Origin of the sequence: Streptomyces sp. NBC_00400 (assembly GCF_036048035.1) — a bacterium.
GTDB lineage: Bacteria > Actinomycetota > Actinomycetes > Streptomycetales > Streptomycetaceae > Streptomyces.
Window position 1 is genome coordinate 8211630 of the sequence record NZ_CP107940.1, and the last position, 114125, is coordinate 8325754.

A 114125-nucleotide genomic window follows, 5' to 3' on the forward strand; every position below is an offset into this window, starting at 1 on the left:
GCTCGGCTCCGGAGTCCGGGGCCACGGTCATCTTTCCGGGGGTCAGATACTTGAGGACGCCGTTCCAGGTGCCGCTCACGCCCTTGCCATCGGGTGCAGACCCGGTACCGGCCGCAGAATTGGAGTCTGAGCCGGCACCGCTCGTGCCGCTTGTTCCGTGGTTGCCACTCGTCCCGCTGTCGCGACCTGTCTTGCCGCCACCTGCCCCGGAACCGCCATGGTTGCTCTTCCCGGCGTCAGATGGCTTCGGCCTCGGTGTTGCCTTGTCCTTGGTGCCCGGTCCCTCCGCTACGTTGCCGAGGGCTGCGGCCTCTTTGGACAGATCGCTGGGATCGGGCCTCGACGAGACCTTGGTGCTCGCCTTCGTGTCGTCACCACCGCTGCCGCAGGCGGTCAAGGAGAGTGCGGCAACGGCGATCAGCGAAGCGGCGGCGATCCGGCGCCCGCGGTGTAAAGCGGAGCTTAGGGGGGTGGGGGACGCGGCGGTGTGGTTGACGTCTGCGTCGACCTCGGAGGCTTTGTTCCAGGACATGAGTCCCCTTTCCTGCCCCGTGTCTGCACTCTGCTCTTCCGTCACAGCGGTGCTGCGGAATTGCGCCGGTGCTGCGTGGGCCTGGGCGTGGCTGTGCGCGTGGGTTCCGGCCATGGGGTGTGGACATGGCGTGGGTGCCGCCGCCATGAGCGGGACTGGCTCCAGGCTGGTGCCGGCCGCTGCCGATCTACTAACGCATGACTAACGCAGGCTTGGCATCCGTTCGTTCACCGGAAGCCGTCCATCGGGCCGGCCCCACGGACAGCTGCTGTCCAGGAGCAAGCCAGGAACCAGGGGCCAGGGGCCGGAAATGAGGAGTACGGAGGCAGGAAGGCGGGGCGAGGGCCGCAGAGTTGGGCGTGCCCGGGGGCTACGCCGCCTCGACGACCTCCGAGCGCACCGCCAGTGTCCAGATCTCCAGCAGCACCGCATACTCCGCCATGTCCTGAGCCGACCACGCCATACCGCGACGGGCGCGTACAAATCGCCGGATCGATTCGTTCGCCTCGGAAGCAGGAACGGGCGCACCCGTAGGGGCAGAAGGAGTTGGGGACATATGAGCAATGCTAGGGGCAGACACTGACAACGCAGACCCGCGCGCGGCGCGGCTCTGCCCGCAGTAGGCGTCCCAGCAGTTGTCCCTATGCCACCTCAACTGTCTGACCAGCATGGACAGTCGGCCCTTCCTTCGCGCCTCGCTGGCTGCATGTGTCCCTTCCCACACGCTCCGCGGTCGCCCGGGGCTACGGAGGGAGCCTCCCTCCCCCCCCGCTCCAGGCCGGCACTGTTCAACAACCAAGCCCAGCAAGCCCAGTAGGCCCAGCAAGCCCAGTAGGCCCGACAGGCCCAACAGCTCCCTGCCCAACAGCAGTCCTTCAATGAAGGAAGAGGCAGAACGGATGCCCTGCCGGGTCAAAGAGCACCCGGACATCGTCCTGCGGTTGGAATTCGGCACATGACGCACCCGCTGCGACGGCATACGCCTCGGCCTCCGCAAGGTCATCGACCCGGATGTCGAGATGCAGCATCTTCTGCTGCTCCTGGGGGCGTTCCGGCCATACGGGGGCCTGATAGCCAGGCTCGGACTGGAACGAGAGCCCCGTGCCTCCGTCCGGGCGCCTGAGCAGCACCCAGTCCGGTTCACTGGATTTCACTTCCCAGCCGAGGAGTCGCTGGTAGAACGCGGCAAGCGCATGGGCATCCGGGCAATCCAGAACCACCGTCGCAAGTGTGAACAATGGCTTTTCCGTCACCTTCGCACCCTTCGAGTCACCGGCACCTGTCCGTCTCCGGGGCGGCCCCTGTTCGGGGCCTGCCCAGACCAGGGAGCGTCGCACTGTGGCGGGCCGGGCGCTACTCCGATCGGGTGAGGTCTGAAGTCCGTCGTCGCGCTCGGTTCCGTGGCCGCATCCTGGGCGTCGCCGCACGCGCAGGCCATCGTGGTCGCATCGGTCCCGGGCGAGGCGGCTCTCCCCGCACTCCTCGTTGAGCTCCGCCGGACCGCCGTTGTCAGTGGTGCCCCCTACCGTGGCTCCCGTAACTATCCGAGCTGCTGGCGCTTCTCGGACCTGCCCCGCTCCCGTGACAGCGCACGGGAGCGGGGCTCACGAAATCCGGTCGGCCGCGGTGCCACGACGCCGCGTGAGGCGCGACCTCCGTCCCGTACGCCGGCATGGGTTCCGGTCATCTCTGCGTCCTCCTCAGGCGCGCCGGGCGGGTGTGGGCGACGATGGAAGGGCCGAGGTGCAACGGCGGTGGGGGAGCGACGCCCGGAGCACCTGCCGAGTCGTGTCGGGAGGCCCCGATGGATTATCCGGAATGTTATGAGCTGGTATTTCAAGCGCCCGCTGTCGAGGATGACGTGGTGATTGTGCGTCGTACCGAGCGCGCAGGAGCGGGCGGCTATCCGGTCTACGAGGACGAGTCGGGGATCGTGCGCGCGGAGATCAGTGACCGGGGCGAAGTCCGCATGCTGGCCAGCGGGGGGCATCAGATGCTCAAGACGCCGCTGCTGGCACGACCCCTGACTCCATGAGTTGAGGAGTTCGTCCGGCGGATGTCTACAGGCGGATGTCTACAGGCGGGTGCCTGCGGGCGGATGGTTGCGCGGCGAGGACTCTCACGATACGTGCGTAAGTGATTGCGCTCCGCGTCGTTCCGGGAGATGCCTCGACCATTCCGGGCAGGCAGGCAGGCAGGCAGGCAGGCAGACGGGCGGGCGGCTTGCGGGGTGCGCCCGACAGAGCCCGGCACGGATGAGAGGCCTGCGAGACCGGGTGGACGGCTCGTGGGCGCCGCCCGGTGCTTTGTCTGGGCGGGCGGGGGAGTCATCAGGCTGGTGGGGCGCTGCTCCGGTCCGGTGTCCGGCCGAGGAGGCGGGTGACCCTGTCCGCGACGACGCCCGGTTGTTCGGCCTGGATGAAGTGTCCCGAGTCGACCTCTTCGAAGCGCCCGTCCGGCAGCGTCTCGGTCCAGCGTCGCTGGTGTTCGGCGATGACGGCGTGCTGCTGCTCCCGGCCCTTTACGGGGCGGGAGGCCGAGAGCAGGACCGTCGGACAGGTCGGGTGGCCGGGCGGCGTGGCGCGGAACTGCGGGATGGCCGCGGCTATTGCCTTGAACTCCTTCCTCGTCTGCGCGATGCCGGCCGGGACGAAGTCCTCGGCGAGCATGGTCGCGTAGGTGTCCGCGGGGAAGACGCGGCGGACGTTTCCGCTGGCCATGCGGGCCAGTGGGCGGAACCGGACCAGCGCCTGTGTCACGCCCATGACGCGGTCGACCTTTGTGGCGGTCCGGTCGAATGTGTCGTAGACGGGCGCACGCTCCGGCGTCGTGTCGAGCAGCAACAGGCCCCGAAGCCGTGGCCCCAGACTCTCCACGGCGCGGCGCGCGACCAGCCCGCCCATGCTGTGCGCAACGAGTACCAGCGTGGCGGGCTGCGGTATCACTGCGTCGACCAGTGCGACCAGGTCGGCGGCCATGTCGTCGACCGACATCTGTTGTGCGGTCCGGCCGCTTCGACCGAACCCGGCGCGGTCGTAGGCCATCAGCCGAGCCCGGTCGGCCAGCAGCGGCAGCACCGCATCCCAGCAGGTCCGGCCCAGGCCCCCACCGGCCTCGAAGACGACCCAGTCGGTGCCCCGGCCGGACTCCTCCACATGGACCGACCGCCCGTTCACGGATACCGCTCGCCCCGTCGTCTGCCTCATATCCGCCCCCGCAGCTAACGATTTCAATTTCGATAACGGTATCATTTGTGAAAGAGTGAAGCTGTGGATACCGTCGATTTGCTTCTCCATCCGGTTCGCCTGCGCGTGGTGCACGCGCTGTCCGGCGGGCGTGAGCTCACCACTGGTGAGCTGTGCGCCCGGATGCGCGAGGTGTCGAAGGTGACCGTCTACCGGCATGTCGCCCTGCTGGCGGAGGCCGGCTTCCTCGAAGTGGCCGAGGAGCACCGCGTGCGCGGCGCGGTCGAGCGCCGGTACCGGCTGCGCAAGGACCGCCCCGCAATCGATGGCGACGCCGCCGCGGCCATGTCCCTGGACGACCACCGCCGCGGCTTCGCGGCCGCCATGGCCGTCCTCATCGCCGAGTTCAACGCCTACCTCGACCGTGACGGCGCGAGCCCGGCCGGCGACTCGGTCTCCTACCGCCAGGGCACCCTCTGGCTCAGCCCGGACGAACTCACCGAACTCCTCGGGAAACTGGTCGAGGCCCTGCAGCCCTCCCTCGGCAACGAGCCCCTGCCGGGGCGCGCGCCCTATCTCCTCAGCCCCATCCTCTTCCCTAGCGAGCCGCCGACGCCCTGACGGAGCATGATGCGTTTCGGGAGCCGGGAGCCGGGAGCCGGGAGCCGGGAGCCGGGAGCTGCACGCCGCCGTGGTTGACCGATCAGCGCCTGGTGGTGGATGTCGGCTCAGAGGCCCCGTAGGTGGTTTCGTTTGGGAGGTGTCCGTCGGGCCTCGGGCACTGCGCGACTCTCGCCGTCCCCGTTGTGCGCAGCGCCTTCCTTGCCCGTGCCGGCCTCGCTGGCCTCAGCGCTTTCGGCGGGATCGGGCTCGGCGTCGGAGGCGGAGGGCACCGCGGGGTAAGCCGTCTGGCCTTCGAGTACGGCCATGGCGCGTTCGAGCGTCTCACCGGTGAGCTGCATCCGGATACTGGCCAATCGTTCTAACTCGCTACGCGACACCACGTCAGCGTACCTGGCGTGAGTTCAAACCTCGCTACGACCCAATAATTCGTGAGGACAGGGGAGTTGGCGGCCCCATTCCTCCCAACCCGGATCCTCCTCAAGTTCTCCATCGCCGCCCCCACCCGTGCAGCCCGGTACGCGATTTCGCCGCCAGGCGGTGCAAGGGGCCACCGTTCCGTCCAGGGCGGTCTGCGTCCGTCCGGGGCGGTCTGCGTCCGTACGCAGTGCGGTGGCAGTGGTTCGCCTCCTGCTGTCTGGATGCGCGCTGTGACTTCTGTGGAGCTGGGCGAGCGTGCTGAACATCGGGAACTGACGTCTGTTGCCGCTGCGGTGGAAGACGGCAGGGCGCTGTGTGCCGATCAGCATCAGCCGGTCGGGAAGGTCAGCGAGATCGTCGGAGTGGGAACGCTGCCGGCCGCACGCCGCCGTGGACTTGGGCTCGCGGTCACCGCGGCGCTGGTGCCGACGCGCCGTACGGATTACGGGGCGTCGGCGAGGGCTTGGGCGACGGCTGCTTCGGCATGCAGCCGGGTGGTCGGAAAGAGCGGAACCGGACTGTGCTCCGGCTCGATCAGCAGCTCGATCTCGGTGCAGCCCAGCACGATGCCCTCGGCCCCGGCGTCGACGAGATGGTTGATGACGGTCTGGAACGACGTCCGGGATTCCGCGCGGACGATGCCGAGGCACAGCTCCTCGTAGATCACGCGATGGACCGTGGCTCTCCCGGCGGCGTCCGGGACGAGCACGTCCAGCCCATGGCTTTCGAGCCGGCCGCGATAGAAGTCCTGCTCCATGGTGAAAGCGGTGCCCAGCAGGCCGACGCGGCGCAGGCCGCTGGTACGCACGGCGTCCGCGGTGGTGTCGGCGAGGTGCAGTAGCGGGACGGTTACGGCAGCGGATACCTGGTCGGCGACCTTGTGCATGGTGTTGGTGCAGATGAGCAGCATGTCCGCGCCGGCCGACTCCAGCGCCCTGGCGGCCTCGGCAAGTATCTCCCCGGCTTGCTCCCAGCGGCCTTCGGTCTGCAGCCGTTCGATCTCCGCGAAGTCCACGGAGTAGAGCACGCACTTCGAGGAGTGCAGGCCGCCCAGCCGCTCGCGCGTCAACTGGTTCAGCAGCCGGTAGTACTCCGCCGTGGACTCCCAGCTCATGCCGCCGAGCAACCCGATTGTCTTCATCGGGCCACTTTCGCACAGGGCGTCAGCTATTGCGTCGCCACCACCTGTTTCGACGTCATGTCACCGGCCCGGCACGGTCCGGCTCGGCGGAAAGAGTCCGGTTCGGCCCGGTCCGTTCGGGGAGAGGCGGGTAACGGCGGGAAATGTGGGGGGATGCCGTGCGTTCGCGTTCGTCGGTGCTGAGCGTCGATGGATCGATGCATTGGTATGGACATGCTCAACGTGGACGCCATAATCTGACGCTGGTCTAGACCGCGGCTTTGGTGATCGGGGCCGCAGTCCCAGGTTCAGTTGAAGTCGCAGTTGACGTTCCAGATGAAGGTGCGCGTGTAGGTGCAGGTGCAGGTTGTCGTCTTGCTCGCACTGGTCCGTGAGCTCGTCGTTGGACCGTCCCGTGCTCCGAAGCCCGCCAATCGACGTAGTTCGTAAGGCAGTTCGTTCATGAGGTTCCCCCCCCCCACACGCCGCGGCCCCTCTTGTCCGGAGACCGGCCGCGCGAAGGAGTCACCATGATGAGATCACGTATTGCCGCACTGCTGAGCGCCGCCGCTGTAGCCGCGAGCCTGGCCGTCGTCGTTCCGGCGGCACCTGCGGCAGCCACAGTGGGCTGTTCCGGCTGTGCCGCGGTACCGGGCGGTTCTGACGCCCGGGACGAGGGGTTCGTCGTCAGCGAGGCGCAGTTCCACCAGATGTTCCCGAACCGGAATGCGTTCTACACCTACAGCGGCCTGACCGCTGCTCTCAGCGCATATCCCGAGTTCGCGAACACCGGGAGCGACATCGTGAAGCAGCAGGAGGCCGCGGCATTCCTCGCGAATGTGAGTCACGAGACCGGTGGCCTCGTCTACGTGGTGGAGCAGAACACCGGAAACTACCCCCACTACTGTGACGCCGGCCAGCCGTACGGGTGCCCGGCAGGTCAGGCCGCCTATTACGGCCGCGGTCCGATACAGCTCAGCTGGAATTTCAACTACAAGGCGGCGGGCGATGCGCTCGGCATCGACCTGCTGCACCACCCCTATCTGGTGGAGCAGGACGCCGCCGTCGCCTGGAAGACCGCGCTGTGGTACTGGAACACGCAGACCGGGCCGGGCACCATGACCCCGCACCAGGCCATGGTCAGCGGGGCCGGGTTCGGTGAGACCATCCGCAGCATCAATGGCTCTCTGGAGTGCAACGGCGGCAACCCCGGCCAGGTGCAGAGCCGGATCAACAGCTACCAGAGCTTTGTGCAGATCCTGGGGACCGCTCCGGGCGACAACTTGAGCTGCTGACGAGGCCTGGGGCCGGGATCTCAGCGGTCGGCACGCCTTCGGTCGGCAGGCCAAGGGGAGTGAGGGTAGGGGGCGGGGGAGCGGGGCCCGCTCCCCCGTGGACAATCCGGGGCGCGGATCGCTACGGGCCGTATGTAGCCAGGTCGTGAGCGGTCGTGGTCGTGGCGGACGGTCGAAGCACGGGGTACGGGGTGCGGTGCGCGGTCGCGTGCGGCCGAGTCGAGCTGCCCGACCGGTGGCGCGCACTGCAGCATGGCGGGGCGGACCCGAGGCATGGTGTCGTGACCGGCGGGAATCCGCTGGCTGGCCAGGCCCGCCCGATGGCATGCTGGCGGGCGTGAACGGACCCGAGATCCATCTGAGCTTCGCGCCTGAGCTGCACCTTTTCGTCGCCTCGGTGCACACCACCACCGCTCCCGCGCCAGTGGTGACCGATGGCTCGTCGACGCTCGGCCATGTCGTCGAGTCGCTGGGGGTCCCGCTCACCGAGGTCGGGCGACTCGTCGTGGACGGCGTCGAGGTTGCCGTCTCGCATGTGCCGGGGGCGGGCGAGAACATCGAGGTGCACGCCGTCGAACGCCCGCAGCGGATCGCCGGCGCGCCCCTGAGGTTCCTGCTCGATGTGCACCTCGGCACCCTGGCGCGCAGGTTGCGGCTGCTCGGCGTCGACGCTGCGTACACGAACGAGGACCCCGGTGACGCGGCGCTGGCCGCGCTCTCGGCGAAGGAGCGGCGGGTCCTGCTCTCCCGGGACCGGGGATTGCTGCGACGCCGGGAGATCTGGGCGGGCGCGTTTGTCTACAGTGACCGGCCCGATGACCAACTCCGCGACGTCCTGGGCCGTTTCGCCCCCACGCTCGCCCCGTGGACACGTTGCACCGCCTGCAACGGCCGACTGGCGGACGCTGACAAGAATTCGGTCCGGGAGCACCTTGAGCACGGCACTCAGCGTACGTATGACGTCTTTGCGCAATGCACTGCCTGTGGGCGCGTCTACTGGCGCGGGGCACACCATGCGCGGCTGGAGGCGATCGTGGAAAAGGCACTCCGGGACAGCACGGCCTGAGGTCACGGTCTGAGGTGGGGCTGGGTGACGTGACGTGAGGTGGGGGACGGAGCGGCGCTCTCGTTCCCGACGTTTTCGGATCGGCCTCCGTTGCACCGTCGAGGGCGGAACGAACCTTGTTTGCAGGGGAGTTGCGCTTTCCCCTGTTCTTCGCGGCGTACGGAGTGACGCGTAAGCGACTGCGTGCGTGACTGCATAAGCGACTGCCTGAGTGACCGCATCCCGTAAAGGCTGCTGCGCGACCGCAGGACGCACGCCCCATCAGCCGCGGCGCCGCATTGCGAAGGTGACGCTCGCTCCCGAAAGCCGTGCGTCCCGCGCCATCGTGCCGGGGCGTCACCACGGGGCTCACCACGGGGCTCACCCCGGGCATCGGGTCGTCGGCGTGTCGCGGAGGAGTCCGCTCGCCGCGCGCTCGTTCAGGGCTGATTGCGGCGCCGTGGAGGGCCGCAAAAGCACCTCTAGCCCACTCGTTACGCGACACGCCGACGACGCGCGCCATCCAACGGGTGAATCCACTGCCTTCGGCCACCCGAAGAGCCCACGGTGTCCCTCGAATGCGACATTCTCCGGTGGTGCGCGGCCGCGATCCGGCTGACGGTGATCACGTCGCCACTGCGATCCGATGAGCCGGCAAAGAGTCAGCCTTCGCAGTCGCGCCGAAAGGAAAATGTCCCCATGCGCACTGCTCGCACCCTGTTCGCCTCAGCCGCCGTTACGGCGGTGCTCGCAATCTCCGCCCCCGCTGCGAACGCCATGATCACGGCGGACATTGCCTCGGACAGTACCTCCTCCGTCAGCAAGGACGACCACGACAGGAACGGCGACCGCGACCACGGCCGCGGCGGCGACCGTGACCACGGCCGTGGCGGCGACCGTGACCAGGGCCGTGGCGGCGGCCGCGACCAGGGCCGTGGCGGCGACCGCGACCACGGCCGTGGCGGCTACGGCGACCGCGACCACGGCCGTGGCGGCTGGGGCGGTGACAACTGCCGTGACAACGGCCGCGGTGGCTTCGGCGGCCGCGATAACGGCCGTGGCGGCGAGGGCCGTGACAACGGCCGTGGCGGCTTCGGCGGCCGTGACAACGGTCGTGGCGGCTTCGGTGACCGCGACCACGGCCGTGGCGGCTGGGGCGGTGACAACTGCCGCGACGACCGGAGGCCGAGCGGTGGTGTGCACACCGGCGGCGGCGCCATGGCGGCCAAGACCGTGCTGGGCGACTGGGACCAGAGCAGCGGCTACGGCGACGACCACGACAAGGGCGGGCGCGGTGGTGACCGCGACCACGGGCGCGGTGGTGACCGTGACCACGGCCGCGGTGGTGACCGTGACCACGGCCGTGGCGGCGACCGCGACCACGGTCGCGGCGGCTACGGCGACCGCGACAAGGGCGGCTACGGCGGCCGTGACAACGGTGGCTACGGCGGCCGTGACAACGACGGTGGTGGCTACGGCGGTGGCGGCGAGTACCGCAGGCCGCGCGGTGGCATCCACACCGGCGGTGGCGGCCTGGCGACCGGTGGCGGTATGGCCGCCGGCTCCGTGCTGATGCTCGGTGGTCTCGGTGCTGGTGCGTACATGCTGCGTCGTCGCAACTCCTCGGGCGCTGCGGCGGCCTGATTCGGCTGCCCCATACGGGGGCCGCTGTGCTCGCGGCCACCGTTCCTCGTGAACGGTGGCCGCGGCGATTGCCTCACCGGTGGCCCTCATGTCGCGCCGCCGCTCCGTTCATGAAAGGCATCTGCACATGACCGCCCAGCAGTCGCCCCAGCCGAATTCGAACCCCTCCCGGACCTCCACCGCGTCCCGGCCCGTCGGCCGCGGCCTGCTGTGGTCCGCCGGAGCGTTTCTGCTGGGCTCCCTCCTCGTCTACAACTCCGTGGACACCTCGGCAGACCCCAAGCCGCAGTCCCAGCCGGCCGTGGCGTCCTCCGCCACCCCGAGTGCTTCCACCGCCGCTGCGGTTCCTGATCTGGCCCTGCCCCGTTCCGCCCCGAAGCGGGTGACGATCCCGCAGATCGCCGTGGACGCGCCCTTCACCCAGCTGACCATCGGCCCGACCGGACAGCTCAACGCCCCGCCCGCGATGAACAAGAACATCGTCGGCTGGTACAGGGACGGCGCCTCGCCGGGCGAGCGCGGATCGGCGATCATCGCCGGTCACGTGGACACCAAGATCGGACCGGCGGTGTTCCTGCAACTTGAATCGCTCAAGCCCGGCAACTCGATCAACATCACCCGTGAGGACGGCATCATCGCGACCTTCAGGGTCGACAGCGTCGAGACCTTCAGCAAGGCGAAGTTCCCCAGCGACCGGGTCTACGCCGATGCCCCCACCGCGCAACTCCGGGTGATCACCTGCGGTGGTGCGTATGACAGGAAGGTCAAGGACTACGTCGACAACATCGTGGTGTTCGCCCACCTCGCCTCGTACCGGCACGTCTGAGCCCTTCCGGTTCCGGGCCGCCCGGGAGACCTCTCCAGGAGGGTTCTCTCAGGAGGGCTCTCCCTCTCCCGGAGATGCCCCAGGCGCCCCGGAAGAGCCCGGAACGAGCCCAGGCCGACCCTCTGTCGGCCTGGGCTGTGTCATGGCCGGGAGGCGCCCCGGGCGCGCCTGTCAGCTCGTGCGACACGCGGCGCCTGGCCTTCTCCCGGTACGGACCGGCCGGGGAATGATGAGCCGTCGAAGAAACCACGGGTGAGCCGGCCGCGTGCCCGCCGCCACCATGATCATGATGGCGGTCAGTACGGGTATGCGCTCGGCTCCGGACCGGTGACCCTGCTCACGGCCGTACTCGGCGCCGACGGTCTGGTGGACTGGGGCTGGCGCCTGCCGTTCCTCGTCGCCGGGCCGCTGGGGCTCATCGGCCTGTACATGCGGCTGAGACTGGAGGAGACACCGGCCTTCCGGCGCGAGGCCGAGCAGGCACACCACGATGCGGAGGCGGCCGTTGCCGCGGGTGGCGAGGACCCGGTGGAGGAGGCCCGCCAGTCCGGCAAGGGACGGCTGAAGGAGATCTTCACCCGGTACTGGGAGGCCGTGCTGATCTGCAGGGGCCTGGTGCTGCTCTACAACGTCACCAACTACATGGTGACCTCGTACCTGCCGACGTTCATGACCGAAACCCTCGGTCAGAAAGCCCTCACCGCCCAGCTGCTCGTCCTCGGCACCATGATCGTCGTGGTGCTCACCCTCACCACCGTGGGCCGTACCTCCGACCGCTGGGGCCGCCGTCCCGTCTTCATGGCGGGCAGCGTCGCCATGATCGTCCTTGCCGTGCCCGCGGTGCTGCTCATCCGCGCCGGCGGCATCCTGCTGCCGGCCTTCGGGTGCCTGATCCTGGGCCTCCTGCTGGTGTGCTTCGCCGGTACGTCCGCGTCGACGCTGCCCGCACTGTTCCCGACCCGGCTGCGTTACGGCGCGCTGTCGATCTCCTTCAACATCTCGGTCTCGCTCTTCGGCGGCACCACACCGCTCATCGCCTCCGCGCTGATCCAGGCGACCGGCGACGACATGGCCCCCGCCTGCTACCTCGTGGTCGCCGGCGTCATCGGCCTCATCGCCGCCTTCTTCCTCCACGAGACGGCCGGCAAGCCGCTGCGTGGCTCCGGCCCGATGGTGGAGAGCGAGGAGCAGGCTCAGGAGCTGGTGGCCCAGAGCCGTACCGAAGCGGGGCGGCGGGCCGGGGACCTCTGGCTCCGTCTGCGGCATCCCTGGGCGCGGCACTGAACGGGACGACGGGCCGGAGGCTCAGCGGCGCGACGGCGCCCGCCGCTCACCCGGCCGGCGGAATTCGCCCGGGCCGTACCCGGTGCCGGGAGTCATCCCCGCACGCTGCCGTACCAGCGCCAGGCGGTGCGGCGAGGGTGCCCCGGCAGTTCGGCGCGCCCGGTGGCCCACAGCAGGGTGCGCCAGGGGTCGGCGGCCTCCGGGACATCCGGAAACAGCCGGGCGAGCACCCGTGCGCAGACGTCGGCGGGCGGGTTCCAGGCGAGCTGGAGCCCTTCCGCCAGGTCATGGGTGTGCACCAGCGTCTCCACGGTGCCCATCGCGGCGAAGCCCTCCGGGTCCGACACCCCGAACACATGGTGGGCACGCACCCGTGGCGGCGTCGTACGCACCATGGCCACCAGCAGAGCGCCGCTCGCCTCCAGCACCTGCAGCAGCCCGGCAGGACCCGCCGCACGGTCGGTGTGTACGGCGTTCGAGGGACCTCCCGGCCGCCGGCTCTCCCACACGAACGGCACCGGGCCCTCCAACGGCGGCCTCCGGGGGCCCAGTTGGACGGCGTAGGCGAACAGGTCGTCGCTGAGATGTTCGACGGTCTCCCAGCAGTCCCATTCCAGCGAGCCCGCCTTGCCGTCCCACGCGGCCCGGGGCGCCTCGCGGAGCACGGCCACCGCGAGCTGGACGGCGCGGTCGAGATCATCCGCGGCGACGGCGGAGGACGGCAGGATGTCGGCTTCGGTCGATCGGGTCATGCGGGGACCGTACCGCGGGGGCGCAAAAGCGCGGTCGGGCCGGGCCCGTTGGTGGCGGGCCCCGGGCATCTGACGGACTATCGTGGGCGTATGTCCGCCCCTGAACTGATCCGTATCGTCTCCCGCGACTCGCCGATGGCCCTGGCGCAGGTGGAGCGCGTCCGCGTCGAACTCGCCGCCCTCCATCCCGGCATCGCCACCGAGGTCATCCCGGTCAAGACGACCGGCGACCGCTGGATGGGCGCCCTGTCCCAGGTCGAGGGCAAGGGGGCGTTCACCAAGGAGGTGGACGCCGCCCTCCTGGCCGGTACGGCGGACCTCGCGGTGCACTGCGTCAAGGACATCCCGGGGGACCGTCCGCTGCCGGCCGGGACCACCTTCGCCGCCTTCCTCGAACGCGATGACGTCCGGGACGCACTGATCCACCCCGGCGGGCTCACCCTCGACGCACTCCCCGAAGGCACCCGGATCGGTACCTCCTCGGTCCGCCGGATCGCCCAGCTCGCCGCGTCCCATCCGCACCTGCAGTGTGTGCCGATGCGCGGCAACGCCAACCGCCGCATGGAGAAGCTTGCGGCCGGTGAGGCGGACGCACTGCTGCTGGCCGTCTCCGGTCTCGAGCGCATCGGCCGTACGGACGTGATCACCCAGATCCTGTCGGTGGACGAGATGTGCCCGCCCATCGGTGCGGGTGTGCTGGCGCTGCAGTGCCGCGAGGACGATGCCGACACCATCGATGCCGTCAGCGGCCTGGGCCACCCCCGGACCTTCCAGGAGACCACTGCCGAGCGCATGCTGCTGCACGTGCTGCAGGGCCACTGCAACAGCCCGATCGCCGGCTACGCCACGACCGACCGGCGCGGCGAACTGTCACTGCGGGCCTGTGTGTTCACCCCGGACGGCAAGACGGTTCTCCATGCGCACGAATGGGCCGGCCCGCTCACCCCGGAGACGCTGGGAACGTCCGTGGCCGTCGCCCTGCTGCGTCAGGGGGCCCGCGAGCTGATCGACGGCATCGCGCACTGACGTCCGGGGACTTGGCCTCCAGCGCGCAGAGCACACGCAACACCTGCTCCCGGCGCACAAGGCTGTGCGAGCCTCGGCGACCGGCTGTTTCCGTGCGGTGACCGTGCCCGGGTCACGGCGTTGCTGCCCCGGGCCTTGCCTGTTCCCACGGCACGACAACGACCTGCTCGTCGTCCTCGTAAATAATCCTCCCGGGGTCCGTGGACTCGATCCGCTCGCAGGGCACGTGATGTGCGGCCAGGAGCTCCAGATATCCGTCCACCCGCTCGATGAGATGCACGGCATGCGCCTTGAACCAGGCCACCGCTCCGGGGTTGAGGTCCCGGTCGTAGACCGTGGGGTCGATGTCCGAGGGGTTGGTGAAGTGGGCGTCGTACCAGTCGTTGCCGGCCCGCCAGAAGCGGTACTGCTCGTCGCTCAACTTGCCCTCCCGGGCAAGGCCGTTGGCGAGGCCGAAGACACCGGGGAAGCGGCCTTTCGGATTGCGCCTGGTCCCCTGAAACCTTACGTACAGCGGCTTGCCCACGAGTTCCCCTCCAACTGTGCCGAGCTGATGCGTGCCGAGCGAGTGGCAGATGTGCCGACAACGTACAGACTGATGTGCCGAGCTGATGTACCGAGCTGATGTACCGAGCTGATGTGCCGGGAATGAGGATGACCGGCTGCGGGCCGAAGTGCTCACCGGGGGCGGAGCGCGTGAGGCGACGCACACCGGCGGACCGGGCGGGCGTCGGTCCTTGACGGGAAGCGTCCCCTCGCATGCCGCAGGGGGATGAGCGCACCGCACAGGGTCTCGGGCTCTGGGATGATCTTTGCGTGCTCGCCGCGGTCATGACACGATGTCCAGCGCCTGCGCGGGGGAGCGGCGGACGAGTGGGGAAAACCTCCCTTTGTGCACCGACTATGCAACTGTGGTGCTCCCTACTTCCCAGGGCGGCGAGAAACCATCAAGCCGCAGTCACAGAATCACAAGGGAACGGGACACCGACATGACTACCTCCACGCACACTTCTCCGCACACCTCCAGCCCTACTCCCATCTACGAAGAGCTCGTCGAGGAGCACGGAGACATCCTTGCCGAAGCGCGCGAGGCCGCCGAGCGTTCCCAGCAGACGGCGTCCCAGGCACTGGACTGGAGTGACCTGCGCCGCCGCCTGTGAGAGGCGGCCGCGAGGCGGCCGTGCTGACGGTCGGCGTCCGATGAGAGCGGGCAAGATATGCCCGCTCGGCAGGGCACGCCGACTCAGCCCGTTTGGGGAAAAGTATCCACGAGCCGCGTCGGAGCTGCTTGCTTCCAGGAATCCACGAGGATGTCCCGCAGCTCGTCGATGTCCTCCAACTCGGCCAGCCGTACCCTCACCCAGGCGGAGCCGGCTTCGTGCGGCGGTACCCAGAACTTCGCCGGCTCCGCGGCCATCAACTCTTTCCGCTCATGCTTCGGGCATCGCACGGCGAACGATGTCTCATCGTCGGGAATCGTGAGGAACATCTTTCCGGCAACCCGGAATGTGGGCATCTCCCAGGCGACCTTCTCCACCGTCTCGGGCAGGGAAAGGGCGATACGGCGCACATCGGCGGAATCCATCACGGCCACCAGCTTAGACAAGAGACCGCCCGCCGGTACATGGGCATCCAAGGAGCCAAGTCAAGGACCGCAACGCTCCTCCGTCAAGAGGCGGAGTGGGAGCCTTTGTCCCGGATCAGGTTCTCCACGTGGTCGAAGCGCGTGTGCAGCGTATGCAGTTCCGAGCGGAGCGCTTCCGCGTCCTCGCGTGCATAATTCCCCACCGCCTTGCCCACGCGGATCACGTCCTGCTCCGCGCGCCCGACGAACCAGGTGGCGAGGGCTGCCGTGATGACCCCGAACGCCGTGATGGCGCTGAGCATCAAGAGCGAAGCAATGACACGGCCCCACACCGTGACCGGATAGAAATCCCCGTACCCCACGGTGGTCGCCGTCTCGATGGACCACCACAAAGCCCTCGGGTAAGACGTGATATTGGCGTGCGGCGCACCGGATTCGGCGACCACGACCAGAGCGGCACCGCCGAGAAGTACCGCGGTCATGACCAGCGTGACCCAGAACGCCGCCTGTGCATGAAGCCGGCGCCACGATTCATTGCCGAAAAGGCGGTTCAGCACGGACAAGAGAAACGACGGCACCAACGGGCGTCACCTTCCACTGCGGGTCCGGCGGGAAACCAGCCTTCAGTCATCGCTGACCTCAACGCGGACATGAGCCCTGACCGCAAGGCTGACAACAAGGCTGACATTAACAGGGGCGGAGGAAATGCCTGGAGATGTCCGTGGTCACCCGGAGATGTCCACGATCACTTCGACGGCGGATCCTGGCGCGGTGCGGCAGGAGTATCGCCGCGGACCGCGTGCGCATAGAGCGCCAGGGTGTCGGCCGTGAAATAGGAGCTGTAGGAGACGTCCGGGAAGTCGCCACCGGTGTGGTAGCCGCCGATGACGCCGATCAGGGCGTAGCCGGTGAAGTCCCGTACCAGGAACGGCCCTCCGGAGGTGCCGCCGATATAGCCCGCGCAGGCAATCTCCAGGAAGTCCCCGGGGGCGGCCGGGTCGGTGCTGGTGTAGCGATGCGTGGAGGAGAGGCAGTCCAGGGGCTTGGGGTGGCTGGTGTCGCTGTTGCCGGGGTAGCCGATGAGCCGCACCTTCCGGTGGTCGTACCCCGGGTACGGGAGCAGGTCGAAGCCGCCCGTCGCTTCCTCCACCTCCCACCCGTCGCTCCTCGCCCCCAGCCGCACGACCGCGTAGTCCCAGCGGGCCCCCGCGTCGGTACCGAGGTCGTAATACCGCTGGTCGAGGTAGATGCGGTCGACGGGGTAGATCCCGTGCGGTGTGAGCCCGTCGTGGTACTGCGGCACGAACGAGAAGTGCCGTTTCGGGTCGGGGGAGCGCAGACAGTGGGCGGCACTGACCACGAGGTTGCGACGCGGGCTGCGCACGACCGTGCCGCCGCAGAACCGGCCGGTGTTGCTGCCGTCCGTCCAGAAGAAGGTCCCCACCTGGGGGAGGCCGTCGAACGGGTGGCTCGGCGGACTGGGGTCAGCTGCCGGGCGCGGCGCCCTTGAACTCCTGGTGACGACGGCGGGCTGTGCGGCCCGCATCCGCTGCGGGGTCCAGTAGGTGCCGGCCGAGGCGGCAGGGTGCGCGGGGCCGTCCGGCGCGCCCGCCGCGTGTGCGAGGGGCCCGGGCGCGACGGCGAGCGACATTCCGAGGAGCAGGGTGGTGAGCAGGAGGGCGAGGCGGCCGTGTGCAGCAGTCGGTCTGCTCATGATCCGGGTCCTTCCCAGGGCATGGCGTACGGAAGGGGACAGGCGCGAGGCGAGCGTGCCATCGTCCTACGGCGGAGGGGCGCAGCGCGAGAGGCCGGGCCGGAATTCCTCGACTCCCTCCGTGAGCGTGGATCACGCACAGTGACAAGCGGAGGCGGGTCTCGGGCGTACTCGGCTCGCTCGCCGCCCGCGACGGCGCAGAGGTAACCTGAATCCACTGCTCCTGCAGCCCCGTCCGGGGAGGTCGCATGACCGCCGCTGTGAGCCTCCGCCCCAGCAAGGCGGACGCACTCCGTTACACCCCCATCGCCGAGCACGGTCTGATCGGGGACATGCGTACGGCCGCACTCGTCGGCACCAATGGCACCATCGACTGGTATTGCTGCACACGCTTCGATGCCCCCAGTGTCTTCGCGGCGATCCTCGACGCCGACCGGGGCGGGGCCTTCGAGCTGGCCCCGGACGTTCCCGCCCGGACGAAGCAGTTCTACTTCCCCGACACCAACATCCTGATCACGCGGTTCTTCGCGGACCACGGCGTCGGCGAGGTCCAGGACTTCATGCCGATCGTCGACGACTCCCACGAGGCGGACCGCCACCGGCTGATCCGGCGGGTGCTCTGTGTGCGGGGGGCCGTGCCGTTCACCGCCCGGGTGAGGCCCCGCTTCGACTACGGGCGCAGTGCGCACACCGTGAGTATGCGGCAGGGCCAGACCGTATTCGACTCCCCGGATCTCTCTCTGGCGCTGACGTCCAGCGTTCCGGTCGAGATCGACGGCCCGGACGCCACGTCCTCGTTCCTGCTGGGCGAGGGGGAGTCCGCCGTCTTCGCACTCGACCGGATCGGCGGCGGTGTGGAGCCGCGGGCCTGCCCGCTGACGGAGGCGGAAGACCTGTTCGGTGCCACGGTGCGGTACTGGCGCACCTGGCTGTCGCACTCCCGCTACCGAGGGCGCTGGCGGGAGATGGTGCACCGCTCCGCGCTCACCCTCAAGCTCCTCACGTACGCGCCGACCGGCGCCATCGTGGCCGCGCCCACCACCAGCCTGCCCGAACAGGTCGGCGGCGAGCGCAACTGGGACTACCGCTATGCATGGGTGAGGGACGCCGCGTTCTGCATCTACGCACTGCTCAGACTGGGCTTCACCGACGAGGCCAAGGCCTTCGTGCACTTCCTGTCCGAGAACATCGCCCTCAATGAAGGTTCCGACGGTCCGCTGCAGATCATGTACGGCATCGACGGCCGCAGCGAACTCCCCGAGGAACAACTCCTCCACCTGGAAGGCCATTTGGGCTCCTCGCCCGTCCGGATCGGCAACGAGGCCGTCAACCAGCTCCAACTGGACATCTACGGTGCCCTCATCGACTCCCTCTACCTCTACGACAAATGGGGGCAGCCGCTGTCCAGCGACCACTGGGCCACCGTCGGCACCCTGGTCAACTGGGTCTGCGACAACTGGGACCAGCCGGACGAAGGCATTTGGGAGACGCGCGGCAAAGCCCAGCGCTTTCTGTACTCGCAGCTGATGTGCTGGGTGGCGATCGAGCGCGCCATGCGGATCGCCACTCACCGGGGCCTGCCGGCGGATATGCCCCGTTGGGCCCATGCCCGCGATGCGATCTACCGGCGGATCATGGAGAGTGGCTGGTCCAGCAGGCGAAAGGCGTTCGTCCAGCACGAGGGCGACGAAGTCCTCGATGCTTCCGTCCTGATGATGCCGCTGGCCAAGTTCATCTCTCCCACCGACCCGAAGTGGCTCTCCACTCTCGATGCGCTGGGCGAGGAGCTGGTGTCCGACTCCCTGGTCTACCGCTATGACCCCCGCCGCAGCCCCGACGGACTGCGGGGCGAGGAGGGCACCTTCTCGGTCTGCTCGTTCTGGTATGTCGAGGCGCTGTCCCGCGCCGGCCGGGTGGACGAGGCCCGGCTCGCCTTCGAGAAGATGCTCACCTACGGCAATCACCTCGGGCTCTACGCCGAAGAGATCGGCCACACCGGCGAACAGATCGGCAACTTCCCGCAGGCCTTCACCCATCTCGGCCTCATCAGCGCCGCATTCAACCTTGACCGGGCCCTGGGCTGACGCCTCGCACAGCGCCGCGGGAGGCGGGAGGCGGGAGTCCTGCGCCGGCAGTGCGCACCGGATGGGCGCCGACACTTCAGGGCCTGGGGCGTCGGCTCACCTCCGGGCTGCCGAGGTGCCCGGGTTCGCGTTCTTCCTCGCCCCACCACAGGGGCGGCGCAGACCGGGTACCTACAACGGACTGAATGCCCAGCTCGGCTTCTACACCTCCATCGCGGGCCTCGGGCTCTCACCCGACGACACCACCTTCAACGGCGATGTGACCGTCGACGCCGGCTCCGCCACGCTGCTGGAGGTCGGCCCGGAGGGCGCTTCCGCAAGCCACGCCGCCCATCCGGCCACGGTTCAGGACGTCTTCATCAGGATCGGCGGGGCGGGCGCCGGCAAGGCGACCACCAGCATGGTGATCAACAGCAACCACACCATCGTCGATCACACCTGGGTCTGGCGTGCCGACCACGGCGACGGTGTGGGCTGGGAGACCAACCGGGCCGACTACGGCGTCCGGGTCAACGGCGACGACGTCCTGGCGACCGGGCTCTTCGTCGAGCACTTCAACAAGTACGACGTGGAGTGGCGCGGCGAGCGGGGACGTACGGTCTTCTTCCAGAACGAGAACGCGTACGACGCACCCAACCAGGCCGCGGTGCAGAACGGCAGCACCAAGGGGTACGCCGCGTACAAGATCGCTGGCGGGGTGACCACGCACGAAGGGTGGGGCCTGGGCAGCTACTGCTCCTACCACGTGGATCCCACCATCCGCCAGGACCACGGCCCTGGCCGGCGGCACCGTGCCAGGGGGCCGTGACGGGCGGGCCGGTCGCCCGGCCTACCGTAGGGCGGCGCATCTGTTGAGCCTGGAGAGTCATGACCATCGAAGAATCCGCCTTCCGAGGGCGGATGCCTGCCCGGACCGGTGACCTGGCGGTCGAGCGGCACGGCATCGAGCCGGTGCCCGAAAACAACCGCTACGGAAAATCTGCCCGCCTTTTCACCGTGTGGTTCGCCCCCAACCTCACGATGACCGGAGTGTTCTCCGGCACCGTGGGCATCTCCCTGGGGCTGGACTTCTGGACGGCACTCACGGCCATGGTGCTCGGCACGATCGTCGGCGCGGTGCCCGCTGCCTACCTCGGCACCTGGGGCAGCCAGACCGGGACCGGTCAGCTACCACTGTCGCGGCTGGCCTTCGGCCGTGGCGTGGCACTGCCCGGGATCATGCAGTGGCTCTCGTCCGTCGCCTGGGATGCGCTGATCGGCCTCTTCGGCGGTGAGGCGCTGGCCCAGCTGCTCGGCTGGCCGTTCTGGCTGGGCGCGCTGGTGGTCCTGCTGCTCCAGGGAGCCGTCGGCGTCTTCGGTTACGAGGCGCTCCACCAGCTCCAAACGGTGATGACCTTTGTGCTGGGTGCCGCATTCCTGGTCCTGAGCGTCAAGCTGTTGTCCGGAGTGCCGCTTCCCGTAGCGAGCTCCGCACACGGCGCCGATCGTCTGGGTGCCTTTGTCCTGACCAGCACCGTCGCGCTCAGTCTGGCCATCTCGTGGGCCCCGTACGCGTCGGACTTCAGCCGCTACCTGCCCCGTGCGACCTCCCGGCCCAGGATGTTCTGGTACTCCGTGCTCGGCATGGTGCTCTCGTTCGCCTGGGTGCAGGCGCTGGGGCTGTGGGGAGCCGAGCTGTTCACCGATCAGACCGCCGCAGGGGTGCACGGGCTGCTGGGCGGCGGGGTCCTCGGCGCCTTCGGCCTGCTGGCCATTGCGGCCGCGGCGGTGTGCAGCAACGCCATGAACGACTACAGCGGCTCCCTGGCGTTGCAGACGGCCGGTATACGGATACCCCGGCCGCTCGCCGCGGCGGCGGCGGCCGTACTCGGTTTTCTGCTGGTGCTGTGGATGCACGCCGCGGACACCGCGGTGCGCTTCCAGAACCTGCTGTTGTTCGTGGGCTACTGGATCCCCGGTTTCGTGGGCATTGTGCTCGTCGACGCGCGGCTGCGCGCCAAGGCCCGTCGCGGCGCGCCGATCGACGTGGAGGCCGAGTTCGCCCGTCCCCAGCCGTGGTGGCCCGCGTGCCTCGCTTTTGTCGTCGCGTTCGCCGCGGCCGTGCCCTTCATGGACACGACCCTGTTCGTCGGCCCGGTCGCGGCCGCACTGCATGGCGCCGATCTCGCGTACTACGTCGCGTTCGTCGTGTCTGTGGCGGTCTATGCGCCGTTGAGGCTCTTGGCGAGTGCGCGTACGGCACACACAGCACGCACGGCACGCACGGGGCAGTAGCCGGCCGGGGCTGTGCCGGGCGCGGGCGCGGGCGCGGGCGGCGGGGCCGGGCCGAGGGGCCGGGCCCCCTCGTCCGGTTGCCGCCGGGCAGGACCGCACGGAGGGGCAGAGGGCGTGGCGGCGTTCTCCTGCACGCCGTCATCGGCCTGCTTCTCTGCCCTTCGCGTACGGCTGCTGGGTCGAGGGATGTAGTCCCCGGCGGCGGTAGGTCATGCCGCAGGAGGGTTTGAGGAGCCGTTCGTGTCGGGCCCGCCGGTGGGCGGCTTCATGGTCGAAGCCGCGGGCACACGTAGCTCTCGAAGAGCTTGCGGGGTGCGACGGTCCGGTGTCCGCCCGGTGTCCGGTGCCGGGGTGACGATCCCCACCACCTGCCCGGTTCGATGCGCAGGGACGATTCCGGGGCACACACCAGGACGTATCCAGATACATCCGGATACGTCCGGACGTCCCTCCCGCCGAACGTGAAGGGAGAGCCGATGGCTACGAGGTACGGCACGACGCCGGCTCGGGGCTCCGCGGGGCGGGCCTGGGGGAGGGCGCTCCTCGGTGGCGCGGTGATGGCGTGTGCACTGGGAGCGGGGAATGCGCTGGGGGAGGCGTTCGCCCGGGCGCTCGGTGTCGACGGTTTCCTGCGACAGCTCCTGCCTGCCGCGCTGGTGAGTGCGCTGGCCGTCCCCACCGTCATGGGGTTGCGTGCCGCCCGGTCGGCGAGGCGCTGTCCGCTGGGGCTCGGGCGCCTTTCCTCGGCGCCACTCGGCTTCCTCCGCGGCCTGGCCGTCACCGTCTCGTGTGCTGCCGCCGTGCTCGGGACCGGCACGGCGCTCGGGTGGGTCCGCTGGTCCGGCCTGGACCCGGCGGCGCTCGCCTCGTTCCTGGTGAGCAATGCCCTGGTGGCCGTGCTGCTGGAGGCGCTGCCCGAGGAGGCGACGCTGCGCGGCTATGCCTGGGCCTCGTTGCGCGACCGGCTCGGCGGCGTGGTCTCCGCGCTGGGGGTGACGGCGGTCTTCCTGCTGGTACCGGCGGCATCCACCGTGGTGCAGGCCGGGGTGTCCCGACTGGCGGGCGTGGCTCCCGAGCCGATGGGTCTCACCCCCGAGGGGCAGGATCCGATCGCCTACCTGGTGTTGCTCTCGGTCTTCGGGCTCACGCTGGTGGCCGCCCGGACGGCGCCGGGACCCGCGCCGCTGTGGGCGGCGATCGGTACCCATGTGGCCTTCCTGAGCGTCAACCGTGTGGTGTTCGAGGGCGTACAGCGTGGCGCGGGCTGGTCGGCGAGGGTCGCCCCGACCCATGCCGCGGTGCTGGAACTGGGGTATCTGGCGGCCACGGCGATGGTCTTCGTCGGGGCAAGGCTGGTGGCGCCCAGGATGCGGGCGCGGGCGCCTCGGTCCGGGCACCCGTCCGCGGCGACCACACACAGCGTGGGCAACTGGACCGGCGCCGGCCCGCTGCTCGTCCCGGCCGGACGGGATCGGCTGCCCTCCGGCGCCGAGTGGGTGTGGATGTCACGCGTCGGCCGGGAGCGGCCGTCACATGGCCGAGGGGCACGGGTCATTCGACGTAGTGAAGCATGAGGAGATATAGGGCTTTATGTCCGCATTTGCTCGCGTGGGGCAGGAGAGGCGATCGGCCGGTCGATGCCGAGCCCGGCGCGGTAGCCGGCTGCGAACTCGGTGAGCAATACGGAAGGCCCTCCGCCCCTGCCTGCAACGACAACAGAGATCGACCCTTACCCATCGGCCGGTGAAGCAAACAGGGGTAATGTCCGATTGTTTGCGGCGGATGCGGGCACGCGTCTGTCCGGAGGATGATGACGGTGGTTCCGCTTTTGCCGCTGCCGCTTCTCGCGCTGATCATTTCGGCGCCGGCGGTGTGCGGCGGGCCTCATGGGCCTGGCGGTGACCGTCCTGGCCGTCCAGTTGCCAAGGTGGCGTGAGGTGTTCCACACCGCTCCGCTTTCCTTGTCCGCTCGGTACGGGTGCGGGGCCGGCTTTTCGCCGTCAGGGCGAACAAACCATTTCGTCCGACCTCGGAAAATTGTGGTTGATAGCCAGGGAAGAGGGAACTCTTTCCGGCCTGAAGGCAAGACGACGCGATATGAGGTGAGCTTTATCATGAGCACCGCCGAGGCTCCTCGCACCATCACGGCGTCGCCGGTGCTGGAGCTTCAACTCGACTGCCGGTCCGAGGCCGTCGGACCCGCACGCCACCTCGCCGCCACCTTCCTGGAGCAAATGGAGCCCGCCACGGAAAGGGAGACCAGGGAAGCGGTGATCCTGGTCGTCTCCGAACTGGTGACCAATGCGGTGCGGCACGCGGGCGGTAAGACCTGCACGCTGCGGCTGCGGGCGGGCCCGGAATCGGTGGTGGTCGACGTGGACGATGCCAGCCCGGTGCTCCCTTGCCCCCGCACCCCGGATGTCAGCGGTGAGGGCGGCGGTTTTGGATGGTCAATGGTCTGCCGCATCGCGAGCGCCGTAGAGATCAGGAAAAAGCCGGCCGGCAAAACTGTGACCGCGGTCATTCCCCGTCAGGGGCCCGGAGCACTGTGACCGGCCAGGCCGTGGCCGATGAGCCACGGCCTGCGCGCAAAGCGGTCTGCCGCCCGAATTTCTTGACGCGGGAAGCGAATGCGCCGCGCAAGCGGTAACCGCCCCGCGTTGCCCGCGCTCCGGCCTCGCCCGTCAGCAGAGGAAAGTGCCCTTGTCACGGCGGGATTTCCGCGCGAAGCGCGCACCCTCTCGCCCATCCGGCGAAGTCGCCTTTCCCCTCGGCTCATGTCGGCTCCCGTCAGCTCGCGCCGGCAAGGGCCGCGGGCGGCCACAGCAGCAAACCCACCACACAAGAATTCCGGTCGGTGGTGTCGGAGACGTCGTTGGCTTCGGCGGTCTCGGCGGTCTCGGCGGTCTCGGCGGTCTCGGTGGTTTCCCGGGATCGGTCAGGAAGTGGCGTCCGGCCAGGGAACCTGAACCGCGGTCGGGGCCGTGTAGTCGATGCCCGGTACCGCGAAACCGTAGAGGCGCTGGACCTCGGCACGGAACCAGTCGAGGTCGGCGAGGCGGGTGATGGTCTCGGTGGTGGCCGACTCCCACCTTTCGGTGACGGCGGCCTGGACCGCGCTGTTGAGTTCCCAGCCGTCGAGACGGACCCTGCCGTCCTCATCAGTGTCGAGCGGGCGGACGCCGGTCAGTTGGTCCCACAGGTCGGCCAGCTGTGCAACCGGCGGCACCATGGCCTCGCCGAGCGCGCCGCGCAGCAGGCCGACGTAGAGGGCGAGGCCGGGGATGGCGGTGGAGGACTGCGTGACCGCCGCGCCGTTGACGGAGGTCACCGCGCGGCCGCCGACCAGCTTGTCGAGACGCTCGTCGAGCGCCCTGGCGGTGGCCTCGAGATGGGATTTGGCGGCGCCGATCGTGCCCTGCCGGTAGATCCCGTCCGTCAGGGGGGAGCCGATGTACGACAGGGCTGCCGTGGTGAATCCGTCGGCGAGCAGACCGCGGTCGGCGAGGTGGTCGACCCACCGTTCCCAGTCCGCGCCACCCATCACCGCCACGGTCTGCTCGATGTCGTCGCCCTCGGCCGGCGGAGTCTCCACCTCCTTGACCTCGGGATTTCCGTCACCGTCGAAGACGAGGGTCTTGGTGCGGTACGGCTCGCCGATGGGCTTGAGGACCGAGGTGTAGGTGGCACCGGTCTCCGGGTCGGTGCGCCGGGGGGCGGCAACCGAGTAGATCAGGTGGTCCAGCCGGCCGAATCGCTGTCGGAGGAGATCGGCGACCTGCTCCTTCATCTCGTCGGAGAACGCGTCGCCGTTGAGGAACACCATCTCCTGGCCGTGCCGTCGGGCGAGTTCAGCGGTGGCGGCGGTGCGGTACCAGCCGGCCGTGGCGGTGCGGCGCTCGGTGGGGGCCTTCTCGAAGCAGACGCCGATGCCGCGGATTCCCGTCCGGGCGAGGCCGGCGATCGTCGCGGCCAGTCCGTACCCGGCCGAGGAGCCGACGACGAGCGCCACCGGGGCGTCGTCCGGGACATGGGCGGGCGAGGGGGCGGCCTGCCACATGTCGTGCACCAGGCGCGCGCAGCCGGCCGGATGGGAGTCGAGGAAGAGGAATCCGCGGCTGCGCGGGGTGATGACACGTTCGCTCATGACGCACGTCCTTCAGTTCGTCCGGTTCATCCAGTTCGTCGCGATGGAGAAGCGGCCGTCACCGGAGCACGGACCGCGTCTGCCAGTCTGCGCCTGCACACCTCCCCGTGATCGTTTCGGCGGGCACAGTGTTGGCAGGGTGGTTTTGGAGGTTTTCCCTCGCTGCGTTCCTGACGGGTGCTCGTGCATGGTCCCCGTGACTGACCATGGAATCCTCCGCATTCCGGCGGTTCGGACGCTATGTACTCCGCCCGGGCGCTCCCGCGTCATCAAGGATCACCAGAGCTTGTCGATCTCGCCCGGGTACAACTCGATGCGGGAGTGCAGGAAGGCGGAGCGGTGCCGCCGGCTGCGGGGCGAGAAGAAGTCGGCCATGGCGACCTTGTCGAAGCCGGGTTGGTCACTGGGGAACGGGGCCAGGGGCGTGCCGCCGATCAGCACCGTGCCGGGCAGATGGTGCCAGCCCGCGCTTTCGTAGAAGGGCCGGAGCGGGCGGTCGCAGGTGAACAGACCGAGGTCCGGTCCGCTTGCCGCCATTGCCTCGTGGGCGGCCGTCACCAGACGCCGACCGTGGCCCTGGCCGCGGGCGGAGCCACGGGCCACCACTGTGCTCAATCCCGCGGCCCGGTAGTGCTCGCCGTCATGAACGAGGTGTTTGGTGAGGATGTCCAGGGCGGCGAGCACCGTGACACCGTCGACGAGCAGCATCGACACCGGCTGCAGGGCCGGGTCGTGGGCGAACGTACCGGGCGCCGAAGAGGAGTCCGGTGGCCAGGCCTCGTCTCGCAGCTCCGCCACCTGCGTACGCAGCGCGGGCGGGACACCGGGTTCCGGGAATGTCATGATCGGCACCAGCCCATTGTGACTGTCGGTGCAAGGGGGGCCAAGGAATTTCCTGGTGGCCGGCCGGCCCACCCCCTCGGCTCTTGCGGGCCTCCGACGAGCCAGGACCGGCATCCTGCCTGCATGCGCACCCCGCCCCAGGGCAGACGATCTCCATGGGATGGCTGATGCGTTGGGAACGTGTGGTGGAGGAATGCGAGCGCGCGCTGCTGGCCAAGATTTTCCGGACCGACCCGGTTCAGCTCTTCGACGCATTGCGGCAGGAGTGCGATGAGCATGCGGTCGTCTGCAGCCAGAGCCGCGTCCTCGTGCCCAATGACTACACCGTCGAGCTCGCACCACGGGTGCACGATGAACTGGCTGCACGGGGCGGGCAGGTGGGGCGGCATCTGACCGATGTGCTGGACCGGCACGCCGCCGAGCGCGGATATGAATGGGCGGGTCCGCTGACCGTCCATGTCACCCTCGGCGAGGCGCCGAACGGCCGGTATCGCGTGTCGAGTGCGGCCCTCGCGCACATTCCCGCCGGTGCCGCCGGACCCCGGGGATGACCAGGAGCCGGGCGTCGCCGAGTCGGCGGCCGCCCGGCCGTCCCCCTCGTGACCGGCCGGGCGGCTGTCCCCCCCGTGGCCGGGTGGCCGCCCCCCCCGTGACCGCGGACTTGCGCGGGACGGACCGCCCGGTTCGGGTTGTGCTGTCTGCGACTACCCGTGAACTGCCGCAGCCGGCAGAGGGTTTACAGGGGCCGGGCCCACAGGTCCCACTGGAGGCCCGAGCCGTCGCAGAAGGGGTCGGCCCACTTGCCGCTGCTGACCAGGTCGGTGCCGGCCGCCTGGCAGCCGCTGAGGGTCCAGAACTTCTTGCCGGTCCATACGGTTCCGGGCGGGCCGTCCATCGGCTTGGCCTGGTGGTGGACGGCGGCCGGTGCCGCCTCGGTTGCGGTGGCGGCGTGTGCCTGAGCGGCGCCGCCCAGCCCGATGACCGTGAGCGCGGCGGCAGCGAGCGCGGTGGTGAAAATTCGCCTGTTACGCACGTGATGTCCTTTCCCCGTAGCGGCGGGCCCCTTGCGGGCCCGTCACCCTGCACACGAATGAGGCCGCTTCGCGGTATGACACAGGATGATGTGACGTGCGTCACATCGCGACGTGGGTGAGGTCGTGTCCGCCCTCTCGTGGTGAAGTGCCTCCGCTGTAAATCTCTTTGACGATGTGTCAGCGATCGGTGGGGTGCGGCGCCCCCCCCCGCATGCCTGGCCGCAATGTGTACCCCGATGCCCCTTTCCGCCGCCCGGTCGAAGGTGTCGATGCCTCGGTCGTGGTGACGGGGTGTCCGGCTCCTCGTGCGGCGGGCCGGGGGGTGGAAGTGGAGGTGGCCGGGTGAACTATTCCGACCTGCCGGTTTACCTGTTCTTTTCGGGGTGTTGTCCGGAGGCGCTTGCCTTGGGGGTGCGGGCATGGATAGCGTGACCGGCACCTAAAGCTTTCTGGACAGCTTTAGTGAAAGCTAAACATCGTATTGATCCCGGGTGGGGGAGAAGCATGCAGATCAAGGTTGCGGTGGCGTACCACAGTGGATACGGGCACACCGCAAAGCAGGCGGCGGCCGTCGCGGCCGGTGCGGAGAAGGTTCCCGACACTCAGGTACGCCTGGTCTCCCTCGCCGAGCTGAACGACGAACTGTGGGAGGTGCTGCAGGAGTCCGACGCCCTGATCTTCGGCACGCCGACCTATATGGGCGGCAGCAGCGCCGTCTTCCGCGCATTCGTCGAGGCCACCAGCCAGGTCTGGGGCGACAACATGCGCTGGAAGAACAAGATCGCGGGTGGCTTCACCAACAGCGGCAACATGGCGGGTGACAAGCTCAACGCGCTGATCGACATCACGCTGTTCGCCGCCCAGCACGGCATGATCTGGGTCGGTCTCGCCGAGTACGGCGGGTGGAACACCTCCTCCGGCAGCCCCGAGGACCTCAACCGGCTCGGCAGCTGGCTGGGCGCCATGTCGCAGTCCAACAACGACGAGGGTGCCGAGGTCACCCCCTGTGCCAGCGATCTGCGTACCGCCGAGGCACTTGGCCGCCGGATCGCCGAGACCGCCCACGTGCACCGGGCCGGCCGGGCGGCCGTCGGGTTCGACGAGGTCTCCGCCTGACCGTCCACGATGCGTACGGAGGCCGCTGCGCCCGGGAAGGGAACCCGATGAACAGCCGTCAGACGACCGTGGCGCCGTACGCGGACGCGCGGTCCGAGGGCAATCCGGGGCGCAGCGTTCAGCCGTCACGCCTGGACCGGGGCGGCTGCCGGATGTTCGCTTCCCGGTGGAACCGCGGTCGCGGATTCCGCGGCGGCCCCCGATCTCCTCTCAGGCGTGGCCCCGGGCGCTTCCCGGCCGGGGCCGGCCGGGGCCGGCGCGTTCCGGGAGACCGCGACGGCGCCGCGGGGCCGTTCCGTCACGCCTGAGCGCGCAGCCCTGCACCGCACCTTTCCCACCCGACCGCACCCCCGCCGAGGACACTGCCGCCGGGCCCCGCACCGGCCTCGCACACGAAGCCGGCGGGCAAGCGCCGGGCCCGCTACCCGAGGGTTCCGCGACACCCGGGGGCGGCGGTTTCGCCGACCGCGGGGCACCTCGCCGCGCCCGCGTGGCACGGCCGGAGCCGGTTCACCCCCATGCGTATCCGCTCCCCGGCCGGCTGAAGCTCGTCCCCGTTCGGCAGTCCCATCACCCGCACCGTGCCCGCGGGCCGCCGCGAGCACGGCATGTCCGGGCCGCGTACCGTCCGCGCGGCCGTTGCCACCTGCCATCCCGAGGAGATCAGCCATGTTCAAGACCACCACCGACGCCGAGCTGGCGGGCAACCCGATCGACGAGGTGATCGGGTCCACCATCCGCTACGCGGCGCTCACCTCCGCCGCCAAGCTCGGCATCTTCACCGCCCTGGAGGAGGACGGTCCCCAGACTCTCGACGAACTGGCCAAGTCCATCGGCGCAAGTACGGACGGCACCCGCGCGGTGGCCGACGTCGCCGCCGTCCTGGGCTGGCTCACCCTGGAGGACGGGCGCTACCGCAACGGCCCGCTCGCCGAACGCTGGCTGGGCAAGAACGCCGAGTACGACTTCACCCCGGCGCTGTTGTGGGCCTACGAACTCACCAACGTCATGTGGGATCTCCCGCAGGCCGTACGGGACGGCAAGCCCGCCCGGTCGCTGTGGGAGCGCTGGGCCGGCAACCCCGAGGCCGGGCGGGACTTCTCCGCGTACATGCGGGTCAAGTCGCGTCTGACGGTGCGGTCCATCGTCGATGCCGTGCCGCTGCCCGAAGGGGCGCGGCGCCTGTTGGACCTGGGGGGATCGCACGGCCTGCACTCCATGGCCATGTGCGAACGGCACCCCGGTCTCTCCGCGACCATTGTCGACCTGCCCGAGGCGCTAGCCGACACCGGAGCCGCGATCGAGAAGGCGGGGCTGGCCGACCGGATCAGCCTCCAGCGCGGCAGCTTCCTCAGCGGCGACCTCGGCACCGGATATGACGTGGTCTTCCTCTTCGAGATCGTGCACAACCACACCGACGAGGAGAACCGGGACCTGATCGCGCGAGCCGCCGAGGCGCTGCGGCCCGGCGGCCGGATCGTGGTGCTGGAAGACGTCCGCGGCGAACAGCTCGACGAGCACAACGCGGCCTTCTCCCTGGCGATGTACGCCTGCTCCGGCGACCGCACTTACAGCCTGCCGGAGATCTCCGGGTGGCTCACCGGGGCGGGCCTGAAGACCGTCGAGCGGATCGCACTGCCCTCATCCGTCTCTCTGGTCGTCGGCACCAAGTAACGACGGCAGCCGGGGAAGGGGGGAGCACCGTGCAGATCGATCTGGCACACCGGGCGACCAGCTCATGGCTGGACGCCGCGGACCTCGCTCGTGAGGTGTACGCCCAGGCATATGGCGCCGATGTGGCGCCCCGGCCCGACTCGTTCATCGTCGCCCGTCCGGCCTGCGGCGGGGCGGCGGAGCCCTGCCCGCCACTGGCCTGTGCGGGGCTCACCTTCGGCAGGGAGCAGGAACTGTTCTCCGAGCGGTACCTCGACACCGGAGTCGAGGCCGCCGTACTGGCCCACCTCGGGGTCACGGTGGACCGGAGGCGGGTGGTGGAGGTGGGGGCACTGGCCACCCGCCGCGTCTCGGTCGGCCGCGAACTGATCAGAGCCACACCGATCATCTCCTGGTGCCTGGGCATGGAGTACATCCTGTGCACCGTCACCCGGAGCCTGATCACGACGCTGGGCCGTACCGGCATTTGCTTTGTGCCGTTCGGGCCCGCCGACCCCGGCCGGCTGTCCCCGGACGAGGCGGCGCGCTGGGGCTCGTACTACGACCACCAGCCGCAGGTCGGCGTCATCGCGCTGAACGCCCTGGACCGGCTGTTCTCCGACACCACCGGGCGCTATTCGGTCACCGATCTCCAACTGAGCATCAGCGCCATGGAGGTGGCCGGTCATGCGGGCCATTAGGGAGAGCCTGGTCAGGTTCGGTGAGTCGGCACGCCCGATGATCGAGGTACTGGGGGAGGACGGCGTCCCGGCCCGGACCCTCAGCTACCAGGAGGTCACCCGCCGGGCCGCGGACCTCGTCCAGCGGACCGGGCAGGGGGACGGCCGGCCGTTGCGTATCGGTGTGGTCTGCGGCAACACCCCCGAATTCGTGGTCGCCGACCTTGCGCTGATCGCCGCACACGCCATCGAGGTGCCGGTCCCGCTCGCCTTCTCCGCCGAACAGGCCGCCGGCCTGCTGGAGGAGACCGATCTGTGCCTGGCGGACGCGGCCGGGCAGGAGCGTCTGACGCAGTGGGGGAGGGACCGGGTCCTGGGCCCGCACTGCACGGTGCTGCCGCTGTCCGCGGACGAGCCCGTGCCGTCCTCGCCGCTGGTGCTGCCGCCGGCCGGCGCCGGCCGGACGGACTGGGAGTGCAAGGTCATCCACACCTCCGGCACCACCTCACGCCCCAAAGGTGTGCGGATCCGGGCGGCGGCGCTGAATGAACTGCTGCGATCGCTGCGGTCGGTGATGCCCCGCGGGGCGTTCACCCGCTACCTCTCCCTCGTCCCGTTCAGCCTGCTCATCGAGCAGGTCACCGGCCTCTACATGGTCCTGCTCGACGGCGGGACGCTCGTCCTGATGCCGCCGGGCAAGGCCCTGGTCGGCACCGCAGCGGCGGCCGCGGCGGACGCCCTGCCGTATGTGGCGGCGTCCCGCCCGACCGCGATGGTCGCCACACCGGCGCTCGTCGATGCCTTCGCCACCGCCGCCGACGAGGCCGCGGAGAGCGGACGGGCGGTGGCACCGGCCCTGTTCGGGACCCCCGGCGCGCCGCTCATCTGCTGCGGCGGTGCGCCCGTGCACCCGGGTCTGCTGCACCGCCTGGAGGAGCACGGGCTCCCCGTCCACGAGGGGTACGGCCTCTCCGAGAACAGCTCCGTGGTCAGCTGGAACACCCCGGCCGCCCGCCGCCTGGGCACCGTGGGCCGCCCGCTGCCGCACGTCCGCGTCAAGATCGCCGACGACGGCGAACTCCTGGTGAGCAGCACCTCGCTGTTCGCCGGCTACACCCGCGACGACCCCTCCAGCCTCCTCCTCGATGCCGACGGCTGGCTCCGCACCGGCGACCTGGCCCACCTCGACGAGGAGGGATTCCTCCGCATCACCGGACGCAAGAAGAACGTCATCATCACCGCGGCGGGCCGCAACGTGGCTCCCGAGTGGGTCGAGGCACAATACGCCCAACTCCCGTTCGTCCGCGCCGTCGCGGTGGTCGGTGACGGACTCACCGCCCTGCACGGACTCTTCCTCGTCGACGGGTCCACCGATCTCGCGGCGGCCGAGGCGGCCGTCCGGGAGTTCGGCGAGGCGCATCTCTCCGAGGTGGAGCGGGTCGCCGTACCGCACCTCGTGGTGGCCGGCGACCGCCTCTACCGCAGGTTCTTCACCGTCACCGGCAGGCCCGTGCGGGCAGCCGTCCGCACCGCTCTGACCGAGGGAACGCTGCACGACCACCAAGGAGCTGACGCATGACCACGATCGCTGACGTCCGGCCCTACGGCGCCGCCACCGGCCGGCTGGTGCAACCGGCCGGGGACCACTCGCTGCGTGTGCTGGACCCCGCCTGGGTCACCGGGCTGCTCGCCGACGCCGGCTTCCTGCTCTTCCGCGGCTTCCACACCGGCCTGGAGGAGTTCACCTCCTTCGTGAAGGCGCACTCCAGCCGGATCACCCTCGACCCGGCACGCTCCTTCCACGGCGGGGAGGTCGCGCAGAAGGTCGACGCGGGCACCGGCGCCGTCGGCCTCCACCTGGAGAACGGCAACAGCCCCTTCGGCCCCGACCTGACCTGGTTCCTGTGCGAGAAGGCCGCCGCCAGGGGCTCGCAGACCACGGTCTGCGACGGCTACCGCGTCTGGGACGCGGCCGGCGACACGGCCCGCGCGGTCTTCGGCATCAAGGACATCATGTACAGCCGCCGGGTGGAGGAGCCCAAGTGGAAGGCGTTCGTCTGCCACCAGACCGAGGGCCGGAAGAAACTCGACGACATCACCTTTGCCGATATGAAGGAGCTGGTGGGCAGGAACGTGTCCACCACCCTCCGGCTCGACGACGACGGTTCCCTCCACTACGCGTTCCGCACCGGCGCCGCCCGTGCCACGCTCTTCGGCAGCCGGCTCGCCTGGGCCAACAGCATCTTCGGACCCTCGTACCACTACGAGGCCCCGCACATCACCTTCGCCGACGGCACCGAGATCCCCGGTGAACTCCTCGCCGAACTCCGCCGGCTCACCACCGAACTGACCGAGGAGATCGACTGGCAGGACGGCGACCTGGCGCTGATCGACAACACCCGGGTGATGCACGGCCGGCGCGAAATCCTCGACACCGACCGGACCATCTACAACGCACAGAGCTACCTCGACCCCGCGCTGACGGCCGCGGCGCGGGACGGGAAGGCGCGGCGATGACCATCCCACCCACCGGGCTCGACGACGCGCGGGTGCGCACCGTCCTGGAAGAGATCGCCCGTTCCGCCGAGCACCACGATCCGGACGTGATGAAGCGCGCCTACGCCACCGCGGCCGACTGGCCGCAGCCGCCCACCGCCCGGCAGGCCGCCGAGCTGTGCGCCCAGGCCGCGCTGCCCGTGCACCCAGAGGTCGGCACCTTCCTGTACCAGCTCGTACGGAGCCTGCGGCCGGCCCTCGTGGTGGAGTTCGGCACCTCCTTCGGCGCTTCGACGCTCTATGCGGCGGCGGCGCTGCGCGACAATGGCGGCGGCCGCATCATCGGCTCGGAGCTGCACCCCGGCAAGGCCGGCCGTGCACGCGGCCACCTGCAGCGGGCGGGGCTCGATACCTACGCCGAGATCAGGACCGGCGACGCCCGCGACCGGCTCGCCGCGCTTCCCGGTCCGGTCGACCTGGTGCTGCTGGACGGATGGAAGGAGCTCTATCTCCCGGTCCTCAAGGTGCTCGAACCCGCACTGCGGGCCGGCTCCCTGGTCGTCTCCGACAACCTGCCGATGCTGCCGCCCGAGTTCACCGACCACGTCCGCACCGCCGGCAACGGCTACCTCTCCCAGCAGCTTCCGCTGGGAGACGGCATCGAATTCTCCCTCCGCCTCCAGCACGCAGCATGACGCCACGGCCGGCCCGGCTCCGCCCACCCGCCGGCCCGGGCGCCACCCCGTACGCACGGAAAGGCACCGAACACCCGTGAAACCCCGAACCCCCCGCCGTACCCTGCTCCGGGCCGGCCTCGCCGCACTGCCCCTGGCGGCGGTGACGCCGGCCGCACACGCCGCCGAGCGGACCGGCCGCCTCACCGCCGCCGATGTCTCCCGCTGGACCGAGGCCTACCTGGAGGCCTGGCGGACCAAGAACGACACCGCCGCGGTCCGGCTGTTCACCCCCGACGCCGTGTACGAGGCGGTGCCCGGCGTCGCGGAGCAGACCTTCCGCGGGCGCGAGGCCATCGGCCGCTACTGGCGCGACATCACCGCCGGCCAGAGCGAGATGACCGGCCGTCACGGCACCCCGGTCGTCACCGGAAACCGGGCGGCCGTCGAACTCTGGGTCACGCTGCGGGCCCCCGCCATCAACGCCGACGGCGACCACTGGGTCACCTTCCTGGAGACCAACATCCTGCTCTTCGCCCCCGACGGCCGCTGCCGGCGCAACACCGAATACTGGAACCTCCAGATGGGCCGCCTGGCACCGCCCCAGGGGTGGGGCACTGCATGAGCACCGCGCGTTCGCTCGTCACCGGGGGCCGCGTCCTCACCATGGACCCGGCCCTCGGTGAACTGCCGTCCGCCGACATCCTGGTCGAGGACGGCCTGATCACCGCCGTGGAACCCCGTATCGACGCCTCGGGGGTGGACGAGCGCATCGACGCCCAGGGGTGCCTCGTGCTCCCCGGCTTCATCGACACCCACCGCCACATGTGGCAGGCGGCGCTGCGCGGCAGCGGCGCCGACCAGACCCTCGACCAGTACTTCGCGACCGTTCTGCACACCCTGGCACCCCGGCTCACCGCCGACGATCTCCACCTGGGGAACCTGCTGAGTGCACTGGGCGCCCTGGACGCGGGGGTGACCACCGTCCAGGACATCTCCAACATCGCCAAGCCGACCGAGGAGCACACCGACGCACTGCTCGATGCGCTCACCGACTCGGGGCTGCGCAGCGTCTTCGCCTACGGCCACGGCACGGCACAGGACGCCCGCCGGGTCCGTACCCGCAGGCTGCACGCCAAGGACAGCCTGGTGACCATGGCGCTCAACGCCGAGGCCGGCAGCGACGAGACCATCCGGCGCGGCTGGGGCCTGGCCCGTGAACTGGACGTGCCGACCGCCCTGCACGTCCGGGGCGGCAGCCCGGTCTCCCGGCTGCGCCGCCTCGGGGTGCTGCGGCCCGGGGCGGTGTTCATCCACGGCACCGGGATGGACGCCGGTGAGCTGCGGCTGATCCACGACAGCGGCGGGGCGCTGTCGGTCGCGCCCGCCATCGAAATGACCATGGGCCACGGCCTGCCCCCGTTCGCCGAGGCGGCGGCCGCCGGTCTGCGGCCCAGCCTCAGCGTGGACGTCGAAGTCGCCGCGCCCAGCGATATGTTCACGCAGCTGCGGGCCGCCTTCCAGATCGGGCGCTTCGCGGCCCTGCAAGGTCATGCGGGCCCGGACGCGCCCTTGCTCACGGCCCGGGAGGTCCTGGAGTTCGCCACGCTCGGCGGCGCCGAAGCGCTCGGAATGGCGGACCGCATCGGCTCGCTGGCCCCGGGCAAGCAGGCCGATGTGATCGTGCTGCGGACCGACCAGCCCGGTGTGGCGCCGGTCCATGACGCCACTGCGGCCGTCGTGTCGTCGATGGACCGCGCCGATGTCGACACCGTGATGGTCGCCGGGCGGATCGCCAAGCGGCAGGGGCAACTGGTGTACGCCGGGTTGCCGCGGCTGCTGGCACGGGCGCAGGACCTGCGCGACCGGCTGGCAGACCGCTGACGCCACGGCGTCAGCGGCGGATCAGCACACCTTCCTCGATGGCGGCGAGCGCGATCCGCAGCTGCTCGCTGAGGGCCTTGGCGGTGCGTTCCGGAATACGGTCGACGAGCCGGGCGTGCACGGCGGTGGTGGCGCGGACCGCCGCCTCGGCGGTCTCCACCCCGCTCGGCGTGAGCTGCACCCAGCTGCTGCGCGCATCGTCCTCGGCCGCCGCGCGCGTGACGTAGCCGGCGGCCACCAAGCGCTTGATGACATTGCTGGTCCCACCGGAGGACAGCAGGAGCGCGTGCGTGAGCTCGGTCGGCTTGAGGCGGTAGGGAGCGCCGATCCGTCGCAGGGTGGCGAGCACTCCGTACTCGGCCTGGGTCAGCCCCAGCTTCTCCAGTTCGGCACTTGCCGCGACGTCGAAGGCCGAAACCAACAGGGCGGTCCGTTTGGCGAGTTCCAGCGGGAGACCGGCGATTTCGGGCAGCTCGTGTCCCCATGCCGAGATGATCTCGTCTACGTGGTCAGGCTCCACCGTGAACCGCCTTCCCTCTTCCTCATAGCTCAGTCCAAAGATATCCCACCGTCCAGACAGGCACCTTCTGACCTGGGGAGACTGTGTGATCGCCAGATGTGGACATGGTGAAAAGCTTTCCATTTACCTTTTAATATAGCTTTTACCAATGCTTTCTCTCTATGCTTCTCCCATGTTTCAGCGTGAGTCGAAGCGTGCTCTGGTCATGACTCCTGGGGCGATGCCTGTGAATGGGCGGCCGAGGCCAAGCGGCTCGCGGCCGGCGGCTACCACGTCGTCACCTTCGACTGGGGCGGGGACCGCCGCCGGACCGTGGCCGACGCGACCCGGTTGCTGCGGTCGCGCGGCACCACGAGCGTGGCCTGGGTGGGCGGTTGCCTGGGCGGCACGCTCATGCTCGGCATGCTCACGGACCGCACCGCCCGCCCCGCCGGAGTCGCCGGCATCAGCCCGCTGGCCTCGTTGGGCGGCTACACCGCCGGGAGCGGTACCGCCTACGACGGCGAACTGCTGCTCCTGGGGACCGCCGACGATCCGCTCTCCGACGAAGGAAAGCTGCGCGAGGTCGCCCACGGCTTCCCGAAGGCCGAGGTCACCGTCCTGCCCGGCACCCTCCACGCCGCCGAGATCTTCGCCGGTCCGCACGGCGAGGCGGCCCGCCGCAGCCTGGACGGCTTCCTCGGGCGGACTTTCGCCCCGGCGGGCGGCTGACCTCCGCGGGCGCAGGTTACCGCTGTCCGTATGTCCCCTGGCCCGGCTGCTCGCCCCTGGCCCGGGCTGCTCGCCCCCGGCCCGGACTGCTCGAACCCCGGCGCCGCCCCCGCCGCTTCCGCAGCGGGGGCGGCGCCGGGGTGTCGGGGCCGGTCAGGAGTGGGTGGCGAAGTCCTGGGTCCACCACGGGCCGTTGGCGCTGAGATTGACGCCCACGCCGGTGACCTTGTAGGAGCAGTTGAGGATGTTGTCGCGGTGGCCCGGGCTCTTCATCCAGCCGTCCATCGCAGTGGCGGGGTCCTTGGGGCTCTTGAAGATGTTCTCGGCCCAACTTCCCCAGGGGAAACCGGCCTTGGTCATCCGGGTTCCGGGATCGACGCCCTCCGGGGTGTTGTGCTCGTAGTAGTTGCGGGCGGCCATGTCGTCCGAGTGGGCCTGCGCCGCGGCCTGGATCCGGGAGTCGACGGAGAGCGGCCCACAACCGTGCTGGGCCCGCTGAGCGTTGACCAGCTCGACGATCTTCTGCGCGAACGCCGCCGCGGTGCCCGTCGCGGCCCGGGTCCCGGCCGGGGCCGAGGCCCCCGTTCCCGACTCGGGACGGGCCGCGCGGGGCTCTGCGCTCTTGGCGGTGTCCGCGCTGCGGCCGGTGCGGGAGGTGTGCGGCCGGGGCGCGGAGTGCTGCTTGCCGTGTCGTTTCGCCTTGGACGGGGAGGCCGAGGGCTGGTGGCTCTTGGACGGGCGCGAGGCGGTCGGCGCCGGGGGAGTGGAGGTCGTGGCGGTCGGGGCCGCCGGTGCGGACTGGTCTGCCGCGAGCGCCTGGTCGGTTCCGGAGTCGGGCCGTATCAGCGCCACGCCGGAGGCACCCACGACGATCACCGAGGCCACGGCCAGCAGTGTCACGTTCCGTCGGGGGTGAGCGCCGCCGCGGTGCTGACCGCCGCTCCGTCCGTGCCGGCCCCCTGAGCGGCCGCCGGGGCCGGACGGGCCGGAACGCCGCGGTGCGGCGGAGCCGTTCGCCCGGCGGGCGCCGCCCGTCGGGGCCTCGTCGTGGAACTCCGTCTGCAGGTGGTCGTTGTTCATGGTTCCGTTTCCTGTGGGGGCTGGGGATCTGCCGGCCGGGCGGTGCCGCGTGGCGCGTGGTCCGTGGGGGCCGACACATGGGAGATCCCGGGAACGGACCCCGATAACGAAAAGCTCGAAAAAATTTCTTCGCGGCCTCTTCAGCGGTTGCACCGCCCCTCTTCAGAGGTCGCGCCGCGCCCTCGGGCAGTCGTGCCGCAACCCCTCGGCGGTCACGCCGCGGCCCGGCTGCCGCGGCGCGCGTGGCCCGCCGCCGGCACCGGACTGCGCCCCACGCGTGGCCCGGGGCGCGGCCGCTTCCCGGATCCGCGTAGGTTTTTCTGTTATTGCGATGGGCTCGCGGGGTCACCTGAGTGCGGGGGCTACGAGTACGCACGAACGAACAGGGTGAATGGGCGTGAAGCAGGAAAGCGGGACGGCGGCTGTCGAGGCCGCCAAGGCCGGGGACGAACATGCCCGGGAGGAGCTGATCGCCTCCTACCTGCCGCTGATCTACAACGTCGTGGGACGCGCACTGGACGGCCACGCGGACGTCGACGACGTGGTGCAGGAGACCATGCTGCGCGTCCTGGAATCGCTGTCGGACCTGCGGGAGCCGGCGTCCTTCCGCTCCTGGCTGGTGGCGATCGCCATGAACCAGGTGCGCCGCCGGTGGACCGCCGACCGCAAGGCACCCGTTGTGGGCTGGGACCAGGCGCCGGAAGGGGCCGACCGCTCCGCCGATTTCGTGGACCTGACCATCCTGAAACTCGGACTGTCCGGCCAGCGTCGTGAAGTGGCCGCGGCCACCCGGTGGCTGGACGAGGGGGACCGGTCACTGCTGTCCCTGTGGTGGCTGGAGGCCGCGGGGGAGATCACCAGGCCGGAGCTGGTCGCCGCTGTTGGCATCGACTCCCGCCACGCGGCGGTCCGGGTGCAGCGGATGAAAGAGCAGCTGGAGGCCGGACGCGTGGTGGTCCGTGCGCTCTCGGCGAGTCCGCCATGCCCCGAGCTGGCCCAGGTGACCGCCACGTGGGACAACGAACCCTGCGCCCTCTGGCGCAAACGCATATCCCGCCACGCCCGCCGGTGCGCGGCCTGCTCCGGACACTGGAGCGACCTCCTGCCCGCCGAAGGACTGCTGGCCGGCCTCGCCCTGCTGCCGCTGCCTGCGCAGCTCGCTCCGCCGGCCGCCCTGGCCCCCACCGCCGCGACGGCGTCGGCGACCGCGGCGCCTGCGCACCATGTGTCCGGAGCGTCCGGCGTACCCGGCACGCCCGGAGCGTCCGGCGTACCCGGCACGCCCGGAGCGTCCGGCGTACCCGGCACGCCCGGAGCGTCCGGCGTACCCGGCACGCCCGGAGCGTCCGGCGTACCCGGCGCACACCCTCTGCCGAAGCGGCTGCCCCGGCCCCGCCGGGTGAAGAAGGGCACTGCCGTAACGGGTACCGCCACGCTCGCCGTGGCCGTCACCGCCGCCCTGTGGTGGTCGCCCGGTACGCCGCCGGCCGAACGGAAGGACGCACGGACGGACGAGCCGAAGGCGGCCCGTACCGTGACCTCACCCCCGCCGACGCCGGACCCCACACCTACCCCCACTCCCACACCCACCCCGACCCCGTCGCGGACCGCCACCACATCGCCCACCCCGTCCGCCCGGCCTGCCCCGGCCCCGCCCAGCCTGGAAGAACAGGCCACCTCACTCATCAACCGCCGGCGGGTCCGGGCCGGCTGCGGGCCGCTGCACATCGACCGGAGACTGCACACCGCGGCACGGCGCCACTCCGCCGACATGGCGGCCCGTCAGTATTACGAGCACAACGCCCCGGACGGTACCGGCCCCGACGAACGGATCACCGCCGCCGGATACCAGTGGAGCAGCTGGGGCGAGAACCTCGACCGGGGGCGGCGCACCGCCGCCGAGGTGGTGAACGACTGGATGGGCGACGCCATGCACCGCGACAACCTGCTCGACTGCAAGTTCACGTCCGTCGGCATCGGCGTCGTCCAGGGAGCGGGCGGGCCCTGGTGGACCCAGGACCTCGCGGCACCGCGCTGACGCGCGCGCTTCGGGGCATCGGCTTCTCGTCCGGTGTGCCTGGCCGATTGGCGGTCAGGGCGAGACCCGCCAGCTCAGCGCCCCGGAGAGCTGCTTGCGCAGCGCCGGGTCACGGACCGCGGCCGTACGGTCGGCGGCCCTGGCCGTGACCGTATGGGTGCGGCCGTCGGCCGGGACGCCGAGGGCCCGCACCACGACCGTGTGCCTGCCGCGCGCGGCCTTGCGCTCGCGGCCGTCGACATACCACTTCACCTTCGCAAAGGCGGGTGCGCCGACACGGAGATGCGTCGTGCGCGGTATGGCGCGGTCGGTGGCCACGGGACTGCTCAGCACGCTCGCATAGCGGTAGAAGCCCGCGATCATCGCCTCACGGCCGGGGAGGTTGAACTCCCGGCCGAGCGTCCGCATGATCGAATTCTCGGTGGGGCGGTTGAGCCCGTACTGGTAGTAGCCGCCGCCCTCGAAGGCGCCGACCGCTCCGCCGTCCGGCGATTCCTGGCCGATCCAGCGGTACCACTTCTGCCGCTGAGTGGTCATCTCGTCGGCGGAGAGTGTGGTCAGGTTGGCCTCGGCCGGTTCGGGGCCGGAGTAGGTGCCGGACTGGCCGTAGTCGTACTCGTCGGCGAGCTTGCCCAGCGAGTGGCCGGTCTCGTGCACCGCGATCTGGTCGGACCGGTCGTTGTCGGAGGAGGCGGTGGCGATCCCGTCGTAGCCGACCTGTGAGGAGACGTCGTTGTAACCCGCACCGCCGTATTTGGTGGAGTTGGCGAGCACCACGACGAGGTCGGCGGCGGGGGCCTTGGAGGCGTACGACTCGACCTTGCCGGTGTCGACGCACAGCAGCCGTTCGGTGCCGTCGCAGAAGAAGGCGGAGTCGAGGGCGGTGTCGCGGACCACGTCCTGCGTCGGGTCCCCGGAGACGCCGGACTCGTGGGAGACGGCGTCGACGGCCCAGACGTTGAACAGTCCGGCGTACGAGGCGTACGGCTCGACGGCGGAGATCTTGGCCCACTTGGCGCGGACGTCCGCGTGGAAGTCCTCCTGCTGGGCGGCGGTGTAGCCGTCCCCGATGAAGACCACATCGAGCTTGGCGCCGACCGGGCCGTTCTGCACGATCGAGGTGACGTCGCCGTCGCCGGCGATCGCGGTCTTCTCGGCGGGGGAGAGCGGTGGGGAGGCCGGGACGGTGGTGTGCCGGGGGTGACCGGCCGCTCCGGTGAAGTACTCGACCTGCTGGGTGCGGTGCCCCTGCGGGGGCGGGGTGGCGGCGCCCCGAGCCGTGGCCGCCGTAGAGGCTGTGGCCGCGGCCGCCGTCGCCGCCAGCGCCGCCGCGGCGAGGCCGGCGGTCACCGCGGTGCGCAGGGAAAGGCGTCTGCTGATGTCGGTGGAGGTGCGTGAGCGCATGTGGGGTCCCTCCCGGAGCCCGTCACAGGAGCGGCGGGCTGAGCTGAATTCAGGCGCGCTCAACGTAGAGGCTCCAGGGGCCACGGGCAACGGATGATGCCGAAGTGGCGTTACTGGACGCCTGAGTTGGGGGGAGCGGCGGGTGCGGCAACGCTTCTGTCTCGTTGGTGGATCTCTTGACCGCGGAGGCAGAGGCAGAGGCGGAGGTAAGGGCAGGGGCCCGGGGCGGTCAGCCCAACTGACGTCACCCGACGAAAGACCGGCTTCTCGGCAGCAGGGAGTACGAGACACCTCACCATGCGAGCTCGCCGGTCCCTGGGGCGGAGCCCCGGATACGTGTAAGGGGCGTCGTGGACGGCACGGTGAGCGCGGGGGCGTACGCGCCTGGCACGGTCTGGTTGTGTATATGTCCGCGTTGTGTCACACGAAAATGGATTTCCTCCACCAAGGGGTGACGGGCGGCCAATCTGTGGAGGCCCGGTCAAACCGGCCGGGTGTCCGGTTTTTGGGTGCCCGCACAAGGGTGTCCCTTGCAGGAGGTTCGATGTTTCTTCATCCTTCGCGTGTAGCCATGGCAGTGCTGGGCTCCGCGGCCCTGGCAGTGACCGCGGCCCTTCCGGCCAGTGCGGCCGGCCACCACGCTCCGCACCCCACGCGCTCCGCGGTGGTGCTCGGGGCGGTCCAGTACGACAGCCCCGGACGGGACGACCGCTCGAACCGGAGCCTGAACGCGGAGTGGGTCACGGTGAAGAACACCGGCCGCACACCCGTCAACATCAAGGGCTGGAGCCTGTCCGACAAGAGCGGACACACTTACCGGTTCGGCAACGTGCGTCTGAACGGCCGCAGCCAGGTCCGCGTCCACACCGGCATCGGCCGCGACAACCGCAATGACGTGTACCAGAACCGCCGGAACTACGTCTGGGACAACCTCCGGGACGAAGCGACCCTGCGCAGCGACCGTCACCGGGTCGTCGACACCGTGGCGTGGGGGCGCCGCCGCTGACCCGGAACGGACGTGACGTGACCGGTGAGGGGCGCCCTCCCTCACCGGCCGGAGCTTCCGCCACCCGGTGCGCCGCAGACAGTCTGTCTGCGGCGCACCGCCGTGCGGGAGCCGCCGAACGCCCGCGGCTCACACCTTGATGATCAGTTTTCCCCGCACATGTCCCGCCTCGCTCAACTCCTGGGCCTTCGCGGCGTCGGCGAGCGCGAAGGTCTCGACGACGGGTACGACGAGCTTCCCCTCAACGGCCAGGCGGGCGTGCGCGGCCATGATCGCCCGGACCTGCTCCGGTGGCGTACCGCCCGCGGAGAAGACCACCCCATGGTCCGCGGCGTGCATATCGGCGATGGTGACGATGCGGTCGGTCGTTCCGCCGCGCAGGGCGATCGAGACCGGCAGCGCGTCCTGGCCGGCCGCGTCGAAGACCGCGTCGACGCCCTGCGGCGCGGCCGCCCGTACCCGGTCGGCCAGGCCCGCCCCGTACGCCACCGGGACCGCGCCCAGGGCGCGCAGGAAATCGTGGTTGGCCGGGGACGCCGTGCCCACCACCGTGGCGCCCGACGCCACCGCGAGCTGGACCGCGGCCTGGCCGACGGCCCCCGCCGCACCGTGCAGCAGCAGCGTCTCGCCCGTCGTCAGGCCGAGTGCGCCGAGGACCCGCTGCGCCGTCTCGCCGGCCACCGGGAGGGCGGCCGCGGCTTCGAAGGAGAGCGCGGCGGGCTTGCGGGCGATGTCCCCCGCGAGGGCGTACTCCGCGTAGGAACCCGTGCTGGTCAAGCCGAAGACCTCGTCGCCGACGGCGAGCGCCTCTCCCGAGAGGGGCCCGTGGCCGTCCGCGTCGCCGATCGCGTCCACCACCCCGGCGAATTCCAGCCCCGGCACGGCGGGAAACGCCGTCGGGTAGAAGTGCTCCACCCACCCGTATCGCCGCTTGTGGTCCAGTGGATTGACGCCGGCCGCCACCACCTTCACCCGTACTTCCCCCGGCCCGGGCACCGGCTTGTCGGTGTGCCCGAGGGCGAGGACGTCAGGTCCGCCGAATTCGTTGTGGATGATCGCTCGCATGGAGGTCTCCCCGTTCCAGGCATGGGATATGGGACTCATCAGAGGTGTGGACCGCAACGGATGCACGGCTTCAGCTTCGGGTGCGGAAAGCGGCGCTGCGCCGGCCATCGGGACAGTCCGGCCTGGCCGAATGGCCGGCCCCCGCCCCGGCGCGCCTGGCTACGCTGAGGCATATGGAGTTGACCGGATCCGTGCCCGCCCTGACCGCCGCATACGAGGTGATCCGCCAGCCCCTGGGCGAGATCCTGCCCCGGCTCTCCGACGTTCTGGCCGAACCCGTGCCGCACCGGGCGGTCGCCGAACTCTCCACGCACTGCGCGCACTCCCCGTTCAAGACGTACGGCGATGCGGAGCTCACCGGCCGGCTGTCCACCGCCCACCTGGCGCCGCTGCTCGCCTCGGGCATCCCGGGCCGCCCGTGGCAGGGCACCCTCGCCGGCGTCGACCGGCCCGTCCTCGCGGTGACGAGCCACGCGACCCTCCGGGGCGCCGTCCTGCTGCTGGTCAGGGACGGTGACGCCGCCCCGGTCGACGAACCGGCGGCCGCCCTGGTGCAGGCCCTGTGGGACGTGGTCACCAGTCACTTCGACCGGTTGGCGGCGGAGGCCGTGCCCGGTGCGCTGGCCCGCTCGCGGACCGCCGCCGGGACCCGCGCACGGGTGATGGCGGAACTGGGCGAGGCCTGTTCGGCCGCGCTCACCGGGGTGTTGGGCGTGCTGCGCAGTCGCACCCTCGACGATGCGGCGGCCCGCGCCACCGCCACGGACCTGGCGGTCTCGGCCCTGGTGGAGCTGCGGGCCGAGGCGGAACGGGACCAGGAGATCGCCGAGGAGCCGGCCGCACAGGCCTTCGCCCGGCTCGCCGACTCGCTGCGGCCGCTGGTGCGTTACAGCTCCGTACGGCTGGAGCTGGGCGCGCCGGACTCCGCCCGGACGGTGGCCGCCGACGTGGCACACACCGCGCGGGCCGTCGTGCGGACGCTGCTGCTGAAGGTGCTGGAGCAGGCGGAGGTGAGCCGTGTCCACATCGGCTGGCAGCTCACCGACGACGTGCTGCGCGCGACCGTGCGCGACGACGGGCCCGGCACGCTCACCCACGGCGAGGTGGCGCACGGCGGGGTCCTCGCGCGCCTCGACGTGCTCAACGGGCGGCTGGACGTCGACGCCGTACCCGGGTGGGGGACCACGGTGTCGGCGTCGATCCCGCTGCGGATCTCCCCGGACCTGGCCCCCGACCCGCTCACCTCGCTGGGCGAGCGGGAACTGGAAGTGCTGGCCCGGCTGGCGCTCGGCCGCCGCAACCGAGCGATCGCGCAGGAGCTGCACATCAGCGAGTCGACGGTGAAGTTCCATGTCGCCAAGATCCTCACCAAACTGGGCGTCGGCTCACGCGGCGAGGCGGCGGCGCTCTTCCACGCGGTGGCGTAACGGCTGCGGGCCGGGTGCATCGGCTGCCCCGGGGCGTGCCACGAGTGCGTCGACAGGCGGCCGTCCGTCGTGGTGCCCACGGGCCCGGCGCCGGGTCACGGACGGTTCCCCCGGGCGCGGTTGCGGAAGGTGGCCGGGGTCTCGCCGGCCCGCTGGCGGAAGAACTTGGTGAAGACCGTGGCGTCCGGGAAGCCCAGCCGGTCGCCGATGGCGGTGGCGGTGAGGCCGGTGTGCACCAGCAGACGCTTGGCCTCCAGGAGGACCCGGTCGTCGATGTAGCGCTTGGCGCCGCAGCCGGCGGCGGCGTGGGCTGCGCGGGTGAGCGTGCGGACGCTGTAGCCCAGCTTCCTGGCGTACTCCTCCACCCGGTGGGTGCGGGCGAAGTCGGCCTCCACGGCCTGCTGGAAACTCCGGAAGGCCGCACTGCCCGCCTCGTCCCCGCCCGGCGCGCCACGCACCTGCGCCAGCCGCAGGACGAGGACGGCGAGCAGATGGCGCACCACCTCCAGATGCACCTCCAGCGGCAGGCCGGCCAGCTGCCGGTACTCGCTCTCCAGCAGCTCCAGGATGCGCCGTACGGCATCCCCCTCCGCACCTCGCGGAGTCAGTGGCCGCGTCCCGTCGTGCTGGTCGACGCGGGCGGCATCCGCGGTGGCCGGGCTGAGAAAGCCCGGCAGGAACAGGACGATGGTGCCCCCGGCCCGGGTGAGGTCGGACCGGTACTGACTGATCTGGCCGGGGCGCACCCACAGCCAGCTGCCCGGGGTCAGCTCGTGCTCGGTGAAGTCGACCGAGCAGCGCAGGGTGCCGGTGCGCACCGCGATCAGCTCGTGGAAGGCGAGGCGTTTGGTCGCGTACGGGTCGATGCCGTGCCCCTGTGCGCGGGCGAGCAGATCGGCGAAACCGAGGACCTCCGCGCCGGGCGGGGCTCCCGCCGAGGCCCTGAAGGGGACCTCGGTGACATCAGGTGGTCCGTTTCTGTCCATAGCGTGTCCTCAGCGTACTGCTTCGAAGGGGTGAATCGCGCCTAGCGTGAGCGGTGACGGGGCCGGTCGGGCCACGTGCGGGCGGACGCGACGCAAATCCGGCATGACGATGCGGTGACCGAAAGGTTCAGTGCACCGCCACCGGTGTCAAGGCTCTGCCGCGGCCTGCCGTGCACCGGCCTCGGCACCCACCGTGCACCGGTCTCGCACCGCCCGGGTGCCGTCCGACGAACCGAGGGAGCTGACCACTGTGCGACTGATCGTGGGGATGACGGGAGCGACGGGCGCCGTGTTCGGCGTCCGGCTCCTGGAGGCCCTGGCCGAACTGCCGGACGTCGAGACCCATCTCGTCCTCTCCCGCTGGGCGCGGACCACCATCGAGCTGGAGACCGGCCGCTCGGTCTCCGAGGTGAGCGCGCTCGCCGATGTCACCCACCGGCCCGAGGACCAGGGCGCGACCCTCGCCTCGGGCTCGTTCCGTACGGACGGCATGGTGATCGCGCCGTGCTCGATGAAGACGCTGGCGGGCATCCGGGCCGGCTATGCCGACGGGCTGCTGGGGCGGGCGGCGGACGTGGTGCTCAAGGAGCGCCGCCCGCTCGTGCTCGTACCGCGTGAGACACCGCTGAGCGAGATCCATCTGGAGAACATGCTCGCCCTCGCACGCAAGGGCGTGCAGATGGTGCCGCCGATGCCCGCCTTCTACCACCACCCGCAGTCGGTGGACGACCTCGTCGACCACCTCACCGCGCGGATCCTCGACCAGTTCGGCCTGCCCGCGCCCGCCGCCAGGCGCTGGGAGGGCATGCGCGCCGCCCGTGCGGTCAAGCCCGCCGCCTGACCCCCGACACCCCGCCCCACCGAGGAGCACCCATGGCATACGACGACCTCCGCAGCTTCCTGGCGGCCCTCGACAAGGAGGGCCAACTGCTGCACATCACCGAAGAAGTGCGGCCCGAGCCCGATATCGCCGCGGCCGCCAACGCGGCCCCGCGCCTGGGCGACGCGGCGCCGGCCCTGTACTTCGACCACGTGCGCGGCTTCACCGACGCCCGTATCGCCATGAACGTGCACGGCTCCTGGGCCAATCACGCCCTTGCGCTGGGCCTGCCGAAGGAGACCGGCCCCAAGGAGCAGGTGGCGGAGTTCATCCGCCGCTGGGACAGGTTCCCCGTCGCGCCCGAGTGGCGCAGCGATCCGCCGTGGGCCGCGAACACCATGGACGGCGAGGCGGCCGACATCTTCCAGGTGCTCCCGCTGATCCGACTCAACGACGGCGACGGCGGCTTCTACCTCGACAAGGCCGCGGTCGTCTCCAAGGATCCCGAGGACCCCGGCCACAGCGGCAAACAGAACGTCGGCATCTACCGCATCGAGGTCAAGGGCAAGCGCAAGCTCGCGCTGCAGCCCGTGCCGATGCATGACATCGCCCAGCATCTGCGCAAGGCCGAGGAGGCCGGCGAGGACCTTCCGGTCGCCCTCGCCCTCGGCAACGAGCCGGTCATCTCCCTCGTCGCCTCGACCCCCATGAAGTACGACGAGAACGAGTACGAACTGGCCGGCGCCCTGCGCGGCGCCCCGGCACCGCTCGCGAAGGCCCCCCTGACCGGCCTCCCGGTGCCGTGGGGGTCGGAAGTGGTCATCGAAGGTGTCATCGAGGGCCGCCGACGCGAAATCGAGGGCCCCTTCGGCGAGTTCACCGGCCACTACTCCGGCGGCCGCAGGCTGCCCGTTCTCCGCATCGACAAGATTTCCTACCGCACCGACCGCGTCTTCGAGCACCTCTACCTCGGAATGCCATGGACCGAGGTCGACTACCTGATAGCCGCCAACACCTGCGTGCCGCTGTACCAGCAGCTGAAGACGGACTTCCCCGAGGTCCAGGCGGTCAACGCCATGTACACCCATGGCCTGGTCGTCATCGTCTCGACGAAGAAGCGCTACGGAGGCTTCGCCAAGGCGGTCGGCATGCGGGTGCTGACCACGCCGCACGGCCTCGGCTACGCCGCCACCGTCATCGTCGTCGACGAGGACGTCGACCCGTTCGACCTCCCGCAGGTGATGTGGGCCCTGTCCACCAAGATGAACCCGGCGGGCGACCTCGTCCAGGTCCCTCATATGCCCGTCCTCGAACTGGCGCCGCAGGCACAGCCGCCCGGCATCGTCGACAAGCTCATCATCGACGCCACCACCCCCGTCGCCCCCGACGTCCGCGGCACCTACGGCAACCAGGTCCGCGACCTGCCCGAGACGGGCGCCTGGCTCGCCAAGCTCCAGCAACTCGCCGCCCGCCGCTGAGGGTGCCCCGGCGCACCTCACATCCCGGCGCACCTGACATCCCGCCCGTCCCACATCCTGCCCATCCCCCTTCACGGAAGAGACAGCACGCCATGACCGATGCCACCACCTGCTGCCCACGCTGTGCGCACACCGTCATCGAGCACCTGTTCAGCTCGCCCGTTCCCGGCGTCTGGGACGTTCTGCAGTGCGGGCGGTGCCTGTACTGCTGGCGCACCGGCGAACCTGACCGCCGTACCCGGCGCGATGCCTACCCTGACAGCTTCAAGCTCACTGCCGACGACATCGACAACGCCCCTGAAGTACCTGCCGTTCCGCCCCTGGCCGTACCGGCAGTTCGCGCTGGTCAGGGCGTGGAAGCCGGGGAAGTCGTGGAGGCCGTTCAGACTGTCGGGTAAGCCGTGGCGGTTCCGATGGCTCCTCATCGGGATGTGACGGGGCTGCAGACGCCTGTGGAGGTGTCCAACGGGCGGGACGGTGGCCGGTGCCGGCTCAGCGGGGGCCGGAAACCGTGCCGCCGGTGTAGGTGCGCGGAACGCGGGCGCCGATACGGGTGACGATTTCGTGCGAGATGGTGTGGGCGGCGCGGGCCCAGTCCTGCGCGCCGGGTTCCCCGCGGTCACCGGGCCCGAAGAGCACGACCTCGTCTCCGGGCGTGGCAGGCACATCGCCGAGATCGAGGACGAACTGGTCCATGCACACGGTGCCCGCCACCCTGTGCCGTCGGCCGGAGACGAGCACCGGACCGGCCTGTGACGCATGCCGGGGAACGCCGTCCGCATAACCGAGGGGAACCAGGCCGAGCGTGGTCTCACGGGCCGTGCGGTAGCGGTGTCCGTAGGAGACGCCGTGCCCGGCGGGTACCCGCTTGACGGAGGCGAGCCGTGCGGTGAGGGTCATCGCCGGGCGCAGCCCCAGCTCCGCCGGTCCGGCCAGGCCGGGCACCGGGCTCAGCCCGTAGACGGCGAGCCCGGGTCGTACGAGGTCGAAGCGTGCCTCCGGAAGGGTCAGTGTGGCGGCCGAGTTGGACAGGTGCAGGACTTCGGGGGTGAGCCCGGCCCGGCGGGCGAGCTCGGCGGCGCTGCGGAAGTCCGCCACCTGCCGGTCACAGCCCGGGTGTCCGGGCTCATCGGCCCGCGCAAGGTGGGACCACACGCCGGCGACATGGACGGATCCGGCTGCTTCGGCGCGCGCCGCGGTGTCCACCAGCGCCGGCCAGTCGCCCGCCGTGGCGCCGCCGCGTCCGAGCCCGGTCTCCGCCTCGAGATGCAGCCGCGCGGGCCGCCCCACGGCGTGCGCCGCCCGGACCGCCGCCCGCACCGCCCACTCGGCACCTGCCGACAGTTCGACCCCGGCGGCCACCGCGGAATTCCAGTCGTCCCCCGGCGTCAGCAGCCAGGCGAGCAACCGGCCGGGGACACCGGCCGCGCGCAGTGCCAGCGCCTCCTGCATACCGGCGACGCCGATCCAGGTGGCGCCACCCGCGAGCGCCGCCCGGGCGGCCGCGACCATGCCGTGCCCGTAGCCGTCGGCCTTGACCACGGCCATGACCTCGGCGGAGCCCGCCGCATCGCACAGCCGGCCGACGTTGGCGCGGATCGCCGCGAGATCAATGCGGGCCTGGGCGTGCGGTGTTCCGGGCCGGTACGCCTCCGCGTCGTGGTGGTCGAACGCCGATCCGCCGGCCGGGGGTGCCGCTGGGCGTGCCACTGGGGGTGCCTTTGGGGGAGCGGCCGGGGTTGCTCCTCCGGCCGGCGAGCCGGGACCGGCCGGCGGCCGTACGTCCGCGACGGCGGTTGCTGCCGCTCGGTGTCCGGCTACGGCGATCTCGGCCTCGCGGGGAATGCCGAATGTCATGCCACCGTCCTTCCATGGGATCCGTTGGTGCCCGGTGAGCTGCGGGTGGAGCCATGGTTTCGGCAGGGGAACGGGCCGTCATCGTTCGATCGGCACTGTCTCGGGGCGCTCGGCAGTGGGGCTGGGACAACGGGCGGCGGCCGGCGGCTCAGGCCGAGTGGGCCTCCGCGCCGGCCTCCCCGCCGTATTGGCGGGCGGTGAGCTGGAGCAGCAGCGCGGTACGGGCCTGGGGGTCGTCCAGTGGCAGCGCCACGATGTCCTGGAGGCGGCGCATCCGGTGCCGCAGGGTGTTGGGGTGGATGTGCAGGCGGGCCGCGGCGGCCCGTGGGTCGCCCATCTCCAGCAGCCAGGCATGAAGCGTCGGCACACCACTCGTGCCGTACGTCTCGTCGTGGTCCACCAGTTGCTGCAGCGGCCCGATGCCGGTGATCCGTGCCGCCGCGGCGGAGCGTGCGACATGGCGGAGCACGACCGTGGCCCACACCTCGTCGTGGACGGCCTGGGCGCTTGCGATCAGACCCGTCCGGAGGAGGTCGAGAGTGTCGTCGGCCTGTTCACGCGAGCGGGCGAGCCCGGGGACCGATGCCGCCGGCCCGCCGACCGCGACCAGCGGGGCGGGCTGCCCGGTGGTCCCGCAGAGTGTCTCCAGCCAAGCCGGTCCCCCGTCGGCGGGCCGGGTGGCCGTCTCCGCCGGAACGATCCCGTACACCACTCCGCCGACGATCGCCGCGGGGGACCGAAGACGGGACCCCCGGAACCGGGACATACGCTCCCATACGGTCAGTCGCTGCCGCTCCGCTTCTTCGTCGTCCTCGCAGCGCACCCCCACGGCGATCACCCGCCAGGGGCCGGCGGTGAGTCCCAGACGCCGCGCCGCGTCCGCCGCCCCCTCCTGGCCGTGCAGCACCGTGGCGACCATGTCGGTCAGGACAAGGCGCTCCACATCTGCGCCCGCCCGCCGGCGCAGCAGATGCAGGGCGGCCACCGCCGCGGTGTCGGCGAACGCCTCGGCCCGCTCGGCAGGCACCGGCCCCGGCACGATCGCCCAGATCGAACCGAGCACATCCCCGCCGGCGTGCACCGGTACCACCAGCCGGGGCTTGGTCCCTTCCACCACAGCGGGGACGTAGAGGGGGCCGGTGTCCTGGGCGATTCTGTGGAAGACCCCGTGCCGCCGGAAGTGGGCGTTCACGTCGTCGGGGACATGCCGTCCCATGATCGTGGCGACGCGGGCCTCGTCGCCGCGCTCCTGCCGGGCGGAGTAGGCAAGGACACGTGAGCTGCGGTCCTCGATGGTGACCGGCGCGTCGATCACGGCGGCGATCGCGTCGGCCAGCCCGAAGAGGTCACCCGCCTCGGCGCCGACCGCCCTCGTACCGGAATCCGCGTAACCCTCGCTGTCGAGCACCGCGCGCAGCAGGGACACCACCTGTGCCCAGCCGGCCTGCTGCTCGACCTGCACCAAGGGCAGTCCCGCGGCACTCGCGGCCGCGACCACCGTTTCGTCGACCGCCGCCGGGGCCTTGAGCAGCAGAGCACCGGCCGACCGCGCGGCGCACGACGACAGGAGCCGCAGGGCCTGCGAACGATCCGTGAGGTTCACTCCGAGGACGAGGTCACCCGGGCGCAGATCGAAACTGCCGTCCGGCTCGGCAATCACCACATCGCCCACCGGGACCGCGGTGCCTCCGGGGGCGCACACCCCCGACAGCACGGCCGGCCCGACGGAGCCGAGAAGCCGTTGCAGACTCATCACCGGTCATCACCCGCTCACCGTTCCGCCCCCCATCGTGCACCACGGAATCCGCACCTCCGCACGCGGCCTCTTCCGGGCGGGCCGGTGGGCCGGCGGGCCGGCGGCCCACGGGCCGCGCAAGGAGCCGCCGGCCCCGGAACCGGTCCGGCAGCCGGCTCTCGCGCCGCCGCACCTGCAGTTCCCGCACGGAAACCGACGGTCATGAAGGGTGACGGTCGGTGTGCAGGGGCCGGCGGGGCCGGTCGGCGCCGACAGCAGGCCTGGTCAGGCCGGCCCGCGTCGTCACCCACGGACCTCAGGAAGATTCCACGGAAATCATCTGCCGGTGGCGGGAATTGAACGCCGGCGACGGCCGCTCCGTATCTCTCCATATCCGTGCCCCGTGGGGCACCGGTCCACGATGTGAGGAGGGCATCATGACTGACCCTGGTATCCCGCAGCTCCAGGCCTTGCCGGAGGGAGACGCCGAAGTATCCCTGGTGATTCGTCTGCAGTGGGAGGACGTTGCCGCGCTCGGTCAGGACGCCGCCCGGCTGGCTGCCCGTTGGAAGCGCCCGGTGACCCTGGACGAAGCCGCCAGTCAGCGGCTGCGCATCCGCCCGCCGGCCACCCATGCCAAGACAGTTGCCCAGGAGCGGGCGCAGCCCGCCGTGACGTCCACCACGGTGTCGCCCCTGCCGTCCCGCTCCCCTCAGGAGCAGGCGCGCCAGGCGATAGAGAAGATCAACGGCACCGCCGCTCATGAGACGGCGTAGCGCGGCGCCGCACTGAGGAGGGCGGCGAAGAGAAGGGTCCTGGTCCCTGGGGCAGGGGGTCCGGCAGTCCTGAACTGCCGGACCCCCTGCCCTTCTCCGTGCTCCGGCTGGGCCGACCGGGCGAAGATCATCGGCCCAACGGCTCAAAGCGGGCCCGCGGTACGTGCTGCCCGGGCCCGTCGGTGCTTCTGTGACGAGCCGGGCGCGACCGGCGCCGAGCCCGCGGAACGGGGCCGGGCCGGCGGGACGGGGCCGAGCACCGAGGAGGCGGGCCATCGTGAACTCCACCGCCGGTGCGGCACGAGAGCCGAGGCCGGTGCAGGCACGGGACGTCCCGCCGGGCGGACCGGGCCGGGGGCGTGACCCGCCCGTCGACGACCCCGAGGCGGCCCGCTCCCGAACGTCCCGAGCAGCAAAGGCACGGAGGCATGCACACCACGGTCACACTGCTGGCGGACGCTCCGGCCCAACTGCTCCCGGCCAGGCAGCTGATGGCGTTCACGCTGGCTTCCCACATCATCCTGGTGCCGCTCGGCGTGGCGCTGCCGCTGATCACCCTGGTGATGCACCACCGCGGCCTCCGCCGGAACGACCCCGTGGCACTGCTCCTCGCCCGGCGCTGGTCGGCGGTCATGGCGGTGCAGTTCGCGGTCGGTGTGGTCACCGGCACCGTGCTGTCCTTCGAGTTCGGGCTGCTGTGGCCCGGCCTGATGGGCACCTGGGGCGGCGTCTTCGGCATCGGATTCGGCGTCGAGGCCTGGGCGTTCTTCCTCGAAGCGGTGCTCATCGCCATCTACCTCTACGGCTGGCGGAGGCTGAAGCCCCGCACTCACTTCCTGCTCGGCCTGCCCCTCCCCGCTGCCGCCCTGCTCGGCGCGTTCGGAATCCTGGCGGCCAACTCGTGGATGAACACGCCCCAGGGCTTCACCCTGGATGCCGACGGCAAGCCGGTGGACGTCCACATCTGGTCGGCGGTCTTCACGCCCATGTTCGGCCCCCAGTACTGGCACTTCGTTGTGGCGATGCTGGTCACCGCCGGCTACGTCGTCGCCGGCGTCTATGCCGTCGGCTGGCTGCGCGGCCGCCGCGACCGCTATCACCGCCTCGGCTTCACCGTTCCCTTCACCCTCGCCGCGGTGTTCACCCCCGTGCAGATGCTGCTCGGTGATTCGATCGCCCGGTCGGTCTTCCACAAGCAGCCGGTGAAGTTCGCCGCGACGGAGATCGTCTGGCGTACCCGCACCCATGTACCGGAGTACATTTTCGGCCGGCTGCACCCCGACGGCACCGTCTCCGGTGGCATCAAGATCCCCCAACTCGACTCCGTGCTGGCCGGGTTCAGACCCGGGACCAAGGTGACCGGACTGAGCTCCGTCCCGGCGAGCGACCGGCCGACGGCGGCCCAGGCCACCATCGCCCACGGGGCCTTCGACCTCATGGTCGGGATCGGCTCGCTGCTGCTCCTCCTCGCCCTCTGGTACGGCTGGTGCCGGTTGCGTCGCCGCCGGCTGCCCCGGTCACCGTGGTTCTTCCGCGGTGCGGCGTGTGCGGGTGCCGCTTCCGTCGCCGCCGTCGAATGCGGCTGGGTCACCGCCGAAGTGGGACGCCAGCCCTGGATCGTCTACCAGCACATGCGGATCGGCGAGGCAGTGACGGCGACCCGGTCCACCAGTCTGTGGATCATGCTCGGCCTGGTGATGGTGGTGTATGTGTTCATCTTCGGCTCGCTGCTCGCCGTGCTCCTCAAAATGCGTACCGGCTGGCGGCTCGCCGACGCCCGGCCGGCGGCGGGGGAGCGGCACGAGGGACCGGAGACCGACACCCCCTACGGGCCGCGCGCGCCGGTGCCGGCCGGTGACCCGCCGTCGTCCGGCGCCACGGGGCCGGAACCGGCCGAGGACGGCCGACCGTGATGGCCGCCGTGATCGCCGTGGTGATGCTGCTCGCCGTGGCCGCCTACGCCTGCGCCGGCGGCACCGACTACGGAGCCGGGTTCTGGGACCTGACCGCCGGCGGTGCGGAGCGCGGCAAGCGGCCGCGGTGGCTCATCGACCATGCGATGGCTCCCGTATGGGAGGTCAACAACGTCTGGCTGGTCTTCCTCTTCGTCATCATGTGGACCGGGTTCCCGGTCCTCTTCCAGACCGTGTTCTCCGCGATGTGGCTCCCCCTGGCCCTGGCCGCCATCGGCCTGGTCCTGCGCGGTGCCGGCTTCGCCCTGCGCAAGCCCGTCCGCCGCATCGCGGGGCGACGCCTCTACGGGGCGGTCTTCGCCCTCTCCTCGTTGGTCACCCCGTTCTTCCTCGGCGCGGCCGTCGGCGGTATCGCCTCGGGACGGGCGGTACCGGGAACGGAGGCGTCGGCGCATGCCTGGGCCAACCCGACCTCCATCCTCTTCGGACTGATCGCCATCGTGGTGACGGCCTTCCTCGGCGCCGTGTTCCTGGCCGCCGACGCCGCCCGCTTCGGGGCGCCCGACCTCGTCGGCTACTTCCGGCGGCGGGCGCTGGGCAGCGTCGTCGCGCTCGCCGTACTCGCGGCGGTCATGCTGACCGTCACCCGGAGCGACGCCCCGCACGTCTGGCACGGACTCACCCACGGCCTCGGCCTCGGCCTCGTCATCCTGGCCGGAGTCTGTTCCCTCGCCACCGGGTGGCTCCTGCTGCGCCGGTCCGGAGCCTGGTCCCGGCTCACCGCCGTCGGCGTCGTCGCCGCGGCGGTCCTCGCCTGGGGAGCCGCCCAACGCCCCTATCTCATCCCCACTTCGCTGACCGTGGCCGAGGGCGCCGGCGCTCCCAGCAGCCTGCGGTGGGTAGGCCTGGTCACTCTCGTGGCCGTGGTGCTCGTCTGCCCGGCCGTGGCGTTCCTGTACTGGCTGGACACCCACGGCGAGCTGGAACCGCTCTCCGGCGCCGACCTGCAACGGACCCGGCCGGGCCGCGACGACCCGCCCGGACCGGGCCGGGCCAGGCCGCCCGAACCGGGCCGCGGCGAACCGACCGAGCGCAACTGAGGCCAGCGGTGCCGTCCACGTGGGCGACGCCGTCACGCGGCACACCGTCAGCAGTGCTCCGCGACATGGCCCTCGGCGCCGGCGGGGCGGACATCGCGATCGCGCAGGGAGAGGGAGAGGGCCTTCCCCCAGGCGCGGCAGGCCGCGGTGAAGTCCTTCGACTCGTATTCGATGACGAAGATCTTGTCGGCGTAGGCCTCGGCGAACTCGGTGCACTCGTGGTAGCGGGTGCACTCCTCGACGACGGCGAAGTCGAAGCCGATACGACGGCGTTGCGGCAGCAGACCGGTGGTGTTCTTCTGGGCGACAGCCAGGTGCTGTTGGTGGGCGCGGCGGGCCAGGAGCCGGGCGAAGGCCGCGGCATGCCCGGCGGTGAGCCTGCCGCCGGACCGCTCGTAGGAGTCGAGGTTGTCGGGTTCCACGGCGTCAAAACCGGCTTGGGCGCAGCCGTCGATCCAGGGACCGACGATGTCCATGAGCGCCCGCCGTTTCGCGCCGGTGGAGATGTCGAGCAGCGGCTCGTCCCAGTCCTTGTCGATGACGGGCTCTCCGTCCCCGTCCCGCAACAGCAGCTCGGGGTGGCGGTCCTTCCAGAGGCCGGTCGCGTCGGGCTGGGCCTGGAAGGCGTTGACGTAGCAGATGTTGTAGAGACCGGGGGCCGGCTCGGCCGTGCGGTCGCGGGACACGGCCCGGACTCCGGCGGGCGGGGGATAGGCGCCGCCGAGCTGGTAGTCGAAGGCGGCGTTCGCCGTCGGTGGACGCACCGCGGCCGGGACCGTTGCCCCGCCCGACGGCGCAGGCGTCCCAGGGCCGGCGGGGTGCGGAGCGCGGGTGGCGGAGCATGCCGTGCTGAGCGCCAGGACCAGGACGAGGGCGCCGACGGCGAGGGAGCGTGAAGAGTGCACAGCCTGAGCCTAGGGACGGGTGGCGCGCGTGGCGCCGTGGATGCCCTCCTCAGGAACAGTTCACACCGGCGGGAGGAGGGAAAAGTGTGCCTCCCGGCCCGTGGGGACGAGCCGGGAGGCACGATGGCCGACGGCTGCGGTCGTCCGTCCCGTGCCCGATGGCGCGGGGCAGCCCCCCGGTGCAACCGTGCGGCGCCGCCGTGGTCAGCTCAGCGCTTGACCACGAACGCCTTGCCCTCCTTCGCGTCGGCGGAGCAGGAGTTCTTCTCCGCCGTGGTCATCTTGCGCGTCTTGACGGTCACCGCATTGCTCTGCCCGTCCGTTCCGTTGGGCGCGGGCCCGGTGACCGTGTCCGGCACGAACCAGAAGTAGTGACCCCACTTCGGGCTGTCGTAGTGCGTCTGCCAGGTGCCGGAGACGGTCTGCATGACCTGGGCGCGGGAGATCCAGCCCACCTCGCCGGGCTTCACCGTCATGTTCAGGGAGCTGTTCTCGGTGTGCGAGCTCGACCAGGTGTGGCTGTAGGTCGCGGTGACACTCAGGTCGATGAGGCCGGCGATGTTTCCGCCCGCGGTGACGGAGACGCCGGCGGAGTCCGTGGAACCGACGGTGTCCGCCCAGCCCATCGACTGAGTGGCATCCGAAGTGCTGCAGTTGTAGAGGGAGTTGGAGACCTGGCGGAAGTCCCCGAGGTACGCCTTGCCGAGAGCCGGCTCGTTGAAGCTGCACTTGCCTTCGCCGGAAGCGCAGTCGGCCTTGAGCTGTTCCCGGGTGGGCCCGTCGTCCGCGGCAGCCGGTATGGCCATCGCCGCGACCAGACCCAGTGACGCCGTGGACAGTGCCAGCAGCCGGCTTCCGTGGCGGATCGTTCTGCTCTTTGTCATCGTGCTGTTGCCTCTCGCCCAGCCTTGTGGAAGCGACGCGTCCATGTGGGGGATGCGTCGCTGTTGCGTATGAGACTGGTGTGAAATCTGTTGCAACTACACCAAGAGTTGGCAAAGTTGTAGTTGATAGGGAAACAGGCCCTTTACAGGGGGCCGAAACGGAGGCAGCATCACCTCCCGCCGTGAAGGGGTCGGACCGCCTCCGCCTCAGCCGGCGTCGCGCGCCCCGTTGAGGACGGTGCGCACGGTCCGCGCCACGAAGTCCTTCTCGAGCGGAAGCTGCCGCAGCACGATGCGCACCCACGCGGCCCCGGCCAGCAGGTCCATCAGCAGCATGGGGTCGGTGTCCGCCGCGATTTCGCCGCGCGCGACGGCCCGGTCGAAAACGGCCTGCTCGCGGGCGATCCGGTCGGCGAAGAAGTCCTTGACGTGCGAAGCGAGTTCGGGGCTGTGGGTGACGGCGCCCAGTACGGCGACGGCGATGGCGGAGGCCGGTCGCGCGGTGAGGAGGGTCGTCATCGTGCCCAGAAGGGCCTCCAGGTCCCCTTCTAGGCTGCCGGTGTCGGGAGGTGTGAGCTCCAATTGGCGTGCGCCGATGAGGGCGGCGCCGAGGAGGGCTCCCTTGGACGGCCACCAGCGGTAGAGCGTGGTCTTGTTGACGCCGGACCGCTGGGCCACCCCCTCGATGGTCAGCCCCTCGTAGCCCTTTTCCGCCAGCAGATCCAGTGCGGCGTCGAAGATCTCCTGCGCTTTCCGTGGGCCGCCGCGCCGTGTTCCGTTCCGCTCCTCGCTCATGACGGGGAGAGTAGCAGCAAAAAACAACGCAACGTTGCGTTGCACTTGAGGTAGCGTGCCGGGCATGGAATCCAAGGAATCCGGTCTGCCCCTCGTTTTTGTGCACGGCATGCGGCTGAGCGGCACGATGTGGCGCCCCGTGATCCGCGCCATCGGACAGCGCCATCCCACGGCTGCGCCCGACCTGCCCGGTCACGGGGACCGGCACGGTGAACCGTTCAGCATCCTCGGCGCCGTGGCGGCGGTGACCGAAGCCATCGACGCACTCGGTGGGCGGGCCATGCTCGTCGGCCTGTCGCTGGGCGGCTATGTCGCGATCGCCACCGCCGCCGCCCACCCCGACCGTGTTCTCGGCACGGTCGCGATGGGCTGTACGGCGCTCCCGCGCGGAGCATTCGGCGCCGTCTACCGGGGAGCGGCCCGGCTCGCGGCCCGGCACCCCCAACAGGCCGACCGGCTGAGCACGTTCGCGTTCCGCCGGGCTCTGCCCCCTCCTCAGGCGCAGGCCATGGTCTCCGGCGGCCTGAGCTGCGAGATCACACCGAGCATCATCAAGGCCGTCTCCGAGATGGACCCGCCGGCGTTGCTCTCGGCGTATCCGGGCCCGGTCTGGCTGGTGAACGGCGAGCGCGACCACTTCCGCCGCCATGAACGCCTCTTCCTCCGCGCCTGCCGCGACGGTCGCCTCGTCATCCGGCCGGGATGCGGACACCTCACCAGCCTCACCGACACGGCGGAACTCACCCGCCATATCCGCGATGCCGCCACGGTCGTCGCGGCCCGGAGCCACGGCTCGTCGACGCCGGAGGGAGTGCAGTGACCGCCCGCATATGGAGCCTGGAGGAATCCCTGGAAATCCCCCTCCCGCCACACGCCGTCTATGCGGCCCTGGCGGACATCCGGCGGATGAAGGAGTGGAGCCCCGAGGTCATCTGGGTGTGGCCCCGCGGAGAACGCTTCGTGGGGGTCAACCGGAAGGCCTGCTGGATCTGGTTCGCCACCTGCCGGATCGTCATCGCCGATCCCGGCCGGGAGTTCGCCTTCGACAACACCACGTTCGGCCTGCCGGTGGCGCGTTGGGGCTACCGCCTGACCCCGACGGAGCGCGGCACACAGGTCACCGAATACTGGATCGACCGCCGCCGCCACGGGTGGCGCCGTCGGGCCGCCGAGATGCTGGGCCTGGTCTTCACCGGCACCCCGGCGGCCCGGCGCGCGGTACACAACCGCGCCGGTATGCGGGAAACCCTCCGCCGGCTGTCCGCCGCATGCCGGACGGCCCCTTGCACCACGCAGGGAGGGCGGGGGCCGACGCGTTGATGCGCGCCGCACCAACGGTGGGGTGGCCGGGTAGTTCGCCCTCGCGCGCCGGCCCGTGGCCCGCACTCATGAACGCCGGCCACGGGCCGTGGCCTGTCGTCACGACTCTCCGTCGTCAACGGTGAATCCGTCCCTCAGGTGGCCCGGGTGGCACGGGTGGCCACCACCAGCCGGCACCGTGGGCTGCCGTCGGGGCGTCGGCCGAGCTCCGGCAGGGCGTGCAGCTGCACATCAAATCCGGCCCGCGTCAGCTCCGTCCGCACGTCGGCGAGCGGGAAGGTCCGGTAGTACATGACGAAACGCGGCCGCCACAGGGCGTTGCGGACCCGCATCGCCGTGTCGAAAGCCAGCAGCGCCCAGTAGCCGGGCGACCCCGGCCGTGCCGGAGCCCCGATCGGGAAGACGAACCGGCCGCCGGGGCGCAGCACGGAGTGCACCTGAGAGAACAGCCCCGGCCGTTCCCTGGGCAGAAAATGCCCGAACGCGCCGAAGCTCACCACGAGGTCGAAGACCGGCCCGAAGGGGAGTGCCCGTGCGTCCGCGCGCACCCATGCGGTGTGTGGTGCGCCCGCGGCCGGGCGCTCACGGGCGCGCCCCTGGGCGAGCATTCCCGCGCTGAGGTCGACTCCGGTGACCCGCTCCCGGCAGATCTGCCGCAGTACGTCCGTGCCCGCGCCGGTGCCGCAGCACAGGTCGAGGCCGCTGTCGAACGGCCCCAGTCTCCGCAGCGCCCGCGACACGGGCGTCAGGATCGCGTCCGGGGTCCGGAACGGCGTGTGGTCGAATGTCGGCGCGAGCAGGTCATAGCCGCGCTCGACGGAGGACAGCGCCTGCACGGCGAGTTCACGGAAGGTGGGACCCTGAGGTGCGAACATTGCCCTCAGCATAGAACTCGTCCGCACTCAGGGTCGCATCGGCCGCGTCCTGTGGTACCGTCCGAACAGAACGTATGTGTGCTCGCCGCCCTTCCGGCGCCCGTACGTCGCTTCTTTTCCTTCGCTTGCGCATCGCTGTTGCGCCCGTCCTTCTCGACCGGCGATCCAGCAGGCACCGGCTGCTCGATATGCACAGTCCGGCGATGCGGCAGCACCTTTCTCTCCGGTCGCGGGCATTTCCGACCTCCGGCAGGGCGTGAACTCACCGCCCTTTCCTGCCGGATTCCCCTCCCCGCCGACCCGCAGACGAACCTCCCGAGAGGACCTACCCTCATGACCACTGGTACCCATGTCAGCAGGCGACCCGGCACGGCCACTATTCCTGATTCCCTGTCTCCGCTCACTTCTCCTTCTCTTTCCGCTGCCCCTCTTGCTTCCCGCCCTGAGGAACAGTCCGCGGCCGCAGCCTCCGAGAAACCCGAGGTGGCGGCAGCCGGGGTCCTGGATATCGCGAACGATCGGCAAGAGGCCGGCTTTCTCCGTGCGGAAGGCTGTCTTGCCTCGTCCGGCGATGTCCGGGTGCCCGCTGCGCTGATCCGTGAAGCGGGCCTGCGCAAAGGGGACTTCGTCGCAGGGAGCTGCACGCGGCCGCGGTTGCTCGCCCGGATCGAGTCGGTCAATGGGCACCGGCCCGAAGCCGTGCGCGGGCGGCCGCATTTCCGTGACCTCACGCCACTGCATCCGCGCCACCGCATGCGCCTGGAAAGTGCGACCGGCGCACTGGCACCGCGCATCGTCGATCTGATCGCACCGGTCGGCAAGGGCCAGCGGGGCCTGATCGTGGCACCCCCGAAGACGGGCAAGACGGTGCTGCTGCAACAACTCGCCGCCGCCGTCGCCGAGAATTACCCCGCATCCCGTCTGATGGTCGTGCTGATCGATGAACGACCTGAAGAAGTCACCGATATGCGGCGCTCGGTACGCGGAGAGGTGCTTGCCTCCACCTTCGACCGGCCGGCGAAGGAGCACATCGCCCTCGCCGAACTGGCCGTGGAGCGCGCCAAACGACTCGTCGAGCACGGGCAGGACGTCGTCATCCTCTTCGATTCCCTCACCCGCCTGTGCCGGGCGCACAACAACGCCGCCGCCTCGGGTGGCCGCACCCTGAGCGGAGGTGTCGACGCCGCCGCGCTGCACGGCCCCAAGCGGCTCTTCGGTGCGGCACGGCTCGCAGAGGAAGGCGGCTCGCTGACCATCCTCGCCACGGCCCTGGTGGAGACCGGTTCCCGGGCCGACGATTACTTCTTCGAGGAATTGAAGAGCACCGGGAACATGGAACTCCGCCTGGACCGTGCGCTCGCGGGCAAGCGGCTCTATCCCGCGGTCAATGTCAGTGCCTCGGGCACCCGGCGCGAGGAACTCCTCCTGCCGGAAGCCGAGTTGACGGCCGTCCGCCGACTGCGCCGCGCCCTTCGGGCCGGAGGCGATCAGGCGAACACGGAGTCCCTGCTCGAAAAGGTCCGGCGTACGCCCGACAACGCGACATTTCTGCGACAGGTACGGCACACCGCGCCGGGCGGATGAACGGTGGCCGGATGACCGGGTGGCCGGCGACGGGCCGTTGGCGAGGCCTGGCGTGCTGCGGCCTCAGGAAGCGGGCGCAGCCGGCAGGACATGGGCGCCGGTCCGGTCGGTGCTCAGGCACAGTGAGCAGATCACCGCGGCGTGCTGGTGGCAGGCGGCGAGGTCCGGACGCTCGAACTCCTGACGGCAGACATGGCATGCGTAGCGGGCCGGACTGGGGTTGCCGTCCGGGTCCAGCAGTGGAGCGTCGATTCCGTCGGTGGTGCGCCGCAGGTAGAAGCGGCCCTTGGTCAGGACGGCCGTCAGGGGGGTGAGCACGAAGGCGATCACTGCGGCCGCGACAGGTGAGTACGGCTGGAGAGCGTCACCCAGAGCGTGGAAATACAGGGCGATCGACAGGCCGGATGCGGCGGTGAAGGACACCACGCCGACCGGGTTGACCGCATAGAGCATGCCGCGGCGGAACTCGGGGGCCTGCGGGGAGAGTTTCAGCAGGTACTTGTTGACGATGATGTCGGTGGCGACGGTGACGATCCAGGCGATGGCGCAGTTCGAATAGAACCCCAGGACGCTGTTGAGGAAGCTGAACATGTCCGCTTCCATCAGGACCAGTGCGAAGGCCAGGTTCGCGAGCACGAACACCATCCGGCCCGGATAGCGCTTGGTGACCCGGGTGAACGAGTTCGTCCATGCCAGCGAACCGGAGTAGGCATTGGTCACGTTGATCTTGATCTGACTGATCACGACCAGGACCACGGCCAGCGGGATGACCAGCCACGACGGCATCATGGCCGCGAAGGCGCCGGTGAACTGCTGGATGGGCTCGGTGGCCGAGGCCGCGCCCACCTCGGCGAGGACGTAGACGGCCAGGAAGACACCGATGGCCTGCTTGAGCGCGCCGAGCACGACCCATCCGGGGCCGGCCATCACCACGGCCGTCCACCAACTGCGCCGGTTCCGTTCGGTCTTGGGCGGCATGAAGCGCAGGTAGTCGACCTGTTCACCGATCTGCGCGATCAGCGACAGACACACGCCCGCGCCCAGCAGCACCGACGCGGCGTTGATCCCGCCGCTGCCGTGAGCGCCCCGGTACGACAGGAACGTGTGCACCGTGCCGGGGTCCGTGGCGATCAGGTACAGCAGCGGCCCCACCATCAGCAGCAGCCAGACCGGGGTCGTCCACACCTGGAGCTTGCTGAGCGCCTTCATCCCGTAGATCACCAACGGGATGACCATGCAGGTGGACAGCACATAGCCCAGCCACAGGGGCAGCCCGAAGCCCAGTTTCAGGCCCTGCGCCATGATCGAGCCTTCGAGGGCGAAGAAGATGAAGGTGAAGCTGGCGAAGATGACGCTGGTCAGGACCGAGCCGTAATAGCCGAAGCCCGAACCCCGGGTGATCAGGTCCAGGTCGATGTTGTAGCGCGCCGCGTAGTAGGCCAGGGGGAAGCCGGTGATGAAGATGACCACCGCGGCGACCAGGATGGCGGCCAACGCGTTCCCGGTGCCGTGAGTGAGGCCGATGCCCGCACCGATCGAGAAGTCGGCCATGTAGGCGATGCCGCCCAGTGCCGTGGTTGCCACGACCATCGGCGTCCAACGGCGGTAGCTGCGCGGGGCGAACCGGAGGGTGTAGTCCTCCAGGGTCTCGTCGGCCGCTTTGCCGGCCGGCGCCTCGGCGGGGGCGGGCCGAGGGCTGCTGTCGGGGACGGTCAGTTGTGGCTCGACGCTCATGCCGGACCTCCTGGGGGCAGTGGGAACACGACGTACGGGCACGCGCACGGCAGGGGACCGTGCGGCGCGCGCCGGCGTCGGCGAAGCGGGTGTGCGGTGCTGGGGAGATTAGGGAGCGCGTGTTTCCCGCAGCGTCCTCGTAGGTGAAGCGGGTGTTTCCGGGGCGGAGGGAAGAACGGCGGCGCCATGAGCACGAGGTGCTCGCTGCGCGTCCGGGCGAGCGGGTAGACATGAGGCTGCCGACGGCGGAGCGGAGTCCGGGACGGCACCCGGCGTCACTGCCGCCGCCCGGCGAGCCCTCTTCGCCCCGTCCCCTCCCTCACCCCGCAGGAGCCACCATGACAGCGGACCGACACGGGCACCCGATGAGCGAGACCGGCACCGAGGCCCTTGCGCACTACGAACAGGCCCTGGACGACCTGCTGTTCTTCCGGCCCCGGGTCGTGGAGACGTCGGAGGCGGTACTCGCTGCCTCGCCGCGGTCGGTGATGGGGCAGACGCTGGCTGCCTACCTGGGGGTGCTGGGCACCGAGGAGAAGGACGCGGCCGCGGCACGGGACCGCTTCGTCCGCTTCCGCTCCGGCCTGGACACCGAGCGCCTGACGCCCCGGGAACGTAGGCATGTCGCCGCCGCGACGGCGTGGCTGGACGGCGACCTGCACGGCGGCGGCCGCATCCTCGGCGACCTCTCCGTCGCCTTCCCGCGCGATGCGCTGGCACTGTTCGCGGGCCACCAGCACGACTTCCTCACCGGGGACGCCCAGCGCCTGCGCGACCGCGTCGGCGGAGCACTGGACGCCTGGGACGAGGACGACCCCCACCACGGTCCGCTGCTCGGCATGTATGCGTTCGGCCTGGAGGAGTCGGGCCACTACGAACGGGCGGAGGAGGTCGGTCTGGCGGCCCTTGCGCAGCATCCGGGCGATGTGTGGGGCATCCACAGCGTGGTGCACACCTACGAGATGCGGGGACGTTTCGCGGATGGGATCCGCTTTCTCGACGCCCGTACGGACGACTGGGCCCGGGGCAGTCTGCTCACCGTCCACCACTGGTGGCACTACGCCCTCTACACACTGGAGCTCGGCGCCACCGACCGCGTCCTGGAGATCTACGACTCCGCGCTCCACCACGACGCCTCGGCCGGTGCGGCGATGGAACTGCTGGACGCCGCGGCGCTGTTGTGGCGGCTCTACCTGGCACGGGACGAACAGAGCGCGCGGTGGGCCCGGCTCGCCGATGCCTGGGAGAGCCGCCAGGACGGCCCGCACTATGCCTTCAACGACGCACACGCGGTCATGGCCTATGTGGGGGCAGGCCGCTTCCCCCAGGCACAACGCCTCGTCCGGGACCGGGAAAACTGGCTGGCGGCGGAGGGGGGTGTCGCCAACCGTGCGATGACGGCGGATGTCGGACTGCCCGTCTGCCGCGCGCTGATCGCCTACGGCCGGCAGGACTACGGCCGGGCCGTCGATCTGCTGCTGCCCGTGCGCCACCGCCTGCACACCTTCGGCGGCAGCCACGCCCAGCGGGACGCGATCCAGCGCACCCTCGTCGAGGCATCCCTCCGCTCGGGCCGGGCCGACCTGGCGCGGACCCTGCTCAGCGAGCGAATCCAGCTGCGTCCGGTCTGCCCGTACAACTGGTCGGCCAAGGCCCGGCTCGAGGAACAGCTCGGCGACCCCGCACGGGCCGCGGCCGCCCGCGCACGCGCGGCCGCGCAGGCAGCCGCGTAACGGGGTGAACGGGCAACACGTCCGGGCGTCAGTGTTGTCCCGCGGGCAGGCCGGCGTCCTCCACGGCCGGCGGGGCGTCGGACGTCAGGAACTCCGGGTCGGGTTCGAGGAACCGGATGGCGACGGCAGTGGCGAGGTGCAGGACGGCGAAGATCCAGACGATGCCCTCCACACCGACCGGGCCCAGGGCGAGGGCGACGATGGCGGGGCCGGCGAAGGTGCTCGCTCCGGCGCCCAGGTTGAGTGCGGACATGGCCTGTCCCTTGTGGCGTGGCGCGAGCGCGGGGACCACCGCCGAGATCGGCACATAGCCGGCCAGGGCGATGCCGTAGAGGGCGGCGGCCACCGCGGCGGCGGCGAAGTGCGGGCCGGCCACGACCGGTACGTAATACAGCGCCAGGCAGGTGAGGGCGCAGGCCACGGCGCCGAACCAGGTCATGGTGCGCTGCCAGCCGAGGCGGTCGCCGACGGCACCGAAGAAGAGGTTGGCGAAGATGTTCGCGGCGAACATCACGCTGAGCAGGCGCAGCCAGGCGGAGGTGCTGAAGCCGACCGTCTCGGTGAAGAAGAACGGCAGGCAGACCAGAAAGCCGAATTGGGAACCGGTGCTGAAGACGCGGACCGCCGCGCCGATGGCCACACGGGGGCGGCGCCGCATGATCGAGACGCTGCCCGCCAGGGTCGCGAGCGGACGCCCGCGGTCGGGAGCGAGTCCGCTCCGGCCGGTGGGCTCGCGCACCAGCAGCAGGGCGAGCAGGCCGCCGAGCATCACCAGGCCGAGCGCGAGCCACAACGTCCGGTAGGAGCCGACCATCGGGATCGTGGTGCTGGCGACGAGTGAGCCCAGGGTCGGCAGGCCGCCGGTGAACGCGAACCAGTACCAGCCGACCGCCGTTCCCAGCCGCTGCGGCGGGGTCGCCGCGGTCACCCACACCAGGAATCCGTAGGCGAACAACGGATATCCGAACCCGCGCAGCCCGTAGATGAGGATCAGCACCGGATAGTTCATGGCGGGCAGCGCCACCGTCAGCATCAGCAGCTGGAAGACGAGCCAGATGACGAAGCCTGCGGTCATCACCCGTCGTGGCCCCCACAGGTCGGAGAGGGCTCCCGAGAGCCAGGCGCCGAGGGCCACGGTGATGCCGTAGACGGCGATGACCGCCGCCGCGTCGGCCTTGGCCAGGCCCTGATCGGCCAGGTACTTCGAGAAGAAGCCGGTCTCCACGCCGTCGCCGGTCATGAACAGCAGCACTCCCAGGAATCCCCAGGCCAGAGCCGGGGGTATGCCCAGGCGGGCACATCGGGAGTGGCTGCTGACGGCCGGCGGGCGGCCGGTGGCCGGTGCCGGTGCCGGCCGGGGGTGAGCGGGGCTGCTCATGGGCTCTCCAGGGGGCTGGCGTGATCGGTGAGCACGGGGGAGGGGCACCGCCGGCGGCGTCGGCAGACGGTGAGCCGGGGCAAGTCTTCTCGCATTTTGTGCGAAGTCAAGACTCCTCTGATAAAAAAAGAAGCGGTACCGTGCTGACATCCAGGGGCGCGCCGGTCCGGACCGGGATCGTGCACGGCCCCCGCCCCACCCCCGCACCCGAGGGAGCCGTGACCCGCCATGACCACCACATCCGGGATTCCCACCACCATGCGTGCCGCCGTACTGCACGGACCCGGGAAGCTGAGCATCGAGAAGCGGCCCGTTCCCGCCCCCGGCCCGGGAGAGGTCCTGGTCCGCGTCGAGGCGGTCGGGACCTGCGGCTCGGACGTGCACTACTACCGGGACGGGCGGATCGGCGACTTCGTCGTACGCGCACCACTCGTGCTGGGGCACGAGGCGGCCGGCACGGTCGTCGCCTGCGGTCCGGGCACCGACGGACGCCGGATGGGACGGCGGGTGTCCATCGAGCCCGGCACGCCCTGCGGCAGCTGCGGTGAATGCCGTCCGGGCCGCTACAACCTGTGCCCGGACATGCGCTTCCTCGCCACGCCGCCCGTGGACGGCGCCTTCTGCGAATACCTCGTCGTCCGCGAGGGCTTGGCCCACGAGGTCCCCGACACCCTCACCATCGAGGAGGCCGCCCTGCTGGAACCGCTGTCCGTGGCGGTCTGGGCCTGCCGCAAGGCCCGCGTGGCCCCCGGTGACCGGGTCCTGATCACCGGCGCCGGGCCCATCGGCCTGGTCGCCGCCCAGACGGCACGGGCCTTCGGCGCACGGGAGGTACTGGTCACCGATGTCCTGCCGCACCGCCTCGAACTCGCCCGGGCCGCCGGCGCCACGGCTCTCGATGTCTCCCGTACACCGCTGTCCGAGGCGGAGTTCACCCCCACCGTCCTCCTGGAGTGCTCCGGCGTGCCCGCCGTGAGCGGCGAGGCGATCCGCACCGTGGGCCGGGCCGGACGGGTGGTGCTCATCGGGATGGGCGGGTCCGAGGCACCGCTGCCCGTGAGCCGGGTGCAGAACTACGAACTGGAACTGACCGGCACCTTCCGCTACGCCCATACCTGGCCCACCGCGATGTCCCTGGTGGAGTCGGGAAGGGTCCGGCTCGACTCCCTGGTCTCGCACGGTTACGGTCTTGCCGAGGCCGAGAGCGCACTGACCGTCGCCACCCACGACGCGGCTGCCGTCAAGGCCGTCATCTACCCGCAGCGGTAGCCGCGCTGCCGCTGTCCGACCGGAAAGGGGCGGCCCCGATGGCTTCCACACGGTCGTCGCTGGCCGAGGTCGACCGGCGACGGCAGGACGTACTGGCCCATGTCGTCGAGCACGGAGACGTGCGCATCGACGAACTGGCCAGACACTTCGGGGTCAGCCTCGCGACCATGCACCGCGATCTGGACCAGCTCGCCGAACGCCGGCTGCTGCGCAAGGAACGCGGCCGGGCCGCGCCCTTCCCGACCCTCACCATGGAGACCGCCACCCGCTTCCGCACCGGCGTGAACCTGCCGGTGAAGGAGGCGCTCTGTGCCGCCGTCGCCGACGAGATCCGGCCCGGCAGCACCCTCGTGCTGGACGACTCGACCACGGTCTTCCCGCTCGCGGCCCGGATCGCGCGGACCGAAGCGGTCTCCGTGGTCACCAACTCCCTGGGTGTGGCCCGGCTGTTCGACGAGACACCGGGCGCCGATGTCACCCTCCTCGGCGGCCGCTACCGCGGCGAGTTCGGCTCCTGCGTCGGCCCCGAGGTGCTGCGCGCCCTCGGCCGCCTCCGCGCCGACCTCGCGGTGATGTCCGCGGTGTCCGTACTCGGCGGCCGGCTCTTCCATCCGATACGCGACTACGCCGAGATCAAGGAAGCCATGCTGGACTGCGCCGAGCGGTCGCTGCTGCTGGTGGACCACACCAAGTTCGGCAAGACCGCCACCCATGCCTACAGCGACATCGCCCGCTACGACCGGGTCGTCACCGACCGCGGTGCGCCGGACGGGGAGCTCGCCGCACTGCGCCGCAGGGGAGTGGCCGTCGACGTGGTCGACGCCTGACGGTACGCCGCAGCGAGGCAGTGCAGGCCCCATGCGCTGGGGCTGCCCCGGGACCGCCGGGCCTGCCCCGCACCGCAGGGCCTGTTCCCACCCGCCGGGCCTGCCCCGCGCCTCAGTTCCGGGGAGGCCGCGGTGACTCCGGGCCGGGAGCGAGCAGGCCCGCGAGCACCCGGCGGATCACCCGCTCGAACAGGGCTTGAGCATCCTGCGCCGAGTCGGCCGCCGAGTCGGCCGCCGAGTCGGCCGCCGGGCCGACTGCTGAGTGGGCTTCCGGGTGGCCGGTGAGGGCCTGTGCGAGGAGCGGATGAGCACCCTTCCCGGCCGCGGTGGCGAGATAGGTGGCTTGCGCCGACTGGCGCGCAGTGGGTGACCGGTAGCTCTGCAGGGCGGCACGGGACACCATCGCGACCAGCGCGTTCAGCACGGCGACGGCCTCCAGCTTGGCCCGGCCGGTCATCCGCACCGGTGCCAGGGCCCCGAGGGCGAATTCGAGGTAGTCCAGCCCGCAGGGACCCACCCGCATCGCCTCCGGTGTCACCTCCAGCAGCCAGGGGTGCCGGAGCTGGACCTCCCGGGTACGGTTGGCCAGCGCCAGCAGATCCGTCACCGGTTCCCCGGTCAAGGCCACCGTCAGGTCGATCTCGCCGGTTGCGGCGTCCACCATCAGATCCACCAGATCGTCACGGCCCGCGACATAGCGGTAGAGGGACGCGGGACCGGTGCCCAGCTCCTTGGCCACCTGCCGTACGGACACGGAGGCCAGCCCGCCGGCATCGGCCAGACGGACCGCGGCCCGGGTGATCTGCCCACGACTGCGCTCGGGTGCAGGCCCTCGCGCTCCCCGCTCGGGGCGTTCCCACACCACTACCGGCTCCTCGGTCACCGAGACCCTCACCCGCCTCTCTCCCTCGTCCTGCCCCGCTATGCTAATAACTGCGAACAGCGATCGCAGTATTGAGAGGGGATCATGACCACGTGGATGCCGACCCGCTGGGCCCGCAACGGCGAAGTGGAGCTGGCCTATGATCAATTGACGGATCGTCAAGACAGAGACCCGCTGCTGCTGGTGACCGGCCTGGGTGTCTCGCGTCTCTGGTGGCCCGGCGGCCTGGCCCAGGCCCTGGCCGCGCAAGGTTTTGCGGTGGCCCGCTATGACCAGCGCGACGCGGGAGAATCGACGCGTCTGCCGCCCACCGGGACCGGCAACCCCATCACGGCGCTCTTCCGCAAGCGCGGTGTGTCGTATACCGCCGAGGACATGACCGACGACGCCATCGCCGTGATGGATGCGCTGGGCTGGGATTCGGCCCATCTCTTCGGTCAGTCGCTCGGCGGCGCGGTCGCCCAGCGCATCGCGCTGCGCCACCCCGGGCGGGTACGGACACTGACGTCGGTGTCGGCCGTCCCCGGCGACGTCGCGGGCCTGGGTGCCCTGCGCCACATCCGGCTGCGGACGCTCGGCAAGCTCGCTCGGATGACGTACCCGGACACTCCCGAAGGCGATATCGAGGCCGGGATCGCCCTCGCCCACCTCCTGCATTCGCCCGCGTATCCGCTCGACGAGCAAGCCGTCAGGGACTCGGTCACCAGCCTGGCGGATACCGGGGTCCGCGACGGGCACAGCCAGAGCCGGCAGATCAGCGCGCCGTGGCACGGTCCCGCCATCAGCCGGATCACGGTGCCGACCCTGGTCCTGCACGGCGCGGACGATCCCCTGGTCAAACCCGCTGCCGGGCGCGCCGTTGCGGCCCGTATCCCGGGTGCGCAGTTCGTCTCGTTGCCCGGGGTCGGTCACGACCTGCCGGAACCGGTCTGGAACGACGTCGCGATGCGGGTGCGACGCCTCGCCGGCCGGTAGTGCCGCGGTGGGGCAGCCCTTGGGGCGGCGAAGCCCAGGCCGGGCAACCCGACCGATCAACCCCTCCGATTTCGCGACAACGTGGCCCGTCCGTCGGCCACATGCCGGCCGGCGGACAACTCCCCCGCAGCCCCGCCCGTCCTACCGCACGTATCTGTACGCACTCTTCTTTGGAGGTCATTCATGCGACGGTTGGGGACAGTGGCCGCGGCACTCGTGCTGGCGGGCGCCGGGGTGGCGGGGACGGCCACAGCGGCCAGTGCCGCGACCGGCCCGGCGGACAAGGCTCCCGCGGCCTGCTCAACCGCCTGGGGCAGCGGTAACAAGTCGGCGGCGACCGCGGACACCAAGCCCTTGACGGACGTCAAGACCAGTCACACCGCGTGCTACGACCGGATGGTCTTCGATATCGGCGGCGCGAACGGCAAGTTCGGCTACCACGTGGGTTACGTCGATGCGTTCCATCAGGACGGTTCGGGCGAGCGGATACCCGTCAAGGGCGGCGCCATCCTGCAGATTTTTGTGTCCGCGCCCAGCCATGACCCGGTGACGGGTAAGCAGACCTATGCGGGGACGGCCGGCAAGTCGCTCCCGGGAGTGAACATCACCGGATACAAGACGTTCACGGACACCAAGTTCGGGGCGAGCTTCGAGGGGCAGACCCAGGTCGGCCTGGGCCTGCGGGCCAAGCTGCCGTTCCGGGTGGTCCAGTCCGGTCACGAGCTGATCGTGGACGTCGCCCACAAGTGGTGACCGCCTCGTCGTGGGCCCCTGTCCCCGCTTCTCCGGAAGGGTTGCGGGGGCCCGTCTGACGCCCGGGTAAATACTCCGGCGGCACACAGAGAAATACCCCGGTCCGAATTGACGGCCGGGGTATTTCTCTGTGTATATTGAGGGCTTCTGTGTCTTCACACTGCGCCTTCATCAAGTAATGAAGTAAGCCCAACTTCATTACCGAACTTTACCCGAGCGGAGCTGAATTGTCAAACGAGGAAATGCGGCACGAGCAGGAATTCATTGATCTGCTCTATGAACGCCTCGCCGAACTGCGGACCGGAGCTGAGAGGGCGGTGAACGCGGCCCTGCCGCTGGACGGGAACCATGCCCAGGCACGGCTGGAGCGCGATGTGCTGGTGGCCGAGCACTCGGGCCTGCTGGCTGCCTTCGACGCCGGCGAGAACGGCCTGTGCTTCGGCCGGCTGGTCTTCCGGGACGGGCGCGATCACCACATCGGCCGTATCGGCATCCGGCGCGACGACGCGGACCGGACCCCGCTGGTCCTCGACTGGCGGGCCGAGGTCGCCCGCCCCTTCTACCTCGCCACCGGGCACACCCCGATGGGGCTGCGCCGCAGGCGTCACCTCACGACCGAGGACCGGCGCATCACCGCCCTCCATGACGAGATCCTCGACCTCGACGACACCGAGCGCACCGGGTACGAGGGCGCCGATGCGGACGCCGTCCTGCTCTCCGCCCTGGACGCGGCGCGCACCGGCCGGATGCACGACATCGTGCAGACCATCCAGGCGGAACAGGACGCGATCATCCGTGCCCCGCACCACGGCGTTCTCGTCGTGGAGGGCGGGCCCGGCACCGGCAAGACCGTTGTCGCGCTGCACCGCGCCGCGTACCTGCTCTATGCGCACCGCGAACTGCTGGCCCGCCGTGCCGTGCTGATCGTCGGGCCCAACCCCGCGTTCCTCAGCTATATCGAGGAGGTGCTGCCCGCGCTCGGCGAGACGGGCGTTCTGCTCGCCACACCCGGTGAACTCTTCCCGGGCGCGACCGCGACCGGAACCGACACCGCCGAAGCCGCCCGGATCAAGGGCCGTGCGGAGATGGCGGACGCCCTGGCCGGGTACGTACGCGACCGGCAGACCCTGCCCGACCCCGAGATCGTGATCGACCACGAGGACGGCGAACTGCGGCTGGACGCAGACATGGCGTACGAGGCGCGTCGCCTCGCGCGCGAGACCAAGCTGCCGCACAACCTCGCCCGCCCCCACTTCGCCTTCCGCATCATCGATGCCCTCACCGCCCAACTCGCCGACCGGCTGGGCGCCGACCCCTTCGGCGGGCCGAACTTCCTCGGCCCCGACGACCTCGCCCAGCTCGGCAAGGCGATCGCCACCAGCCCCGAAGTGCACCGCGCCATCGAGGAGTTGTGGCCCGATCTCACACCGCAGAGGCTGGTCGCCGGCTTCCTCGCCGACCCCGCCCGCCTTCCGGAGGCCGACGCGGAGGTGATCCGCCGTGCGGACGGCGACTGGACCCCCGCGGACATCCCCCTGCTGGACGAGGCGGCCGAACTCCTCGGCGAGGACGACTCGGCGGCCCGCGCCGCGGCCGAGGCGGAACGCCAGGAGCAGATCGCGTACGCCCAGGGCGTGCTCGAACTCTCCTACGGCTCCCGTACCCAGGAGTTCGAGGACAAGGTGGACGAGGACTCCGAGGTACTGGCCGCGCACGATCTGCTGGACGCGGAACGGCTCGCCGACCGGCACGAGGAGGCCGACCACCGCACCGCCGCCGAACGCGCGGCGGCGGACCGGACCTGGGCGTTCGGCCACATCATCGTGGACGAGGCACAAGAACTGTCCGCGATGATGTGGCGGTTGCTGATGCGCCGCTGTCCCACCCGGTCGATGACCCTGGTCGGCGACCCGGCACAGACCGCCGAACCGGGCGGCTGCGGCTCGTGGGCGAGCATCCTCGCGCCGTACACCGGCGACCGCTGGCAGCACGTCAGACTCGGGGTCAATTACCGTACGCCGAGCGAAATCATGGACATCGCGGCGGAGGTGCCCCGGTCGACGGACCCCGCGTTCGAACCGCCGCGCTCGATCCGTTCCACCGGTGTTCCCCCATGGGCGCAGCGTACCGACGACTGCGCGCGCACCGTCGCCGAGGCCGTCGCACGGGAAGCCCAGGAGCAAGGCCGCCTCGCCGTGATCGCCCCCCGGTCCCGCCACCAGGCCCTGTCCGCCGCCCTCCCGACCGCCTCCGCCGGTTCCTCCCCGGACCTGACCCGCCCGGTGGTCCTCATCGACCCACGGCAGGCCAAGGGCCTGGAGTTCGACACGGTGATCGTGGTGGAACCGGCCGAATTCGGGGCCAGCGACCTCTACGTCGCCCTCACCCGGGCCACCCAACGACTCGGCGTCATCCACGCGGCACCCCTGCCGCCGGGACTGGAGACGCTTCCGCCGCGGACCGGCGCTCTCACCGGTCGGTGACCGCGCACCTCCGGGGCGCCGTACGGGCCGTATGGAGAGAGACGGCGCCCCGGGGGGAGGGGATCCCCGGGAGAGAGAATCCCCGGGGCCGGGCGGCCGAGCCGTGCTGTCGGCGGTTCGGTGGGGGCTTTCGGCCCGGTGTCGGTGGCCTGTCGGTCGGATGTCGGCGGGGTCCGGCACCTTTTGAGAGGTCCTGCCGGGTGTCCACCCGGCTGTGAGTTGGGGAAGGGGACCTCTTGTGCATGACGTAGTGATTGTGGGTGCCGGACCGGTTGGTCTGTTCCTTGCCTGTGAGCTCGGCCTCGCGGGCTGCTCTGTCCTGGTGCTGGAGCGGGAGCCGGATTCCCGGTCTCCGTTCAAGGGGAAAGTGCTCGGAATGCGGGGCCTGTCCGCCGCTTCGGCCGAGTCGTTCCACCGCCGCGGGATGCTGCACCAGCTGCGGACGGCGTCGGGCCTCCACGACGATCCCGGCGCGGACGCCGAAGCGCACGAGCCGACATCCCTGCGTGGCGTGGGCCATTTCGCCGGCATAAGGCTCGATCCGGCGCAGGTCGACGTCGCCGCCCTGCCGTACCGGCTTCCCGGCCCGGCGAGGGACGGCATGCCGACCCACCTCGAAGCGGTCGAAACGCTGCTGGCCGAGCAGGCAGACCGGCTCGGCGTGGAGATCAGGCACGGCGTCACGGTCTCCGCCCTCACCCAGCACGAGGAGAGCGCGGTCGCGCACGCCGGCGAGCACGCGTACGCGGCGCGCTGGGTCGTCGGCTGCGATGGCGGACGCAGCACGGTGCGTGGGCTCGCGGGCTTCGCCTTCGTCGGCACCGAGCCGCAGTTCACCGGCTACACCATGCAGGCCACCGCCGCCGATGCCGAGAAGCTGAGCTCCGGGATCAACCTGACGCCGACGGGCATGTACCTCCAGATGGTGGCGGGGCACATCGCCATGGTGGACTTCGACGGCGGCGCGTTCGACCGCTCGCAGCAGTTGACTCGTGACCATCTCCAGGCGGTTCTGCGCCGGGTGTCCGGCACCGACGTGACGCTGAGCGAGGTGCGTCTCGCCTCCAGCTTCACCGACCGGGCGATGCAGACGACGACCTACCGGCGGGGACGCGTCCTGCTCGCGGGCGACGCCGCCCACATCCACTCGCCCCTCGGCGGACAGGGACTCAACACCGGCATCGGCGACGCCATGAACCTGGGGTGGAAGCTCGCGGCGACCGTGCACGGACAGGCACCGGACGGGCTGCTCGACACCTACACCCGCGAGCGCCATCCGATCGGCGCAAAGGTGCTCGACTGGACACGCGCCCAAGTGGCCATCATGCGGCCGGACCCGCACTGCCAGGCGATCCAAGGAGTGATTCGCGACCTGATCGGGACCCGGGACGGAGCGACCTATATGGCCGAGCGGCTGTCGGGAGTGTCGATCCGTTACGACCTCGGCAGCGCACATCCACTGGTCGGCCGCAGCGCCCCGGACCTCTGTCTCGAAGACGGCACTCGTCTCAGTGACCTGATGCGGGACGGACGGGGCGTCGCGCTCGATTTCAGCACCGACCGGTGCCTGCGCGGTGCAGCGAAGGGCTGGGACAGCCGGGTGCGGTATGCAGCCGGTCCGGCGGAAAACGACCTGGGATTGGGCGCTGTGCTCGTCCGTCCCGACGGCGTGGTCGCCTGGGCAGGTGAGCGCACCCCTGACCGCGAAGCGTTCGAGCAGGCCGCCGGCCAGTGGTTCGGCGGCCCGGAAAGCTGAAGCGGCTCCCTCGTTCTGCTGAGCGGCCGCCCGTTTTCTTTCCTCACCCGAGTTCAAGGAGCACACTTGACGATCACTGTCCGACCGGGAAGCACCGTGATGTTCACCGGCGATTCGATCACCGACTGCCAACGGCTGGAGAGCGAGGACGGACTCGGGTTCGGATACCCGCTGCGCGTCGCGGGCGAGTGGGGCTTCCGGCACCCGGACCGGCCCGTGACCTGGCTGAACTCAGGGATCGCGGGCCACAAGGTGAGCGACCTCGAAGCCCGCTGGCAGACGGACGTGCTCGACGCGCGCCCGGACGTGGTGTCGATCCTCGTCGGGGTCAACGACATGGGCTGGCACACGCTGGACCCGGAGGGGTACGTGATCCCCGTGGAGGAGTTCACCGCGGGTTACGACCGTCTGCTCGTGCCCCTCGCCGAGGCGGGCACGGAGCTGATCCTCATCGAGCCGTTCCTCCTGCCGATCCACGGCGTCGTCGAGGCCGGTGCCGGTACCGCACGCATCGGAGTGGAGGAGCGAAAGGAATGGCGCACCGACCTGGATCCGAAGATCCGGGCCGTGCGGGAACTCGCCGACAAGTACGGTGCCCATCTGCTGCCCGCCGACCGCATGTTCGCCGAACTTTCCGCGACGGCCGGGCCGGAACACTGGGCCGAGGACGGCGTGCACCCGACGCCGGCCGGTCACGCCGCACTCGCGGCGGCCTGGCTGCGCCTGGTCGTGTGACCGGGTGATCAGGACCTGGCCGTCCCGGCGGAGATCCGGTACACCACGTTGCGGCGGAGCGGCCCGTCCGGTACGTCGGGATCGTCGAAGTCGTCCGCGGGGTCGTGGGTCATTCCGATGCGGCGCATCACGGCCTGGGAGCGGAGGTTGGTGGCGGTGGTCACCGCGAGGATCTCCGGCAGGCCGAGGGTGGTGAAGCCGAAGGCCAGAACGGCCTCGGCGGCCTCGGTGGCGTAGCCGTGACCCCAGGCCGACCGGGTCAGACGCCAGCCGGCCTCCACTCCGGTGAAGGGCATGTCCTCGTCCACCGGGTCGAGCCCGGTGAAGCCGATGAACTCGCCGGTGGCGCGCACCTCGACGGCCCACCACCCCCAGCCGCGCTCGTCGAGGGCGGCCTGGAAACGGGCGGCGGAGGCCTCGCTCTGCTCACGCGTCAGCACGCCCGGGAAGTACCGGCGGACCTCGGGATCGGCATTCATCGCTGCCCAGGGCGCCAGGTCGGAGGGCCGCCAGGCGCGCAGCAACAGGCGCTCGGTTCGCAGTTCGGACATCGCGCCAAGCTAGCCCGCTCGGGCGGGGGAGGCGAGTGAATAAGGACGAGCGCATGCGGACGACCGATTGAGGCGAGCGCAAAGCGAGGCGCCGTTGCGGCGCGGAGGGCCCGGCCCGCCCGCGCCGCAACGCCCCTGTCGCAAAGGCGCGCCCGGCTACCCGCCATCGCATCGCCGACAGCGGGACTACTTGACCGAACCCGCCATGATCCCCTGCACGAAGTGCCGTTGGAAGGCGAAGAACACGATCAGCGGCACGATCAGCGACAGGAAGGCACCGGGGGCCAGTACCCCGATATTGCTGCCGAACTGTCGCATCTGCGACTGGAGGGCCACCGTCAGCGGCTGTGACGCGTTGTCGGCGAAGAGCAGCGCGACCAGCATGTCGTTCCAGACCCACAGGAACTGGAAGATGGCCAGGCTGGCGATCGCGGGGCGGCCCAGTGGCAGGACCAGTTGGGAGAAGATGCGCCACTCCCCGCCGCCGTCCATACGGGCGGCCTCCAGCATCTCCTTGGGGATCTCCGCGAAGTAGTTGCGCAGCAGGAAGATGGCGAACGGCAGGCCGTAGGCGGTGTGGAAGAGGACCACACCCGGGATGGAGCCGAACAGACCGAGCGCGCCGAACAGTTTGGCCACCGGCAGCAGTCCGATCTGGACCGGCACCACCAGCATGGCGACCACCACCAGGAAGATCCAGTCCCGGCCGGGGAAGTCCAGCCAGGCGAAGGCGTACCCCGCCAGCGCGGCGATCACGACCACGGCGAGGGTGGTGGGAACCGAGATCAGCACGGTGTTCCAGAAAGCCTGGACGATGCCCGAGTCCTTCAGCAGCGCCGTGTAGTTGTCCAGTGACAGCTGACCGGGCGCGGTGAGCGCGGTCCACCAGCCGCTGCTCGCGTTCTTCTCCTCCGTACGCAGGGAGGAGAGGAAGAGTCCCGCGGCAGGGGTGAGCCAGACCAGGCCGATGAGGAGCAGGAACAGCTGGATCGCGCCGCGGCTGAGACGCTTCACCGGCCGTGCCATCGCCCGCCGGCGGGACGCTGCGGTTCCGGGGACGGTGGTCATGACTGGCTCCTGCGGAAACGTCGGATGTTGAGGAACATGGCCGGGACCACCAGGAGCAGCAACAGGACACCGAGGGCACTGCCGAGGCCCTGGTTGTTGCCGCCGCCGAAGGAGACCAGCCACATCTGCAGGGCCAGGACATTGGCGTCCTGCTGTACGGGACCGGGGGCGATGATGTAGACGAGGTCGAAGACCTTCATCACATTGATCACCATCGTCACGAACACCACACCCAGTACCGGGCCGAGCAGCGGCACGGTGATCCTGCGGAAGACCTGCCACTCGTTCGCGCCGTCCATCCGGGCCGCCTCCAGGACGTCACGCGGCATCGAGGAGAGTCCCGCGCCGATCAGGACGAGGGCGAAGCCGGTCCAGATCCACATATAGGCGCCGATGATGGCGGGCGTGATGAGGGCCGGGCCGAGCCAGGAGATGCCCTCGTACGGCGGGGCGAAGTCCTTCGCGGGGAGCTGGACGGCGTACGACCCCGGAGCCAGCCGGGGCAGCCGGTAGGAGCCGTCCGCCGCGGTGGTGGTCGTCGCCACGGTCTTGCCGTGGGAGTCGACGGCCTCGACGGCGAGCTTCGGCAGACCGCGTTCGCGCGGATCCACCGTGCCGGGGGTGCCGCCACCGCCGGGGGTGAAGTCGAGGTAGACCACGCCCCGCAGTTCACCCTTGCCGGCCGGGGACTTGGCGGCCCCGGCGGCCGGCCGTGCCTGCGCGGGCAGGTCCTTGGGCGCGACGCCGACCAGACCGAGGTTGACGGTGTTTCCCGGGCCGGTGCGGTGCGCCGTGCGGTAGGAACCGTCGTGGCCCTTGGTCAGCCGTTTGTCGCCGAGGCGCGCCTTGGCGGTGGGGAACGAAACGGACTCCCCCTGGACCGTGTCGTGGATGCCGACCGTGATCGCGTTGAGCACACCGCGCTGCGGATCCTGCTCGTAGGCGAGGCGGAAGATGATGCCCGCGGCGAGGAAGGAGATCGCCATGGGCATGAACATCAGCAGTTTGAACGCCGTCTTCCACCGGATCTTCTCGGTCAGCACGGCGAGGACCAGACCGAGCCCGGTCAGCAGCGCGGGGGCGAAGACGACCCAGATCGCGCTGTTGCGGATGGCGCGGAGGGTGGCGGGGTCCTGGAACATGGCGGTGTAGTTGCCGGCGCCGACGAAGGTGTTGCCGGAGGCGTCGTACAGGCTGCGCACGACCGAGAACACGATGGGGTACGCGACCAGCGCACCCAGCAGCAACAGCGCGGGAAACAGGAACAGCGCGGCGATCCGGCGGCGGCGCCGGGCGGCCCGCCGCACGGGGTCGGTGGTGCTGCCGGGTGTGCCGCCCGGAGGGAGGGGCGCGGCGGCGCGCGAGGTGGCGGGCGCCGCCGCGGGAGTGGTGACAGGCATGGATCGGGCCCCGGTCCTTACTTTCCGTACGCCTTGGCCGCGGCGGCCTCGAGCTTGTGGGCCGTGCCTTCGGGGTCCGAGGGGTCGCGCAGGAAGTCCTGGAGCAGCTTCCATTCACCGGCGCCCTGGGTGCCGCCGAAGGCAGCGGGGGCCTGGTCGGACATGTCGAAGCGCACGGAGTTCCCGGCATCGGTGAGGGACGCGGCGGCCTTGCGGGTCACCTCGTCGTGGTAAGCGTCCGCGGGCACCTTCCTGTTGGGCGAGATATAGCCGCCCGCCTTGGCCCAGACGCTGGAGGCCTCCGGAGTGGCCAGGTACTTCACCAGCTCCATCGCGGCCTTCTTGTGCTTCCCCGCCTTGAGCACCACCGCGGCGTCGCCGCCGCTGACCACCGGGGCCTTGCCGCCGTCGACCGCGGGGAAGGGGAAGAACTTCGCGTCCTTGCCGACCTCCTTGTGGAGCTCATCGGTGACCAGCGCGCTGACGAAGTCACCCTCGTAGACCATGGCCGCCTTCGGCTCCGGGCCGAAGACCTGCTGGACGGACTCGGGGAAATCGGTGCGCAGTGCGCCCGAACCACCGCCCGCCACCAGGTTCTTGTCGCTGAACAGCTTGCCGAGCGCGGTGAGCGCCTTGACCACGCTGGGGTCCGTCCACGGGATCTTGTGGGCGGCGAGCCGGTCGTACTTCTCCTGACCGGCCTGGGAGAGGTAGATGTTCTCGAACCAGTCGGTCAGCGGCCAGCCCGCCTCGCCCGCGACGGAGAACGCCGGCACGCCCGAGTCGGACAGCGTACGGCCCGACTTCAGCAGCTCCCGGTACGTCTTCGCGGGGGTGACCCCGGCCTGGTCGAACGCCTCCGGGCTGTACCAGACCGTCGACTTGTGCGAGGCCTTGAAGTACAGGCCGTAGTACTTCTTGTCGACCGTGCCGTAGTCCTTCCAGACCTTCGCGAAGTTCTTGCCGGCCTCCGCGCCGACCTCCGCCGACAGGGGAGTCAGCCAGCCCTGCTTGGCGAACTGCTGGAGCACGCCGACCTGGGGGACCATCACCACATCGGGGGCGTTGCCGCCTTCGACCTGGCTGCCGATGACCGTCGAGACGTTGTCGCCGGTGGAGGCGAAGGTGACCTTCGCACCGGTCTTCTCGGAGAAGGCGTCCAGGACCTTCTTGAAGTTCTGCTGTTCCACGCCGGTCCAGACGCCTGCCACGGTCACGGTCTGGCCGGTGAGTTCCTGCTTCGTGCCCCCGGCGGACACGTTGCCGCCGCATGCGGTGGCACCGAGCGCCAGACCGAGCACGGCGGCGCCGGAGAGGGCGGCTCGGGAGTGTCGTACTACGGGTCGTCTCATGGTGGGTTCCCTTCGGAGGACTGACGGGGGAGGGGCGGTGGAGAGGTGGGTCTATCGGGGGGCGGGCGCGTGCATCCACCAGGCGGCGGTGGAGCCCGGGAGCGTGCCCGCCGGGCAGTCACCGCTCGCCAGCAGCGGGACGCCCGGTACGGGAGCGGGCACCGGATCGGTGCCGAAGTTGACGGCGCAGACCAGACCGTCGCCACGGACGAACGCCAGCACCTGCGGCGGGGACTCCAGCCAGCGCAGGGTGCCTTCGCCGAGCTGCGGAAGGCTGCGGCGCAACTGCAGCCCCTCGCGGTACAGGTGCCAGAACGACCGGGTGTCGGCGAGCGCGCGGTCCGTGGCGTGGTCGGCGAACCACTCGGGCTGCGGCAGCCAGGGCCGCGCCGCGTCGGTGCCGGAGGTGAAGCCGAACGGGGAGGCGTGTCCGGACCAGGGCAGCGGCACCCGGCAGCCGTCGCGGATGTGCTCCCGGCTGCCCGTACGGTGGAAGATCGGGTCGGTGAGGACCTCGTCGGGCAGGTCGACGACCTCCGGCAGGCCCAGCTCCTCGCCCTGGTAGAGGTACGCGGCGCCGGGCAGGGCCAGCATCAGCAGGGCGCCGGCGCGGGCGCGCGCCGGGCCCAGCCCCTCCCCGGATTCGCCTCCGGCTGCCGCCGGGGCGGTCTCCCCTGCCCGGCCGCCGGGTTCGGCCGCGTACCGGGTGACGGTCCGGACCTGGTCGTGGTTGTTGAGCACCCAGGTGACGGTGGATCCGGTGTCCGCGATATCGGTCAGCGCCTCGGAGATGACCCGGCGGAAGGCGCCGACGTCCCAGCGCGCGGTCAGCAGGTGGAAGAAGAACGCCTGGTGCAGCTCGTCGGGCCGGACGTATGCCGCCTGCTCGCTCGGCGTCCGTACGGAGACCTCGCCGACCAGCAGCCGGTCATGGCCGTCGCGGGCCGTGTACTCCTCGCACACCGCGCGCCAGTCCCGCCACACCTGGTGCACCTCGGGCTGGTTCCAGGCCAGCGGGTTGACCGAGTCGCGGGTCCGCTCGTCGGCCGAGGGATCGGGGGAGTCGGGGAGCTCGGGGTGCTTGAACAGCCCGGCGGCCACATCGATGCGGAAGCCGTCGACACCGCGGTCCAGCCAGAAGCGCAGCACCTGGTCGAAGTCGGCGGCCACGGCGGGGTTGCGCCAGTTCAGGTCGGGCTGCTCGGGCGTGAACATGTGGAGGTACCACTGGCCCTCGCACCCGTCCGCCTCCTTGACCCGGGACCAGGCGGGACCGCCGAACATCGCCCGCCAGTTGTTGGGCGGCAGCTCGCCTGCCGCTCCGCGCCCGTCGGCGAAGTGGAACAGCGAGCGTGCCGGGCTGCCGGGACCGTCCCTGAGGGCGGCCCGGAACCACGGGTGCTCGCTGGAGCAGTGGTTGGGGACGATGTCCAGGAGCACCTTCAGGCCCAGCCGGTGGGCGTCGGTCACCAGGCGGTCGAACTCGGCAAGGTCGCCGTGTACGGGGTCCACCTCGCGGTAGTCCGCGACGTCATAGCCGTGGTCGTGCTGCGGGGAGGGGTAGAAGGGGCTGAGCCAGATGCCGTCCACCCCGAGCTTCTTGAGGTACGCCAGCCCCGTGCGGACGCCGGCCAGATCGCCGATGCCGTCGCCGGTGCTGTCGAGGAAGCTGCGGACGTAGACCTGGTAGATCACCGCATCGCGCCACCAGCCCTGTGCCGGGTCCTGGGACGGGGTTCCGGTGGCGGCCGCGGAGGGCGCGGGGGAGGCCGGACCGGGGAGGGAGGGAGAGGGTGCGGAGTCGGCCGGGGAGCCGTTCCCTGCCGTGGCTATGAGCATCTGCCGTGATCCCGTTCTTGCCTGGGCATGCCGTGCGGCTGCAATCGCTGTTATGCATGCATGTTAAGTAGGGATGTCTTTTGAGTGTCAACGGAATGGTCAAAACTCGCTGTGAGATGCCCGAATTTATGGGAGATTGCGCAGCTCGCCTGTACTTAACATGTAAGTAGAGGTGGGGGTGGGGACTGCGGGAGAGGGCTTCGCAGGGTCAGCCGCGGCCGACGATGGCCCGCAGCTCCCGCGTCAGCCGCGCGACGGTGGCGTGGGTGCTCCTGCGATGGATCAGCGCATCGTGCATCACCGCCTGCACCGCCAGGCTCACCTGGTCGTAGTGCGGGCTCTTCAGACGCGGCTTGGCCGCCAGGACGCCCCGCTTGAGCGTCGGAAGGTACGGGAAGCGGCGCACCAGCTCCGGATCTGCGTACAGATCGGCCCACACCGGTGGCAGCGCGCCCTTGGTGAGCACCCGGCGCTGGACCGACTCGGACGTCAGATAGGAGATCAGCTCGGTGGCCGTCTTCTGATGCCGCGACTGCGCATTGACCGCAAGATTGGAGCCGCCCAGTGCGCTGGAACCCGGCCCGTCGGGGCCCGGCAGCGGCACCGCGCCGAACTTCCCCGCCACCTTCGACGACCGGGCGTTGGCCAGCGCGTACGCATACGGCCAGTTCCGCAGGAACAGCAGCCGGCCGTCCTGGAACGCCTTGCGGGACTCCTCTTCCTTGTATGCCAGCGCCCGCTGCGGGATCCAGCCCTCGCGCACCCCGTCGAGGAGGAAGGAAAGGCCCCGGCGGGCCGCGGGGGAGTCCACCGTCACGCGCGAGCCCTCACCCGCGAGCACCGAACCGCCCGCCGACTGAACGGCCTCGCCGACATTGGCGGTCAGCCCCTCGTACGGCAGGAACTGGCCCGCGTAACCGTCCATCCCGTACTTGGGCGCGACCGTCTTCGCCAGATGCTCCAACTCGGCCCAGGTGCGCGGCGGCCGCGCACCTTCCCGGTCGAGTACGTCCTTGCGGTAGTAGAGCAGCCCCGCGTTCGTCACATACGGGACCGCATAGAGCCGCCCCCGGAAGGTGGCGGTGTCCACCACGGGAGGAAGGAAGTGCTTCAGCGGAAACTGACCGGCGTTCACGGGCTTGATCCAGCCCGCGGCCGCGAACTCCGAGGTCCATGCCACGTCGATGTTCAGCACGTCGAAGCGGTCGCTGTGGGAGCGCAGCTCGGTGACCAGCTGCGCCCGCACCTCGTCGGCCGCGTCCGGCAGCTCGACCAGCGTGACCTTCTCGCGCGGGTGCCGGTCGTTCCAGCCGTCGAGGACACCCCGCAGATAGCCCGTGAGGTCGCCGCCCGTCACCAGGGTGACCGGGCCCCGCCCGTCCGCGCCGCCGGCCGGCTCCCCGGCCTGCGCACCGGTATGGCCCGCGAACAGCAGCGAGCAGACCAGCAGAGCCCTTCCCGCGGCACGCTTCCACCGCATGGGCTCCTCCTCGCACCAGGCGTCGACGGGGTACGGGACCGACAGCCCGCCCCATGTATACCTGTTAGCCATGCGGGATACTAGATGCTGCAGGAAGATACGACGGCGACCCGGTTCACAGCCGGACGAGTGCAGATGACCGTCAACCAAGGCGGAGAGGGAGAGCGAGAGCGTGCGGCTGCCACTCCTGGCGCTGTTGGTCAGCGGCCCCGCTCACGGCTACGAACTCAAACAGGCCCTTGAGAACCTTCTGGGCGCGGCATACCCTCAGCCAAATGTCGGCCAGATCTACGTCACCCTGGGCAGGCTGGAGAAGGCGGGCCTGATCGAAGGGGAGGACGTCGAGCAGTCGGACCGCCCGAACAAGCGCATCTACCGGATCACCGCAGCGGGACGCGAAACGGTGGACGCGTGGTTCGAGGAATCCACCGCCGAACCCCGGGTACGGGACGAATTCTTCATGAAGCTCGCCCTGGCCCCCCATACCGGGACCGCAGACCAGATCGCCCTGATCAACAAGCAGCGCCGCCACTACCTCAACACCATGCGCGACCTGTCGAAACTCGCGGCGGTCGAGGACCGGGACAACCGGGTCGCGCAGCTGCTGATCGAGGGCGCGATGCTGCATCTGCAGGCGGATCTCGACTGGCTGGAGCGCTGTCAAGAGGAGTTGGAATGAACCGGGACGAGCCGTCCGGCCCGATAGTCCGGGCAGCCGGCCTGGTCAAGACCCACCGGCCGGAAGGGGCGGCACCCGTCCCTGCGGTGCGGGGCGTCGATCTGTGCATCGAACGCGGCGAGTTCGTCGCCGTCACCGGGCCCTCGGGAGCCGGTAAATCCACCCTGCTGCACCTCCTCGGCGGACTCGACCGGCCCGACAGCGGTGCGCTCTGGCTCGACGGCCGCCAGGTCGACGCCTACAGCGAGGCACGCTGGGCGGAGCTGCGCCGCCACCGCATCGGCATCGTCTTCCAGTTCTTCAACCTGGTCTCGAACCTCAGCGTCGCCGACAACGTCGAACTCCCGGCACTGCTGGCCGGCAGATCTCCCCGGCAGGCCCGTACCGACCGGGCCGAACTGCTCGACGAACTGGGCCTGACCGGCAAGGAGAACTGCACCCCCGGCGAACTGTCCGGCGGCGAACAGCAGCGCGTCGCGCTGGCCCGCGCCCTGGTCAACACCCCCGGTCTGCTGCTCGCCGACGAACCGGCCGGCAGCCTGGACAGCAAGGGGACGCGCGAGGTGCTGCGGCTGCTCGCCCGATTCCACCGGCGCGGGCAGACGATCCTGCTGGTCACCCACGACGCCAGGATGGCCAGCGCCGCGGACCGGGTGATCAGCTTCTACGACGGCCAGGTGGCCGACGACGCGCACCTCGGCGGCAGCCGGAACCGTCCCGCGGCCGGTGTGGCCGACGTCCTCAAGCTCCAGGGCTGAGACGTGCGAGCAGCGGCACGCTGGACACAGGCGCATCTGCGGGCGCACCGACCGGCCGCGGTGCTCATCGTGCTGGCCACCGCCGGGATCACCATCTCGCTGCTGCTGGCCACCGCACTGTTCGCCTACGCCACCGACCCCTGGCAACGGGCCTTCACCCAGTCCTCCGGCGCCCACGTATGGATCCACACCCAGGCCGGCACCGCCGCGGGGTCGCTCGCCGGACTGGACGAGGTACGAGCCACCTCCGGCCCCTTCCCCACGGTCCGCACCACCGCGAGCCTCCAGCCCGGCGGCGCCAAGGCCACCCTGGAGCTGCGCGGTGTGGCGAAGCGCCCCGCCACCGCCGCGCCCCGGATCGTCGCGGGCCGCTGGCTCGACGCGGGTACCGATGCGGGCGCCACCAAGGGCATCGTGCTGGACAGCTCGGTGGCCCGGGCGATGTGGGCCAAGCCGGGGGACTCGCTGGTGCTGAGCGGGATCGCGGCCCGGCTGCGGGTGGTGGGCGTCGCGGAGACCGCCGAGGTCGCCTTCCGCGCGGGGGAGTCCCCGGGCGTGGCATGGGTGCTCCCCGGCACCCTCGCCGCCTCGGACGCGGGCCGTGACCATCGTGGCCGCACCATAGGCCTCCAGCTCACCGACCCCGCGGACACCGACTACGTCGTCCAGCGCGCGGTCACCCGGCTCGGCGCCGACCAGATCACCGATGTCTCCACCTGGCGGCAGGCCAAGGCCGAAGCCGAGGGGGACAACCAGCTCCTCGGACGGCTGCTGGGCCTCTTCGGGCTCGGCGCGCTGCTCGCCGCCGCCCTGGCGGTGGGCGGCGCCATCAGCACCCGGATCCGCGGACATCTGCGCGACATCTCGATCCTCAAGGCCATCGGGTTCACACCCGGCCAGGTGGTCCGGATGTTCCTCGCCCTCCACCTCGGCTTCGCGCTGCTGGGCGTCGCCCTCGGGACACTGCTCACCCAGGCGCTCGGCACGCTGGTCCCCGGCCGGATCGGCGAAGCGATGGCCCTGTGGCAGCAGCTTCCCGGGCACGCCTGGCTGACCCTGGTGATCTCCGGCGGGGTGGTGGTCTTCATCGGCTCGGCGACCTGTCTGGCCGCGTGGCGTGCGGGGCGGGTACCGCCGGTTCCTGTGGCCCGTGCCGCCACGGCCGGCGGCGGCCGCACCTCCGGCCTCACCCGGCGGGCGCTCGGCCTGCGGATCCCACCGGCCCTGGTCCTCGGCTGGCGGAGCGCCTTCCACCGTCCGCTGCGCTCCTCGGCAGCCGTGGCACGGCTCGCGGTCCCGCTGCTGCTCATCACCATCGCGCTGGGCACCTGGACCACGCTGGACCGCTTCACCTCACACCCCGAGAACGTCGGCCTGCCCGCGGCGCTCACTGCGCGCTCCGACACCCTCGGCGCACGCGCACTGGGCCAACTCCTGGCCTCCCGGCCACGGATGACCGCCTACCCCGGAGCCGAGGTTCAGGCCCTCGTACCGGGACAAACCGGGACCATCACCCTGCGCGGGCTCGGCACGGACGCCAAGCCCTACCCCTTCGCCGTCGTGGAAGGCCGCGCCGCCCGCGGCCCCGACGAAGCGATCGCCGGACAAGGCCTGCTGGACCTCCTGGACGCACGCGTCGGCGACTGGGTCCGGATGACCGTCGCCGGCCGCCCGCACGTCCTCCATATCGTCGGCCGCAACATCGAAACCGCCGACGGCGGCCGGGTCGTCTCCACCACCCTGGACACCCTGCGCGACGACGACACCGCAGGTACCACGCGTGTGGCAGCACAGCAGCCCCGCCCGGACTTCTACAACCTGGTCCTGCAGCACGGCGCCGACCCCGGCGTGGTGCGCGACGCCCTGACCAAGGCGTCGGCCGGGCATCTTGAAGTGCGGGAGATCCCCAACCCCGCCGACCAGCTGTCGGCGGTCCGTGCCGTCACCATCGGTCTGATCGCGGTCCTGATCCTGATCGGGCTGGCGGAGCTCGCGACCACGGTCGGTGCCGGCGTACGCGACCGCAGCCGCGATCTGCTCGCACTCAAGGCCGTCGGCCTCACGCCCCGCCAGATCACCGCCGTCATCGTCTCGGGCACCGCCTTCGTCGCGCTCGCCGCCGCGCTGGCCGGCACGGCCTCGGGCCTCCTCGCCTCCCAGTGGCTCATCGACCTCCAGGGCCGCACCAGCGGCTGGGGGACCGGCATCGCCCAGCAACCCGGCCCGGCCACCCTGCTGCTGGTCATTGCCGTCGCGGTGACGATCGCCGCAACCGCCTCGGTCCTGCCTGCCGCCCGCGCCGCGCGGCGCCGCCTCGCGGACTCGGCGAGCGATCTGCTCTAGCCAAGGGTGTTGCCATGCGAGACACGAGGCTGTCGGAGTCGCCGGAACGGTCGGAGCCGACCGAGCACTACATCTTCAACGACAGCCAGACGATCGTGCTGGAGCGCGGCTACCGGTGGGAGTCCACCCCGGAGTCCACCCCCGACCGGAATCCGATCGAGCGGGAGCGCATCACCGCTCATGGCGCTGTCCGCGCGCTGGCCGAACTGTGCGACGGACTCGTCAGGCCCATGACGTTCGGGGTGACCAGAAACTGGGTGGACGAGTACGGCTTGCCGGCCGAAGGCAGTCCGCCGCGAGGGAACTGGTTTCTGACGACCCCGCAGTCGCCGCCTGACGCCCGCTCAACTTACCGGGACCCCCGGATCATGGAGGCAGCAACGCTGGACGAGCGGGCGATGCTCACCCTGGTCGACCGCGTACTCGACGACCCGTGTGAAGCCCCCGAAGGCAAGCACCTGGCCTGGGACGAGATGCGCATCGACCACACCTGGGCCCGGCTGCCCGAACCCGACCGGCACCTCGCGAGCAAGGAACTGCGCATCGACGACCACGACAACAAGCTGCGTCGCGTCCTGGTCCCTCGCGAGCATGCGCACGGCCGCACCTGGGTGACCGTGCCCCGGCGCAGCGTCTGGTACCCGTTCCTGCTGAGGGTGAACAAGTCCTGCGGCACGGTGTACCCCGACGGGCCCGAGTACGACGACTTCGTCGAGATGACGATCGACGTCAACTGGTCATTCTGGTGGCACCCCGGGGAGGGCCGAGCCATGCTCGATCAAGCAGTGGACCGCCTTCTCCGGCAAGGGTGGCGCCACGCACACCCGCCATCCGCACCTCCGCGGGCCCACACCGCATCGAGGACCAGCCTTTGACTCCGTACTCCCTGGCGTTCTACCTGGACGTGGTCACCACCGGCACCGTGCTCGGCGTGGGCCCCACGGCCCCTCCCGACCGCGTCACCGAGGTCCTGGGGCCCCGTACAGCGGGGCTTGCGAGCGGTCCTCAGCCGGCCGTGCCGAAGTCCTGCGTCCAGTAATCGCCGGGCTGCGCGAGGCCGACGCCGATCTCCTTGAAGGAGCAGTCCAGGATGTTCCGCTTGTGGCCGGGGCTGGACATCCAGCCCGCCATGACCTTCTCGGGCGTGGAGTACCCGTAGGCCACGTTCTCGCCGTAGGAGTTCCAGTGGTAGCCGGCGCGCGTGATCCGGTCGTCCGGGGAGGAGCCATCGGAGCCCGTGTGCGACATATTCCTATGGTCCGCCATGTCCTTGCTGTGGGCTTGAGCGGCCTTTGTTAGTTTCGCATTCACGGTCAGCGGGGAGCACCCGGCCTTGCTGCGCTCCTTGTTGACGAGTTCCACCACACGGGCCGCATCGCCGGATGCCGGGGCGGCGGTTTTCGAAGCGCCGGCGGTTTTCGCGGCGCCGGAAGAAGCGGCGGGCTTCTGCGAGGCACCGGCGGCCTGTTCGGAGCCCCATTTCGCCTTCGCCTGCCGATGATCGTAGGACGCATTCTGCCAATGACCGTGGTGCCGGCCGCCCTCTTTCCCCTGCCCCAGACACGCCATTGCTGCGGAGGGCACGCCCACGGCGCCTATGGCCAAGGCGGCGACGGTTATCTGCCGGTAGCGCCGCGTCCTGCGATGTTTCGTCATGCGTGACCTCAATCGGTAATTGCGGAGCGTCCCTGGCGCGGCTGGCTCTGTGCAATTTCCGCGCCTGAGCTGCGGAGACGCCTTGCGGCTCGTCATTCTTGGCGCCGCCGAGCAGGCAAGGCAACAAACTCTGAGTACTACGTCGCTTCGTAGTATTGCGTGGCCCTTGCCATGAGCGCGGGAGCATGCTGGTCCGGCTGCCGGATCTTCGGGAATTCCTGTTGATTCGTCAGAACCCTTTATGCGCTCACCGTGCGGGCAAAAGCGCGGAGCGGACCGAATGCCACGTATCCCTGCGGGCAGTATTCATCGGCCAAGACGGACAAATCTCTTATGTCTACGAGCTGAAGCCTACTATCCAGCTTAGTTAGTACCGGAATGCCGTATGACGCATGTCACGAGACCGTGCAATTCGCGGTGGGAACCATGCCGGGCGCGACCGCGTCCACCAGGGCAATCCGAGGCGCTGAGGCCGACGGCCCGAGGCCGCCGTCAGTCACGTCCTTCTTGAAGCGGCCAGGTGAGCCGCCCCGACCCGGGACGGTGGTTCCCGCGTCCGTCATGTCTCGCGACGTACATTGCCGTGGGGACTGCGTCGGCCTACCTCACGAGATCGGACATGTGCCATGAACTGCTATGACTGCGCGAGGGGCAGCGGAAACGCCGCCGCGGTGGCGATCTGCCGGAACTGCGGCGCCGCGCTGTGCGACCGGCACGCCTGGTCCGCCCCGCAGACCGTGGTGCGGGTACAGGGCGTAGGCCAGAGCACCCTGCCGGAGCCGGCGCGCCGCATTGTGTGCACGGTCTGCCGAGGGGCGACCCAGCCGGCCTGAGTCCTGAGCACCGAGCCGTGCGTGCGGCGCACCGAGTCATGAGTCCATGCTGGTGGCGCACTCGTTCGCCGCGATGGACGGCGGGCACTTCCCGATGCTGTCCGGTCCGGGGGAGCTGGCTGACCGACTGGAGCGTTACAGCCGGTCAGCAGCGGAGTGACGACGTCACACGTCACAGGCCTTTGACTGCCGCTTTCCTCAGGGCAGTTGCGCGAGTGCGGTGATCACCGGCACCGGCAGGTACGCGGGCCACTCGGGGCGGGCCGCCTGGTAGGCGATGTACCCGAGAGAGCGGCTGACCCGTACCTCCTCCGTCGTCTCCGCCTGGTACACCACCCGACAGTGGCCCGATGCGTTCCTGGCGCGCTTCCACAGCGCCGAAGCAGGCTTCCTTTCCGCCTCGGTCCGCGGGGTGAAGATCCGGTCGCCGAAGTCCGACCACGCGAACGGGCTGGTGCCCGCCCAGTCCTTGTCGATCACCTTCTTCAACTCCGCTGCCCGCTCCGCGTCGGTGGAGCCCCAGGAGGACGGAACGTTGGTGATCAGCCCAACCGGAATATGGCGGGCGCGCAGTGCACGCAGATACCGGGCGGCTCCCGGCATGTACCGCACGCTCTTGTCCTCTGCCGTGTGTACCAGCGTCTCGCCGAGGTCGAAATACACCACGGCACAACCGCCGACCCGCCCTCCTTCCCCGGCGGTGCGCGGTGCGCCCTCGGCGGCGCCCGCGGCCGGCACGCTTAACGCTGCCACGCCGCCGAGGGCGAGCAGCGTGCGCCAGGTGACTCTGCGAGCGGATGTCTTCTTCATGGGGATGCCTTCCCGTAGGGGGGACATCCGATCGTACGCGCCATGTGCACGTCAGCGAGCGGATCGGCGCAGTCGGACCGTGGATCCGGGCAAGGCCGTCACGCCATCCGCCGCGGGGTGGCCTCCGGGGCCTGCTGTGGTGTGGTGACGGCTTCGGCGGGCAGATGCCTCATGCGGCCGGGGCCGCTGCCCCGCCCCGCGGCGGCAGCGGCCCCGGCGACCTGTACCTGATGTCTTTTAGGCTGATCGAGGCTGATGCATGAAGGCCACTCTGACCACTTCGCCCACGTCCCGCAGGCTCCCGCCGGCGCTGGCCGTAGCGGTCCTTTTCGCTCTGGCCCTGTCGGGCCTGCAGCCCCATGACCGGATCACCTGGGTCATGGAGACCTGCTGGGTGATGGCCGGCCTGCCGCTGCTGGTCGTGGTGTGGCGACGCTTTCCGCTCAGCCCGCTCCTGTGCGCTCTGCTCGCCGCGCACGCACTGATCCTGATCGTCGGCGGTCACTACACCTACGCCGAGGTCCCCCTGGGTCACTGGCTCCAGGACGTGCTGGACCTGTCCCGCAATCCCTACGACCGGATCGGACACCTGGTGCAGGGCTTCGTGCCCGCCATCCTGGTCCGCGAACTCCTGGTCCGCACCTCCCCGCTGCGCGGCAGCGCCTGGCTGGCCCCACTGACGGTGTGCGCATGCCTGGCCTTCAGCGCATTCTTCGAACTGATCGAGTGGTGGAGCGCGCTGGTCGGCGGTGCCGGGGCCGATGCGTTCCTCGCCACCCAGGGGGACCAGTGGGACACCCAGTGGGACATGGCCTGCGCCCTCCTCGGGGCGGTCGTCTCGCTGCTGCTCCTCAGCCGCGTCCACGACCGCCAGCTCGCCCGCTACGGCACCGGTGAGGAGGACCGGGCCACGCGACCGCAGACCGCCTGATCGCCTTCCGGCCGTCCGCCGTCATACAAGGGGGGCGCGGACCCGCCCCGCCCCCACCTCCCGTCCGGGTCCGTGCGGAGTTCTCGGTGTGAACTGCCCCTCGGAACGCTGAAGTTGCCTCACGCCCGGGCGGAGAACGGGCAGGCCCAGTCCGCCGGCTTGCGTCGGCCCGAGTAGCGACGGGCCTCGGAGAGCTGCTCGTACTCCACGAGGTTGGGGTTGATATTGCCCTGCAGTTCGATGTCCTGCTTGCGGATCTTCTCCTGCAGCCGGTCCCACAGGCCCGCGGCCTTTATCCGGTCGAACTGGGCGTGGGAGTTGAAGGCCAGCATGGGGAAGGGCGGGCGGCGGCCGATGCGGCTGTGTGTTTCGTGCAGTCCGATCACGAAGAAGGGGTGCCCGGCGACGCTGTACGCGAAGGCCCCGGACGACGGATCGGGGTCATAGCCTTCGGCCCAGGGGTACGTGAGGCTGTCGTAGTCGTGGACCGCCTGCAGCTGCTGCCACAGCAGCGTCTCGAACTCGACTTCCGACACGTTCAGGGGGCCGGAGAAGGTGGCCACGAAGCTGGTGAAGGGCTTCGCAGCCCAGTCCACCGCCTCCACATACGCCTGGAGATCAGCGGCCATCTGCCGGGCCGTCTCGTCATCCCCGAACCACGTGTAGTGGCGGTGGACGATGCCGCCCTGTCGCCACGCCGAGCGACCGGCCAGGCAAGGGAAGGCGTCGCCGAGAAGGAACCGTCCGACGTCGGCGGAGGCGTCGACTTCGGTGGCGGCGGTGGCGTCAACCGTCATGTTCGTGACCTTCGGTAAGGGGGGCAACACCCCTGGTGGGGGCCCTGCGGTGGTGGGACCCTGGCAGTCAAGATCGGGCAGGGCCGGTTCGTCAAGACTCGGCCGTATCGCCCCCCTGCGACTGCCTTCACCGACGGCGTCAGCACCGTGTTTGCGGTGGTATGACCCGTATCGGGCCGCGACGATGTCTCGGCCGCCGGGCAGTTCGCTCTCACTGCAAGGCTTCTTGTCGATCTTCATCGTCTCAGAAGCCCGGGCAGCTGATCGCCAGGGTGGGCCGTGGCGGCGCCGCGCCCTGCGCCGCCGGCCCTCTCACCAGACCCCTCTCCGGGTTCGTCGCCGCCGATCCGCTCCTCGGCGCCCGGTCTCCCGACGGGCGCCCCGGGAGCGGGATCCCGGTCAGGCCCGGGCGGGAGCGGCCTCCTCGGAGGTGTCGGCGGCCTGGGCCGCGCGCTCTTCGGCACCGGCCTCGGCAGCAGCTCCGGGGAGGGAGTAGAAGACGCTCCTTCCCTGCTTGCTGCGGTGTGCCAGGCCCTTGGCGACGAGTGAGGTCTCCAGGGTGTTGCGCACGGCGGTCTCCGGTGCCGTGTGGTCCGGATGCTCCTGCGCCAGCAGCTTGGTCAGCTCCGTCACCGTGCGCGGCTGCCCGTCGAGCAGGGCGAGGACGCGGTCGGCGCGGGTGGCATTCCGCTGCCGGGCTTTCCCCCGGGCCGGCGCGGCCTTCCGCGCCTTCTTCGTACTCCCCGCCGCCTTGGCCGGGGCCTTCTTCGCCGCCTTGGCCTTGGGTGCGGCAGGCTTGGCGCGTCGCGCCGCGGGCACGGTCACCGGTTTTGTCACCGCGGTGACGGCCTCCGAGGGCTGAGGGGCGACGGCTTCTTCCCGGGACGCCGTGCCGAGATGCTGCTGGAGGTCCTCCAGTTTCGCCCGGAGCTTCTGCAGTTCGTCGATCTCCTTCGCGATGCTCTTCAGCTTGGCAGCCACCTGCACAGCGAAATCCGCGTCTGACATGAAACAGCCTGCTCTCTCTTGCCTGATCGGTCTGCGGTTGGCTGGATGTTACTCATCCCGCTCCGCAATTAACCCGGTACGGTTCCGTTTTATCGCCACACACAGGGCATCGATGATCGGCTCCGCGGCCGAACAAGCTCACCATCATGGGGTGTTCGGATGCTGCCCAACCCTTCGCCACCAGTCAAGAAAGGGGACTTGAATAAGCCATACGGGCTTTGGACACGGTCCCACGTGCTGTCGGCAGAGGGCGTGAACTCCGTCCGGCTGTCACTCCTTTGAGTCTTTCCTCCGGTGGACCGGTGGTGATTTCCTCATCCGCGTGGACGGCTTCTGCCGTATCGGTGCCGGGTGACGCCCGGTGGTGACCTGAGTCGCGGGCACTGCGGGAGCGGGTGCGATCCGGTCGGGCGCGAGGCCGAAGCGGAGTGTGAGGCCGACTCTGCGGCGGCGGCCGGGCAGTCGCCGCCGCAGCGGGCCCGGCTTGCGAAAGGCAAGCCACCGGAGGCGCGCCACTGCTTCTGCTCGCGACCCTGCTTCCTGCTTCTGCTCGCGACCTCGCTTCTGCTCACCCCTGCGTTCCCCTCGGATGGCCCGGCACCACGTGCGCCGCACCGGGACCGGTTGTAGGACGGAGACAACGGGTGCGGCAGATGACGGGTGTGGCGGCGGGAGGAGTGGCGCGGGATGAACATGGCCGCATCGTTGTCGTCGGCGCCTCGCTCGCGGGTCTGCGGGCCGCCGAGACACTGCGCGACGAGGGCTTCACCGGCTCGCTGACTCCGATCGGCGACGAACCGCATCCCCCGTACGACAGGCCGCCGTTGTCCAAGCAGGTGCTGCTCGGAAGGGTGCCGGCCGACACCACCGGGCTGCCCCGGCGCCGTGACGTGGACGCGCACTGGAAACTCGGCGTACGCGCCACCGGCCTCGGACCCGAAGATGCTGTCGCACGGTCCGACCGTCGCGCTCACCGGCCATCTGCCGGACCGGCGCCCGACCCTGGTGCAACCGGCCCGCTGAGACCGCCACTCCCTAGCGATGAGGAGCGCCGCGCATGGCTGCGGACACCCTGTTCCACCGGATCACCGACTACGCCCACCGCGCCGACCCCTACCCGCTGTACGCCGAGCTCCGCGAGGAGGGAGTGGTACGGCAGGACGACGGCAGCTACCTGGTCGGGACCTACCACGAGATCGAAGCCCTGCTGCACGACCCGCGGATCAGTTCGGACCGTCGCAAGCGCGCCGTCCCGGACGCGGCCGCCGTCGCCGAAGAAGGGCTCTCACCGGCCTTCATCGGACTCGACGACCCCGAACACCACCGGCTGCGGAGCCTGACGATGCGCTCTTTCGGCCCGCCGCACACGCCCGACCGGATCGCCGGTATGCACGACGACATCACCCGGATCGTCAAGGACCTCATCGGCGACTTCGCGGGCAAGGAGCGGATCGACGTCGTCGACGACTTCGCCTACCCGCTGCCCGTCACCGTGATCTGCCGTCTCCTGGGCGTGCCCCTCGAGGACGAGCCACGGTTCCGTCAATGGTCGGACGCCATCGTCGCCGGAATCGATCCCACCCCGGGGGAGGACCCCGAGGAGCGGTCGCGGGCCGCAGCCGAGGCCCGGAAGACGATGGGCCTGTACCTCGGTGAGCTCGCCGACAAGCGCCCTTCCCATCCGTCCGACGACATGCTCTCCGCGTTCGTCAGCGACAGCCCCGACGGGCAGCTGACGCCGCTCGACATCATGACCACGTCCGTGCTGCTGCTGATCGCCGGTCACGAGACCACCGTCAACCTGATCACCAACGGCATCCTGACCCTGCTGCGCCACCCCGACCAGCTGGCACGCCTCCGCGGCGAACCCGCCCTGATGCCCGGAGCGGTGGAGGAACTGCTGCGCTACGAACCCCCCGTCCAGATGCTCCCGCAGCGCACACCGCTGGCCGATATCGAGGTCGCGGGCGTCACCATCCCCAAGGGCGCGCCCCTCATCCTGATGCTGGCGTCCGGCAACCGCGACCCCCGGCGATTCCATGACGCCGACCGCTTCGACCCGACCCGCGACGACCACCAGCATCTCGGCTTCGGCAGTGGCATCCACAGCTGCTTCGGCGCGCCGCTCGCCCGTCTGGAGGCGCAGATCGCCCTGAACGAGCTGATCCGGCACCTCGACAACCCCCGTCTGGTCGAGGATCCGCCTCCCTACCGCCGCAGTCCCGTACTGCGCGGCCCCCGGCACCTGCTCGTCGAGTACGGCCGGGCCGATGCCCGAGGGAGCCGGTAGCGCGGGCCGCCACGAGGCGATGCCCGGCCACTCGGTACGGACACCGGCGCCGCACGAGGAAGGAGAGATGACGCCCCGTCACCCGGTCGTCACCCCGTCACCGTTACCCGGTCGTCGTCACCCCGTCACCGTTACCCTGACCGCCGTCCCCTGGCGGTGGTCAGAAGGCGGGCCGGCGGCCGCGGACGGGGCTGACCTCCTCGAGGCGTTCCGCGAGGTCGAGGAGGAGGGCGTCGGCCCACCACCGGCTCACCAGCTGGACGCCGAGGGGCAGGCCGTCACCCGTGGTACCGAAGGGGAGGGCGAGGGCGGGCAGACCGGTCAGGTTGAACGGCACGGTCGCACGCATGACCGCGCGCGCCGGCAGGCTGACGCCGTTCACGTCGAGTCGGCTGCGGCCGTGGGGTGGTGCGGGGAAGGGCGTCACGGGGCACAGCAGGATGTCGTGGTCGGCGAACCATGCGGCGAATTGCGTGCGCAGGTGCTCCACCTCGTGTTCGGCGGCGACGTAGTCGGCCATCGTGGTCTCGGCGGACTCCAGGGTTGCCGTGATGACCGGATGGACCTCCGTCTCGCGGCCGGAGGTGACGGCGCGCAGGGCAGGCCGTACCTCGGCGGGGAACAGTGTCGCCGACAGCAGGGTGCAGTCCCGGTCGGCGAGCCAGGGAAGGTCGCTCTCCTGGACGTCGTGCCCGAGATCGGTCAGAGCCGTGGCCGCCGCGGCGACCGTGGTCGCGACCTCGTGGTCGACCGTGCCGAACGCCGCGGCGGTCCAGCCGATCCGCAGCCGGCCCGCGCTGCGGGTGGGCTTCCCGGCGGGCGGTGCCACGGCGTAGGGGTCGGCGCCGTCGGCTCCTTCCATGAGGGACAGCGCCAGACGCAGGTCGCGTACGCTCCGGGCCATGGGGCCGGCATGCCACCACCGGCGCGGCACGGCAGGGAAGTGGCCGGTCATCGGCACCCTGCCGTGGGTGGGCTTGAGCGAGGCGATCCCGGTGTCGGCAGCGGGCCCGCGTACGGAGATGGCGACGTCGCTTCCGATGCCGAGAGGCGAGAGCCCGCTTGCGATGGCCGCCGATTCGCCGCCGCTGGAGCCTCCGGGGGTGCGCTGCGGGTCGTAGGGGTTCAGGGACCTGCCCGTCACGTGGTTGTCCGTCTCGGTCCAGTAGGACATCTCCGGCAGGTTCGTCTTGGCCAGCAGGATGCCGCCGGCCTGTCGGAGACGGGCCACCGGGGTGGCATCGCTTTCGGGCACCCGGTCGGCGAAGAGCCTCGACCCCCGGGTGGTACGGACCCCCGCCGTGTCGAAGGAGTCCTTGACCGTGAAGGGGACTCCGCCGAGCGGGCCGCTTACCGGCCGGGCAGCGGCGTGCAGAGCCTGCTCACCGAGCACGGTCACGAGAGCGTTCACCCGGTCACCGACCGCCTCAATACGGTCGAGGTGGGCAGCCACCACCTCGACGGCACTCACCGTGCCCTCGGATATCAGACGGGCGAGACCGGTCGCGTCCTGCCACACAAGGTCGCCGGCTTCCATAGAACACTGCCTTTCGCAAGGGGCTTCTCCAGGTTGTCAGCGTGCGCCTTGCTGCAGCCCGAAGCACACGCGCGGCGGTGCAGACGGTTTGACGGTCTGCAGCCTTCGACGTCACCGGCCAACTTTCCCCGTACCCGCGCACTGCGGCGCCCGCAAGGCGACGAGGGGGAGGTTTCGCCCGTCCGGGTCGACCGTGAGGGAGACGAGCCTCGGGCGGCCGCCGCTCCCACCGGTCACTCGCCGGGGCGTCTAGGGTGCGATCAGGCCCTGGGCGGCAGCAGGACCACCGGGCCCGTCCGGAACGGAGCGCAACGTGGCCTTCTCGTCCTTGGTCCGGAACGGGACCCGGAGTGTCCCCCTTCTGCTGGCGGCTGTAAGTATCGGTGCCGCCGTCGTCGTGGGCATGGCGGATGCCGGGACCACGACACCGGCCGAGCCGGCCGCCCCGCGCAACCCCTTCCTTGCCGAAGTTGCCGAGCAGATCGACCTGCCGGCGCGGGTCTGGACGGCGTCGGGTACCCACACGGCCAGGGGATATACGACGGAGGCAGCCGAGACCATCAACGTCGAGGGCATGAAGGCCGACTGCGACAACATCAACCTGAACAAGAAGCTGGCCGCTGACTTCCGCAGCGATGTGTTCGGCCCCGGCCTGAAGGGGTTCTTCTACCGGTGCCGACGGATCAGCCCGGACACCAACAAGTACTGGTTCACCATCAGTTCCGCGGACCACGCCCAGATCGACAAGCTCTGCGATCCGCACACCGGGTACCCGGTCGTCCACGACGAGCAGCATGACACCTACTGGATCGACGAGCCGTTCACCTGCACCCGCCGCGCCGACCCCTCGTAGGACGGCGCGGCTGCCGGTAGCGCCTTGTCCGCAGGAAGATCCTTTTTCTCCGCGGCATCACCTTCCCCGCCTCTGCAAGGGCGTCGCCCCACCGCGATCTTATGCATCACGGATCTTTCCCTTGATCGTCGAATCCGGTGTTCATGAGAAACTCCCTAACGATTCATTGCCGCACCCAAAACCCAGTGATAGCATCCCGAAGATTCCGCGTTCCTGACTAGTCTGCGGAGTTACGGGGGCGAGGGGGAGAGCATGGATCAATGTGGCCCATGTGGCTGATGTGGCGAACGGGCACGGGCTGTTGAGGCCGCCTCGGTGACGCGCACTGCCGCATTGATGCGCGAATATGCGAGTGCGGATCCTTGGGGACTTCGAAGGGGTCAGAGAGCCGCTTTATCGATTCTGTAGGTGCGACCCGTGCGCGCATCGAGGGTAACGAGGGCATGCCCACCATAGTCATGCCCTCGATCGTGCATTGATGTGCGATGCAATAAAGCTGTTCCCTTACATGCTTCAAGGGTGACTGCCACCCGGTGCACGTGAATTCTGAAATGAATCATGATGAGCCGGCCCGGAGCGGGGAATGGTTTCGTGCTGGAGTGTTGAAATGCTCGGTTTTCGAGATTGGTCACGGGGGAGGACAGAAAGGCGTGCATTCCGACGAAGGTGTGGCCGACCACGGTCGGCACCGCTCACTGAAATGTCCGATCAGCTTTCCTGAGCATGTGCTCCACGCGCCACGCGAAGCGTACGAATTACTCCGAGAGGATCAGGGAGAGGTCGCGTATGACCCGACCACGCAGTCCTGGCACGTCATGTCGCCACTTCTCGCACGCAAGGTGTTAACGGACAAGAGATTCCTCGCCAGGGGAATGAAGCACAAGACCCATCTCGTTCCCGAGGGCGGGCGCGCAGACGTTCACTATGTCGAGAGCTTTCTCTCGCAATGGTTAGTTTTCTCTGATCCGCCGGTCCAGCAACACGTCCGGACAGCTTTGGCGGCGGCTATGAACGGTTCGTTCATGGCTGAGATAACTCGCCAGGCCGTAAAGCAGGCAGATGCGCCCATCGGGTCCGCAGGGGTAGATCTCATCACCGATATGGCGTTGCCCGTTGCCCGTGCGGCAACACGCACCTTGCTCGGTGCCACCCTCTCTCAGTTGGAGATCATCGAGGGTGTCTCGGACGCCGTGATGGCCTATCTCGCCGTGCCTGGCGCGGATGCCGGCAAAGCTGAATGCGCGGCGGATCATATTCGACTGCTGGAAGCTCTCGTCGACGATCAGCTTCTGCACGGGGGCGATCGGATCGCCGCTGCCCTGCGCGCGCTGCTTCAGCAGAATGTACTGGATCTGACAGGTGTGTCCGCGACGTACACCCAGTTGTTCACCGGTGCACTCGAGCCACTGAAGACAGCCCTTGTGTCCTGTCTGGCCCATATCGGTGACCAGGGCTGGTCACCGGCGGATGTCGAAAAGCTTGAACCGGCGGACTGGGCGGACTTCATCGAGACCCAGATGCGCGACGATCCGCCCTTTCATTTCGCGCCGAGGCGTACCACCACGACCGTCGAATTGGGTGGCCGCGCCATACCGGAGGGCGCCAGGGTCGTGGTGAATCTACTCAAGGCGAACGAAGATTGCCGGCCGAATCGCCACCTTTCGTTCGGGCATGGCCGGCATTACTGCCTCGGTGCTCGGCTGGCGCGGGCGGTACTGCAGTCGTGTCTTCCTGTTCTGGCACGAAAGGTCGTATCGAACGACGTCGATGTGTTGGGGGTGAGCAAGGCAAAAGCCATGGGGATGACGGTCTACAAGGTAAACGAAATCTGACGTGTTCCCGTGTGCCGTGCGGCCGGCCATACGGAGTCTGACCATGATGGGAGAGTTAATGATCAACCTGGGCTTTGTGGACGTTCTGCGCAGCAGTCGCGTGCCACGCCTCGCCGGCGGCACCCTCGTCGGACGGATCCCGAACGCACTGGCACTCGCGGCAATTCCCATGCAGCTTCGCTACGCGGATCAGAGCTGGCTCACGGTCGGCGCCGCTGCCGCCGTATATTCGCTCCTGTCCGCCGCCGGGTCACCCATCTGGGGACGTATGGTCGACCGTGGTCGTGCACGATTCGCCATCTGGCTGACATCGATTGTCAGCGGATTCGGATTCCTGGGGTTTGCCGCCTCGGGCCACTCGATGGTGATCGCCTTCGCCGCACTTGGCGTCGCCGGCGTCTTCAATCCCCCGTTCGAACCGTACCTCAGGTCTGCCTGGCCTCGAATAGTCCGAGGCCCGCTGTTGATGAAGGCGTATGCTTTCGACTCCGCGTCTCAGGAACTTCTCTTTATCGTGGCGCCGCTCGTGGCCACCGCAAGTGCGATCGTTCTGAACCCCACTCTCGCGTCCTACCTCTGTATAGCTTTCCTGTTGCTGGGTGCCTGGATGATCGAGGTGATGCCGGCCGCCGATGCCGAAGACCGGGTCGAGCACATGGGATTCAGGAGGATCGTCGGTCCGCTGTTCTTCGGCGCTTTCCGGCTCCTGATGTGCTGTGCCGCGATGATCGGGGTCACGATCGGCGCCATGGCGATCCTGGGAGGGCGGCTGACCGAGTCGAACACGTCCGTGGGGGGCGTGGGGATCCTGTTGTCCTTACACGGCTGCGGCGCATTCATCGGCGCCCTCACCTTGAGCGGCGGCGACACCGAGAAGATCGGGAATCTCACCAAGAGGCTGATCGCCGTCCTTGCCGCGTTCTCGGCATCCTGGGCGCTGGCCGCGCCGTTCTTCCCGGTGCTCGTACAGGATTCCTCCTTCTTCTTCGCCGGCTTCTTCATGGGACCGGCCCTGACCTGGACGTTCGCTTTGGTGAATGCATCGATTCCCAAGGGCGAGATCTCCGAGGCATTTTCCTGGCTCGGCGGCATCATCGTCGTGGGCTCGTCGGTCGGCTCCTTTTTGGCGGGCACGCTGGGTTCGTGGTCCGGACAGTCGGCAGTGGTGGTGATGATGGTCGTCGCGTCGGTACTGGCGGTCGGCTCCGCGGCCACCCTCAATCTGCGCTCGGCTCGTACATCTGCCGGACAGGAAGCAAGTCCGTCGGATAGCGTGACCTTTTCATCAGGCTGAGCCGGAAGGAAATCCATGCCCGCACGGAAAGGTGGTGCCGACCAGGTGCCGCAGATGGACCAGGGGATGCCGTTCGTCTTCGACGTCGACGGCACCACCTGTTTCAATGGGACGCAGATGCCGCCCGAGATCGTTGAGGCCATCACACGGTGCCGAGCCTGGCACCCCATTCTGTTCGCCTCGGCCCGCCCGATTCGCGACCTCATTCCGGTTCTCCCCACAGAGTTGGCCGATGTCCCATTGATCGGCGGCAACGGCGCGTTCACCCGGTCCGACGGGCATATCGAGGTGACACAGTTCAGCGACAGCGTTCGGCGCTCGATCAACGACATTATCGATCGGTACGAGCTTGAGTACCTGATCGACAGCTCCTGGGACTACAGTTTCCACGTAACCCAGGAACGAGAGATCCTTGAACGTGTCGATCAGGCCGGCCTGGCGAACCGTGTGGCCCGGGAAGAATTGCCCGAATACGCCAAGGTCGTGCTGTTCGGCGCCGGAGACGTCGCGCTGACGGAATTGGCCAAGCTCGGTGTGACGATCAATATCCACCAGTCCGAGGATCTGGTGGACCTGTCCCCCACCGCAGTCGACAAGGCGACCGCCCTCCTGGCGCTGAACATTCCCACCGGGGAATATGTGGCCTTCGGTAATGACCAGAACGATCTGCGCATGTTCGAGAACGCCGCATATTCGGTATGCGTCGGCACCTCGGAGGTCGGAAAGCTCGCGGACCGGGTTATCACGCGAGCCGATGTCGGCACGGCCATCGACGCGCTGTCGAGCAACGTCGCGGCACCCGTCGTCAGTTGAGGACTCTTGAGGGCCCTTGAAGGCACTGTGGCCGCGTGCCCGGAACGCGGCCACAGAGGGGGACGACCGGCGGAACGGAGTGGACCGCCCGGCCGGTTTCCGGGGGCGCGCGGGGAAGCACCCGGCCGGGGCCGCGGCGCAACGGAGGTCACGGCGTGGGCAGTCCGGGTCCCGAGCAGTGCACATCGGCCGGCGGCACGGTCCCGTCGACCAAATAGGCCGCGGCGGTACCGTCCACACAGCTGTTGCCCCGGCTGGCGAACACCCCGTGCGAGTAGTCGTTGTGCAGGGAGACCAGGCGTGAGCCGGGCAGTCGCCGCTGCATCTCCCGGGCGCCGCGCACCGGGGTGACGGGGTCGTGGGTGGAGGCGATCAGCAGGACCGGCGGGGCATCGGGGCTGCCGAGCTGCGTACGGTGCGCGGGCCGGTGGTGCCAGTACGCGCACACCGAGGCCTCCATCCCGGTCAGTACCGGCTGCGGGTCGAGCCGCAGCATCTGCCGGATGCCGGCCGTGACGCGAACCGGTGTGGGAGCCGGCCCGTCCGCACACTTGACCGTGCGGTTGGCGGCTTCGTACGGACGAGAGGCGGCGCCGTCGAAGGGCTCTTCCGGGCGCAGCGGACCGGTTTTCCCGTCGCGCAGATACGTCCGCAGCCCGTCGGCGAGGCCCGGCCAGCGCTCGGTGCGGCCCAGCGCCCGGTACACGGTGCGGTCGAACTCCGCGGCCCCGAAGCCGTTCACGGGGTGCGTCGAGAGCTGGTCACGCACCCGCTGGTACGCGGCGCGCACCGCCGCAGCCTCGGTACCCAGCCCGAAGCGCTGCTCGTGCCGGGCGGTCCAGGCGAAGAACACCGCCCGCTGGCGCACCAGGGCCCGGCTCTGCATCAGGTCGAAGTCGAACCAGTCCCGCGGCCCGACGACGCTGTCCAGCACCATCCGGCCGACCCGCTGCGGGAAGCGGGCGGCGTAGGCCGCGCCGAGATAGCTGCCGTACGAGACGCCGAGGAAGCCGATCCGGGGTTCGCCGAGCGCTGCCCGCAGGGCGTCCATGTCCCTGGCGGTCTCGGTGGTCGACAGGTGCGGCAGGGCATCTTTCACGCCGCGGGCGCAGTCGTCCGCGGTCCGCCGCAGGGTGTGGAGGTAGGCCTGCTCGGCCGTCCGGCTCTCCGGGACGGGGTCCGGCCCGGGGCTGTCGAAGAGGCCGCCCATCGGCCCGCAGTCCGCGGGCGCACTCGCGCCGGTGCCGCGCGGATCAAAGCCGATCACGTCGTACGCACGCCGCACGCGCTCCGGCAGTTTGGCGCGCTTGGTGACGGCGTAGGACAGGCCCGGGCCGCCGGGCCCGCCCGGGTTGACCAGCAGCACGCCGCGCCGCTCGGACGCCGGCCCCGTGGCCCGGACGCGGGAGACCGCGATGCGGAGGTGCTTGCCGTCCGGGTGGCTCCGGTCCAGCGGCACGCTCAGCCGGCCGCATTCGACGCGGGCGGGCGCGGGCGGCGCCGGCACGGAGTCGGGGCAGGCGCCGAAGCGGAGTGCGGGCGCCGGGGGAGTGGCGTGTACGGGGGCCGCGGGGAGCAGGGCGGCGGTGGCCGTCAGGGCGCAGAGCAGGCCGGTGCGGCGTACGGCAGGAATCACGGATCTCGCCTTCGGGGGACGCGGCGGGGTGCCGCTGGACATGGTGGCAATGAAAATGATTATCGTTTACAGTGTGAGCCGGTCAAGCCCGGCGACCGCTGTCACGGGCGCCGACGCCCCGTCAAAAAGCCGCCACCTGGCGCGGACAACGCCTGCGAAGAAGGGAAACCGTGGCTCATCTGCTGATGGTCGAGAGCTGGGTCGGAGCGATGAGCAGGCTGCTCCCACGCGCGATCCGCGAGGGCGGGCACGAGTTCACCTTCCTCACCCGCGACCTGCACCACTACCTGCGCACCGCCCCCGAGGGCACCGCCCACCCGCTGCTCGGCGCCCGCCATGTCCTGACCGCCGACACCAATGACCTCGCCGCACTGCTGCCGTACGTGGAGCGGCTGCACTCCGTGTTCGGCTTCGACGGGGTGCTCACCTCCTGCGACTACTACCTCCCGACGGTGGCGCGGATCGCCGCCCGCCTCCGCCTGCCCGGCCCGGCGCCCGAGGCGGTCGACAGCGCCTGCCGCAAGGACGCCACCCGGCAGCTGCTCGCCGCCGCGGGGGTGCCCGGACCGCGCTTCGCGGTCTGCGCGGACCGCTCCGAGGCCGCCGCTGCGGCCGCGGAGATCGGGTATCCGCTGGTGCTCAAGCCGGTGGACCTGTGCGCGGGGATGTTCGTACGACGCGTCGACGACGAGGCGGAGCTGATCCGCGCCTACCGTGCACTCGACGGCTTTCCCGTCAACGCCCGCGGCCAGCGCCGGGCGCCCCTGGTCCTCCTCGAAGAACTGCTCCACGGCCCTGAAGTCAGCGTCGAGACCGTGACGTTCGACGGCAGCACCCAGGTGATCGGGGTGACCGACAAGAGCATCGGCGGGGCGCCGTCCTTCATCGAGACCGGCCATATGTTCCCCGCGGAGCTGTCGGCGGGCGATGCGGCGGCCGCGCAGGAGACGGCCGTCCGGGCGATCGACGCACTCGGACTCGACGGCGTCGTGGCGCACACCGAGATCAAGCTGACGCCGGACGGACCGCGCCTGGTCGAGGTCAACCCCCGGCCGGCGGGCAACCGCATCACCGAACTGATCCGCCATGTCACCGGCATCGACGCCGCCGCGGCCTGTGTGGACGTGGCCCGAGGACAGCGGCCCGATCTGCGGATGCGGGAGACCGGACTGCGCAGCGCCGCCATCGGCTTCCTGGTGCCGCAGACCGCGGGCGTCCTGGAGGGAGTCGACGGCGGCGACCGCGTGGGAGCGGCGCCGGGAGTGCTCGAACTCCAGCTCGCCGAGCCCGGAACGGCGGTCCGGGCGGCCGGCAGCAACAACGCGTACCTGGGACATGTCATGGCCGGTGACGCCGACGGCCCGGCTGCGCGCCGGCGCGTCGAAGCGTTGCTGGCAGAGCTGCGGGTGCGGGTGGTGAACCGATGAACCAGATGGATAGCGGCACCCTCGCCCCCCAGGCCCCGGCCGCCTCGTATGACGGCCTCGCCCCTCATGCCCCGGCCGCTTCGTACGACGGCCTCGTGGCCCGCGTCCTCGGCGGCGAGTTCGGGCCGAACCCGCGTACCCAGCGGATCGCCGTCGCCTTCAGCACCCGCCAGGCCGTACGCCACGAGGGCCGCGGCGGTGGCTACCGCAACGAAGTGCTGAGCCTGCGCCTCGAGTCAGCGGTCGGCTCCTGCGCGGTGGAGCCCGGTGAGATGCCGGACGCCGCCGTCGAGGACTGCGTCGGCGCGGACCTCGCCAGCCTCCTGGAGCACGAGCTGCGCCCGGTGCGGGTGGCTGCCCTCGACGCGTATCTGATGCGGGTACGCCCGCACACGCCCGCGAACGGCGCACGGCCGTGGTCACTGCCGGCCGGATCGTCGCTGCGGAAGTCGCGGGCCAGGGCACGGGCCGTCACCGGACTGGTCGACGCCGCGCCCGGCGCCCGGGTGCTCGTCGTCGGGGTGGTCAACTCGCTGCTGGAAGCGCTGCGGGAGCGAGATCTGGCCTATGTGCCGTGCGACCTCAAGGGCGGTACGACGGAGTTGGGCGAGCCCGTACGCACCGATGCGCTCGCCGAGCTGGCGGGCTGCGACGCGGTCCTCGCCTCCGGCATGACGCTCGGCAACGGCAGCTTCGAGCCGCTGCGGGAACATGCCCTGCGCCATGGCAAGCCCCTGGTGATGTTCGCCCAGACCGGAAGTGCGGTACTGCCGCGGTTCCTCGGCGCAGGGGTGAGCGCGGTGTGCGCGGAGCCCTACCCGTTCTTCTGGCTCGACGGCGGAGCGGGCACCGTCCACCGCTACCGCACCGCGGCACCCGGAGCCGCCCGGTGACCACCGCCCTCGTACACCCCACCGGAAACCGGGAACTCCTCGGTCTGCTCGGCCGTACCCCGCTCGCGCGGGTCACCACCGATCTGCCCTGCCCGCACCCCGGCTTCTGGGCCAAGCTCGAAGGGCTCGGCGCGGGCGGCATGAAGGCACGGGCCGCGGTCTCCATGCTGCTCGGCGCCAAGGAGCGCGGCGAACTGCGCCCCGGCGCCCCCGTCGTCGAGTCCACCTCCGGCACCCTCGGCATCGGCCTGGCCTTCGCGGGACAGGCGCTCGGCCACCCGGTCGTGCTCGTCGGCGACGCCGAACTGGAGCCCTCGATGCGCCGCCTGCTGCGCACCTACGGCGTCCGGCTCGAACTGGCCGACCGGCCCGCGGCCGAGGGCGGCTGGCAGGCGGCCCGGCTGGCCCGGCTGCGGCAACTCCTCGCCGAACTGCCCGGCGCGTACTGGCCCGACCAGTACAACAACCCCGACAACGTGGCCGGTTACGGCTCCCTCGCCGCCGAGATGGCAGCCCAGCTCGACCACCTCGATGTCCTGGTGTGCAGCGTCGGCACCGGAGGCCACAGCGCCGGAGTCGTCGCTCCCCTGCGCCGGCACTGGCCGCAGCTACGGCTGATCGGCGTGGACGCCACCGGATCGACGATCTTCGGCCAGCCCGCCAGGGCCCGGCTGATGCGGGGACTGGGCAGCAGCATCCACCCTCGCAACGTCGCCTACGACGCGTTCGACGAGGTGCACTGGGTCGGCCCGGCCGAATCCGCCGACGCCTGCCGCAGGCTCGCCGCCGGCAATTTCGTCAGCGGCGGCTGGAGCACCGGCGCGGTCGCGCTCGTCGCCGCATGGGCCGCCCGCATCCATCCCGGAGCCGAGGTCGCCACGGTTTTCCCCGACGGGCCGCAGCGCTACCTGGGCAGCGTCTACGACGACGACTTCGCCACCGCCCACGGCCTGGACCTGACCTGTGCCGCCACCCGGCCGGTCGAGATCCCGCACCCGCAGGCGGCGGAGGCGACCGGATGGACCCGCTGCCGGACGGTCGCCGACCCGCTCGCGCCCTCCGCCGGGCACGGCGACCGCCCTGCCGCACCAGCCGTCCCCCACCCCACCCCGCTCGACCCGCTCCCCGCGGCGCCCGGCCCGCACCCCGCCCGTGCGCCCGCCGCCGGATCGTCCCGCTCCGCCCGCCGCACCACCCGGAAAGAAGCCCCGTGAAGGCCAGTCAGCGCACCGTACGACTCGAACTCACCGAACCACTGCGGATATCCCGCTCCACCATGGCGGCCCGCGATGCCGTGTGGCTCGCCATCGAACACCACGGCCACCATGGCTACGGAGAGGCCGTGACCAGCACCTACTACGGACTGGACGCCGCCACCCTCGCCCGGCTGCTGAGCGGGACCGCACGAGAACTCGCCCGGTGGGCCGACCCCGAGAGCGCACTCGATGCCCTGCGCACGGGCGAACTGCCCGCACCCGGCACGCCCGCGGCGGTGACGGCGGCCGTGGAGTCCGCGCTGCTCGACCTCGTCGGCAAGCGCGCCGGCGTCCCCGTGCACCGGCTGCTCGGGAGCACCGAGGCGCCGCGCGCCGCCACCGCCCGCACGATCGGCATCACCTCGCCGGGGGCGGCAGCGGAGCAGGCGGGCCGGCTGGTCCGGCAGGGCTTCTCCGTCCTCAAGCTCAAGGCCGGTGTCCCGGATCCCGAGGACGACCTCGACCGGGTACGGGCCGTACGCCGTGCCGCGCCGGACGCGCGGCTGTTGCTCGACCCCAACGGCGGCTGGACCCCGGCCCTGGCACAAGCCCTGCTGCCCCGCTACGCGGACCTCGGCGTCGAAGCGGTGGAGCAGCCGCTGGCCCCCGGCGACCCCGAGACGCTGGCCCGGCTGGCCGAACGCTCGCCGCTGCCGGTCATCGCCGACGAGGACGCGGTCGGTGTCGAGGACGCCCGGCGGCTGGCCGGCCGGGTGCACGGCATCAACGTCAAGCTCGCCAAGTGCGGCGGTGTCACCGCGGCGCTGCGTATCGCCGATCTGATCGCCGGCAGCGGCACCGCGCTGATGCTCGGCTGTCTCACCGCCAGCACCCTCGGCCTCGCGCCCGCCGTCCACCTCGCCGGCCGTGCCCGCTGGACCGACCTCGACGGCCATCTGCTGCTCGCCCACGACCCCTGGACCGGCATCGGCGGCACCGACGGCACGGTGCGAGCCGGCGGGCAGCCGGGCCTCGGCGTACGGCCGGCACGCGGCGGGATACCACCGGCCGAGGCGGCAGCGGAGCCGGCCTGCGGTGTGGAGGCACGGCAGTGAAGATCTGGCACGAGATGCGCCGCTTTCCGTTCGCGATCCGTCTGCTGCTGATCAACCAGCTCGGCGTCAATACCGGCTTCTACCTGCTCATCCCGTATCTCGCCGTGCATTTGGGGGAGGACCTGGGGATGTCCGCCGCGGTCGTCGGCATCGTGCTCGGCGTCCGCAATCTGAGCCAGCAGGGGCTGTTCCTCATCGGAGGCTCGGCCGCCGACCGGCTGGGGGCGCGGGGGGTCATCATCGCCGGCTGCGCGCTGCGGACCGTCGGCTTCGGGCTCTTCGCGCTCGGCGACGGCCTGACCGTACTCCTCGCCGCGTCCGTCCTCAGCGGACTCGCCGGGGCACTGTTCAACCCCGCGGTCCGCGCCTACCTCGCGCAGGAGGCGGGCGACCGCAAGGCCGAGGCCTTCGCCCTCTTCAACGTCTTCGCGACCACCGGGGCGCTGGTGGGACCGCTGCTCGGCAGCGCTCTGCTGCTCGTCGACTTCCGGGCCTCCGCGCTCACGGCTGCCGCCCTCTTCGCGCTGCTCACCGTCGCCCAGGCCGTCGTGCTGCCCGCCTGCACGGTCGCCACGGCCACGAACAGCGTCCTCGGCGACTGGCGTGAAGTGGTCGGCAACCGCGCCTTCGTGGCCTTCGCCCTGGCGATGGTCGGCATGTTCACCCTGCAGAATCAGCTGTACCTGCTGCTGCCCGACGGAGCGCGGCGGGCCACCGGCTGGGACGGTGCGGCAGGCCTCGTCTTCCTCGTCGGCACCGTCGCCAATCTCTCGCTGCAGATGCGGATCACCCGCGCCCTCAAGCGGCGCGGCGACCGGGCACGGTGGATCTGCGCGGGGCTCGCACTGATGGGACTCGCCTTCGTACCGCCGATGGCCGTCGCCGGTCCGGTATCCCCGCCCGACGGCCCCGGCGCCGCCGCCCTGCACGCGCTGCCCGTACTAGCCGGGGCGCTGCTGCTCTACCTGGGCGTCATGATCGCTCAGCCCTTCGTGATGGAGCTGATCCCCGCCTTCGGCCGCGCCGAGCTCACCGGCACGTACTTCGGGCTGTTCTACGTGGTCTCCGGCATCGCCGCCGCGGTGGGCAACACCGTCATCGGCTGGGCCATGGACACCGGGGACCACACCCGTACGCCGTGGCTGCCCTGGGCGTGCGCGCTCGCCTTCGGCGTCGCCTCCGCTGCCGGTGTCGCCTGGCTGCACCGGATGCGGTGCCTGCCGGGGCGCACCACCGAGGAGCCGGTGACGGCCACGACGGCGACGAAGACCACGACGGCCACGACGGAGGGAAAGGCGTGAGACCGCATAGGGAGACCCCGGACATGCGACCACCCAGGGAAACCCCGAACGCAGCAGCACCTGTGCCATCCCGGACAGGCCACGAAACGGGCCGCGAGACGCGTCACGAAACGGGTCACGAAACGGGTCACGAAAACCTGCTGACCGACAACCCGGAACTCTACGAGGCACGCTTCCCCGACACCGGCCGTCTGGCCGCCCGCTGGGCCGAGGACTGCCTGCGTCGGCACGGCGCGGGAAACCGCGTCCTGGACATCGGCTGCGGCACCGGACGCGACGCCGCACATCTGCACGCGGCGGGGCGCACGGTCGTCGCGGCCGACCTCTCCGACGCGATGCTCGCGCACGCCCGTACCCACCACCCCGGACCGGACTACCGCCGCGCCGACCTGCGCGACTTCGACCTGCGGGAACTCGACCTCCACGAGGAGCCCTTCGACGCCGTCGTCTGCCTGGACAGCGCCCTGCTCTACTGCCACACCAACGCCGAACTCGACGGCTTCCTCGCCTCCTGCCGGCGCAGCCTCGCACCCGGCGGTCTGCTGGTGGCCGAGATGCGCAACGGCGCCTACTTCCTCGGCCGCACCGGCCTGCTCGACGCCCCGGCCGTCAACGGCTTCAGCTGGCAGGGCACCACCTACACCTCCACCACCACACTGTCCGTCGACCGCACCGCCCAACTCCTGCGCCGCACCCGCATCTGGACCGCCGACGACGGCTCCCCGCCGCACGAGCAGCACTCCGCATGGCGGCTGCTCTTCCCCCAGGAACTGCGTCATCTCCTCGCCGCGCACGGTTTCGAAGCCCTCGATCTGTACGACGGGCCGGGGCCGCGGACACAGCCCGCCTGGCAGGAGGGCGACGCTCCGGGTGGGTCCGCCGACCGGGACCGGCTCCACCTCGTCGCCCGGCTGACCCGGGACGACTGACGCCCGCTGCCCTCTCCCACGCCTCCGCCCCGCACACAGCAAGGAAACCGCCATGGACCACGGTCCCCTCAACGCCCCCCGCTTTCCCGGTCTGCGCCGCCGCGGCTTCCTGGCCGCGGCCGGACTCGGTGCGGCCGGATTCGCCGCGCCGGCGCTCGCCGGATGCAACGGCCCCTCCGGTGACAGCGCCGACGGCGGCGGCACGCCCCGCCGGGGCGGCAAGCTGCGCGCGGCGTTCGCCGGCGGCGGCGCGAGCGAGACCCTGGACCCGCACCTGGCCAACCTCTTCGCCGACGCCGCGCGTGCCAAGGCCCTCTTCGACAAGCTCGCCGACTTCGGAGCCGACCTCTCCGCCGAGCCGCGGCTCGCCGCGTCCTGGGAACCCAACGCCCGACTGGACCGCTGGACGGTGAAGCTGCGCACGGCGTCCTTCCACAACGGCAAGCCGGTCACCGCCCGGGACGTCCTCTACAGTTACCGCCGCATCACCGACCCCCGGAAGGCATTCCGCGCCAAGGCCTCGCTCGAACCCCTTGACCTCACCGCCAGCCGGGCTCCCGACGAGCGGACCGTCGAGTTCGCGCTGAAGCGGCCGATGGCCGAATTCCCCCATCTGCTGGCCGCGTTCGGCGCCTTTATCGTCCCCGATGGCGCACAGGACTTCGACCGCGCACCGGTCGGCAGCGGCCCCTTCCGCTTCGTCTCCTTCATGCCCGGACGCTCCGCCCTCTTCCGGCGCAACGACGACTACTGGGAAGGCGCGCCCCACCTGGACCAGCTGGAGTTCCTGGTCGCGGGCGAGGAGTCCGCGCGCCTCAACTCCCTGCTGGGCGGCCAGATCGAGTACGCCCACGAGCTGACGCCGACGACGGCCCGCGCACACGAGGGCAAGGGCCAGATCGAGATCGTACGGCTGCGCAACAGCGCGATGCAGTCCTTCGCGATGAAGACCGACCGGGCACCGTTCGACGACAAGCGGGTGCGCGAGGCGTTCTTCCTCCTCGCCGACCGCAGGGAACTCGTCGACGGCGCGCTCTCCGGCGCCGGTGTGATCGGCAACGACCTGTTCGGCAAGGGGTACGAGTACTATGCGGACGGCCTGCCGCAGCGCGCACAGGACCTGGACCGGGCCCGCCATCTGCTGAAGCGGGCGGGCGCCGACGGACTGCGGGTCACCCTGGACACCTCCGCCGCCGCGGCCGGCTTCACCGAGGCCGCCGCCATCTTCCGCGACCAGGCCGCCCGTGCCGGAGTACAGGTGAAGGTGGCGATGGGCAGCAAGGACAGCTACTGGCAGGACACTCTCGACTCCGGGACCCTGTGCTGCTACCGCTCCGGAGCGATGCCCATCGAGTCGCACTTCTCCCAGCGGCTGCTGTCCGGTTCCACCACCAACGCCACCCAGTGGCGGCACAAGGACTTCGACGCGCTCTACCAGCAGGCCCAGTCCACCAAGAACACGCAGGACCGGGCCGCCGTGTACGCGCGCATGCAGCGCCGGCTGCATGCCGAGGGCGGCTTCCTGGTCTGGGGCTTCGCCGACTGGATCCTGGGCACCGCCCGCACGGTCCGCGGAGTGGCGCACACCTCCCCCGCCAACACGCTCGACTGGGCCCGCTTCGACAAGGTGTGGCTCGCATGACCGGCCTGCGGTCGTGGCTGGCACGCCGGCTGCTGCTCGGCGCCGGGCAGACCGTCGCGGTCGTCCTGCTGGTCTTCGCCCTCACCGAGGCGCTGCCCGGCGATGCCGCGGTGGCGCTCGCCGGTGACCAGCCCGACCCCGGACGGATCGCCGCCCTGCGGGAGACCCTGCACCTGGACCGGCCCGCCGCCGAGCGCCTGGGGGAGTGGGCGGCCGGACTGCTGCACGCGGACCTCGGCAGCTCGCTGACCTCCGGCCGGCCGGTCAGCTCCGCCATCGGCGACGGCTTCGGGCCGACCCTCCTGCTCGCCGCGCTCACCCTGCTCCTGCTGGTACCGGCCGCCGGCGGTCTCGGTGTGCTGGCCGCCCGCTACGAGGGACGGTTCGTGGACCGGCTCATCAGCTCGGTGACCCTGGCCGTGTACGCCGTACCGGAGTTCGCCCTCGGCGTGCTGCTGGTCGCGGTCTTCGCGCTGCGCCTGGGCCTGCTGCCACCGACCGCCGTGGGGTACGGCGGTGATCTGCTCACCCATCCCGCGGCGCTGGTGCTGCCGGTACTGGTCCTGCTGGCCCGACCGGTGTGCTCGCTGACGCGCCTGGTCCGGGCCGGCATGATCGACGCACTGGCCTCGCCGTACGTCGCCCATGCCCGCCGCTACGGCATCCCCGGCGGGCGCATCCGCTATGCGCACGCCCTGCCCCACGCCCTGGGGCCCGCCGCCCAACAGCTCGCCCGCACGGTCGACTGGCTGCTGTGCGGTGTCATCGTCGTGGAGGCCCTTTTTGTGATCCCCGGACTCGGAACCGTCCTGATGAACGCCGTCGCGGAACGCGATGTCCCCGTCCTGCAGGGCCTTGCGGTCGTCTTCGGATGCATCGCCGTCGTCCTCAACCTGGCCGCCGACCTGGTCACTCACCGCTTTGTGCCCCGGACCGGGGAGGCGGCATGAGGATACCGACGACCGGCGGCCGGGGACGCTTCACCTTCGCCCTGCTGATCGTCGCCGTCCCGCTGCTGCTCGCCCTGCTCGGGCCGCTGTTCGCGGGGGAGTCCGGGCCACGGGCCGCGTCCTTCACCGCGGGCGGCGGCCACTGGGCCGGCACCGACTTCGTCGGACGGGAC

Annotated in this window: 101 protein-coding genes and 3 pseudogenes (2 of these 104 cut by a window edge); 66 read left to right on the forward strand and 38 right to left on the reverse strand. The window is 70.4% G+C overall.

Annotation, left to right across the window (positions count from 1 at the left end; translation table 11 throughout):
* Positions 1 to 532, reverse strand: the 5' portion of a protein-coding gene (locus tag OHS81_RS36095) for a hypothetical protein (protein WP_328390390.1). Its footprint begins 215 nt before the window's first position; 532 of the gene's 747 nt are visible here — the first part of the coding sequence; its start codon is at positions 530 to 532; its stop codon lies beyond the left edge, outside the window.
* Between the two features lie 875 nt (positions 533 to 1407).
* On the reverse strand, positions 1408 to 1785 hold the full coding sequence (locus OHS81_RS36100; protein ID WP_328390392.1) for a VOC family protein: 378 nt from the start codon (positions 1783 to 1785) through the stop codon (positions 1408 to 1410).
* 551 nt (positions 1786 to 2336) lie between these two features.
* Between OHS81_RS36100 and OHS81_RS36105 the strand changes: the two genes are divergently transcribed.
* A complete protein-coding gene (locus tag OHS81_RS36105) occupies positions 2337 to 2567 on the forward strand; it encodes a DUF6296 family protein (RefSeq protein ID WP_088796009.1) in 231 nt (76 codons plus the stop codon).
* Positions 2568 to 2862: 295 nt separating this feature from the next.
* Here OHS81_RS36105 and OHS81_RS36110 read toward each other — a convergent pair whose 3' ends face one another.
* Entirely contained in the window at positions 2863 to 3738 is an 876-nt protein-coding gene (locus OHS81_RS36110) for an alpha/beta fold hydrolase (protein WP_328390394.1), read from the reverse strand.
* 63 nt (positions 3739 to 3801) lie between these two features.
* Between OHS81_RS36110 and OHS81_RS36115 the strand changes: the two genes are divergently transcribed.
* Entirely contained in the window at positions 3802 to 4338 is a 537-nt protein-coding gene (locus OHS81_RS36115) for a helix-turn-helix domain-containing protein (RefSeq protein WP_328390396.1), read from the forward strand.
* An 862-nt stretch (positions 4339 to 5200) separates the two neighbouring features.
* Here the strand turns inward: OHS81_RS36115 and OHS81_RS36125 are convergent.
* A complete protein-coding gene (locus OHS81_RS36125) occupies positions 5201 to 5899 on the reverse strand; it encodes an aspartate/glutamate racemase family protein (protein WP_328390398.1) in 699 nt (232 codons plus the stop codon).
* Positions 5900 to 6411: 512 nt separating this feature from the next.
* On the opposite strand from OHS81_RS36125, the gene OHS81_RS36130 reads away from it, so the two are divergent.
* From OHS81_RS36130 to OHS81_RS36150, 5 genes and pseudogenes are all read left to right on the forward strand, one after another.
* Positions 6412 to 7173 carry a chitinase gene (locus tag OHS81_RS36130; protein WP_328390400.1) on the forward strand — a complete coding sequence of 254 codons (762 nt, stop codon included), beginning with the start codon at positions 6412 to 6414 and terminating at the stop codon, positions 7171 to 7173.
* Between the two features lie 337 nt (positions 7174 to 7510).
* Positions 7511 to 8239, forward strand: coding sequence for a Mut7-C RNAse domain-containing protein (locus OHS81_RS36135; protein ID WP_328390401.1), 729 nt, complete (start codon positions 7511 to 7513; stop codon positions 8237 to 8239).
* A 678-nt stretch (positions 8240 to 8917) separates the two neighbouring features.
* Entirely contained in the window at positions 8918 to 9862 is a 945-nt protein-coding gene (locus OHS81_RS36140; protein WP_328390403.1) for a hypothetical protein, read from the forward strand.
* 127 nt (positions 9863 to 9989) lie between these two features.
* Positions 9990 to 10688 (forward strand): class F sortase, encoded by a 699-nt coding sequence (locus OHS81_RS36145; protein ID WP_328390405.1) that lies wholly within the window; start codon positions 9990 to 9992, stop codon positions 10686 to 10688.
* 303 nt (positions 10689 to 10991) lie between these two features.
* Positions 10992 to 11972, forward strand: a pseudogene (locus tag OHS81_RS36150) (MFS transporter); the annotation flags it as partial.
* A gap of 92 nt (positions 11973 to 12064) precedes the next feature.
* On the opposite strand, the gene OHS81_RS36155 reads toward OHS81_RS36150, so the two are convergent.
* Positions 12065 to 12724, reverse strand: coding sequence for a maleylpyruvate isomerase N-terminal domain-containing protein (locus OHS81_RS36155; protein ID WP_328390407.1), 660 nt, complete (start codon positions 12722 to 12724; stop codon positions 12065 to 12067).
* Positions 12725 to 12814: 90 nt separating this feature from the next.
* Here OHS81_RS36155 and hemC point away from each other — a divergent pair, with 90 nt between their 5' ends.
* Positions 12815 to 13750 (forward strand): hydroxymethylbilane synthase, encoded by a 936-nt coding sequence (hemC, locus tag OHS81_RS36160; RefSeq protein ID WP_328390409.1) that lies wholly within the window; start codon positions 12815 to 12817, stop codon positions 13748 to 13750.
* 112 nt (positions 13751 to 13862) lie between these two features.
* On the opposite strand, the gene OHS81_RS36165 is transcribed toward hemC, so the two are convergent.
* Positions 13863 to 14276, reverse strand: coding sequence for a hypothetical protein (locus OHS81_RS36165; RefSeq protein WP_328390411.1), 414 nt, complete (start codon positions 14274 to 14276; stop codon positions 13863 to 13865).
* Between the two features lie 463 nt (positions 14277 to 14739).
* Here OHS81_RS36165 and OHS81_RS36170 point away from each other — a divergent pair, with 463 nt between their 5' ends.
* Entirely contained in the window at positions 14740 to 14910 is a 171-nt protein-coding gene (locus tag OHS81_RS36170) for a hypothetical protein (RefSeq protein WP_328390413.1), read from the forward strand.
* A gap of 83 nt (positions 14911 to 14993) precedes the next feature.
* Here OHS81_RS36170 and OHS81_RS36175 read toward each other — a convergent pair whose 3' ends face one another.
* The 3 genes from OHS81_RS36175 to OHS81_RS36185 all read right to left on the reverse strand — a co-directional run bounded on the left by OHS81_RS36175 (position 14994) and on the right by OHS81_RS36185 (position 17049).
* A complete protein-coding gene (locus OHS81_RS36175) occupies positions 14994 to 15335 on the reverse strand; it encodes an MmcQ/YjbR family DNA-binding protein (RefSeq protein ID WP_443058883.1) in 342 nt (113 codons plus the stop codon).
* 83 nt (positions 15336 to 15418) lie between these two features.
* Positions 15419 to 15916, reverse strand: coding sequence for a potassium channel family protein (locus tag OHS81_RS36180; RefSeq protein WP_328390417.1), 498 nt, complete (start codon positions 15914 to 15916; stop codon positions 15419 to 15421).
* Between the two features lie 164 nt (positions 15917 to 16080).
* Positions 16081 to 17049: a trypsin-like serine peptidase gene (locus OHS81_RS36185; protein WP_328390418.1), complete on the reverse strand. Its 969-nt coding sequence runs from the start codon at positions 17047 to 17049 to the stop codon at positions 16081 to 16083.
* Between the two features lie 248 nt (positions 17050 to 17297).
* Between OHS81_RS36185 and OHS81_RS36190 the strand changes: the two genes are divergently transcribed.
* The 5 genes and pseudogenes from OHS81_RS36190 to OHS81_RS36210 all read left to right on the forward strand — a co-directional run bounded on the left by OHS81_RS36190 (position 17298) and on the right by OHS81_RS36210 (position 23959).
* Positions 17298 to 19133: a glycoside hydrolase family 15 protein gene (locus OHS81_RS36190; protein ID WP_328390420.1), complete on the forward strand. Its 1836-nt coding sequence runs from the start codon at positions 17298 to 17300 to the stop codon at positions 19131 to 19133.
* A 265-nt stretch (positions 19134 to 19398) separates the two neighbouring features.
* Positions 19399 to 19908: pseudogene (locus OHS81_RS36195) on the forward strand (coagulation factor 5/8 type domain-containing protein); the annotation flags it as partial.
* Between the two features lie 92 nt (positions 19909 to 20000).
* Positions 20001 to 21407 (forward strand): purine-cytosine permease family protein, encoded by a 1407-nt coding sequence (locus tag OHS81_RS36200; protein ID WP_328390422.1) that lies wholly within the window; start codon positions 20001 to 20003, stop codon positions 21405 to 21407.
* Positions 21408 to 21883: 476 nt separating this feature from the next.
* A complete protein-coding gene (locus OHS81_RS36205) occupies positions 21884 to 22981 on the forward strand; it encodes a CPBP family glutamic-type intramembrane protease (RefSeq protein WP_328390424.1) in 1098 nt (365 codons plus the stop codon).
* Positions 22982 to 23521: 540 nt separating this feature from the next.
* The gene (locus OHS81_RS36210; RefSeq protein ID WP_328390426.1) at positions 23522 to 23959 is read left to right on the forward strand and encodes an ATP-binding protein; all 438 of its coding nucleotides are present in this window, start codon (positions 23522 to 23524) and stop codon (positions 23957 to 23959) included.
* A gap of 386 nt (positions 23960 to 24345) precedes the next feature.
* On the opposite strand, the gene fabV is transcribed toward OHS81_RS36210, so the two are convergent.
* Positions 24346 to 25554, reverse strand: a complete 1209-nt coding sequence (gene fabV / locus OHS81_RS36215) for an enoyl-[acyl-carrier-protein] reductase FabV (protein WP_328390428.1) — start codon at positions 25552 to 25554, stop codon at positions 24346 to 24348.
* Between the two features lie 276 nt (positions 25555 to 25830).
* On the reverse strand, positions 25831 to 26397 hold the full coding sequence (locus OHS81_RS36220; RefSeq protein ID WP_328391678.1) for a GNAT family N-acetyltransferase: 567 nt from the start codon (positions 26395 to 26397) through the stop codon (positions 25831 to 25833).
* Positions 26398 to 26564: 167 nt separating this feature from the next.
* On the opposite strand from OHS81_RS36220, the gene OHS81_RS36225 reads away from it, so the two are divergent.
* Entirely contained in the window at positions 26565 to 26948 is a 384-nt protein-coding gene (locus OHS81_RS36225; protein WP_443058818.1) for a DUF3662 domain-containing protein, read from the forward strand.
* A gap of 185 nt (positions 26949 to 27133) precedes the next feature.
* Here the strand turns inward: OHS81_RS36225 and OHS81_RS36230 are convergent, their stop codons facing one another.
* Complete coding sequence (locus OHS81_RS36230; protein ID WP_328390432.1) at positions 27134 to 27430, reverse strand: hypothetical protein; 297 nt, start codon at positions 27428 to 27430, stop codon at positions 27134 to 27136.
* Positions 27431 to 27935: 505 nt separating this feature from the next.
* Between OHS81_RS36230 and OHS81_RS36235 the strand changes: the two genes are divergently transcribed.
* From OHS81_RS36235 to OHS81_RS36270, 8 genes are all read left to right on the forward strand, one after another.
* Entirely contained in the window at positions 27936 to 28547 is a 612-nt protein-coding gene (locus OHS81_RS36235) for a flavodoxin family protein (RefSeq protein WP_328390434.1), read from the forward strand.
* A gap of 669 nt (positions 28548 to 29216) precedes the next feature.
* Positions 29217 to 30221, forward strand: coding sequence for a methyltransferase (locus OHS81_RS36240; RefSeq protein WP_328390435.1), 1005 nt, complete (start codon positions 29217 to 29219; stop codon positions 30219 to 30221).
* Positions 30222 to 30250: 29 nt separating this feature from the next.
* Positions 30251 to 30901, forward strand: a complete 651-nt coding sequence (locus OHS81_RS36245) for a thermostable hemolysin (protein ID WP_328390437.1) — start codon at positions 30251 to 30253, stop codon at positions 30899 to 30901.
* Positions 30888 to 32459: an AMP-binding protein gene (locus OHS81_RS36250; RefSeq protein ID WP_328390439.1), complete on the forward strand. Its 1572-nt coding sequence runs from the start codon at positions 30888 to 30890 to the stop codon at positions 32457 to 32459. Before OHS81_RS36245 ends, OHS81_RS36250 begins: the two co-directional genes overlap by 14 nt.
* Positions 32456 to 33397, forward strand: coding sequence for a TauD/TfdA family dioxygenase (locus OHS81_RS36255; RefSeq protein ID WP_328390441.1), 942 nt, complete (start codon positions 32456 to 32458; stop codon positions 33395 to 33397). Before OHS81_RS36250 ends, OHS81_RS36255 begins: the two co-directional genes overlap by 4 nt.
* Positions 33394 to 34071: an O-methyltransferase gene (locus tag OHS81_RS36260; RefSeq protein WP_328390443.1), complete on the forward strand. Its 678-nt coding sequence runs from the start codon at positions 33394 to 33396 to the stop codon at positions 34069 to 34071. The genes OHS81_RS36255 and OHS81_RS36260 overlap by 4 nt, the downstream gene beginning before the upstream one ends.
* A 76-nt stretch (positions 34072 to 34147) precedes the next feature.
* The gene (locus OHS81_RS36265) at positions 34148 to 34675 is read left to right on the forward strand and encodes a nuclear transport factor 2 family protein (RefSeq protein ID WP_328390444.1); all 528 of its coding nucleotides are present in this window, start codon (positions 34148 to 34150) and stop codon (positions 34673 to 34675) included.
* Positions 34672 to 35934: an amidohydrolase family protein gene (locus OHS81_RS36270; RefSeq protein WP_328390446.1), complete on the forward strand. Its 1263-nt coding sequence runs from the start codon at positions 34672 to 34674 to the stop codon at positions 35932 to 35934. Before OHS81_RS36265 ends, OHS81_RS36270 begins: the two co-directional genes overlap by 4 nt.
* 10 nt (positions 35935 to 35944) lie before the next feature.
* On the opposite strand, the gene OHS81_RS36275 is transcribed toward OHS81_RS36270, so the two are convergent.
* The gene (locus OHS81_RS36275; protein ID WP_328390448.1) at positions 35945 to 36454 is read right to left on the reverse strand and encodes a MarR family winged helix-turn-helix transcriptional regulator; all 510 of its coding nucleotides are present in this window, start codon (positions 36452 to 36454) and stop codon (positions 35945 to 35947) included.
* Positions 36455 to 36766: 312 nt separating this feature from the next.
* Between OHS81_RS36275 and OHS81_RS36280 the strand changes: the two genes are divergently transcribed.
* Positions 36767 to 37165 carry a hypothetical protein gene (locus OHS81_RS36280; protein ID WP_328390450.1) on the forward strand — a complete coding sequence of 133 codons (399 nt, stop codon included), beginning with the start codon at positions 36767 to 36769 and terminating at the stop codon, positions 37163 to 37165.
* 153 nt (positions 37166 to 37318) lie between these two features.
* On the opposite strand, the gene OHS81_RS36285 is transcribed toward OHS81_RS36280, so the two are convergent.
* Positions 37319 to 38245: a CAP domain-containing protein gene (locus tag OHS81_RS36285; protein WP_328390452.1), complete on the reverse strand. Its 927-nt coding sequence runs from the start codon at positions 38243 to 38245 to the stop codon at positions 37319 to 37321.
* 391 nt (positions 38246 to 38636) lie between these two features.
* Here OHS81_RS36285 and OHS81_RS36290 point away from each other — a divergent pair, with 391 nt between their 5' ends.
* Positions 38637 to 40283, forward strand: coding sequence for a sigma-70 family RNA polymerase sigma factor (locus OHS81_RS36290; protein WP_328390454.1), 1647 nt, complete (start codon positions 38637 to 38639; stop codon positions 40281 to 40283).
* Positions 40284 to 40337: 54 nt separating this feature from the next.
* Here OHS81_RS36290 and OHS81_RS36295 read toward each other — a convergent pair whose 3' ends face one another.
* Positions 40338 to 41687, reverse strand: coding sequence for a M64 family metallopeptidase (locus OHS81_RS36295; RefSeq protein ID WP_328390456.1), 1350 nt, complete (start codon positions 41685 to 41687; stop codon positions 40338 to 40340).
* Between the two features lie 544 nt (positions 41688 to 42231).
* Between OHS81_RS36295 and OHS81_RS36300 the strand changes: the two genes are divergently transcribed.
* Positions 42232 to 42693: a lamin tail domain-containing protein gene (locus tag OHS81_RS36300; protein WP_328390458.1), complete on the forward strand. Its 462-nt coding sequence runs from the start codon at positions 42232 to 42234 to the stop codon at positions 42691 to 42693.
* Between the two features lie 129 nt (positions 42694 to 42822).
* On the opposite strand, the gene OHS81_RS36305 is transcribed toward OHS81_RS36300, so the two are convergent.
* Positions 42823 to 43758, reverse strand: a complete 936-nt coding sequence (locus tag OHS81_RS36305; RefSeq protein ID WP_328390460.1) for an NADP-dependent oxidoreductase — start codon at positions 43756 to 43758, stop codon at positions 42823 to 42825.
* 173 nt (positions 43759 to 43931) lie between these two features.
* Between OHS81_RS36305 and OHS81_RS36310 the strand changes: the two genes are divergently transcribed.
* Positions 43932 to 45185, forward strand: a complete 1254-nt coding sequence (locus tag OHS81_RS36310; protein ID WP_328390462.1) for a LuxR C-terminal-related transcriptional regulator — start codon at positions 43932 to 43934, stop codon at positions 45183 to 45185.
* Positions 45186 to 45280: 95 nt separating this feature from the next.
* On the opposite strand, the gene OHS81_RS36315 is transcribed toward OHS81_RS36310, so the two are convergent.
* On the reverse strand, positions 45281 to 46171 hold the full coding sequence (locus OHS81_RS36315; protein WP_328390464.1) for an AraC family transcriptional regulator: 891 nt from the start codon (positions 46169 to 46171) through the stop codon (positions 45281 to 45283).
* 250 nt (positions 46172 to 46421) lie between these two features.
* Between OHS81_RS36315 and OHS81_RS36320 the strand changes: the two genes are divergently transcribed.
* The 3 genes from OHS81_RS36320 (at position 46422) to OHS81_RS36330 (ending at position 48867) form a co-directional block, all read left to right on the forward strand.
* Positions 46422 to 47012, forward strand: coding sequence for a non-oxidative hydroxyarylic acid decarboxylases subunit B (locus tag OHS81_RS36320; protein WP_328390466.1), 591 nt, complete (start codon positions 46422 to 46424; stop codon positions 47010 to 47012).
* A gap of 32 nt (positions 47013 to 47044) precedes the next feature.
* The gene (locus OHS81_RS36325; protein WP_328390467.1) at positions 47045 to 48469 is read left to right on the forward strand and encodes a non-oxidative hydroxyarylic acid decarboxylases subunit C; all 1425 of its coding nucleotides are present in this window, start codon (positions 47045 to 47047) and stop codon (positions 48467 to 48469) included.
* A gap of 92 nt (positions 48470 to 48561) precedes the next feature.
* Positions 48562 to 48867, forward strand: coding sequence for a non-oxidative hydroxyarylic acid decarboxylases subunit D (locus OHS81_RS36330; RefSeq protein WP_328390469.1), 306 nt, complete (start codon positions 48562 to 48564; stop codon positions 48865 to 48867).
* A gap of 94 nt (positions 48868 to 48961) precedes the next feature.
* Here OHS81_RS36330 and alr read toward each other — a convergent pair whose 3' ends face one another.
* Together alr and OHS81_RS36340 are read right to left on the reverse strand one after the other, a co-directional pair.
* Positions 48962 to 50179, reverse strand: a complete 1218-nt coding sequence (gene alr / locus OHS81_RS36335) for an alanine racemase (protein WP_443058819.1) — start codon at positions 50177 to 50179, stop codon at positions 48962 to 48964.
* Positions 50180 to 50474: 295 nt separating this feature from the next.
* Positions 50475 to 52079: a PucR family transcriptional regulator gene (locus OHS81_RS36340; RefSeq protein WP_328390471.1), complete on the reverse strand. Its 1605-nt coding sequence runs from the start codon at positions 52077 to 52079 to the stop codon at positions 50475 to 50477.
* Between the two features lie 419 nt (positions 52080 to 52498).
* On the opposite strand from OHS81_RS36340, the gene OHS81_RS36345 reads away from it, so the two are divergent.
* The 3 genes from OHS81_RS36345 (at position 52499) to OHS81_RS36355 (ending at position 55850) form a co-directional block, all read left to right on the forward strand.
* Entirely contained in the window at positions 52499 to 52837 is a 339-nt protein-coding gene (locus OHS81_RS36345; RefSeq protein ID WP_328390473.1) for a hypothetical protein, read from the forward strand.
* Positions 52838 to 53265: 428 nt separating this feature from the next.
* Positions 53266 to 54750 (forward strand): cytochrome ubiquinol oxidase subunit I, encoded by a 1485-nt coding sequence (locus OHS81_RS36350; RefSeq protein ID WP_328390475.1) that lies wholly within the window; start codon positions 53266 to 53268, stop codon positions 54748 to 54750.
* Positions 54750 to 55850 carry a cytochrome d ubiquinol oxidase subunit II gene (locus OHS81_RS36355; RefSeq protein ID WP_328390477.1) on the forward strand — a complete coding sequence of 367 codons (1101 nt, stop codon included), beginning with the start codon at positions 54750 to 54752 and terminating at the stop codon, positions 55848 to 55850. The genes OHS81_RS36350 and OHS81_RS36355 overlap by 1 nt, the downstream gene beginning before the upstream one ends.
* A gap of 47 nt (positions 55851 to 55897) precedes the next feature.
* Here the strand turns inward: OHS81_RS36355 and OHS81_RS36360 are convergent, their stop codons facing one another.
* From OHS81_RS36360 to OHS81_RS36370, 3 genes are all read right to left on the reverse strand, one after another.
* Positions 55898 to 56755, reverse strand: a complete 858-nt coding sequence (locus OHS81_RS36360) for an endo alpha-1,4 polygalactosaminidase (RefSeq protein WP_328390479.1) — start codon at positions 56753 to 56755, stop codon at positions 55898 to 55900.
* A gap of 209 nt (positions 56756 to 56964) precedes the next feature.
* Positions 56965 to 57639, reverse strand: a complete 675-nt coding sequence (locus OHS81_RS36365; protein ID WP_328390481.1) for a hypothetical protein — start codon at positions 57637 to 57639, stop codon at positions 56965 to 56967.
* Positions 57640 to 57846: 207 nt separating this feature from the next.
* Positions 57847 to 58434, reverse strand: coding sequence for a TetR/AcrR family transcriptional regulator (locus tag OHS81_RS36370; protein ID WP_328390483.1), 588 nt, complete (start codon positions 58432 to 58434; stop codon positions 57847 to 57849).
* A 64-nt stretch (positions 58435 to 58498) separates the two neighbouring features.
* Between OHS81_RS36370 and OHS81_RS36375 the strand changes: the two genes are divergently transcribed.
* Together OHS81_RS36375 and OHS81_RS36380 are read left to right on the forward strand one after the other, a co-directional pair.
* Positions 58499 to 59254, forward strand: coding sequence for an alpha/beta fold hydrolase (locus OHS81_RS36375; RefSeq protein WP_328390485.1), 756 nt, complete (start codon positions 58499 to 58501; stop codon positions 59252 to 59254).
* Entirely contained in the window at positions 59251 to 59754 is a 504-nt protein-coding gene (locus tag OHS81_RS36380; protein WP_328390487.1) for an SRPBCC family protein, read from the forward strand. The genes OHS81_RS36375 and OHS81_RS36380 overlap by 4 nt, the downstream gene beginning before the upstream one ends.
* A gap of 134 nt (positions 59755 to 59888) precedes the next feature.
* Here the strand turns inward: OHS81_RS36380 and OHS81_RS36385 are convergent, their stop codons facing one another.
* Positions 59889 to 60629: a class I SAM-dependent methyltransferase gene (locus OHS81_RS36385; protein WP_328390489.1), complete on the reverse strand. Its 741-nt coding sequence runs from the start codon at positions 60627 to 60629 to the stop codon at positions 59889 to 59891.
* A gap of 333 nt (positions 60630 to 60962) precedes the next feature.
* Between OHS81_RS36385 and rho the strand changes: the two genes are divergently transcribed.
* Positions 60963 to 62213, forward strand: coding sequence for a transcription termination factor Rho (gene rho, locus OHS81_RS36390; protein ID WP_328390491.1), 1251 nt, complete (start codon positions 60963 to 60965; stop codon positions 62211 to 62213).
* A 63-nt stretch (positions 62214 to 62276) separates the two neighbouring features.
* Here the strand turns inward: rho and OHS81_RS36395 are convergent, their stop codons facing one another.
* Positions 62277 to 63947: a purine-cytosine permease family protein gene (locus tag OHS81_RS36395; protein ID WP_328390493.1), complete on the reverse strand. Its 1671-nt coding sequence runs from the start codon at positions 63945 to 63947 to the stop codon at positions 62277 to 62279.
* 338 nt (positions 63948 to 64285) lie between these two features.
* On the opposite strand from OHS81_RS36395, the gene OHS81_RS36400 reads away from it, so the two are divergent.
* Positions 64286 to 65680, forward strand: a complete 1395-nt coding sequence (locus OHS81_RS36400) for a tetratricopeptide repeat protein (protein WP_328390495.1) — start codon at positions 64286 to 64288, stop codon at positions 65678 to 65680.
* A 28-nt stretch (positions 65681 to 65708) separates the two neighbouring features.
* Here the strand turns inward: OHS81_RS36400 and OHS81_RS36405 are convergent, their stop codons facing one another.
* The gene (locus OHS81_RS36405; protein ID WP_328390497.1) at positions 65709 to 67058 is read right to left on the reverse strand and encodes an MFS transporter; all 1350 of its coding nucleotides are present in this window, start codon (positions 67056 to 67058) and stop codon (positions 65709 to 65711) included.
* Between the two features lie 228 nt (positions 67059 to 67286).
* Between OHS81_RS36405 and OHS81_RS36410 the strand changes: the two genes are divergently transcribed.
* Together OHS81_RS36410 and OHS81_RS36415 are read left to right on the forward strand one after the other, a co-directional pair.
* A complete protein-coding gene (locus tag OHS81_RS36410; protein ID WP_328390499.1) occupies positions 67287 to 68327 on the forward strand; it encodes an NAD(P)-dependent alcohol dehydrogenase in 1041 nt (346 codons plus the stop codon).
* Positions 68328 to 68365: 38 nt separating this feature from the next.
* A complete protein-coding gene (locus tag OHS81_RS36415) occupies positions 68366 to 69154 on the forward strand; it encodes a DeoR/GlpR family DNA-binding transcription regulator (RefSeq protein WP_328390501.1) in 789 nt (262 codons plus the stop codon).
* A 112-nt stretch (positions 69155 to 69266) separates the two neighbouring features.
* Here the strand turns inward: OHS81_RS36415 and OHS81_RS36420 are convergent, their stop codons facing one another.
* Complete coding sequence (locus OHS81_RS36420) at positions 69267 to 70049, reverse strand: TetR/AcrR family transcriptional regulator (RefSeq protein ID WP_328390503.1); 783 nt, start codon at positions 70047 to 70049, stop codon at positions 69267 to 69269.
* Between the two features lie 72 nt (positions 70050 to 70121).
* On the opposite strand from OHS81_RS36420, the gene OHS81_RS36425 reads away from it, so the two are divergent.
* The 5 genes from OHS81_RS36425 (at position 70122) to OHS81_RS36445 (ending at position 76739) form a co-directional block, all read left to right on the forward strand.
* Entirely contained in the window at positions 70122 to 71012 is an 891-nt protein-coding gene (locus OHS81_RS36425) for an alpha/beta fold hydrolase (protein ID WP_328390505.1), read from the forward strand.
* A 183-nt stretch (positions 71013 to 71195) separates the two neighbouring features.
* Positions 71196 to 71765 (forward strand): AMIN-like domain-containing (lipo)protein, encoded by a 570-nt coding sequence (locus OHS81_RS36430; RefSeq protein ID WP_328390507.1) that lies wholly within the window; start codon positions 71196 to 71198, stop codon positions 71763 to 71765.
* A gap of 242 nt (positions 71766 to 72007) precedes the next feature.
* Positions 72008 to 74248 (forward strand): HelD family protein, encoded by a 2241-nt coding sequence (locus OHS81_RS36435; protein ID WP_328391682.1) that lies wholly within the window; start codon positions 72008 to 72010, stop codon positions 74246 to 74248.
* Positions 74249 to 74486: 238 nt separating this feature from the next.
* Positions 74487 to 76004: an FAD-dependent oxidoreductase gene (locus OHS81_RS36440; protein WP_328390509.1), complete on the forward strand. Its 1518-nt coding sequence runs from the start codon at positions 74487 to 74489 to the stop codon at positions 76002 to 76004.
* A gap of 66 nt (positions 76005 to 76070) precedes the next feature.
* Positions 76071 to 76739 carry an SGNH/GDSL hydrolase family protein gene (locus OHS81_RS36445; protein WP_328390511.1) on the forward strand — a complete coding sequence of 223 codons (669 nt, stop codon included), beginning with the start codon at positions 76071 to 76073 and terminating at the stop codon, positions 76737 to 76739.
* Positions 76740 to 76747: 8 nt separating this feature from the next.
* Here OHS81_RS36445 and OHS81_RS36450 read toward each other — a convergent pair whose 3' ends face one another.
* From OHS81_RS36450 to OHS81_RS36475, 6 genes are all read right to left on the reverse strand, one after another.
* Positions 76748 to 77290 carry a GNAT family N-acetyltransferase gene (locus OHS81_RS36450; protein WP_328390513.1) on the reverse strand — a complete coding sequence of 181 codons (543 nt, stop codon included), beginning with the start codon at positions 77288 to 77290 and terminating at the stop codon, positions 76748 to 76750.
* 186 nt (positions 77291 to 77476) lie between these two features.
* The gene (locus OHS81_RS36455; protein WP_328391684.1) at positions 77477 to 78316 is read right to left on the reverse strand and encodes a carbohydrate ABC transporter permease; all 840 of its coding nucleotides are present in this window, start codon (positions 78314 to 78316) and stop codon (positions 77477 to 77479) included.
* Positions 78317 to 78354: 38 nt separating this feature from the next.
* Positions 78355 to 79758, reverse strand: a complete 1404-nt coding sequence (locus OHS81_RS36460; RefSeq protein WP_328390515.1) for a carbohydrate ABC transporter permease — start codon at positions 79756 to 79758, stop codon at positions 78355 to 78357.
* A gap of 17 nt (positions 79759 to 79775) precedes the next feature.
* Positions 79776 to 81110 carry an ABC transporter substrate-binding protein gene (locus tag OHS81_RS36465; RefSeq protein WP_328390517.1) on the reverse strand — a complete coding sequence of 445 codons (1335 nt, stop codon included), beginning with the start codon at positions 81108 to 81110 and terminating at the stop codon, positions 79776 to 79778.
* Positions 81111 to 81161: 51 nt separating this feature from the next.
* The gene (locus tag OHS81_RS36470; RefSeq protein ID WP_328390519.1) at positions 81162 to 82949 is read right to left on the reverse strand and encodes a glycoside hydrolase family 13 protein; all 1788 of its coding nucleotides are present in this window, start codon (positions 82947 to 82949) and stop codon (positions 81162 to 81164) included.
* Between the two features lie 208 nt (positions 82950 to 83157).
* Positions 83158 to 84429, reverse strand: coding sequence for an ABC transporter substrate-binding protein (locus OHS81_RS36475; protein WP_328391686.1), 1272 nt, complete (start codon positions 84427 to 84429; stop codon positions 83158 to 83160).
* A gap of 172 nt (positions 84430 to 84601) precedes the next feature.
* Here OHS81_RS36475 and OHS81_RS36480 point away from each other — a divergent pair, with 172 nt between their 5' ends.
* The 5 genes from OHS81_RS36480 to OHS81_RS36500 are packed head-to-tail and all read left to right on the forward strand — an operon-like array spanning position 84602 to position 89248.
* Positions 84602 to 85108: a PadR family transcriptional regulator gene (locus OHS81_RS36480; protein ID WP_328390521.1), complete on the forward strand. Its 507-nt coding sequence runs from the start codon at positions 84602 to 84604 to the stop codon at positions 85106 to 85108.
* Positions 85105 to 85866, forward strand: coding sequence for an ABC transporter ATP-binding protein (locus OHS81_RS36485; protein ID WP_328390523.1), 762 nt, complete (start codon positions 85105 to 85107; stop codon positions 85864 to 85866). The genes OHS81_RS36480 and OHS81_RS36485 overlap by 4 nt, the downstream gene beginning before the upstream one ends.
* Positions 85867 to 85869: 3 nt before the next feature.
* The gene (locus OHS81_RS36490) at positions 85870 to 88209 is read left to right on the forward strand and encodes an FtsX-like permease family protein (RefSeq protein WP_328390525.1); all 2340 of its coding nucleotides are present in this window, start codon (positions 85870 to 85872) and stop codon (positions 88207 to 88209) included.
* A gap of 14 nt (positions 88210 to 88223) precedes the next feature.
* Positions 88224 to 89084, forward strand: a complete 861-nt coding sequence (locus OHS81_RS36495; RefSeq protein WP_328390527.1) for a hypothetical protein — start codon at positions 88224 to 88226, stop codon at positions 89082 to 89084.
* Positions 89081 to 89248, forward strand: a complete 168-nt coding sequence (locus tag OHS81_RS36500) for a hypothetical protein (RefSeq protein ID WP_328391718.1) — start codon at positions 89081 to 89083, stop codon at positions 89246 to 89248. Before OHS81_RS36495 ends, OHS81_RS36500 begins: the two co-directional genes overlap by 4 nt.
* On the opposite strand, the gene OHS81_RS36505 is transcribed toward OHS81_RS36500, so the two are convergent.
* On the reverse strand, positions 89215 to 89865 hold the full coding sequence (locus OHS81_RS36505; protein ID WP_328390529.1) for a CAP domain-containing protein: 651 nt from the start codon (positions 89863 to 89865) through the stop codon (positions 89215 to 89217). The genes OHS81_RS36500 and OHS81_RS36505 overlap by 34 nt on opposite strands.
* Before the next feature lie 626 nt (positions 89866 to 90491).
* Here OHS81_RS36505 and OHS81_RS36510 point away from each other — a divergent pair.
* A complete protein-coding gene (locus OHS81_RS36510; RefSeq protein WP_328390531.1) occupies positions 90492 to 90698 on the forward strand; it encodes a DUF2180 family protein in 207 nt (68 codons plus the stop codon).
* A gap of 198 nt (positions 90699 to 90896) precedes the next feature.
* Here OHS81_RS36510 and OHS81_RS36515 read toward each other — a convergent pair whose 3' ends face one another.
* Positions 90897 to 91508 carry a hypothetical protein gene (locus OHS81_RS36515; RefSeq protein WP_328390533.1) on the reverse strand — a complete coding sequence of 204 codons (612 nt, stop codon included), beginning with the start codon at positions 91506 to 91508 and terminating at the stop codon, positions 90897 to 90899.
* Between the two features lie 259 nt (positions 91509 to 91767).
* Between OHS81_RS36515 and OHS81_RS36520 the strand changes: the two genes are divergently transcribed.
* A complete protein-coding gene (locus OHS81_RS36520) occupies positions 91768 to 92439 on the forward strand; it encodes a DUF2238 domain-containing protein (RefSeq protein ID WP_328390535.1) in 672 nt (223 codons plus the stop codon).
* A gap of 119 nt (positions 92440 to 92558) precedes the next feature.
* Here the strand turns inward: OHS81_RS36520 and gntA are convergent, their stop codons facing one another.
* Both gntA and OHS81_RS36530 read right to left on the reverse strand, forming a co-directional pair.
* Positions 92559 to 93236 carry a guanitoxin biosynthesis heme-dependent pre-guanitoxin N-hydroxylase GntA gene (gene gntA, locus OHS81_RS36525; protein WP_328390537.1) on the reverse strand — a complete coding sequence of 226 codons (678 nt, stop codon included), beginning with the start codon at positions 93234 to 93236 and terminating at the stop codon, positions 92559 to 92561.
* A 399-nt stretch (positions 93237 to 93635) separates the two neighbouring features.
* Entirely contained in the window at positions 93636 to 94217 is a 582-nt protein-coding gene (locus OHS81_RS36530) for a hypothetical protein (protein ID WP_328390539.1), read from the reverse strand.
* Positions 94218 to 94897: 680 nt separating this feature from the next.
* Between OHS81_RS36530 and OHS81_RS36535 the strand changes: the two are divergent.
* Together OHS81_RS36535 and OHS81_RS36540 are read left to right on the forward strand one after the other, a co-directional pair.
* Positions 94898 to 95176, forward strand: a pseudogene (locus tag OHS81_RS36535) (FAD-dependent oxidoreductase); the annotation flags it as partial.
* Between the two features lie 125 nt (positions 95177 to 95301).
* Positions 95302 to 96534 (forward strand): cytochrome P450, encoded by a 1233-nt coding sequence (locus OHS81_RS36540; protein ID WP_328390541.1) that lies wholly within the window; start codon positions 95302 to 95304, stop codon positions 96532 to 96534.
* 160 nt (positions 96535 to 96694) lie between these two features.
* Here the strand turns inward: OHS81_RS36540 and OHS81_RS36545 are convergent, their stop codons facing one another.
* Positions 96695 to 98071: an amidase gene (locus tag OHS81_RS36545; protein WP_328390543.1), complete on the reverse strand. Its 1377-nt coding sequence runs from the start codon at positions 98069 to 98071 to the stop codon at positions 96695 to 96697.
* Positions 98072 to 98474: 403 nt separating this feature from the next.
* Between OHS81_RS36545 and OHS81_RS36550 the strand changes: the two genes are divergently transcribed.
* The 4 genes from OHS81_RS36550 (at position 98475) to OHS81_RS36565 (ending at position 102863) form a co-directional block, all read left to right on the forward strand.
* Positions 98475 to 98924, forward strand: a complete 450-nt coding sequence (locus tag OHS81_RS36550; protein WP_328390545.1) for a hypothetical protein — start codon at positions 98475 to 98477, stop codon at positions 98922 to 98924.
* Between the two features lie 650 nt (positions 98925 to 99574).
* Complete coding sequence (locus tag OHS81_RS36555) at positions 99575 to 100756, forward strand: cytochrome P450 (protein WP_328390547.1); 1182 nt, start codon at positions 99575 to 99577, stop codon at positions 100754 to 100756.
* A 58-nt stretch (positions 100757 to 100814) separates the two neighbouring features.
* Complete coding sequence (locus OHS81_RS36560; protein ID WP_328390549.1) at positions 100815 to 102050, forward strand: MFS transporter; 1236 nt, start codon at positions 100815 to 100817, stop codon at positions 102048 to 102050.
* A gap of 15 nt (positions 102051 to 102065) precedes the next feature.
* Positions 102066 to 102863, forward strand: a complete 798-nt coding sequence (locus tag OHS81_RS36565; protein WP_328390551.1) for an HAD family hydrolase — start codon at positions 102066 to 102068, stop codon at positions 102861 to 102863.
* Between the two features lie 148 nt (positions 102864 to 103011).
* On the opposite strand, the gene OHS81_RS36570 is transcribed toward OHS81_RS36565, so the two are convergent.
* On the reverse strand, positions 103012 to 104541 hold the full coding sequence (locus tag OHS81_RS36570) for an alpha/beta hydrolase (RefSeq protein WP_328390553.1): 1530 nt from the start codon (positions 104539 to 104541) through the stop codon (positions 103012 to 103014).
* Between the two features lie 128 nt (positions 104542 to 104669).
* On the opposite strand from OHS81_RS36570, the gene OHS81_RS36575 reads away from it, so the two are divergent.
* The 9 genes from OHS81_RS36575 to OHS81_RS36615 all read left to right on the forward strand — a co-directional run.
* On the forward strand, positions 104670 to 105926 hold the full coding sequence (locus OHS81_RS36575) for an ATP-grasp domain-containing protein (RefSeq protein ID WP_328390555.1): 1257 nt from the start codon (positions 104670 to 104672) through the stop codon (positions 105924 to 105926).
* 5 nt (positions 105927 to 105931) lie between these two features.
* Positions 105932 to 106819, forward strand: coding sequence for a Rossmann-like domain-containing protein (locus OHS81_RS36580; protein WP_328391688.1), 888 nt, complete (start codon positions 105932 to 105934; stop codon positions 106817 to 106819).
* On the forward strand, positions 106816 to 108033 hold the full coding sequence (locus tag OHS81_RS36585; RefSeq protein ID WP_328390557.1) for a PLP-dependent cysteine synthase family protein: 1218 nt from the start codon (positions 106816 to 106818) through the stop codon (positions 108031 to 108033). The genes OHS81_RS36580 and OHS81_RS36585 overlap by 4 nt, the downstream gene beginning before the upstream one ends.
* Positions 108030 to 109130 (forward strand): mandelate racemase/muconate lactonizing enzyme family protein, encoded by a 1101-nt coding sequence (locus tag OHS81_RS36590; RefSeq protein WP_328390559.1) that lies wholly within the window; start codon positions 108030 to 108032, stop codon positions 109128 to 109130. The genes OHS81_RS36585 and OHS81_RS36590 overlap by 4 nt, the downstream gene beginning before the upstream one ends.
* A gap of 14 nt (positions 109131 to 109144) precedes the next feature.
* A complete protein-coding gene (locus tag OHS81_RS36595; RefSeq protein WP_443058884.1) occupies positions 109145 to 110431 on the forward strand; it encodes an MFS transporter in 1287 nt (428 codons plus the stop codon).
* 137 nt (positions 110432 to 110568) lie between these two features.
* Positions 110569 to 111360, forward strand: coding sequence for a class I SAM-dependent DNA methyltransferase (locus tag OHS81_RS36600; protein ID WP_328391690.1), 792 nt, complete (start codon positions 110569 to 110571; stop codon positions 111358 to 111360).
* A gap of 52 nt (positions 111361 to 111412) precedes the next feature.
* Positions 111413 to 113002 (forward strand): ABC transporter substrate-binding protein, encoded by a 1590-nt coding sequence (locus tag OHS81_RS36605; protein WP_328390563.1) that lies wholly within the window; start codon positions 111413 to 111415, stop codon positions 113000 to 113002.
* A complete protein-coding gene (locus OHS81_RS36610) occupies positions 112999 to 113952 on the forward strand; it encodes an ABC transporter permease (RefSeq protein WP_328390565.1) in 954 nt (317 codons plus the stop codon). Before OHS81_RS36605 ends, OHS81_RS36610 begins: the two co-directional genes overlap by 4 nt.
* Positions 113949 to 114125, forward strand: partial view of an ABC transporter permease subunit gene (locus OHS81_RS36615; protein ID WP_328390567.1) — the start only. Its footprint extends 765 nt past the window's final position; 177 of the gene's 942 nt are visible here — the first part of the coding sequence; the start codon lies at positions 113949 to 113951; the stop codon falls past the right edge of the window. The genes OHS81_RS36610 and OHS81_RS36615 overlap by 4 nt, the downstream gene beginning before the upstream one ends.

Excerpts from the sequence above, each read along its gene's own strand:
- OHS81_RS36495 (WP_328390527.1), top strand. The coding sequence starts at position 88,224 with ATGCGAGACACGAGGCTGTCGGAGTCGCCGGAACGGTCGGAGCCGACC.
- OHS81_RS36465 (WP_328390517.1), bottom strand. The coding sequence starts at position 81,110 with ATGAGACGACCCGTAGTACGACACTCCCGAGCCGCCCTCTCCGGCGCC.
- rho (WP_328390491.1), top strand. The coding sequence starts at position 60,963 with ATGACCACTGGTACCCATGTCAGCAGGCGACCCGGCACGGCCACTATT.
- OHS81_RS36515 (WP_328390533.1), bottom strand. The coding sequence starts at position 91,508 with ATGAAGAAGACATCCGCTCGCAGAGTCACCTGGCGCACGCTGCTCGCC.
- OHS81_RS36415 (WP_328390501.1), top strand. The coding sequence starts at position 68,366 with ATGGCTTCCACACGGTCGTCGCTGGCCGAGGTCGACCGGCGACGGCAG.
- OHS81_RS36350 (WP_328390475.1), top strand. The coding sequence starts at position 53,266 with ATGCACACCACGGTCACACTGCTGGCGGACGCTCCGGCCCAACTGCTC.
- OHS81_RS36355 (WP_328390477.1), top strand. The coding sequence starts at position 54,750 with ATGGCCGCCGTGATCGCCGTGGTGATGCTGCTCGCCGTGGCCGCCTAC.
- OHS81_RS36540 (WP_328390541.1), top strand. The coding sequence starts at position 95,302 with ATGGCTGCGGACACCCTGTTCCACCGGATCACCGACTACGCCCACCGC.
- OHS81_RS36520 (WP_328390535.1), top strand. The coding sequence starts at position 91,768 with ATGAAGGCCACTCTGACCACTTCGCCCACGTCCCGCAGGCTCCCGCCG.
- OHS81_RS36570 (WP_328390553.1), bottom strand. The coding sequence starts at position 104,541 with ATGTCCAGCGGCACCCCGCCGCGTCCCCCGAAGGCGAGATCCGTGATT.
- OHS81_RS36305 (WP_328390460.1), bottom strand. The coding sequence starts at position 43,758 with ATGCGAGCGATCATCCACAACGAATTCGGCGGACCTGACGTCCTCGCC.
- OHS81_RS36225 (WP_443058818.1), top strand. The coding sequence starts at position 26,565 with ATGCGTTGGGAACGTGTGGTGGAGGAATGCGAGCGCGCGCTGCTGGCC.
- OHS81_RS36450 (WP_328390513.1), bottom strand. The coding sequence starts at position 77,290 with ATGTCCGAACTGCGAACCGAGCGCCTGTTGCTGCGCGCCTGGCGGCCC.
- OHS81_RS36145 (WP_328390405.1), top strand. The coding sequence starts at position 9,990 with ATGACCGCCCAGCAGTCGCCCCAGCCGAATTCGAACCCCTCCCGGACC.
- OHS81_RS36510 (WP_328390531.1), top strand. The coding sequence starts at position 90,492 with ATGAACTGCTATGACTGCGCGAGGGGCAGCGGAAACGCCGCCGCGGTG.
- OHS81_RS36385 (WP_328390489.1), bottom strand. The coding sequence starts at position 60,629 with ATGTTCGCACCTCAGGGTCCCACCTTCCGTGAACTCGCCGTGCAGGCG.
- OHS81_RS36235 (WP_328390434.1), top strand. The coding sequence starts at position 27,936 with ATGCAGATCAAGGTTGCGGTGGCGTACCACAGTGGATACGGGCACACC.
- OHS81_RS36295 (WP_328390456.1), bottom strand. The coding sequence starts at position 41,687 with ATGCGCTCACGCACCTCCACCGACATCAGCAGACGCCTTTCCCTGCGC.
- OHS81_RS36190 (WP_328390420.1), top strand. The coding sequence starts at position 17,298 with ATGACCGCCGCTGTGAGCCTCCGCCCCAGCAAGGCGGACGCACTCCGT.
- OHS81_RS36565 (WP_328390551.1), top strand. The coding sequence starts at position 102,066 with ATGCCCGCACGGAAAGGTGGTGCCGACCAGGTGCCGCAGATGGACCAG.
- OHS81_RS36185 (WP_328390418.1), bottom strand. The coding sequence starts at position 17,049 with ATGAGCAGACCGACTGCTGCACACGGCCGCCTCGCCCTCCTGCTCACC.
- OHS81_RS36260 (WP_328390443.1), top strand. The coding sequence starts at position 33,394 with ATGACCATCCCACCCACCGGGCTCGACGACGCGCGGGTGCGCACCGTC.
- OHS81_RS36130 (WP_328390400.1), top strand. The coding sequence starts at position 6,412 with ATGAGATCACGTATTGCCGCACTGCTGAGCGCCGCCGCTGTAGCCGCG.
- OHS81_RS36475 (WP_328391686.1), bottom strand. The coding sequence starts at position 84,429 with ATGCGGTGGAAGCGTGCCGCGGGAAGGGCTCTGCTGGTCTGCTCGCTG.
- OHS81_RS36485 (WP_328390523.1), top strand. The coding sequence starts at position 85,105 with ATGAACCGGGACGAGCCGTCCGGCCCGATAGTCCGGGCAGCCGGCCTG.
- OHS81_RS36170 (WP_328390413.1), top strand. The coding sequence starts at position 14,740 with ATGACTACCTCCACGCACACTTCTCCGCACACCTCCAGCCCTACTCCC.
- OHS81_RS36210 (WP_328390426.1), top strand. The coding sequence starts at position 23,522 with ATGAGCACCGCCGAGGCTCCTCGCACCATCACGGCGTCGCCGGTGCTG.
- OHS81_RS36550 (WP_328390545.1), top strand. The coding sequence starts at position 98,475 with ATGGCGGATGCCGGGACCACGACACCGGCCGAGCCGGCCGCCCCGCGC.
- OHS81_RS36470 (WP_328390519.1), bottom strand. The coding sequence starts at position 82,949 with ATGCTCATAGCCACGGCAGGGAACGGCTCCCCGGCCGACTCCGCACCC.
- OHS81_RS36255 (WP_328390441.1), top strand. The coding sequence starts at position 32,456 with ATGACCACGATCGCTGACGTCCGGCCCTACGGCGCCGCCACCGGCCGG.
- OHS81_RS36175 (WP_443058883.1), bottom strand. The coding sequence starts at position 15,335 with ATGGATTCCGCCGATGTGCGCCGTATCGCCCTTTCCCTGCCCGAGACG.
- OHS81_RS36125 (WP_328390398.1), bottom strand. The coding sequence starts at position 5,899 with ATGAAGACAATCGGGTTGCTCGGCGGCATGAGCTGGGAGTCCACGGCG.
- gntA (WP_328390537.1), bottom strand. The coding sequence starts at position 93,236 with ATGACGGTTGACGCCACCGCCGCCACCGAAGTCGACGCCTCCGCCGAC.
- OHS81_RS36340 (WP_328390471.1), bottom strand. The coding sequence starts at position 52,079 with ATGAGTCTGCAACGGCTTCTCGGCTCCGTCGGGCCGGCCGTGCTGTCG.
- OHS81_RS36300 (WP_328390458.1), top strand. The coding sequence starts at position 42,232 with ATGTTTCTTCATCCTTCGCGTGTAGCCATGGCAGTGCTGGGCTCCGCG.
- OHS81_RS36240 (WP_328390435.1), top strand. The coding sequence starts at position 29,217 with ATGTTCAAGACCACCACCGACGCCGAGCTGGCGGGCAACCCGATCGAC.
- OHS81_RS36595 (WP_443058884.1), top strand. The coding sequence starts at position 109,145 with ATGCGCCGCTTTCCGTTCGCGATCCGTCTGCTGCTGATCAACCAGCTC.
- OHS81_RS36325 (WP_328390467.1), top strand. The coding sequence starts at position 47,045 with ATGGCATACGACGACCTCCGCAGCTTCCTGGCGGCCCTCGACAAGGAG.
- OHS81_RS36155 (WP_328390407.1), bottom strand. The coding sequence starts at position 12,724 with ATGACCCGATCGACCGAAGCCGACATCCTGCCGTCCTCCGCCGTCGCC.
- OHS81_RS36460 (WP_328390515.1), bottom strand. The coding sequence starts at position 79,758 with ATGCCTGTCACCACTCCCGCGGCGGCGCCCGCCACCTCGCGCGCCGCC.
- OHS81_RS36110 (WP_328390394.1), bottom strand. The coding sequence starts at position 3,738 with ATGAGGCAGACGACGGGGCGAGCGGTATCCGTGAACGGGCGGTCGGTC.
- OHS81_RS36285 (WP_328390452.1), bottom strand. The coding sequence starts at position 38,245 with ATGAACAACGACCACCTGCAGACGGAGTTCCACGACGAGGCCCCGACG.
- OHS81_RS36310 (WP_328390462.1), top strand. The coding sequence starts at position 43,932 with ATGGAGTTGACCGGATCCGTGCCCGCCCTGACCGCCGCATACGAGGTG.
- OHS81_RS36545 (WP_328390543.1), bottom strand. The coding sequence starts at position 98,071 with ATGGAAGCCGGCGACCTTGTGTGGCAGGACGCGACCGGTCTCGCCCGT.
- OHS81_RS36410 (WP_328390499.1), top strand. The coding sequence starts at position 67,287 with ATGACCACCACATCCGGGATTCCCACCACCATGCGTGCCGCCGTACTG.
- OHS81_RS36505 (WP_328390529.1), bottom strand. The coding sequence starts at position 89,865 with ATGACGAAACATCGCAGGACGCGGCGCTACCGGCAGATAACCGTCGCC.
- OHS81_RS36560 (WP_328390549.1), top strand. The coding sequence starts at position 100,815 with ATGATCAACCTGGGCTTTGTGGACGTTCTGCGCAGCAGTCGCGTGCCA.
- OHS81_RS36290 (WP_328390454.1), top strand. The coding sequence starts at position 38,637 with ATGGGCGTGAAGCAGGAAAGCGGGACGGCGGCTGTCGAGGCCGCCAAG.
- OHS81_RS36455 (WP_328391684.1), bottom strand. The coding sequence starts at position 78,316 with ATGGCACGGCCGGTGAAGCGTCTCAGCCGCGGCGCGATCCAGCTGTTC.
- OHS81_RS36375 (WP_328390485.1), top strand. The coding sequence starts at position 58,499 with ATGGAATCCAAGGAATCCGGTCTGCCCCTCGTTTTTGTGCACGGCATG.
- OHS81_RS36425 (WP_328390505.1), top strand. The coding sequence starts at position 70,122 with ATGACCACGTGGATGCCGACCCGCTGGGCCCGCAACGGCGAAGTGGAG.
- OHS81_RS36220 (WP_328391678.1), bottom strand. The coding sequence starts at position 26,397 with ATGACATTCCCGGAACCCGGTGTCCCGCCCGCGCTGCGTACGCAGGTG.
- OHS81_RS36400 (WP_328390495.1), top strand. The coding sequence starts at position 64,286 with ATGACAGCGGACCGACACGGGCACCCGATGAGCGAGACCGGCACCGAG.
- OHS81_RS36370 (WP_328390483.1), bottom strand. The coding sequence starts at position 58,434 with ATGAGCGAGGAGCGGAACGGAACACGGCGCGGCGGCCCACGGAAAGCG.
- OHS81_RS36105 (WP_088796009.1), top strand. The coding sequence starts at position 2,337 with ATGGATTATCCGGAATGTTATGAGCTGGTATTTCAAGCGCCCGCTGTC.
- OHS81_RS36405 (WP_328390497.1), bottom strand. The coding sequence starts at position 67,058 with ATGAGCAGCCCCGCTCACCCCCGGCCGGCACCGGCACCGGCCACCGGC.
- fabV (WP_328390428.1), bottom strand. The coding sequence starts at position 25,554 with ATGAGCGAACGTGTCATCACCCCGCGCAGCCGCGGATTCCTCTTCCTC.
- OHS81_RS36435 (WP_328391682.1), top strand. The coding sequence starts at position 72,008 with ATGCGGCACGAGCAGGAATTCATTGATCTGCTCTATGAACGCCTCGCC.
- OHS81_RS36205 (WP_328390424.1), top strand. The coding sequence starts at position 21,884 with ATGGCTACGAGGTACGGCACGACGCCGGCTCGGGGCTCCGCGGGGCGG.
- OHS81_RS36330 (WP_328390469.1), top strand. The coding sequence starts at position 48,562 with ATGACCGATGCCACCACCTGCTGCCCACGCTGTGCGCACACCGTCATC.
- OHS81_RS36200 (WP_328390422.1), top strand. The coding sequence starts at position 20,001 with ATGACCATCGAAGAATCCGCCTTCCGAGGGCGGATGCCTGCCCGGACC.
- OHS81_RS36605 (WP_328390563.1), top strand. The coding sequence starts at position 111,413 with ATGGACCACGGTCCCCTCAACGCCCCCCGCTTTCCCGGTCTGCGCCGC.
- OHS81_RS36395 (WP_328390493.1), bottom strand. The coding sequence starts at position 63,947 with ATGAGCGTCGAGCCACAACTGACCGTCCCCGACAGCAGCCCTCGGCCC.
- hemC (WP_328390409.1), top strand. The coding sequence starts at position 12,815 with ATGTCCGCCCCTGAACTGATCCGTATCGTCTCCCGCGACTCGCCGATG.
- OHS81_RS36430 (WP_328390507.1), top strand. The coding sequence starts at position 71,196 with ATGCGACGGTTGGGGACAGTGGCCGCGGCACTCGTGCTGGCGGGCGCC.
- OHS81_RS36140 (WP_328390403.1), top strand. The coding sequence starts at position 8,918 with ATGCGCACTGCTCGCACCCTGTTCGCCTCAGCCGCCGTTACGGCGGTG.
- OHS81_RS36270 (WP_328390446.1), top strand. The coding sequence starts at position 34,672 with ATGAGCACCGCGCGTTCGCTCGTCACCGGGGGCCGCGTCCTCACCATG.
- OHS81_RS36315 (WP_328390464.1), bottom strand. The coding sequence starts at position 46,171 with ATGGACAGAAACGGACCACCTGATGTCACCGAGGTCCCCTTCAGGGCC.
- OHS81_RS36580 (WP_328391688.1), top strand. The coding sequence starts at position 105,932 with ATGGATAGCGGCACCCTCGCCCCCCAGGCCCCGGCCGCCTCGTATGAC.
- OHS81_RS36345 (WP_328390473.1), top strand. The coding sequence starts at position 52,499 with ATGACTGACCCTGGTATCCCGCAGCTCCAGGCCTTGCCGGAGGGAGAC.
- OHS81_RS36610 (WP_328390565.1), top strand. The coding sequence starts at position 112,999 with ATGACCGGCCTGCGGTCGTGGCTGGCACGCCGGCTGCTGCTCGGCGCC.
- OHS81_RS36365 (WP_328390481.1), bottom strand. The coding sequence starts at position 57,639 with ATGACAAAGAGCAGAACGATCCGCCACGGAAGCCGGCTGCTGGCACTG.
- OHS81_RS36250 (WP_328390439.1), top strand. The coding sequence starts at position 30,888 with ATGCGGGCCATTAGGGAGAGCCTGGTCAGGTTCGGTGAGTCGGCACGC.